This window comes from Paenibacillus sp. J53TS2 (genome assembly GCF_018403305.1).
In the GTDB taxonomy this organism is placed as follows: domain Bacteria; phylum Bacillota; class Bacilli; order Paenibacillales; family Paenibacillaceae; genus Fontibacillus; species Fontibacillus rhizolycopersici.
Genome location: NZ_BOSK01000001.1, coordinates 115,107 through 230,449 on the forward strand (window position 1 = coordinate 115,107; position 115,343 = coordinate 230,449).

Sequence of the window (115,343 nt, forward strand, 5' to 3'; positions counted from 1 at the left end):
GGAGCAGGACCTCACCAACCCGCTTCAACCCGGTCAACGTTCACCCACCTCCAGACGGTAGCCAAGTCCACGAATCGTGCGGATCTTGAATCCGAAGCTCTCCTCAGAGAACCGTTCACGGAGACGATTGATATGCACGTCGAGCGTGCGTTCATTCCCCTCGAAATCATACCCCCAAATTTCCTCGATCAACTGCTCTCGGGTGAGAGTGCGCCCCGCATGACTGCCAAGCTTAAACAGCAGCTCGAATTCCTTGAGCGGCAGCGTAATTCGATCTTCGCCGCGATCTGCCTCAAACGTCTTGCGATTCATTCGCAGCGAACCGATCGTTACGGTCTGAGATATCGACACCTGATAACGCTTAAGCAGCGCCTTCACCCGAGCGATGAGCTCTGCCGGTTCGAATGGTTTGACGAGATAATCGTCCGTACCCAGCTCAAAGCCCTTAACCACTTGGCGGGTTTCTCCCTTAGCTGTCAGCATAAGCAGCGGCATCTCATAATCCCGGCGCAGCTCACGACATAACTCCCAGCCGTCCATCTCCGGCATCATGATGTCCAGGATCACCAGGTCGATCCTTTCCGATTCCACCAGAGCTAACGCCTCGCGGCCGTTCCCCGCCTCCTTGATCTGATCCATCCCCGCTTCCTCCAGGAATAGACGAACCAGCTCCCGAATATGCGGGTCGTCGTCAACGACGAGAATTTTAACCATGGTCCTTCCCTTCTTCCTCGTTCGTGAACTCCTCCGTCCCTTCGGCGCTTGCGGCGATTTGCAGCTGCTGCGAGGCAAACTCACGATACATGGCGTGTTGGTGCAACAGTTGGTCGTGTGTTCCCCTTCCTGTCACTTTCCCTTTTTCGATAAAAATCAGCTGGTCCGCCCCTACGACCGTGGATAGCCGGTGAGCGATCACGATCGTCGTCCGGCCTTGCATCAGGTTTTTGAGCGCCTTCTGCACGACGAATTCTGAGCGGCTGTCCAGGCTGGAGGTGGCTTCATCCAGCATGAGGATCTTCGGATCGCGCAGCAGTGCCCGCGCGATCGCGATCCGCTGCCGTTGCCCGCCTGACAGCTTGACCCCGCGTTCACCGACATCGGTATCGAACCCCTTCGGCAGCTCGGCGATAAAGCCGTCGGCATAAGCCATCTTCGCCGCCTGTTGTACTTCCGCTTCGCTAATTTCACGCTCGATGCCGTAGCAAAGATTCTCACGGATCGTTCCGGCGATAATCGGGCTTTCTTGTGAGACGTACCCGATCATGCCGCGCCAGGAGCGAAGTGTAAATGAATCGATCGATTCTTCTCCCAGTCGGATGGTGCCCTGCTGCGGCACATAAAACCGCTCCAGCAGGGAGAATAACGTCGTTTTCCCGCCGCCGCTGGGGCCGACCACCGCCGTTACCGTCCCCGGCTCCATCGTAAAAGAAACCTCCTGGAGCACCGGCTCGTCCGGCTTATACCCGAAGGTGATCCCGTCCACGATCAATGGCCGGTCAGCCTTCGTGATCTCTTGTCCTTCACCGAAAGGCTCCTCCTCCGCATCCAGCGTATGAAGAATCCGCTCGGTCGCCCCTTTTGCTTTCTGCAGTTGGGTGAAGAATGTCGTGAGCTGCGTCATCGGCATGACGATCTGCACAAGATACAAAATAAATGCCACCAATTCCCCGGCGGACAACCCGCCGCTTGCGACCTGCATCCCGCCGTAGCCGATCACCACCACAAGCAGCATCATCATAACGAAGGCCATGAACGGGCTAATCCAAGCCATGACTTTGCCTTCGCGCACCCCAAAGGAGAGCAGCTTTCCGATCGCCTGGCTACCGCTTTCGTACTCCTTCCGCTCCGCGTTAGAAGACTTAACCAGCCGAATTTCCGATAGGACCTGACTCAAAACCGCCGTAAAAGAGGCCGTCTCGTCTTGCATGGCGAGCGAAATTTTATACATCGTTCGGCCTAACGGCACGAGGATCAAAACGGCCAAAGGAATCACCGCAAACATGATTAGAGTCATTTTCCAGTTCAAATAGAACAGGACGGCCACCGCGCCGAGGATGGAGATGATTCCGCTGAAAAAGCCGGCAACCTGCTCGGAGATCAACGCTTTGATGATCCCGGTGTCGTTGGTCATCCGGCTGACCGACTCCCCGGTCCGGTTATTGTCGAAGTAGGATACCGGCAAGCGAAGCATTTTCTTCCATAAGCGATCCCGGAGACCGGCGACCATTCGCTGTCCCGTATAATTCAACAGAAAGATCGATAAGCCTGAAGCGACGGACATCCCGATGAAAGCGACGCCGATCCAGACGATCTGCAAACCGCTGATCGAAGACAGCGAAAAGCCGTCGACGAGATTCTTCGTGAACATCGGGATCACGAGGCTGACCAGCGTCGACAGCAAGCTGAGCACGATCGCCACGGCAAACAGACGCAGAGGGGGCTTCGTTTCCCGAAGAAGACGAAAAAAAGCTTTCGAGCCCACCCCTACTTTGTTCACCGTACGATCCGTATCCATCGATTTAGCGTTATTCCTTGGCATGAGATTCTCTTCCCTTCTATCTCTATCTGAGGCAAGATGAGCCGAAAACGCTGGCTCTAGGAAAAGACTACAATGGGAATGTAAACTGAAGTTAAACCAAACGTGCAAAGAGACTATAGATTTTCCACTTCAACGCTGATGACATGGTCGATCGTACGCAGAAAATGATAAAGCTCCGTCGTATACTCTTTCTCCGATGCGGTAATCACCATATCCACCCGTTGACGTCCTTCCTCCAGATCCTTGATTTTCAGACGTCGGATCCGGTGTTGGTTCGCTTTGGCCTTCCGCCCCTTGTTGTCCTTACGCTCGATAATGCGGATCAACTCCGTCACGTTTCCGTGATCCTCCATGACAATTTTGATGGATACGTCGCGTTGGTTCAGTTTATAGGGTCCAATCCATTTAATAACGTAAGGGACGAAATTCACCGAGAGGATCAGCAAAATGACCGTTAGCCCGGCTTCCAGATAAAATCCGGTCCCGATAGCGATCCCGATTCCCGATGCAGCCCAAATCATCGCCGCAGAGGTGAGGCCGGAAATCCCCTCATTGCTCCGGCGCAGAATCGCTCCAGCCCCCAGGAAACCAATCCCGCTGACGATTTGCGCGGCCAGCCGCATGGGGTCCATGTTCGGATGATCCGGGCCGGCGAATTTGGCGAAGGCTTCAATCGATACGATCGTCACCAGGCAGCTGGCGATACAGATGACCATACTCGTTTTGATCCCCAGCGGTTTCTGTTTCAATTGCCGGTCGATTCCGATAAACAAACCAAACAATAGGGCCAAACATAACTTTAAAACCATTTCCAATTCGTTGTACATGATGCGTCGCAACTCCTTCAATTATATAAGGTGAGTATAATTGTATTCGGTAAGCCGGCGCAAATGGATTAATTCCGCCTAGGCGGGCAATGAAACGCAAAAAAAGCCTGAACCGTCAATGAAACGGCTCAGACTTCTTTTTAGGCAAGATCGTGGAATTAGAACTTCGCTGCCAGCTCGGCTGCGCGTTTTACGCCGTCCTGGATGATTTCCTCGGCACGGTCCGGGAATTGGTTGTGTCCCTCTACAACTACGGCTTCCGGATCGTTAATCCCCCAGAAGGCCAGCGTGTTCTTCACATAGTTCAGGGACATTTCCAGCGCGGTCATTGGACCTTCGGAATAAACGCCGCCGCGTGCTTGCAGCAAAGCGACCTTCTTATCGCCAACCAGGCCAACCGGACCTTGTTCGGTGTATTTGAACGTTTTGCCGGCTTGGTTCAGGTAGAACAGGTACGTCAACAGCTGCGCCGGAATGGTGAAGTTCCACAGCGGGAACGCAAACACGACTTTATCGGCTTGCAAGAACTGCTCCAAGTAAGCATTGGCCACTTCGGCGGCTTGTTGCTCCTCTGGCGTAGTTGGCATTCCTTTGCCGACTTTGAACAGCCCGTTCAACATATCCAGGTCATAATACGGCAGGTTAACCTCGAACAGGTTTAACTCAGTAACGACATCCGAGGGATGCGTTTCTTTGTAGGTTTGCAGGAAGCTTTCGTACAGCTTCACAGTGGCGGATTGATCCGCCGGGCGATTATTGGCTTTCACGAATAAAACTTTAGACATATCCAGTTCCCCTCCACTATTCATGTTCTCTATTGTTATCTTCTTTCTTTTTCATAGTTACTTTAAAATAAACTGTAACTAATCGAACAATAGTTATGATAAAGGGTAACTAATCATTTGTCAATTACAGTTGCTTGTATTTTTTGCGAACCTGTTCAGCAGCCGCTGTCATTTGCCGCAGGGAGGCGACGGTCTCCTCTTGCCCTCTGGTTTTTAATCCGCAATCTGGGTTGATCCAAAACAATCCCGGGTCCAGCACTTGAAGCGCACGCTCGATCAAGGAGACCATCTCGGCTTCGGTTGGTACACGCGGGCTATGGATGTCGTAAACGCCAAGGCCAATCCCGAGCGGGTACGTCTGCTTCTCAAAGCTGTGAATCAACTCGCCATGGCTGCGTGAGGTTTCGATCGAAATGACATCGGCGTCCAACGCTCGGATCTCCTCCAGGATATCTTCAAATTCGCAGTAGCACATATGCGTATGAATTTGCGTTGTATCCAAGACAGAGGAGGTAGTCACCCGGAACGCTTTTACCGCCCAGTCCAGATAGTTCGACCAATCCTTCCTCTTGAGGGGGAGACCTTCGCGCAAGGCGGGCTCGTCCACCTGGATCATCCCGATACCGGCCTGCTCTAACGCTTCGACCTCCTTACGTAAGGCGAAAGCAATTTGATAGGCGACCTGCTCCCGGGATAGATCGCTTCGAACAAATGACCAGTTCAAGATCGTGATCGGTCCCGTTAGCATCCCTTTAACCGGCTTAGCCGTCTGGCTTTGGGCATAGGCGGTTTCCTTGACGGTCATCGGCTCGGCGAACTCGACATCCCCGTAGATCACAGGCGGCTTGACGCAACGTGTACCGTAAGACTGAACCCAGCCCCCCTGCGTAAATGCAAAGCCCGGTAGCTTCTCACCGAAAAATTCCACCATATCGGTGCGTTCAAACTCGCCATGGACCAACACATCAAGCCCAAGTTCCTCCTGGATCTCGACCCATTTGCGGACTTCCGTTCGGATGAACTCCTCATATCTATTCTGGTCCCACTCGCCTTTCCGCCATTTCTGCCGGGCAGCCCGAACCTCGGCGGTCTGCGGGAAACTGCCAATCGTCGTTGTGGGCAGGAACGGAAGCCGCCACTTCGCCTGCTGTTTAAGCCGCCGCTGTGCAAACTCGCTAGTTCGCTCCGCCGGGGCTACAGCAGCCTGCACCGCCGCCGCCCGCACCGCAACACGGCTCCGGGCCGGATCTGCGGCGAGTGCGGCCAGCGCACGGCGGTTCTCCGCGAACTGCACCGGTTCGGGTCCCTCACTGCTTACCGCCTTGCACAAGCTCGTTAGCTCCTCCAGTTTCTGCTCGGCAAACGCCAGCGCCTCGCGTAACACCGGGGATAAGCGCTCTTCGCCCGCCACGGATACCGGGACGTGCTGCAAGCTGCAGGAAGGCTGCACAATCAGTTCCGGTTCTCCGGCTAAAATGGAAATCTGTTTCAACAGGCTAAGCGTTTCGTCCAAATCTGTACGCCAAATATTCCGTCCATCGACAAGCCCTGCACCAAGTGTCTTGCCTGCAGGAAATCCGTAGCGACGCAGTGCCTCCATGTTCCCGTCCCGGCCGTGCACGAAATCCAGTCCCAAGCCATGCACCGGCAGATCTGCAAGCGAATCGTACCTTTCGACGGCATCGAAATACGTTTGCAGCATAATCCGCAGATCAGGGACTTCCCGGGCGATCGTCCGATAAATCAAGCCCAGCCGGCGAACGTCCTCTTCGGTTAAAGAGACGACTAAAGCCGGTTCGTCCATTTGCACCCATGTGGCGCCTGCCGCTTCCAACTCTCGTAATACCTGTACGTATAAAGGCAATAATTTCTCGATCCAGTCATCGACTTGGTCCGCGGTCTCCCCTTTAGACAATTTCAACAAGGTGAACAACCCCAGCACCACGGGTCTACCTTCTATGCCCAGCTCCTGTTTGGCTTCCAAATAAGCCATAAGCGGGCGGTTGACGATTATCCTCGGATCCCGACGCCCCAGCTCAGTCACGATATAATGATAGTTGGTATTAAACCACTTCGTCATTTCGCTTGCCGCCACCAGGTCATTCCCCCGGGCAATGGCGAAATACAGATCCAGCGGCAATTTGTCGCTGTTCCAATCAAACCGCTCCGGTATCAGTCCGAACATCGTCGCAGTGTCTAATACGTGGTCGTAATAGGTAAAATCACCGACCGGGATCACGTCAATCCCCCGATCCCGCTGTAAACGAAGATGACCCATCCGAATTTCCGTCAATCGATCATGCAGCTCTAACTCTGTAATTTTCCCTGCCCAATAGGCTTCAATTTGCTTCTTCCATTCCCGTTGTCCGCCGATTCTGGGATATCCCAGATTTCCGCTAACTATGTTCATGTTCCCCATGTTGATTTCCTCCTCATCGTTTGGCTTGATGACACCCATAGTTTGCAACACAAAAAAGGTCCCCGATAGCAACATAGGCTAAAGAGGACCTTCGATCATTTGTTCGATGGCTTGCATCTTTAACACCTCCCTATCTCCCGTAGGTACAGCAGTGCCGTTGAAATAGGCAGGTCTCCTGGCTTCGGCATCATCGCCGGATGCGGCCTTCCCGGTGACTTGATCACCAGTGGCATTCGATGCATCCGACTCCTCCGTTACAGTGGCGGGACCGCGCCGGCATTGCACCGGACTTCCCTTTTAAGCTCCGGCCAAGCAAGGCCGGAACACCTATTTCCGCGATATTCGGTTGGAATATACCTCCCATCTTACTTGATGTCCCAGGCGAATACAATACCAAACACATCGGAATTTAAATATTTATGACAACATTTTCGACAACTTTCAAGTGATTAATATCACAATTCGACTCCCAAACCCATCGTACGATGAAACTAATCAAACAAGAATGCCATGGGCTTACACATAAACGACAGAAAGAGGAATGACTCATGAAATCTCGGAACATTCTGAAGTGGTCCTTACTAGGTTTGTCCGGTCTGGTCATGATCGCAGCCGCCTGGTTTGCGTTCCCTTCAGAGGAGCCTCCAGTCCGTGAAGCAGCTCCTCATGAGGAAGCGCCGCATATCAATCATCCGCCAGTCGAGCCGGTCGTCCATCGCGAGGGGAATACCGTACACATCGAGATGACCGCTCAACGAACCGACATTGAGATCTCGGAAGGCGTCACCTATAATGCCTGGACGTTTAACGGCACGGCACCTGGCCCGGTATTGCGCGTAAAGCAAGGCGATCAACTGGAATTTACGCTCAACAATTTAGACCCTGATATGCCGCATTCGATGGATTTTCACGCCGTCCATGCCGCTCCCAGCCAGAAGTTCGTCGAGGTGATGCCCGACGAGCAAGGAACGTTTACCTATCCTGCCGATACACCCGGCGTGTTCATGTACCATTGCGGAGTAAGTCCAGTGCTGCTTCACGTAGCCAACGGAATGTATGGGATGATCATCGTCGAACCGAAGGACGGTTACCCTACGGATGCGGATATCGATCAGGAATATACGATCGTCCAAAGCGAATGGTACGCGGAGAACGATATGGATGCTTTCCAACAAGGCGATCCGGAATATGTCGTATTTAACGGCGATGACCACACGCTAAAAGAACATCCCTTCCTCGCCAAGATTGGCGATAAGGTTCGGCTTTACGTTGTGAATGTGGGCCCCAACCATGTATCTTCCTTCCATGTGGTCGGCACCACCTTTGATCACGTCTATCTGGATGGTAACCCAAAGAACGAGCTGTACGGCATGCAAACCGTGTTGCTTCCGGCGGGTGGAGGTGCAGTTGTCGAGTTTACCGTCACAGAAGAAGGCGATTATCCGATTTTAACCCATCAACTGAACGACGCTTATTTGGGGGCTACCGCTATCCTGCGGGTGACTCGAGATGGCAAGGATAATGGAGCACCGGCGATGAGCCATTAAGAAACGATAACCCGATTGCAATCTGATGAAAGAGGTGAAGCTCAATGGAACGACAAGATGCCAAAATCGTTGAATTGGACGTCCGGGAGCAGCTCAAGAGTAAAATGGAGCCGTTCCAGATGATCATGGACACCGTAAAAACGCTGGGGAAAGACGATATCTTCGTATTGCACGCCACCTTCAAACCCACGCCATTGCTTGGCTTTCTGAAGATGAAGGGGCTCGTCGGCCAATCGGTCATGCACGACAAGGAACATTGGATAACAACGTTTGTCCATAAGAAAAATAAATCCTGGTTGGAGACCGTCGATGAGGCTAAGGTAGCCTCAAAGGCGCAGAACGCGTCGGTCGAACGCTCCTCCAACCTCATTGAACTTGACAACCGCGGACTCGAACCTCCGCAGCCGATGGTGCGAACGCTAGCCGCCTTGGATCGCTGCAAACCGGGCGACGAGTTGCACATTCATAATGATCGGGTACCGGTATTTTTGATCGAAGAATTAAAAGGCTTGGGCTGTACCTACACGGTAGAAGAACAACCGGACGGAACCGCTAAAGTCCAAATCCGCAAACCTTAAGGAGGTGAACCTGATGCCGGCCATGTCCCGCTTGCCCTTTCTATTTATCGTTACGGGGATCTTCGGATTCGTCCTGTTTCACGCCACTTCTTTCATGTCTCTCACGGGCTGGCTCGGTGATGACATTCGAGGCCCGGCCGGCTGGTTCCAGGTCCATCTGTTCGTACTGGGATGGGCGACCATGCTGGCCATGGGGGCTGTCTATCAATTGATTAATGTGATCCTGCAGTCCAACTTATACAGCGAGCGTCTTGGGTATATTCATTACGCGCTGTTTTCCGTAGGGCTGTTCGGACTGCTGTTTGGCTTCATTCAAGGCGATACGTATTGGATCGGCGGTTTTGCGACCGTTGCGTTCTCGGGCATCGTCCTGTTCGTCTGGAACATGGCCGCTACGCTGCGGCGAGCCGGAACGTGGAACGCGATCACGATCAGTACGGCTTGCGCGGTCCTGTATCTGCTGCTCACGGGTTTATCCGGTATGGCGATGGGGATTAACTTCGCTACCGGTCTTTATAACAACTTGCACGAAAATCTGTTTGGCACTCACATCTGGCTGGGCACTTTGGGCTGGTTCGGGCTTTTGATTACCGGATTCAGCTATAAGTTATTACCGATGTTTTATTTGTCCCATGATTATCCGACCCGCCTAGAGTACGTCGTCCTAGGTTTCTGGAACGCGGGCGTCTTGCTGGGAGCGACCTCTTTCCTGTTCGGATTGCCGACAGGCTACAAAGTCGCTGCGCTGCTGTTAATCGTCTTGGCCGTATTAAGCTTTAACGTCCATCTGCTGCAAATTCGCAGCAAACGGCATAAGCGCAGCCCCGGCGCAGGCATTGAGTGGACGGTAACGGGGAGCCAAATCTTTGCGATTTTTGCTGTAGTGTTTGCAATACGGGCGCTCGTATCCCCCGATCACTTGCTGGACAGCCGTACCGTGCTTACGGTCGGTTGGGTTTATCTCGGTTGCTGGGTTTCGTTCACCGTACTTGGATACATGTCCAAGATCGTGCCGTTCCTGTGGTGGACCCACAAATACGGTAAACAAGCCGGCCGCCCGGGAACGCCGCTGTTGGCCGATCTGCTTGATGAGCGGAAAGCGAATCTGGGCTTGACCTTGATCCTATGCGCCAATTTAACGGTTCTCGTCGGCCTGGTCCTCGGGTCGCAGGTTGTCATCGCCGCCGGTGGTGCCGTGCTGTCGATGGTTTCGGTGGCGTACATCGCATTGATTGCGCTAGTTTTTGCTCATTAATGACAATATAAACGGAGGTACTATCCATGAGTAGAATTGATCAAATCCGCGAAAGTCTACGTGAAGTTTATGATCCCGAGTTGGGAGTCAATATCGTTGATCTTGGGCTGGTTTACGATATTCGGGAAGAAGAAGACCAGGTATACATCCAAATGACCTTAACAACGCCAGGTTGCCCGATGCATGATACGATCGTCGGTGGCGTTCGCTGGGTGCTCAGCGATCAGCTCGGAATCCAGAATCCGGAGGTCGATATCGTGTGGGAACCGCGCTGGTCACCGGAACACATGTCGGAGGCGGCGAAGGAGCAGTTGGGGTATTTTTGAGGACGGACTAAGCTCATGACCTTATCCTCTAATCAAAAAAAGCTGGCGGCCTCATCTTGTGATGAGCCGTCAGCTTATTATTTTACAATCAAGGTACCTTTCATTTCCTTATGATTCTTACCGCAGGAGATGTTGCAGGAATACTCGAAGGTCCCGGCTTGATCCGCCGTGAAGGTCATCGTCTTGCCACCCCGAACTTCCTTGTTGTATCCTTTGATTTTTAGCGAATGCATCCCCTGTGTATTTTCCAGCGTAATCCGCACGGTATCGCCCTGCTTGACCTTGATTTCGGTTGTGTCGTATCCCGATGGGCTGGCATGGACGGTAAACGACTTCACCGGTCCTTTCGCTTCCGTCGCCGGCTCCGAACCGCCGATGTAGCGCCCCGGGGCGTCGGTGCACGCCGATAGCAGAAGCATTCCGCCTAGCAAGCAAACCGCAGCCTTCAGACGATGGTTCATCCGCTTCTCCCCCTTCTTTAACTAGGAACTAATCCTAGTTTAGAACGGATAGCAATCACACCTTGTGATTTCCATCACAACAACCTCGCCTGGCATATCCGTACAGAATATCAGCTTCGACGATCGATCCATCCCTGCTCCAGAGCATATCGCGTCAATTGAACCCGATTCTCCAAATGCAGCTTCTGCAGGATGTTTTTCAGATGGTTTTTGACGGTCTGGTCCGAAATGTGCAGGACCCCAGCGATCTCCCGATTGGTCATGCCTTGGGCTACCCAACCGAGGATTTCCCGTTCGCGGGATGTTAACGGAGGTTGTTCGCCGCTTTCCTTCTTGGTCACCGGAAACTCCTGCAAAATACGCAAGGCCAGCTCACTGGACAAAGGCGCTTCATCGCTGGCTATAGCTCTTAAATACTCCAGCCACGTCCCGGGCTCCAGATTTTTGAGCAGATACCCCTGAGCCCCCTGCTTCAGCGCTTCAAACAGATGAGCGGCGTCATCCGACACCGTGATCAGGACGATCTTCACGTAAGGGTAGCGCAGCTTGATCTCACGGGTTGCCTCTAAACCGTCTTTTCCAGGCATACGGATATCCATTAGGATCAAATCAGGCATCCAACGCTCCGTTTGGGCCATCGCCTCATCTCCATTTTCCGCATAAGCCACAATTTCGAACGTTTCATCCTCGGCCAAGATCTCCCCAATGGCTTCACGCGCATGAGGGTGATCGTCAACGACCAGTACCCGGACCTTCATCACAACCGTCTCCTCCTCGTATTTCGATCGTTGTTCTTCCCGGCCGGGAATCGACAAGCAATTCCCAACCCATCTCGTTCGCCCGCTCCCGCATAATTCGCAGACCGTAGCGGCCATTCTGAGCATCTTCCGGCGTAAAACCACATCCATGATCGATGATTTTCATGACGAAGTTGTGTTGATCTCCCAATGACGTGATCTCGATATCTTGCACCCTCGCATGCTTCGCTGCATTGACAACCGCTTCTCGCACACAGGATAACAACTCCATCTTCGCTTTCGGCAGCCAATGGGTTTCCTCTAGATGCCAATCCAAACGCAAAGTGAGCTGCTGCTCGGCGGCGATCCGGCGGACGAGCGACGACATTGAAGTTTCATCTGTTTCGCCTTCCTTCACGTTCGACGGAATTCGAAGGTCAGATATGGCTTCGCGCACATAACGATTCACTTCATGAATCGTTTTGCGCAGTTCATTCCAGTCGTAAGCTCCGTTTGACGCCGGCTGCCGGCGTTCAGCCCGGTCCACTTTCACAGAGAGCAAAAACAACGATTGCGCAATGCCGTCATGAAGCTCCCGTGCCAGTTGTTCCCGCTGTTCCAGCCGAACCTTCAGCGCCCTTTCCCGCTGCAGTTCCTCCTGCATGCGTTCCAGGTAAGCAAACCAGCGGTACAACAAGGTAATGCTCACTGCGAATAAAAGGATCGGCGTTAACACATTACCCAGCTCCATTGACACATAAGGCATGAGAAACTGGTGACGCACCACCTCCCATACCCCGACAACCAACGTCGGAACGATCAAAATCAGCCATTTCGTGAATTTGTAAGACATCAAAGAATCTCCTTTAACCCGTCTTCCATCGACTTAACTTTACATAAGTCGAGGCCCGGCTGACAAGGTTTAGACAGAATTTTGAATCCTTTCTCCCGTTTGAACCGTAAAATAAAAAAGCAAGGCGGAAGTGCGATTCCGCCCTGCTTTGTATAACGTGCGTTGCCTTACAGCAATTTTTTGATGTCATCCTTGATCGCTTCGGATTGTGGTCCGAACACGACTTGGACTGCGCCTTTGCCGAGTCTCATGACACCCGATGCGCCCAGCTGTTTCAAAGCGGCATCGTTGACCTGTTTATCGTCCTTGACGACGAGGCGAAGGCGGGTAATGCACGCATCCACGGACTCAATGTTATCCGGTCCGCCAATGTTGGCCAGGATTTTGGCCGAACGGTTGTCGCTGCTTACCTTACCTGTTCCGGCAGGGGATTCCTCGACCACTTCGGCAATGTCTTCTGCGTCTTCACGACCTGGCGTTTTCAAATTAAACTTGACGATCATAAAGCGGAAAATCACATAGTAAACGACTGCCGTAACTAGACCAATCGGAATGAGCAGCAACGGCTTGGTCGAGATTTGATAGTTGATCGCATAATCGATGAAACCGGCAGAGAAACCGAAGCCCAGTTTCATGCCGACCGCGTAAGTAACATAAGCCGCGATCCCCGACAGAACAGCGTGAACGGCATAGAGCAGCGGAGCAACGAACATAAAGGCAAACTCCAACGGCTCCGTGATCCCTGTCAGGAAAGAAGCCAATGCGGCCCCCAAGAAAATGGAGCTAACCATTTTGCGTTTTTCCGGTTTAGCCGTATGAATAATCGCAAAGGCAGCGGCCGGAAGACCAAACATCATGATCGGGAAGAAGCCGGTCATGAACATACCCGCCGTTTTGTCGCCGGCGAAGAACCGGTACAAGTCGCCGTGAATGACGTCGCCAGCGGCATTGGTAAAGTCTCCGATTTGGAACCAAACGATCGAGTTGATGATGTGGTGAAGACCAAACGGAATCAGCAAGCGGTTGGCAACGATATGAATAGCCGAACCGAAGCCGCCCAAGCTGGTTACCCAATCTCCGAAGATATCCAGGGCGGTTTGAACCGGGCCCCAAATCAAGCCGAAAATCAACCCGACAACAACCATCGTTATCGCGGTAACCATGGGAACAAAACGTTTGCCGCCGAAGAACCCTAACCAATCCGGCAGCTTGATATTATGGTACCGTTTGTAAAGATAGGCCGAAATGCAACCTACGATAATCCCGCCAAGAACGCCCATGTCCAATTTGGTATCGGCGGATTGCATGAGTCCTGGGAAAATGCCGGGTACTCTACCAAGCACGTTCAGCAAAATCAGATGACCGATAACAGCGGACAAAGCGGCTACCGCGTCTCCGGCCAAACCGATCGCTACGCCGACAGCAAAGATGAGCGGAAGATTGTCGAAGATCGTTCCCCCGCCTGCTGCCAGGAACGGAGCGATATACGTGTTGAGAAATCCCCCTACCCCATCCCCCAGGTGAAAATCCTTGATGTAGTCGATGCTGCCGAACCTGAGCAGAATCGCCGCCGCAGGCAGTGTTGCAACCGGCAGCATCAATGACTTACCGATTTTCTGGAGAAAAGCTAGCATGCACAAACCATCCTTTCCTTACTACCTAAATTTTATTGTAAAACCGCCTTCAAAATGACGTTTCCGCCTGCCGTCACAGGACCGGTGAGGGTTTCCACGCTGTTCGTCACTTCTCCGGCGTTTGTTACTATAATTGGGGAAATCAATGGATACCCCGCCTCACGAATGCTCGCGAGATCGAATTCGATCAGCAGCTGACCCGTTTTCACCTTGTCTCCCACGGCGACATGGGCGGTAAAGCCCTCGCCTTTGAGCGACACCGTATTAATGCCGAGATGGAACAGAAACTGCAAGCCAGACGGATGCTCCATCATCACGGCATGGTTGCTCTTGATGACATGAACGATTTTGCCGTCAAACGGAGCCACCAGCCGTCCTTCGGTGGGCTCGACGGCCAACCCCGGCCCCATATGTCCTCCGGCAAATGCCTCGTCTGGCACTTGCGTGAGCGCCACGGCCTCTCCCGTTAGCGGCGATAAGATCTCTAATACTTGATTCTCGGTGCTTTTCTTTCTCCATTTGGAAAACAAGTGACTCTCCTCCTATCTGACTTCCTATATTCTGGCAACTTTACGGGAACTCTATGCCTGTTCTCGAGTGACCAGGAGAAACGGGCGCAAAAAAATAAGAGCCAAGAAAAGAAGCCTATATAAAGTAGGACTGCTTTCCTTGGCTCATGCCCATTCTAGATCAACGGTAACACGCCAAAAGTCATTTGGTTTTCGGTTATGTGACTATAATAATTCAAGCTCTCCTTAGCGTCAATAGAAAAATTGAAAGCGTTCACGCAATGTCAGATATTCGAAATTTTAACTATCAAATCTCTCCCTTTCTCGTCCTGCTCAAGGCTTCATTGTGCCTGGAACAAAGCCGGCACCTTATCCGGTTCCCAGCCCGGCAGCGAAGTGTGGGCTTGTATCACTTTATAGGTTACGCCGTTATACGTCACGAGTTGATTGACGGTGTATGCGGTATAAGGCGCCCACGTCGCCGGACCCGTACCTGTCGAATCCGTCGTTGCGGTCACTGCGCTGCTCGCCGGAGAGCTGTTGCCGGCCGCGTCTTTCGCCTTCACGGTAAATGTGTAGGAAGTCGAAGGCGCGAGGCTCGTGAGGGTAGCCGACGTCCCAGTCACCGTCGTGGCCAATTGATTGCCATTATACACCTCATATCCGGCCACACCGACGTTATCGGACGAAGCGCTCCAGCTCAGACTCACGCTGGACGAAGTTTTGGCCGTTACCGTAACATTGCCCGGAGCAGTCGGTGCCGTCGTGTCGCCCGGGTTCGTTCCCGGATCGGTCGTTACCGAGAGCGGAGCGCTGGCCTGTGAGACATTGCCCGCCGCATCTCGTGCAACAACCGTAAAGCTATACGCCGTAGCAGGTGCTAAGCCGTTGATCGTTACCGTCGTCCCCGATACGCTGGCGGCTTGCGTTCCGTTCCGGTAGACATTGTACCCAACAACGCCCACGTTATCAGAAGACGGCTGCCAGGTTAACGTCACAGAACTGGACGTTTTGGAGGATGCCGTAACAGAAGTCGGCGCAGTCGGAGCTATCGTATCCACCGGCGGTGTCACGCCTCCACCCAAGTCGTTTCTCAGCTTAGTTTGCAGCGTTTTGTTACGGTCCCCGCTCAGTTCCCAGAACATCGCGCCGGCGAGGCCGCGATCCTTGATATAATCGGTTTTGAAGCCGACCGATTGCGGATCATCATAGGAGATAAAACGCCGGTTGGACGGATTATACAGGTAAGGCACCTTGGCCGTATCGTTCCAATAACGGGTATACCCGTTTTTATTAATGTAGTTCGCTTCTAAATCGTAGAAATCAAACGAGCCGGCTTCCCAGGTTCCGATGGATGAAGCCCCGCTGGCGCTTTGGTATTGTCCGTTACCCGCGTTGTTTACCCCATCCCAACCGCGACCGTAGAACGGAATGCCAAGCACCAATTTATTCGCAGGCACGCCTGCGTTCAAGTGACCTTGTACCGCCGTGTCGGCATTAAATACCGAAGCGCTTGGGACGCCTGCGTTACCTGCCGCCGGATCGTTGTACAACGGTGCATTGTGAGCAGTAATCTGTTGCCAGCCGCCGTTGAAATCATAGGTCATAATATTGATCCAATCGACGATGGAGGCGATATTGCCTAGCTCCGTATTGCTGACGAAGGAAGGGGAAGCCCCGGAAGCGATCGTCAGCAAATATCTCTTGCCATCGGCAGCCCCGGCCACATCCAGCTTGTTCCGGATTTCCCGCAGCAGCTTCGTATAGTTTTGCTTATCCTCCGAGCGATAACTATTGCCAGGCAACCCGCCGGATACCGGGTATTCCCAGTCCAAATCGATGCCGTCAAAATTGAACTTGCGCAGGAAGTCGACGGCGGAATTGGCGAACGTCTCGCGCGTCACCTGGCTGGCGGCCACATCGCTGAAGCGGTTCGACCAGGTCCACCCGCCCACCGAGATGATCGTCTTCAGGTGTGGATTCGCCTGCTTCAGCTTGTTCAGCTGATGGATATTCCCGGCGATAGGCTGATCCCAGGTGTCGCCGGGAAATTGCTTGCCGGCATCGATCCAGGGATCACCTAGCACGATCGTGCCATTAGGCACGTTGATGGTTTGTCCTTTCTCGTCTTGAGTCGGCCAGGTTACCGGATTCGGCCCGGCGGGGTCGGGATTGCCATGGCGGCCGTCCCAAGCGATGTCTGCGAAAGCATAATTGATGTGGGTGATCTTGGAGGCATCGATATCAAAGACATTAAAATTGCGGGCATAAGCGCCCCAAGATGGATAATAGGCAACGATTTTGTAGGGGTCGGCCGCCTGAGCGGCCTTCGACTGGAGCAGGCCGCCTGGGAGCAGCAGTGATAAGGCGAGACAGGTCATGGTAAACAACTTCCACTTCTTGGCGAAACTTCGGGTTCTCATTAAATGCATCACTAAAATCCCTCTCTTTCAATCGAAGTTGGAATGGAATAAAGCTAGCAACACCCTTCCTCTTGATTTACCCATTGGATTACGCCTGCCGCGGCCAATCACCTCCTAAAAGTCCCCGCATCTCTACATATCCGTAAGTTTCCAAAGAGAATGTCCCGGCGCCAATCGAAACTCTTCGAAACGCTTACAAATCTATTAAATCATAATAGAATTGGTGTATAAAGGGTAAATTTCTATTATTTGATCGCATTCACGCATCACAAAAAAACGCAGCGATCCGAGAAGATCGCTGCGTTTACGGCGTGTGATGACACACGGTTAGGTCAATGTATTCGATTTTTCAAATAGAAATCTAGCTTCCGTCAGCTTCCCCCACGTATTTGTATGAAAATTCATATATCATTCGCTAAATCGGCTGATTTGAACAAAATATACTCGATTTTTCGCATACAAATCCTATTTCTTAACCAGCGGTTCACATCCACTCTAGCTTAACGTTGTCCGTCCGGACGAACCCTTCGGGTCGCAGTCGCCTGGAGCGGGTCATCCGGCCAGTAATGCTTAGGGTAACGGCCCTTCAGATCTTTTTTCACTTCGAAGTACGTGTTTTGCCAAAAACTTCGCAGATCCGAAGTCACCTGAACGGGTCGGCTAGCCGGTGATAACAAGTGAAGCGTAATGGGAACCCGCTCGAACCCGATCCGCGGAGTTTCCATCATGCCGAATACTTCCTGTAGACGGACAGCGGCATAAGGAGCCTGAGGCCCATCGTAATGAATCTGAATTTTGGAACCGCTGGGGACATGTAAATGTGTCGGCGCTTCCGCATTCAGTTCTTGTTGTTGAGACCAGCTTAACAGGTTCTCCAAAATATTGTATAGAGACAGCGCCTGCAGGTCCGCCCGCTTGCGGACGCCGGACAAATACGGCGCCAGCCACGTCTCGGCGGTTGTTCCCAACGTCTCGTCGGAGACGTCCGGCCACTCGTTGTTAAGGCGATACAAGAACATGAGGCGCTCCTGCAGCTTCCGAGCCTTCTCCGTCCACTGCAGAATGGCGACGCCTTTGGCGGCGACCGCATCGAGCAATGCTCCCGTGATCTGATCGGGGCTAGGTGCTGGGTCTGGCTGCTCCCTTAGTACGATCGCGCCGAACGTCCGACGGATTCGAGCACGTACCGTACCGGAGACGTCATCCCATTCTGCACTTCGTTCCTCGGCGATTTCCGCCGCGTGATGGCGGTAGAGGTCCTCCTCTTCCAGCGGCGCCGCAAGCAAGATCCGGCCTTCCGCTCCCTCGTCGTCAACCTCGGCAATCGCCAAGAACGCCGCCGAGCCCAGCGAATCCTTGACGAGCAGTTGAGCGCCCCGCCCGTTTCGCAGCAAATACCGCCCGTCTGGACGACGGCTAGCGATCCGATCCGGATAAGCGAAGGAAACAAGCAAGCCGCAGCTGCGGTCAAGGTCCGTTTGAACGGACGATCCGGTCGTGCGGATGGCCGGAGTTATGGCCGGGGCGGCGAGGCCGGCGGTAACAGAGGCGCCGGCCGCTTCTTCGCCGTCCGGCGGCTCGTAATCAGGGTCGTCCGCGGCCTCCGGGACGACCGCTCCGCCGAGCTCGGCGGACGTATCGGGCGAGCCGGACGATGCATAGCCGTCCGGCTCAGCAAACGCGAGCCGCTCCAGCTCGGCGAGCCGCTGCTCCCACTGGCGGGCGAGCGCGGCGACGCGCCGCAGCTCGTCCGGCCCGGCCGCGCGCCCGGACGCGGCCTGCACCAGCGCCAGCCGGCCGCGCAGATCCGCGTCGCGGCCGGCCGGCCCGCGCAGCAGGTCGCGCTCTTCGAGCAGCGCGGCCAGCGCGCAAGCCGGCGCGCCGAGCCCCAGCTCGCGCGCCCGCAGAAGCATATGCGCCAGGCGCGGGTGCAGCCCGAGCGCGGCCATGCGGCGGCCGTGGGCGGTGATGCGCCCGGCCGCATCCAGCGCGTCCAGCTGGCGCAGCAGCTGGACGGCGCGCGCGTACGGCGCCGGCGGTGGCGCGTCGAGCCACGCCAGCTCGTCCGGCGCGGCGGCGCCCCACGCCGCCAGCTCCAGCGCGAGCGGCGCGAGGTCCGCCTCGAGCATCTCCGGCGGCGTCCGCGCCGCCAGCAGGCGGTCCTCCGCCTCGCTCCAGAGGCGGTAGCACACGCCGGGCGCCGTTCGCCCGGCACGCCCCCGCCGCTGGTCGGCGGAGTCGCGGGCCGCGCGCGCCGTCACGAGCCGGCTCATGCCGGTGCGCGGCGAGAACAACGACGTGCGGCGGAGACCGCTGTCGATCACCACCGTCACGCCGTCCACCGTCAGGCTCGACTCGGCGATCGACGTCGCCAGCACGACTTTGCGCCACCCCGCCGGCGCGGGTTCGATCGCCCTCCGCTGCTCCGCTTGCGGCAGCGCGCCGTACAGCGGCGCCAGCATGACGTCGGCGGGTAACCCGCCGCCCGCCAGCAGCGACTCGGCGCGGCGGATCTCCCGCGCGCCTGGCAGAAACACCAGCACGCTGCCGTCATGCGCCGTTAAGGACCGGCGAACGGCCCGGTCCACCGTACGTTCCAGCGACTCCTTAGGTGTGCCCGGCGCATACACCGTCTCCACCGGGAACATCCGCCCCCGGCTTTGCACGACCGGCGCGCCATCCAGCAAGTCCGCGATCGGCCCGGGGTCTAGCGTCGCCGACATGACCAGCAGCCGTAAATCGTCGCGTAGCAACTGGCGGCTTTGCCAGGCCAATGCCAGTCCGAGATCGGCATGCAAGCTGCGCTCATGAAATTCGTCAAAAATAATCAAACCGGTTCCGATCAACGCCGGATCTTGCTGCAGCAGCCGTGTCAATATCCCTTCAGTCACGACCGTAATCCGCGTTTTCGCCGATACCCGGCTGTCTCCCCGCATCCGGTAGCCGACCGTCTCACCAACGGCTTCACCAAGCTGGGATGCCATATATACAGCAGCGGCCCGAGCTGCTAACCGACGCGGTTCCAGCAGCAGGATCCGCTGTCCTTCCATCCAAGGTTCGCTTAGCAGCGACAGCGGCACCCGCGTCGTCTTGCCCGCACCGGGCTCTGCCAGCAGTACGGCAGTTCCCGAACGGCCAAGCGCCGTTTTTAGTTCAGGTATAACTTCATCAATAGGCAAAGGAAGCTTTGTCATGATTCTCTCCTTACGGGTTACACTATGAAAACATTTTACCATATGGAGCAAGGTCTTAAAGGACTGGAGGGCAAACATCATGTTCAAGCTACTCGTCTTTTTTCTACTGATTGCCTTAACCGCATTGTTCGTCATCATGGAGGCTTCCCTGCGTGCACTGCGCCCACGAACCATCGAGGCTTGGGAACGGGAAGGACGTCGCGGTGCGGCAGCACTCCGGGCCTTGTCGGAACGAATCGATCATGCATTGTCGACCTGCCAACTGGCGATCACAGCCAACTCGTTGACACTGGGATGGCTTGGCCAACCAGCTGTCCGCAGCGTGCTGTCGCCTTCGTTTGCCTACCTTCCGTTATCCGCCACAGTGGAAACTTTCTTCTCCTTTCTGATTGCCTTCGTGTTGATCACCTACTTGCATGTCGTGCTTGGCGGATTGGTCCCTCAGGTGCTGGCCGCCCAGCGCGGAGAAGCCATCCTCTTGACCGCAGCCTGGCCGCTGTTAGGGCTGAGTACCCTGCTGTCCCCCTTCCTCTGGCTGCTCAATCGTTCCTCCCGCCGTATCGTTTCGCTTCTTGGCCTAAAACCCGCAGCGGAATGGAGCGACGCGCATAGTGAAGAGGAACTGCGGATACTGCTGAGCGAAAGCCTGGAAAGCGGTCAAATCAACAAGAATGAGTACAGCTTCATGAACCGGATCTTCACCTTCGACGAGCTGCTCGCCAAAGACATCATGGTCCCGAGAACCGACATGGTCTGTTTGGATGCGACCAAGTCCCGCGAGGAAAATTTGCGAATCATTCGCCAAGAACAATATACGAGATTCCCTGTTATCCGCCAAAATAAAGACAATATTATCGGCGTCATCAATACGAAAGCGTTATTTCTAGCCCCTAACAATCAGGCGGGGGCTCCTTTGGCTTCGTTGGTCCGGCCGGTGATGACCGTCTCGGAGAACATTCCCCTCCCTGCTTTGCTGACTAAGATGCAAAAGGAACGTACGCATATAGCCGTACTGATCGACGAATACGGCGGAACAAGCGGAATGGTTACGATTGAGGACATTCTGGAGGAAATCGTCGGCGACATTCGGGATGAATTCGATGCGGAGGAAGAGCAGGAAATTACGGAGGTTGCAGCGAATCACCTCATCGTTGACGGCAAAGTTTCGGTTTCGTTAATCAACGATTGGCTGGACGCCGAGTTGGAGGAAGAGGATGCGGATACGATCGGAGGCTGGATCTATGGCCAGAACCTTGATATTGAAGTAGGAACGCAGCTGGTCTATGGGGACTTGCAGTTTACAGTATTGGAACGCGAAGACAGCCGAATCCGCAAAATCGACATCGAGAAGCTGGAGCCTCCCGCCCCCGGCAGCTCCTTCAAACCGGAGAGCAGCGGCGAACCCCGCGAGCCCGAAGCACGCTTGTAAAGTACCTCCCGCCATGGACCATTAGAAGCAATCGGACGAATGTATGCGAAAAATCGAATAGAATCCAACGTGATCGGCGATTTCTTCGAAATGAATATGATATTTCATATCCATTTGCGCAATTAGAGCTCGTAAGAGTAGAATCTATATGAAAAACCGAATAGACTTCGGAATTTTTAACGTCAGTTCCATTTTATAAGCGAAAAATCGAATTCAATCTAGGATAAACCAAGGAAGTGAAGCAACATGAAACGCGGTCGTTTTGCACCTACGCCTTCCGGCGACATGCATTTAGGAAATGCCAAGATTGCGCTGTTATCCTGGCTGCAAATGCGTGCGGCAGGAGGGGTCTTCGTGCTGCGCATTGAAGATATCGACACGCAGCGCTCCAAGCCAGAGATCACGGAACGGATCCTCACCGATCTTCGCTGGCTGGGACTGGATTGGGATGAAGGTCCGGGCGCTTCAGAAATTTCCGGACCGTACTATCAAAGCCAGCGAACCGAGCTCTATGAGGAAGCACTCGGGAAGCTTGACGCGGACGGACGGCTGTACCCGTGCTTTTGCAGCCGGGCCGAGCTGCTGGCCGTGGCCGGTGCGCCGCACGGCTTATCCTCGGAAGGTGCGCCCTATCCCGGCACCTGCCGTAGCTTAAGCGCGGAAGAACGGGAACGTCGGGCGCAGCACAAAGAGCCGTCGCTTCGCTTCGCGATCGACCCTGCGGCCGTCAGCTTCGTCGACGGCATCGCCGGGCCGCAGGTCTTCCCGCCGGGAAGCGGCGGTGATTTTGTGGTGCGGCGAGCCGATCACCTGTACTCTTATCAGCTGGCGGTGACCGTTGACGATGCTCGGATGGGCATCACCGATGTCCTGCGCGGCGACGATCTGCTGGATTCGACTCCGCGTCAGCTTCACCTCTATGCTGCGTTAGGGCTCACGCCGCCGACGTTCGCCCACGCCCCGCTCATTCTCGGCGAGGACGGACGGCGGCTGGCCAAACGTCACGGCGATCTGGGGATCTCCGCGCTCCGTGCCGCCGGCACAAAGCCGGAAACGGTTATCGGCTGGCTCGCCTACATCAGCGGCTTACTTGACCAACCGGAAGACGTATCCGCCAAGGACCTGATTCCCGACTTCCACTTGGACCGAATATCGCGGGAACCGTTTGTGTTGACCGAAACGATGATACGACAACTGCTTCCCGGTACCTCCCTGTCGTAAGCTGCCCGCCCCAAGCCCCAGCACCATGTACCTCCTACTCCAGCTTCCGGCGGATCGCCTCTCCATACTGCCGGAACGCCGGATTCGTCAGCAGACCGCGCTCGTCAGCCAGCAGGTTTAACCGCAGACGTTGCTCCGACAGTTGCTTCTTCAAGGCCTGCTTCTCCGGCCCCTCCTCACAGGCGGCCAGCAGGTCGGCGAGCCGGACCATCTCCTGCTGCAGCTGGATTTCTTCGGGGACATACCCAGCATTTTTCATCAACTTATAAGCCATCCTGAGGTCCTCCGGAACTCCGGACAAATCTTCAACTTTCAGCGGCTTCCCCTTCCCGGGTAAATCGTCGAACTCCCCGCGCGCCATCGCTTCCGCAATTTTTTGTTCCGCCAACCATGACAGCAAGCCAATTCCTCCCCTCAGGGCTTTTCAGCAGAAATCATTAAAAACATGGGTCTTCGCAATTCATCCACCATTTCAGGAGTGTTTCTCAACATTTCTTCGGAAGGAATGGGTTCATTCACCGCTCTAATCCTGAAACCAGTTTGCCCCTTCCCCACCTTATTTGTTTTGCTTCATCATCCAGCCCCCTTACATGGTTCATAATCGAGTATCGTTGTACGTGCGCGTCCACGTCAAGAACGCCCGAGAAGGTCATTTCCTGACAGTCTCGGGCTAAGGCATCCAAACTCGGTCGGTCTTTGCTCCCGCACACATACTAGAGCGGCGGCATGACCACAGCAATGCGGTTATCCTCTATAACAGCGACTCTGCCCCATCAATCACGATCCGTGCGCCGGTGATGTGGATCGCTTCATCGGAACCCAGAAAAGCGACGAGATCCGCGACATGTTCCGGTTGGCCCGGTCCGTCCGCCAGGGGCTGCGACCCCTCCGGATATTTAACCGGGATAACAATTTCCTGCAGCTCCTTGCTCTTCTCCGTCGAAGCGTCAATGTTGGTGGAAATGGCGCCTGGGCTGATGGCATTCACGCGAATTTTGAATTGGGCCAGCTCCAGAGCCAACATTTTGGCAAAAGCCACCTGCCCCGCTTTGGTTGTACTGTAAGCCGACATGCCAAAGCCGGAAAATGTATCATTCCCGTTGATGGAGCTGGTAATGATGATGCTTCCGCCGCCCCGTTGCTTTAAATAGGGGACGGTATATTTTACGGTTAAGAACGTGCCCGTCAGATTGATGCTTAGCGTCTTCTCCCAATCCTCGAAGCTTAAATCTTCGACCGGTGCCAGCTTGCCGTTGATGCCCGCATTAGCGAATACGACATCGATGCCGCCGAAGTGCTCGGCCGCTTCGCGAACCGCCTGCTCAACCCGATGCGGGTCTGCCACATCGACGTCATACGCTTGGGCCGCCCCTTCGCGGATGGCATTGATTTCACGTGCCGCCTGCTCCGTGCGCTCATCCAGCAGATCGAACAACGCCACCTGCGCCCCTTCGCTGGCCAACTTCACCGCCGCCGCCTTACCAATGCCGGAACCGGCTCCGGTGATGATCGCCGTTTTCCCCCGGAACCGTTCGCGATTCGTCGTCTGATTGCTTGTCATGGCTTCACACTCCTGAGATGAAAATGGGTTCTTGGGCGATAATCTTCCTGCCTTTATCCAGATTACCCATTTCGGGGTGTTTTTAAGTCAACCCGACGCGATTACAAATCCCGACGGGCAAAAATCATGCGGGAGATAAGATAAGAAACTACGAGGGCCAGAATCCCCACGCTAGCCCCGAGAAGACCTGTTGCAACGGGATGGGTGGAGATGGAAGCCGACAATTGCAAGCTATCTTCGTCGCTCAACAAGTTCGACGAGAGTTGGCTACCGATCATCACCACGATGATCATCGCCACATTCAAATATTGCGCACCTTTCAAACCCAGCCAATAGTAGATCGGGATATAAATCGCCATAAACACGATTTGCGCCAAGAAGATCCCAAGCATTTGACCGAAGTTGAAAGTTGCCGGCTGGCCATGAACCACGTTCGCCCCGGTGTTTAACAGAATGCAGAACACAAAAGCGATCAGCATTAAAACAAAGGCGGAAACGTATTTGGATAAAACGAGATAACTCCGGCGTACGGGTAAATTGACTAGAAATTGCTGATTGGGAAGACGCATATCTGCATTCAGCGCCAGAATCAGCACCATCCCCGGCAGCATGCCGTACAAAGGCGAGCCATCCGACTGCACGAACCCGGAGAACACCACCATATAAATGATTAGAAGCCAGAGATACCGCTGCAACAGCAGGAAGTCCTTACGAACAAGATGAATGAGGTTAGGCATTCACTTCCCCCCCTTTTGCCGTAAAATACATAATCTCTTCCAGCGTGGGACGCTCGAACAATGCATGAGTCCCAAACAGGGCATGAGCCCGCTCCTGGTCTTTGGCCAGCGCCTCGAAACCTACTGCCGTTTCCCTTACGCCGATCAATTCCCGTTTTACATCGGTATCCAGGAGTTCGCTGCTCCCCTTAACGATCACGTAGCGTTCCAGTACCTCGTCTTTGCTGTCGGAGAACACCAATTCGCCGCGGTTCAGGAACGTCACGTAATCCGCTACACGATCCAGGTCGGTCGTGAGATGGGTCGAGAACAGAATCGTATTGTTTTCGTCCAAAATATAATCCGCCAACAGATCGAGGAGCTCTCGGCGAAATACGGGGTCCAATCCGGCCGTCGGCTCGTCCATGATCAGCAGCGTCGGATGGTGCGCCAGTGCCAATGCAATGGCAAACTTCATTTTCATCCCTTTGGAGCAATCCTTGATTTTTTTGCGTTTCGGCAGTTCAAACAGCTCCATGTACTTCGTAAACAATGCCTCATCCCAGCGTTCGTAAAAGGGTGCGACGATCCGCTTCATCTGCTCCATTGTCAGATATTCGTAATAAATATTCTCATCGGAGATGTATCCGATCTGTTGCTTGTAACTGCCTTCGTTCCCCGTAATGGGGTGACCAAGAACGTTGATTCGCCCTTCTTCCAGCAACACCATCCCCATGATTGCCTTAATCACCGTGCTTTTCCCCGCTCCGTTAGGCCCAATCAGCCCGGTAATGTACCCTTGCGGTATGGAGAAACTTAATCCCGACAACGCAAAGTTCCCGTAATGCTTGACGAGCCCTTCCACCTCAACTGCATTCATCCTTTAGCGCCTCCTCCTACTTGATCCAATAGTTTGATCCACTCGATCAGTTCATCCGTTGACATCGGAAGGCTTTTGGATTCTTCCAGAACTTCCCGAAGCTTGCTTTCCAGCGCTCTGAGTCGTTGCTCCCGGATAAATTCTTGATTTCCGCCGGAAACGAATGACCCTTTACCGACGACCGAATCGATTAAGCCTTCCTGCTCCAAATCGTTGTAGGCTCGCTTCGTTGTAATGACGCTGATCTGCAAATCCTTAGCCAACTGCCGAATGGAAGGTAACGCTGTCCCCGGCGCCAGCTTACCTTGCAGGATCGCATCGCGAATTTGCGTAACGATCTGCAGATAGATCGGTTCACCCGAGGAATGGGAAAGCAAAATATCCATGCTTCACCTTCTTGACTGGTTATTTTGTTAACAGTGTATATAAACAATATATACATTATTAACACTAAAATCAATTCCTGTTCATAAAAAAACAGCTGTCACTAACAGACAGCTGTCTCGCCTTCGATCTCTATATCATTCGGGTGATCCCTTCATTCAGCTTCGATCGCCTGATGGAACCATTTCAATAGAATCTCCTGAAATTGCTGACGGGGTGTTGGTGTCGCAATCATCCAATCTTCCTCATCCTTGGCGCTATATCGAATCAGCCAGTTCATATGCGTATTGTTCATAAACTGCATCTGCTGCAATTCCCAACACTCTCCGCTGTATGCATAGAACCGGATCTCGCCTTGGGCTAACGGGGTCTTTATACATTTCGCCAAGGCTATACTTCCTTCCACATCGCCCGTCATGTCCGCCAAGAGGGCGGCAAGCTGATTTCGATCCAGCTCTCCAGTCTGGTTCATCACCGTATCAAACTGCTTCTTGGACATCATCAATGCGGGAAGCTCGCCCGGCGTCCGTGAATTCCATTTCATCCGGCCGGCCAACGCGCCGCTAAGCGGCTTCCCCCCGTTTGTCCGTTCGATCGATAAACCGCATGCCTCTTCAGCCAATCTTTCCAACCGGATCACCTGATCGCCAGCGATATGTAGATATTCTTCATAGCTCCGTTTCCCGCATGTGTAGGACAGGCGGCAAGCTTTGCCTGAGGCGGATGCCACGACCAAATCGTCCAGGACGTGCTGCGGTAAGCTTAACCGATCTCCTTGCGTCGATTCCGCCATATAACCCTTACTTCTCAGCGTCTCTCTTACGTCTCCGGTATCCGGGTCGGGCGTCTCCCGCAAAAAGACATGAAAGGGATGGTTCGGATCCAACCATCGGTTTATACCCAGCCGCTCTGCCAAGTACAACCATTCGCTAGCTTGAAGCACCACTTTTTTCTTGCGGGGAGAATCCGTAATCAACATCCGTCCACCTCCTTCAAATTGGGTCTTGCTTACGCAGTTCGACGCAGTAATCATACCACTATTCGATTTCCCGATGCTCGGAAATTTTTGCCAATCTATTACATTGTACCCATGAAAATAGGAGGTGAAGCATAATTTTCATAGAACATGAAACTTTTTGATTCGAATGTCCGTATTAGTTGTATCGGGCGTTCAAACCACGACTTCTGTCCTGAATTGCCTGTTGTCATCAAACATTTATCTAAACATAATGTTTTCTTAATCTTTTTTTAAGATTTATATTCTACAATGTGTACTATGAAACCACTGTATAGAGGTGATTCTTATGAAAATCTTGATCAACTTCCAAAACAACCTGGTACCGGTTTACTTCAATGTCGATAGCAAGCAGCCTGTGCAGCGTACTTTGAAACTACTGACGAGCGCGCTCGAGTACAAATATTATAATGGCAAGCAAGCGTTGCAGAAGTGCCTAAACTCCCTCATCAGCATTGAAATCGAGGGTTCAGAAGCCATCTTGCACAGCAAGAGCGAGTTTGACTCTCTTGCGCTATCTCTCTATTAATCTAGCGGCAAATCCATAGCAAAGGCTCCGTGCTTCAGCTTATCGCTGAATCGCACGGAGCCTTTTTTTCATTTCGTCGATCCTCATGAGTTGGACAATTTCCGTTCCTTCGAGCGGCCGCTTCCAAACAGCGACTTCCATCGGAGGGTCGCCGCCGTGATCGCCAGCAGCAAACCGTTCAATACGAACACAATCGGGATGGAGATCCATCCTCCCAGCGCCCCGCCGGCAATGGGCCCAACCATATTCCCGAGTTGGCTGGCCGATTGGTTCAGGCTGAAGGCGCGCCCGCGAAATTCCGGTTTCGTCGCCTGTACGATTAAGGCGTTTAGCGCCGGGAACACGGCGGCAAAGAACAAGCCGTAAACAAAGCGTAACACCCCGAAGCCGACGAGAGAGTGAAAGAAATGCTGCAAAATATTGCCGACTCCGCCGCCGATCAAGCCGATCATCAGCGTATTGCGGTAGCCGATCCGCTCCCCGATCTTGCCCCAGAGTGGAGCAGCGATTACTGTGGAGATTCCCACCGCCGAGAAGATGATGCCTGAGCTAAACGACGCGTTGGAAGCTGAAGCTCCTAGGTCTAGCACGTACAAAGAAAGCAGCGGCTCGAGTACCATCACCGAAGCGGTTACGATGAGGACGACGAACAGCTTCCCCATCAGCGGACGATTGGCCGATGCTTCCTTGAGATCGTCCAGCACATGCGAACGCTCGCGGTTGCGGTCAAAGTTCTGCTCCTTCACGAAGATCAGGGCAATCAACGCCGAGATCAACACAACGCAGCCCGACGCCAAAAACGACTCTCGATAACCGATAAACTTGCTGAGCGAACCGCCGACCAGCGGCCCGATAATGCCTCCTGCCGCCCCGGCCGTCGACATGATTCCAAGCGAATAGCCTACATGCTTCTCCGGCGTATTCGTTGCTACCAGTGCGATGGCGGAAGGCACATATCCAGCCAATAGACCGGATAAAATGCGAACGGCAATCAGCTGATAAGGATCTTTGACGAAGAAGTAAAGGAGGTAAACCGCACTTAAGGCAAACCCGGAACGGAGCAACATCGGCTTCCGGCCATACTTGTCCGATAGGGACCCCCAATACGGAGAGATCAAAGCGCCGGCCAAAAATGTAATGCCGAACGCGACCCCCGACCAAAGGGTTAGATGCTCGGTTACCCCAAGATCGTGCGCGATAAACAAGGACATGAATGGAATGACCATAGAATACGCGGTGCTGCAAAAAAATACGCCAAGCCACAGCACGTACAGATTTCTTTTCCAGGGGAAATTCACTTGATCCACCCCCAGCGTTGTCACTTTCTAGCCCTGGAACAACCCGTTATGTATATTTTAGCACGATTTCTTGTCAAGCGTTTCGGATGATTTCTGATTTCAAGGTTTCCGCGGTATAATGGACAGTGTAAATATAGGATTATCCATACCGATTGATCGCTTTGGTAAACGCTTACTTTGCGTGTGCCTGAGGCGGCATGGTGAAAAGGAGCATGAGCGTTATGGCACTGTTTCAATGTCGTTTTTTCTCGGAAGTGTTAGGCCTCAGTACCTCGATGACCGTCATTTTGCCCGAACCCGCACAATCGCAAATCGGGATGTCCGCTCCCGGAGTGGCCGGGCCTTACCCAACCCTCTATCTGCTGCACGGGATGTCGGACGACGATTCCATCTGGTTGCGTCGCACCTCCATCGAGCGTTACGTTTCGGGTTTAGGGCTGGCTGTCGTTATGCCTCAGGTCGATCTGAGCTTCTATTCGGATATGGCCTACGGCAACCGCTACTGGACATTCGTCAGCGAGGAGCTGCCGCGATTGTGCCGGTCGTTCTTCCCGTTGTCTGAGCGGCGTGAGGATACGTTTGTCGCCGGTCTCTCAATGGGCGGTTACGGCGCCTTCAAGTTGGCGCTGCGCAAGCCGGAGACGTTTGCCGCCGCGGCCAGCTTGTCGGGCGCGCTCGACATCGCGAACAGCCAGCATGGGTTGTCGCCGCTGTTCCAGCGCATTTTCGGCGAGTCTGGGCCGCAGGGGACAGATAACGATCTGCTGACGCTGTTGGACCCGCTCGCTCAAGACTTACAGAACGGCAAGCTGGTTCCCCGGTTGTATCAGTGCTGCGGCACGGAGGATTTCCTGTACGAAGATAACCAGACGTTCCGCGAAGCTTGCACCCGTGCCGGCCTGCCGCTGACCTACGAGGAAGGCCCAGGCTCCCACGAGTGGGGCTATTGGGACGCGAAAATCCAGGACGTGCTGAAATGGTTGCCGATTCAACCGAAGTAAGATAAAAAAATAGCCGGTCGGGAATTATCCCTGACTGGCTATTTTTGTTTGTTCCTGACCTTGCGGGTTGGCCTACTCCCAGTCGCTAGCGTATCGTCTCCGTTGCTCGCCTTTGCCGCGCGTCTCCTGTCGGCCAGCTTTGCTTGATGTTGCGGCTCGCACGGAGCGTTGACGGGATTGCTCCTTTTCCGCCTGAAACTTCAGCTCCCGCTGCGTTTTCAGATAGTTCTCAAACCGTTTGCGCTCAAGCTGTCCGCTTTGCAGGGCCTCCCTGACCGCACAGCCGGCTTCTCGTTGGTGACGACAATCCCCGAAACGGCATTGCTTCGCCAGCTCCTCGATGTCGCCAAACGCCTCGGACCACCCGCCTTCGTCGTCCCACAGCTGCAGCTCCCGCATCCCCGGCGTATCAATCATGACCGCGCCTTGCGGAAGCACAAACAGCTCGCGATGTGTCGTCGTATGCCGTCCCCGGCTGTCGTCCTCACGTATAGCCTGAGTTTTCTGCACTTCCTCCCCTGCCATCCAGTTTAGAATGGTCGACTTTCCGGCCCCAGATGATCCGGTAAGCGCGACCGTAACTCCGGGTTTCAGCAAAACGTCTACTTGCTCCCTGCCTAGGTCCTCCAAAGCGCTGACCGCAATAACGGGAACGCCGGGCGCAATCGATTCCGTCTCGGCGACGTAACGCTCCGGATCATCGCATAAATCGGCTTTGCTCAGCACGATGACCGGTGATGCCCCGCTGTTCCAGGCCATGATCAAATAACGCTCTAATCGGCGAAGATTAAAATCCATGTTCAGCGCGGCGACGAGAAACAGCAGGTCAACATTGGCCGCTACGACTTGTTCCGTCGGCACCGACCCGGCTGCCCGACGGGAGATTCGGCTGCTTCGTGGAAGCAAGCCGTGTATGACTGCATCTCCGTCCGATTCGCTAAGAAAGCGCAATACGACCCAATCCCCTACTGCCGGGAACTCACTGCGTTCGCCCAGCTCGTATTGCAGACGACCGCTCATTTCCGCCCAGCCCTCTCCTCGCTCCGATGCGATCCGATACTTATGGCCGTGATCGGCGATGATCCGCCCGGGCCAGACTAGCTCTATCCCCAGTCCGCGAAAAGCATTCTCCCGCTCCGCGTTCCATCCTAGTTCTTGTAAATTCAATTCCTTTTCCTCCTTGGGCTGCTTGCCTCAAATCAATAATGAATGACCTACCGACGTTCCGTCTTCTCGTCTCCTTGGCGGTCCCATGGCTCGCTGCTGCGGCACCTCGCATGCAGCCATATAAAAAAGCCGCGGGGACCCATCGTCCCGCGGCTTCAGTTCAAGGCCCACCGTCACCCTAAGGGGACGGCGGACATAAAAAAGCCGCGGGACGTGATAACGGTCCCGCGGCTTCGCGCTGCTTGCATTCGAATAGACTTCCGCTATTCGATCGGATGCAGCGCCTTATTTTCCCGCCAAGGAGACCGTATTTACGCGCACTTCAAGTACCTTCACCATAAATAACAGCCTCCTTCATAAGAATTTGTACACATCATATAGGATGACGGCGGACTTTGTCAATCCTTTCCTGTCCCGCACGGCTCCTGTTCGTATTGTTCCAGCAGCGCTGGGATTTCATTCAGCTCCGAAATCGTCCGCCAAGGCTTGCCGCCTTCGAGCGTCTCGTCCCAATCGTGCTTGCGCCGCAGCCAAATGCCACGGATCCCCGCCTGCGCTGCTCCCCAGATATCGTTGCGGGGATGGTCGCCAACGATCACCGTCTCCCCTGGCAAGGACCCCAACCGCTCCAGGGCCAGCTCATAAATCCGCCGATCCGGCTTACGGATCTCCACGTCCCCGGACACCACGATCGCATCGAAAAACCGGCGAAGGTGAAGCAGATCGATTTTTGCATGCTGCAAATGACTGTACCCGTTCGTGATGATTCCAAGCCGAAGTCCCTTCGCTCGGCAAGCCTGCAGGGTATGCTCCGTATGGTCCATCGCTTTGGCATGGGTCATATAATGGCGGTCGTAATAGGCCTTCAGCTCCTCTATCGTGGTCTCCTTACGCCAAGGAAGCCAATCGATCAGCTCCTGAAAAAAGCCCTCCTTCGGCCTATATCCATCTTTATCTCGCTCAATCATTTCCGCAACCAGCTCTTCCCGGCGTGTCTCGTCCATCGGTACCAGGCATTCTCGCACGAGTTGCAGCGCGAAGCTGCGAAAGGTGTAATCGCGATCCATCAACGTATTATCCAGGTCAAACAAAACGGCTTTTAGCTGCAATCCACTTTCCCCACTTTCCCCAGTTGTCTCTCTCTATTGTAAAACAGCCTGTCAAACAAAAAGCGCACCCCCGGCTCCCCGGGAATGCGCTTCAACGGTTATATCACCTGTTTCGGACGATGGGTCAACATCATTTCCTGATCAGTTACATACAGCGGGAAGGGAGGCAGCTCTTTCAAGTAATGCTCCCGCAACAGCAGTCGGCAATCAACTTCCAACTGGCGCGATTCGTCCAGCACCGGAAGCTTGCCTTGATCCTCAACATAGTTGTCCACGGCGGCTTGCACCAGATCCAGATAATACGGGATCTCGCGTTCTTCTTCCGCAAATATTTCATAGGTTTCTCTCGACAAGAAAAAGCGTTGATCCGTAATTCCGCCCAAATAACGCGACAGGCGTTTCATATCCAGACTTCCGTCCGGCAGCAACAGCGATAACCGGTTTATGCCGTCAGGCATATCGGCTTCATAACGAAGCACAGCGCGTCGAACTTCGTCCAGCTTAACCTTTATGGCTTCAGGGACCAAGACACGGGCAGGTTTGCGTTTTCTAAACCAGGACAGCATGTTCGGCACCTCCTAAACTTCCTTTAAATTTTAGGTAACCGCTTACACTATTAGTGTACTCTAAAAATGTGGGTTTGAACCTTCGAAATCCAAGATGTCATAGGATTGCCACATCATTCTCCCTTTGCCAAGGCCAGCGGATGGTTGGCAATTCCGAGGTATTTGCGGTAGGATGGAATTGTTTTGAAAAATCGTTTGAAATCTATGTAAATGAGGAGGTTCCCATGCTGGATGTCATCATCATCGGAGCTGGGCCGTGCGGTCTATCGGCAGCCATCGAATGCCAGCGTCGCGGACTGCAGGTGCTTGTTCTAGAGAAACATTGCCTTGTCCATTCCATCTATTCATACCCGACGTATATGCAGTTTTTTAGTACGGCCGAACTGCTGGAAATCGGGGATGTCCCTTTTGCGTCGGCAAATGATAAACCTTTCCGCCATGAGGCGCTGGCCTACTACCGCAAAGTGAGCGATCATTATGACGTACCCGTGTTGGCCTATGAAGAAGCGAATGAAGTCGTGCGGCAGACGGACGGCACGTTTGTGGTCCGCTCAGAGAAACGCGGCGGCGAGCCGGCGGAGTATCAAGCTAGACATGTCATTATCTCGACGGGGTATTTCGATCACCCCAATATTTTAGGCATTCCGGGAGAAAATACCGACAAGGTCACGCATTATTTCCAGGAGGCGCATCCTTATACCGGTACGAAGGTCACGATTATCGGCGGCAGCAACTCCGCGGTGGATGCCGCGCTGGAGCTAGTCCGCGTGAACGCCGAAGTCACCGTCGTGTATCGCGGGGATGACTTGTCCGGGAACATCAAGCCTTGGGTGCGGCCGTTGTTTGAAAGTGCGGTGAGCAAGGGGAAAATCGCCCTGCGTCTGAACTCGCGGGTGATCGAAATCCTACCCGACCGCGTTGTCATTCAAGAGGCAAACGGCGAACGGACGGAGCTCGCCAACGATTTCGTCTTGGCGTTAACCGGGTTCCGTCCCGACCGCAAGCTGTTATTCTCCGCCGGAGTCGACATGGCCGGCGACATGGAGAAGCCGGTGTTCGATCCAGAGACCATGGAGACGAACGTGCCTGGACTTTACGTTGCCGGGGTAATTGCATCCGGACGTAACGCCAACGAGGTCTTCATTGAAACCGGACGCGGCCATGGCAAGCTAATCGCCGAGCATATTCTCGGTTCGAGAGCATCAAGCAACGAATAAGAATTTAACGGATTTCACCGCAGGAGGTGGATCATGAACCAAATCGATATGACAGCCCTGCTTCTTCTGCTGATGGCTGCGCTCGGTATTTTTAGCAATAACATGCCGATTACCGTAGCGATGATCGTGCTGCTGCTGCTTCGCGTGCTGCATATGCACTATACCTTCCCTTGGCTGGAGAAATACGGCCTGACGCTTGGCATCGTCATTCTCACCATCGGCGTAATGACGCCCGTCGCGAGCGGCAAAATCTCCATCCAGACGTTGTGGGCTTCCTTCTTCCATTGGAAGTCCCTGCTCGCGATCGGCGTCGGCATGCTTGTCGCCTGGCTTGGCGGCCGCGGCGCAACCCTGATGGGCAATCAGCCGACCGTCGTCGCCGGGTTGCTGATCGGCACGGTGCTCGGCGTCGCTTTCTTCCGCGGCGTCCCCGTTGGCCCGCTGATCGCCGCCGGCATTTTGTCGCTGGTGATCGGGAAGCTGTAGCGGAGCAAAAAAGGTTGTTCTACCGGCAATCGATGCCGGTAAGAACAACCTTTTTTTATTTTGGGGCTGGTTAGGATGCCCACGATCTGGCCTGCCCTGCTGCACCAAGATATATAGAGTTAGAGTTACTATTTCACCTTATTCCCTCATCATTGCCCGTTTTGAGCCAAAATAGAGCGAAATGATCACCTTAGTTGACACCAAACGCCTTTATTTCGCCCAAACTCCGAGTAATAGAGTTATGTGTTCACCCTAAAGGTCTCATAGAAGCGTCCAATGTGTGGAATAGGGTGATTAGATCACGTTATGTTTCTACAGTAACGGTTGAATACAGGTACGACTGGTGAATAACGGAACTTATTACCGTTATTTCTCCTTCTTCAGCTAAATCGGAGACATTAGCGGTAAAATATGTCCTTATTCAGCTCAGAACCGGCAAAAAAACGGCATCCAAGGGGTTAACTCCGAGAAATAACGGAACTTTTTACCCTTATTTCGCCTATCCGGGCTTAAAAGGTTACAATAACGCCCTTTTAGGGCCTTATTTGTGCGGAGAGGAGGAAGAGGTGTGCCTTGCCTTGCCTCAACTCCCCTAACCTCTCCTCACCCCAGCTCCCCGCTCTCCGCCGGGCTCAGGTGCTGGATGTTGTATAACTGCGCGTACACGCCGTCCGGGTTCGCCATGAGCTCGTCGTGCGTGCCGCGCTCGGCGATTTCGCCGTTCTTCAGGACGATGATCTGGTCGGCGTGGGTGATCGTCGACAGCCGGTGCGCCACGATCAGCGTCGTGCGGGCGCGCGACAATTGCTGCAACGACTGCTGGATTAGGTGCTCCGACTCCAGGTCGAGCGCGGACGTCGCCTCGTCGAGGACGAGGATCGGCGGGTCCTTTAAGAAGACGCGCGCGATGGCGATCCGCTGCTTCTGTCCGCCGGAGAGCTTGACGCCGCGCTCGCCGACTTCGGTGTCGTAGCCCTGCGGCAGCTGCATGATGAACTCATGCGCATTGGCCGCGCGGGCGGCCTCGATCACCGCCGCCTCGTCCGCGTCCGGGCGGCCGAATAAGATGTTGTCGCGCACGCTGCCGCTAAACAGGAAATTGTCCTGCAGCACCATGCCGATCCGGCTGCGCAGGCTTTCCATCGTCCAGGCGCGGACGTCCCGGCCGCCCACCGTCAGCGTTCCCCGCTGAACGTCATAGAAACGTGGAATGAGTCCGACCAACGATGATTTCCCGCCCCCGCTCATGCCGACGAACGCGACCGTTTGGCCGGGATTGACTTCGAGCGAGATGTCTTTGAGCACCCAATCGCCGTCTTCGCGATATTTGAACCACACCTCCCGGAACATCACGCCATGGCTACCCTGCGGCAGTGCCGCCGCATCCGGCGCATCGTTCATGTCATACGGCTCCTCCAGCAACTCCAGCACCCGTTCCCACGAGGCCGAAGCCTGTGTCAACGTCGTTGATGAATTGATCAACCGTCTCAACGGGGCATAAAGCCGATCCAGATAGCCAAAAAAGGCCACAAACGTACCTAACGTCAAATCCCCGTAAATCACCTGATAACCGCCGTATCCGATCACGAGCAGCGGCGCGATGTCGGTGAGCGTGTTGATGATCGCAAATGTCCAGGCGTTCCAGCGGCTGTGGGCTAGCGCTTTTTGCAGAAACCGGCCGTTGGTGCCTTCGAATTTGTTCCGGTCATGCCTTTCCAAGGCAAAGCTGCGGATGACCGAGATGCCTTGAATGCGTTCGTGCAAATAAGCCTGAATCCCGGCAAGTGCCGCGGAGCGGTCTTTGGTCAGCTTCTTCAAGCGCTTGTACAGCACTTTCACTGCGATCGCGTACAATGGGAAAATCGCAATCGCCACAAGCGTCAGCCACGGGTTCAAATAAAACATAAAGCCAAGCACAAACACCAGGGTAAACATGTCGAGCCAAACATTCATCATGCCGACTTCGACGATGTTCTTCGTCTGCTCGGCATCGTTGATGAAGCGGGAGATGATCTCCCCCACCTTCGTATTCTGGTAATACCGAAGCGATAACCGCTGCAGGTGGGCATACAGCTTGTTGCGTAAATCGAATAAGATCCGTGCCGTGATCAGTTGGGCAAAATACTGCCGCGCATATTCCACCGGACCGCGCACGATCACGAATAGGAACAGCGTTGCCCCAAGGATGATCATCAGTTGCGAGACCTTCTGGTCCAGCTCGATCCCGCCGTTTAACAAGATATCGTCCACGACGTATTTCTGCACCAACGGCAGCAAGGACGGGATACCGAATTTCAGCATCCCGATGAACAAAGTGAGTAAGATCCATTTCGTATAAGGCCTAACGAACGTAAAATAGGCTTTCCAATGTTTCAATTTATGAGCACATCCTCTATTTGTTTCTATCTGGGCTGCACGAATGAAGCCAGCTTTCGGACCAGACTCTCAGCGTATTCGTCCAATCGACGAGCGAGAAGCTCCGGCGTTAACGCGTCTAGCCCCAAATCCGGCCACCCTTGGTATACTTCCGGGGGACCCGGCAGCATTTCGATCAGGCATAGCATATCCCAATAGGGATCGTTTACGTTACATCCGTCCTTCCGAGCTACGGAAAGATAGCTTTCCAAAAAGGCATCTGCCGCCTCCACGCCGTACATTTGTACGAGATTCAATCGGCAATGACCGGTGTCGATCCCGGTTGGGCCCATGCAGGCATTTACCCAATCGACTACGCCGCTGACTTCCCCCTCCTGCCAGAGCACGTTCGTTGGATGATAATCGCGATGAATGAACTGCGGCCGGTACGGTGAAGATAGTCCCTGAACGCGGTCGATGATCCTCCCCCACGCCTCGGGAACCCGGGTCCACTCTGGCACAGTCAAACGGGACACCTCGTTGTAAGTAAAATAGCTCCATTCGATCGGCGGACCCTCCGCCGCGTGGATCTCCGCCAGCTTCCAGGCGAGGCCGCCCAGCCAACCCGGCAGATCCGCCGGGTCCAGCACCACCCGGCCGGGCAGCCGGGTCATTAGCACGGACGGCAGGCCGCAGGCGCCGCCGTCCGGATCGCAGGCGACCCACCGCGGCGACGACAGTCCCGCCGCGCTCGCCGCCTGCAACGCAGCCGTCTCGTGCAAAGCGAGCTCCGGCTCTTCTCGCAGCCACTCCGTATTGGTAAATTGCCTCAGTACCGCTTCGTGGCAGTGATCACCCTGTTTTATTTTCAACCCATAAACTGCTGATGAAATGCCGCCCTTCAGGGACGCTGCTGAGATAACCTTAGCCCCTGGACCCACTCGTTCCTCCACCCAGAGGAGCGTTTTCGTCGAAAGCCCAGCGAATTCTCCCACCAGATTCTCATTCATCTCCGGTTGCCCCCTCTCCTTAGATAAAAGCCGATTTTCGCGCTACAAAGCTGAATTTATCCAATGGTTGTGGTATACTCCTTAATAAATTGAGTTGTCGCAAGCATTTCATGGGCAGCTACGAGTAACAGGCCGTTTTAGGAGGATGACCATGTCACGCCGATTTGTGATCGAAGCCGTGATGGTGGCGATATATGGTGAATTACTGGTGCCGGGTGCGCCTGTGGAATATATTGTACCTTACACCACCGTCATGGAGCTTTATGAATTTCAAAACAGTCCGGAGCCGCTCATGAACGACCCCGTCGACGATATGCACGTGAAGCAGAAAATCAGCGAATTGATCGCTTATCTCGAGGAACCGCTGAACCGCAAGAAACTGGAGCGAGCGCTCACCGTCCCTTGGTCCAAGAGCCCTTCGATCCTGTTCGGCGATCATGTGACCTGGACCGTAGTCAACGCGGTAGACAACGAGCAGTACGGCGAGTTTCTCGATCCGATCGAAACGGAAATCGTGCTAACTGCCCAGCGAGAGAACGTGCCGATCCTGACCGATCAGCTCGAGCTGATCCGGCGGATTATCGAAGCAGAGGTGCCGGTGCAGGTTTACGATATCGGCGATTTTGAATATGCGATGGAAGACAGCATCATTTGATGCTTGATGGGCCGTTCTCGCCCGCTCCATCAAACAAAGGAAAAGGCCCGTAATTGACGGGCCTTTTTGTTCTTTCATTAGCTTCGAAGCCGCTGAACAACGGCTCAGCCTAATTCAGGGCCGCAGCCTCGTATTCATACTCAATGTCGCCCAATTGCTGATCATAAGTGACATTAAGGTGGTACCCGTCCAGATACCACAAATCCTGGTTCTCCATGTAGAACGTGATGCCCTCTACTTCCGCTTTGAGCCCAGGTGATACAGGCTGATCAACATCAATTCCCAGTGAGAATCCCGGGTGCAGCTTGCCGCCCGCACTATATCGTGCAAAGAAGCGTACGGCCTGCCCCGCCTCAAGTCCAAGCTCCTGCTTAAACCATGCGGCAGCTTCATTACTCACGTTAATCATCCGCTTCTTCCTCCTCTTCATTCATCCCATCTTCTCGGTGACAAATACGAACTTTTCATTCCGTTACATCCAAACTTTTAGCTTTATTGTAGACGAAACTGGGCAAAAAGCCAAACCTTTGTTCGATGTGGTTAGGGATTATTGGATAGTTACTGAGAAAAATAACGTTTGACATCTTCTTTAATGCGGTGCTAAAATCGGGAACATACGAGATCGCTTTCAAGTAATTACCAAATGAGAAAGGGTGAGCACGGTGTTGAAATTCAAATTTATGCCTGCGTATCGCGATGCGCATCACATCAAACAATTAAATACCGGAGCAACCCCTGCAGGCTTGGATGAATCTATGCGCTGACCGCCCCTTATCTTTTAAAGGGTATAAGCGATATCATACACGCGAAGGTTGCTTGCTATAAGTAACGGACGCGACATATGTTATGGTTTTAAGGCATATCGTTTTCGGACGATATGCCTTTTTTGCGGTTTTTTGCTGGTTTAGGACACTTGTAGAGGTTTTCCGGGTAGCTACGCAATCGGGAATCAAAGGAGGAAACCCCATCATGTTTTCGGTATTAAAAAATTTGGGCTGGTTTTTCAAGCGCGAAAAAAGACGTTATATTATCGGCTTGTTCTTGCTCATCCTTGTGGGCGTTGTGGAGCTGGCTCCGCCGCGGCTGCTGGGCAGCGCGATCGATGAGATCGTGGCCGGCACCGTCACTTGGGCTTCGTTAACTCAATATATTTTACTCATTATCGGCGTATTGATCTTAATCTATCTCATCACGTACATATGGATGCATTCCCTGTTTGGGGGATCGAACCTCGTCGAGCGGCTGCTGCGGACCCGGTTCATGAGCCATTTGCTGCGGATGACACCGCCGTTCTTCGAGCGGAGCCGCACCGGCGACCTGATGGCCCGGGCGACCAACGATTTAAGATCGGTTGCTACCACCGTAGGCTTCGGGATGCTGACGCTAACCGACTCGACGGCGTACCTTACCGTGATCTTTCTGGCGATGAGCACGCTGATCAGCTGGAAGCTGACACTAGCTGCGATCATTCCCCTCCCTTTCATCGCCTTAGCGATGAAAATTTATGGGAAGATCATCCACGAGCGTTACACTCTGGCGCAGGATGCCTTTGGGGACATGAACGACCAGGTATTGGAATCCGTAGCCGGCATTCGCGTCATTCGCGCCTATGTGCAGGAACGTCATGATGAACAACGTTTTGCGGATATAACGGAAGACGTTTATAAGAAGAATTTGGCGGTCGCCAAAGTGGATGCTTATTTCGAGCCAACGATCCGTTTATGTGTTGGGCTCAGCTATGCGATTGGTCTCACCTACGGCATTTATCTCGTATTCCATAATGAATTGACCCTGGGCGATCTCGTATCTTTCAACATGTACCTGGGGATGATGATTTGGCCGATGTTTGCAATCGGCGAGCTGATTAACGTCATGCAACGCGGCGGCGCATCGCTGGACCGGGTCAACGAAACGTTGAACGTGAAGCCCGATGTTGAAGACGTTCCGAATCCGGTTCACGTTGAAACGCCGGAGACGATCGTGTTCAAGGATGTCACCTTCCGCTATCCGACTTCGACCATTAACAATCTCGAACAGATCGATTTGACGATTAAACGCGGCGAAACACTGGGCATCGTCGGGCGTACCGGCAGCGGTAAATCCACGTTGCTCAAGCAGCTGTTACACGAATATCCGGCAGGCAGCGGCGAGCTGAGCATCTCCGGCGTGCCGATTCAGCAAATCGCGTTGAACCAGCTTCACGGCTGGATCGGATATGTGCCGCAAGAGCAAATCCTATTCTCTAAGACGGTGCGGCAAAACATCCAGTTCGGCTACCCGGGCGCATCCGATGAGAAGATCCTCGAAGCGATCCGCACGGCTGCCTTCGATCAGGATCTCGGCACGTTATCTGACGGCCTGGATACGCTCGTCGGCGAGAAAGGCGTCGCCCTTTCCGGCGGCCAGAAGCAGCGGGTCTCCCTGGCTCGGGCGTTTATCGCCGATCCGGAGCTCTTAATCCTCGACGACGCCTTGTCTGCCGTTGATGCCCGGACCGAGGCGCGGATCATCGAGAACATCCGCAGTGGGCGCTCCGGCAAAACGACGCTCATCTCCACGCACCGCCTCTCCGCCATCGAACATGCGGATTGGATCGTCGTCTTGGAGAAAGGCAAAATCATCGAAGAAGGTACCCATGAAACGCTGCTGCAGTTAGGCGGCTGGTACCGCGAACAATACGAACGTCAACAGGTGGAATCCAACCTGACTGACGGGGAGGTGTCTTAAAACCATGCACACCCATACGGGAAAAGCACTTTTCAAATACGCCTTAACGGCGAAAAGAACATTTATCCTCGCGCTCGTCATGCTGGCGATCGGCGTGGCTGCCGAACTGGCGGGGCCGTTTATCGCCCGCTCGATGATCGACAATCACATGCTGGCGATCGAGCAACCGTTCTACGAAACAACGGGGCAAGACGCATCTACCGTTGACTACGATGGGCGTACCTTTAAACGGGGCGACCGTTTCGCAGGTAGCGAGGTCAAAGGCGCCGAAGTCCGTGTGCTGCAGGTCGGCAGAAGTTTCGTGTTCGTTGATGCGTCCGTCCCGGAAGTCTCCGGTGACCGCAGTTACGACAATGGCGTTCTGACCCTGACCGGAAAGAACGGCGTAAGCAGCCAATATCCGGCGCAAAAACTAAGCGCGGCAGGCCTGTTTGCTTTTTACAAACCGGAAGTGCCTGGCATAATGTCGCTCATCATCTGGTACCTCGTGTTTCTGGCCATTTCCATCGTGATGGAATTCGGCAAAACCTACTGGCTGCAATCCTCGGCCAACCAGGTCATCCGCAAGCTGCGTATGGACGTCTATGCTCATATTCAGCGGCTGCCAGTGCATTTTTTCGATAATCTGCCGGCCGGAAAAGTCGTCTCCCGCGTCACCAACGACACGGAGGCGGTAAAGGAATTGTTTATCGCTGTATTGGCGAACTTCTTCTCCGGGATCATCAACATGCTGGGCGTTTACGTCGCTTTGTTTATCCTGGACGTACGGCTCGGACTCATCTGCTTGTTTGTTGTTCCGATCATTTACCTGTGGGTCGTTTACTATCGCAAGTTCGCGACGAAATACAACACGATCATCCGCTCGCGGCTAAGCGAGATCAATGCCATCATTAACGAATCGATCCAGGGGATGTCGATTATCCGAATTTTCCGCCGCGAGTCGCAGACCAAGGAAGAATTCGAGAACCTGAACAATGATTACATGAAACACCAAAACAAGATGTTGAACCTAAACGCGTTCACTTCACACAACCTGGTGAATGTGATTCGTAATCTGGCGTTTGCCACCGTGCTCTGGTATTTCGGCTCGGCGCAGCTTGACGCGACGAGCGCGATATCGCTTGGCGTGCTGTATGCTTTCGTCGACGTACTTGGCCGATTGTTTCAGCCGATTACCGGGATGGTCAATCAGCTCGCCGCCCTCGATTCCTCGATGGTATCCGCCGGACGGGTGTTTGCCCTGATGGACGAACCGGGCGAAGATGTCGTTGATGGTTCGATGCCGCGCTACAAAGGAAATGTGGAGTTTAAGGATGTCTCGTTCGCCTACAAGAAGGACTATGTGCTGAAAAATATCTCCTTCGAGGCGAAGCAAGGTCAGACCGTTGCGTTGGTCGGTCACACGGGCTCCGGCAAAAGCTCGATCATCAACTTGCTCTTCCGGTTTTATGACCCGCAAAAAGGCACGATCACGATCGACGGACAGCCGGTAACGGAGCTGCCGAAGCAATGGATCCGCCAGCATATGGGGATCGTGCTTCAGGATCCGTACCTGTTCACCGGGACGATTCTTTCGAACGTGACGCTGGGGGATGAGCGGATTGCCCGCGAGACGGCGGAGAAAGCGTTGATCGACGTTGGCGCCGACCGGATATTAGCCCACTTGCCAAAAGGCATGGACGAACCGGTCGTGGAAAAGGGCAGCACGCTGTCCGCCGGCGAACGTCAGCTGATCTCCTTCGCTCGGGCGCTTGCGTTCGACCCGGCAATCCTCATTCTCGATGAGGCGACCGCCAACATCGACACGGAAACCGAAGCGCTCATTCAATCCGCGCTGGAGGTACTGAAACGCGGCCGGACGACGTTTATCATCGCCCACCGCCTCTCCACGATTCGCAGCGCCGACCAGATTCTCGTCTTGCACCGCGGCGAAATCGTCGAACGCGGCACGCACGAAGAACTACTCGCCCTGGGCGGACGGTACTATCAAATGTACCGGCTGCAGTTGGGGACTACCGAGGCCCCAGCCGCTCCAGGAGCCGGACCTGCAATCTCGCCGGTAGCGAATCCGAGCTAAATGCATGGGGAAGACAAAAACAACCGTTCCTTCAACCTTAGGAACGGTTGTTTTTTTGATGTAAAGGCAAACGCTTGATTTCAACTTGGCTTTCTGCGTCATACCCCACCCAAATGAGCCAATCGTTGGCTTCCAGGATCTCGATAAACTTACTCAAGCGCGGCATAAGCGGCTCGGCGCTTTCCCCAAGTTTGGCAAGGACCGCTTCGGCAATCTCCCCAACGGTATGCGTTCCGTTGCACGGGTCACAACCTCACTCCCAAGCTCGTCGAGATGCACGTAAATGATCCGAATCCAGCGGATTTTATATGAAAAACCGAATACATTTCACACTTTTCGCCGAATCCAGCGGATTGTATATGAAAAACCGAATACATTACACCCTTTTCGCCGAATCCAGCGAATTGTATATGAAAAACCGAATACAATCCACACTTTTTGCCAAACCCAGCGAATTGTATATGAAAAACCGAATACAAATCGCCCTTTTCGCCGAATCCAGCGAATTGTATATGAAAAACCGAATACAAATCGCCCTTTTCGCCGAACCCAGCGAATTGTATATGAAAAACCGAATACAAATCGCCCTTTTCGCCGAATCCAGCGAATTGTATATGAAAAACCGAATACATTTCACCCTTTTCGCCAAACCCAGCGAATTGTATATGAAAAATCGAATACAAATCGCCCTTTTCGCCGAATCAGCGGATTGTATTCGGAATTTCGAGTCCAGGTCTGGCCTTACTCAGGTTCGGCTTGCTTCCGTTCCAGTTCTTTCAACTGCTGAGCGATCACATTCCGGTCGAAATGCTCGCCGATAAATACAGCCACATCGGGAACATTCCCCTGAGGGGTGACTTTTAAGTAATCGGCTTCCCGGTAGGCATACTGAAACAGGAAACGACTGGCCGTATCCGTAAATCGTAAGACGCCCTTGCCGCGATAGACTTCCCGGGGCAATTCGGCGATAAAACGTTCGAAGTCCTCGCTGTCCACCGGCCCGTCAAAATAGTGCGTGTATACAGTGACATGCTCGTGCGACGCGTGGGTATGTGCGTGGTTGTGATCGTGATTATGATCATCGTTGTGATCGTGATTATGATCATGTCTGTGATCCTCGTTGAGATCGTGATTATGATCATGTCCGCGTTGAGTTGTTGGGTCGATGTTGTTTTGCCCATCTGCCGCCTTCCATAGTAGCGACAAATCCACATCGCATTTCACCGCCGGGATGATTCGGGCATAAGGATTCGTGCGACGCAAGAACTCCGACATTTCCCGCTGACGATCCGGTTCGAGCAAGTCGATTTTGTTCAAAACCAGCACGGAGCCGCACCGGATTTGCTCCACCATGAGCCGGTACGTTTTTCCTTGCTGCGATGCGTGCAAATCGGCCATATGGGCCGCATCGACGACGGTGACCATTGGCTTAATATCCAATTTGAGATAAAGCGAAACCTCGGTTACCGCATCGAAGATTTCCATCGGATTCCCCGCACCTGTCGCCTCAATCACGATCAAGTCCGGCTTCTCCCCTTCGATCAGCTCTGCCATCTGCACACTTAAGTCGCCGCGAATGGTGCAGCAGATGCAGCCGCCCAGCATTTCAGCCATCGGTACTTCGCTTGAAACGAGCAGACCATCGAGGTTCACTTCCCCAATTTCATTCATGATCACGGCCGGACGAAGCCCCTGCTCCATCCAATGACGAATCAACCGCTGGAGCAGCGTCGTTTTGCCGCTTCCTAGAAAACCGGATAATATATAAACGGGTGTCACCCTGTTTCCCACCTCATCTCTGATAATCTAAAGCATAAATGCATATGAATGCGAGTTTACACCAACCTTACAGGACATGCAACTACATTTCCCGTACAACCCAAGTCCGTCAAACATGATACAATGTAAATAACATCCAAAGAAAGGAAGCGAACACGATGAGATCCGTCGATGAACACCGGATGGAAGCGCCGGACGAGGTATCATGTCTGGTCATCACCGTCTCGGATACCCGTACGGAAGAGACCGATACGAGCGGTCGGCTGATTCAAGAGCTGCTTCGAGACAACGGGTATCATGTTGCCCGCTATACTATCGTCAAAGACGATTATGACGGCATTCGCCAACTGCTGAGGGAAGCGGCCTCTGACCGAGCGATTGAAGCCGTTCTGCTGAGCGGCGGCACCGGCATCGCTCCGCGGGATACCACCTACGAGGCTGTACGCAGCCTGCTCAACAAGGAGATGCCAGGGTTTGGGGAAATTTTCCGCTACCTTAGCTTTACCGAAGATATCGGTTCGGCCGCCATCCTCAGCCGGGCGATTGCTGGAACGATCGGCGATATGGCCGTCTTCTCCATGCCCGGATCGCAGGGCGCCGTCAAGCTGGCGATGCAGCGCATCATTCTACCCGAGCTGCGTCATGTCATGCGCGAAATCTACAAGAAGTAAAAGGCGAAAAAACCAACTGCTTCCCTGTCCGGAACGAAGGGTAGCGGTTGGTTTTTTTATAGGCAGGCCATTGGCACTTACTCTGGACGATCCCTCATTTGCTCCAGTAACTGTCCGAATACTGCCTTCATTTCTTCCCGGTATTGGCTGTCCTTCTGTGCGCTTGACGCGTAGACTAAAGCGGTGTTGCCCTTGGCTGAGATCAACGAAGCTTGATTGGATACCGAATTGGCCGCGATCTCTCCTTTTCCATCCTCGCTTCCGTATATTTCGGAGATTTCGCGAATTCGATCCTGCTCATTGGGAAACACATGCACGACGATAAAATGCCGCGCATCTCCGTTAATAAAATAACTGTAGCTAATATTCCCGTCCAGCCCTTCGGCATAGGTTTCATGCGTCAATCGAATCCCCCGCTGCGCGCATTCCGCTTTCAAGGCTTGCAGCATCGCTGTGTTAAGCGTCGTGCCGCTCGTTAGTTGGCGTTCATTCCCCTGCCGGTAGCTTTGCATATTATATTTGCTCATTTCATCCTTGGCTACCCGCTGCAGGTTGCCGCATCCTGTCGTCAATGACAGCGCCACGGCCATTCCCAATCCAACCTTCCACCATCTCATTGGCATCCCATCCTTTACCCTTAGCTTGTAAGCCAGCTTCAGCCGATGGTGTTAGGTTGTCTCAACAGCCCCCAAATTATACCATATAGATGATTAGTTTAAGGAAATGACCTGACGGCCGATGGCTTTGCCGGCCAAAACTGTATTCAGAGCTTCTGGCAACTGCTCTAGCGAGTACTCGGTAATGCCCCCGGTCAGCACCTGTTCCGGCTTCCACTCGCCGGACAGAAGCTGCCAAAGGCGGTGGCGCAGCGGCTCCGGACAAAATACGGAATCGATGCCAAGCAGATTAATCCCCCTCAAAATAAACGGGTACACGGACGTTTCGATCCCACCGCCACCGGTCAGCCCCGACAAGGCTACAGATCCGCCGTAGCGTACCGATTTAAGCAGGTCAGCGGTCATCGCACCGCCCACCGGGTCGACAATTGCAGCCCAACGCTCTTTGCTGAGCACGCCTTTGGCTCCCGAAGCCGCTTCCTCGCGGGAAAGGACTTCGGCTGCACCAAACGCGACCAGCTTCTCCCGCGATTCCGGCTTTCCGGTGACCGCGGTTACGGCGAACCCGAGCCGGCTGAGGATCGCCACGGCCATGCTGCCAACACCGCCGGTGGCGCCTAGGACGAGCACGGGACCTTGTCCGGGCGCCAATCCGTTGTCCAGCAGCCGCCGTACCGACAACGCTGCCGTAAACCCGGCCGTCCCAATCGCCATCGCTTCCCGGGGCGAGAGCCCATCCGGCAGCGCCACCAACCAGTCGCCCGGTACGCGGGCGACCTCGGCGAACCCGCCCTCATGCGTGACGCCCAGCCCATAGCCGGTGCATAGCACCCGGTCACCGGGCTGGAATCGTGCATCGCGGGAGGCCATAACCTCTCCGGCCAAGTCGATGCCAGGGATAAACGGATAGGTTTTCACGATTTTTCCCTCCGGAATACTCGCCAAGCCATCTTTATAATTGACGCTGGAATAATGTACCTTGATCGTCACATCGGCATCGGGAAGCGCCGAAACGTCTAACCGCTCGACCCCCGAACGGAACCCGGAATCGTCCTGGTGTACGCGATACGCGCGAAATGGTTGATCCATTCGTATATCCTCCTAAACTCGTTCATCTTCTACTTAACGAAAAAAGCGGCCATAGCCGCTTCTTCCGGGTTGAATTTGAAAGCTTCAAATAAAGGTTTAAAAAGTCGGATTTTCAGCACCTAGAAGGTTGGATAAAGCTAGGGACTGAGTAGCGGAGCGTACATGGAGGTACGTGAGCAACAGAAATGTTTCCGTAGGAAACATACATCGGAAGCATACGCTTGGCCCGGCTGAATTCAAGATTCGAAGTCGAAACCTTTCTTGGTCCTGCTTCGTGATCAAAAGACGACTTTTTAACTACCTTACAAATAGGGGTTTTCGTGTTTGGCTTGGAGAACCTTCCAACGCCGTTCCACTTCTTGCTCGAATTCCGCCAATGCCTCGGCGTTTTCCGGTTTGGTCAAGTGGCGAGTTTTCCCCATCGTCTTCAACCAATCCGTCAGCGGAACGCGATTGTTCTTCTCTTCCGGATTGTACGTAATCGTCGTTTGCCCATGCTCCACCTCGTACAGCGGGAAGAAGCAGGAGTTGACGGCCGCGTCGATGATATTGGTGCCCTGATCGTCCGGCGAAATCCAGTTGAGCGGGCATGCTATCAGTATTTTACCATAAACCAAGCCTTCGTTCTGCGCGTACCACTGGGCTTTGGCTGCTTTTTTCACCAAATCCTGCGGATAGGCTTCACTGCCGGTAAAGACATAAGGGATATTCGTTGCGGCCATGATTTGCGGTGTGTCTTTGTGCTGGAACGCTTTCCCCTTTTGCACCTTGCCGATGTTCGAGGTGGATGTGCGATGACCGAGCGGCGTCGAATACGACAACTGCGCCCCAGTGTTCATATATCCCTCGTTATCATACTCGATAATGATCATTTTATGACCGCGCAATGCGGCGCCGATCGCCGGCCCCATACCGATGTCCATCCCGCCGTCACCGGTAACCATGACGAAGGTGAAATCTTCTTTGAGACCTAACTCGTCAAGCTCGCCGCGGCGTTTTCTCTCCCAGAACATTTCGACGACGCCGGACAAGGTGGCCGCCCCGTTCTGGAACAGGTTGTGAATGTAAGTTGCTTTATGAGACGAATACGGATAGCCGGTCGTTACCACCATCGCGCAACCCGTATGGAACAGAGCGACGATATCGCCTTCGATCCCTTTGAAGAACAGCTCCAGACCGGAGAAAATCCCGCAGCCCGGGCAAGCGCCGTGTCCCGGTGCAATTCGCTTCGGTTTCTTTGTTAACGCGCGCAGCGGCGGAATCCGTACACCCAGCTTCCCGGTTTCTTCATTCTTGGTGACCGTGATCAAGCCGGTCTTCAGGTCTTCGAATTTCAGCGGATTCATCACCCGTTTCGGTGTCTTCTCCGGATCCCCTGGCGTATGGCCGTAGTAATCGAACGGGATTTCCACCCGGCCCGCTTTCGCCGCGTCAATCGCCAATTGGAACAAGTGATGCCCGTCCTCGGCATAAAACTCCTTGCCGCCAAGGCCATAAATCCGGCCGATCACCTGAGTCGTATGATTGCCGTGGGTAAACAGAGCGGCTTTGATCTCATTGACCATGTTCCCGCCATAAGCGCCGTAGGAATCACCGCGGTCGCCAACTGTAATCGCCTTGACGTTCTTCAATGCCTCGGCGATTTGCTTCTGCGGGAACGGACGAATCATGTTTGGCGCGATCGAGCCGGCTTTGATGCCTTGGCGGCGCAAATCGTCTACAACGTCCTTGATGATCTCGGAGGCCGAGTTCATCAGGAAGACCGCGACTTCTGCATCCTCCATCCGATAGAGATCGAGCATTTGATATTCGCGTCCGGTCAATTCGGCATACTCGCCTGCGATCCGTTCGAAGACATGTTCTGCATTATACATCGCAACAGATTGCTGGTAGCAGTTATTAATGTAATCCGGTTCATTCATGTAAGGGCCAACCGTAATCGGATTGTTGCGGTCGAGCGTATGCGGGAAATTACCCGGTGGCCGATCGCCAACAAATTTCAGAACATCTTCCTGATTGGCGAAGGTGTGTACACGCCGTTTCTGGTGAGAAGTAAAGTATCCATCAGAGGCCACAAGCACAGGTAGCCGGACTTCCGGATCCTCGGCCAGCTTAATCGCCATCAGGTTCATATCGTAGACGGCTTGCGGATCGCGGCACATCAGAATCGGCCAGCCGGTGTTCAGCGCAAAATACAAGTCCGAATGGTCGCCGTGAATATCCAGCGGCCCGGAGATCGAGCGGCAGACCAGGTTCATGACCATCGGAAACCGTGTCCCCGATTGGACCGGCATCTGCTCCAGCATGTATAAATAACCTTGGGCGCTTGTCGCATTGAATACCCGGCCGCCGCCGGTGGAAGCGCCGTAGCAAATACCTGCCGAGCTGTGCTCCCCGTCCGACGGGATCAGCTTTATGTCATGCTGACCGTTCGCTTTCATCAGATCGAGGAATTGGGCTACCTCGGTAGATGGGGAAATCGGAAAATACCCCATAATATGATAATTGATCTGGCTGGCCGCATAGGCTGCCATTTCATTCCCCGACTCATAAACCACGCGCTGCTCGATCGTGCCGGAGCGGCGTTCTTTTTCCAAATCGATCGCCATTGTCAAAATACCACCTTTCCCGCTTAATTAGCGAATCGCCAAATCGAACAGATGCGGCACGCGATGCGAGTCAGCGTACCCCTCTTCTTCCCGCTCCCCGGATAAAGCGTCGGTTGGGCAGGCATGAATGCATTTCAAGCAACCTTTGCAATATTGATAGTCGATCCCTTTGAGGAACATTTGCGGACGGCCCTTCTTGTCGGGGCGTTCCTCCCAGACGAAGCAATTATCCGGGCAAACGTTGTCGCATTGGGCGCAATGAATACATGTCTCTTCTTTGAAGTGCGGCATCATCCCGGAACGGGAAATGCTCAGGTCCTTCAGAATGCTGTTCCCCGGATTGATGACGATCCCGCCGATCGGCTGGGTTTCATATCCAAGCACCGGCGTATCCGCCCGAACGTAAGCCGGCATACTGACCCCTTCCGGTAAAGCAAAGGTTTCAAATACAACTTCGTTGTAGCCCCGCTCAAATGTCGCCAAGGCCGGAGCTACCGTTTGCGGATATTTCTTCTCCAGCGATTTGCGGATGACGTCCTTCATCGTTTCCGGATCAAGGAACGGGCAAAGCCGGAACATCGCACCAAGCATCGCCATGTTCACCCGATTCTTCTCTTCCAGCGCGATGCCGGTAGCGTCGATGACCGCGATCGTGCCGCCAATCAGCTTCATTTTCTCCTTCAGTTGCTGAGGGGTTTTGCGCGAATTGACCAGCACCGTACTATCCTCGTAAATCCCGCTGATCACGTTCACCGTCTTCGCCAGCGCCTCTTGAAAAATCCCCACGATATGCGGGCGTTCCACCGGCGACGTATCACGGATCGGCGTATCTAAATCGCAGAAGCGGATATGAGCCTTTACCGGCGATCCCTTTTTCTCCGAGCCATAAGAAGAAAAGCTGACCCCATTCAGTCCGGCTCCTTCAACCCCGGCTTCGGCCAGCATTTTCCCTGCCAGGTTCGCACCCAGCCCCCCAATGGATTCCAAACGGATTTCAAAAAATCCCAGCTCGTTTAATTTCGGTAATTGTACCACGCGCTTGACTCCCTTCTTCGCAAATGCGAGTTCATCACGACGTAAATAAGTGCAAAACATCACACAAAAAGATATCTTTCTTAATTTTAAAATTTATCATAGATGCGATGTGACTTATGTAACAAAAGTCATATAGACATTCTTGTTTGGGCGAATACACCACACTGTCACGCGATGAATAGGATAGCGCAGAACTAATTTCCAGGAGGAACCTAAAGGATGATTCCAAAGTACCCTTATTACAGTTCCAAAACAGTATGCGAGGAGCAGCCGATCTCCTTCCCGCCACAGCATCAACCGAGACAACCGGGGCTCCAAACGTTGATGGCGCCGCCCCCCATTTCGGAGAATCCCGCTTATGTCGGAAGCGGCAAACTGAAGGACAAGGTCGCCATCCTGACCGGCGGCGACAGCGGGATCGGACGGGCCACGGCTATCGCCTTCGCCAAGGAAGGGGCGGATCTGGCTATCGTGTACCTCTACGAACACGAGGATGCCCAAGCCACCAAGCGGCGCGTTGAAGAGTTGGGCCGACGCTGTCTGCTGATCCCCGGCGATTTGCGTCAAGAAGCTTTCTGCAGAGCCGTTATCCATCATACCCTTCAGCAGTTCGGCAAAATCGATATCTTGGTGCTCAATCAAGCCGTTCAATATCCTCAGGGGCAAGGGATTGAGGCCATTACTACCGAACAGCTGCACCAAACCTACGCTACCAACATTTTCCCTCACTTTTATATGACCAAGGCGGCGCTTCCCTTCTTACGGTCCGGAAGCACAATCATCAGCACGGCTTCGATCACCGCTTACGCCGGCGCACCGTTGCTGATCGATTATTCCTCCACCAAGGGCGCGATCGTCTCCTTCACTCGCTCTCTGGCGCTATCGCTCGTCGATCGGGGCATTCGCGTCAATGCGGTGGCACCGGGACCGATCTGGACCCCGCTGATCCCTTCCAGCTATTCCGCGGAATACGTCTCTACATTCGGCCTCGAAACCCCGATGAAGCGAGCCGGACAGCCGTTTGAGCTGGCACCTGTGTACGTGTTCCTGGCCTCCGACGATTCCAGCTTCGTGACCGGGCAAACGATTCACGTCAATGGAGGCGCAATGATTACGAGCTAACGAATGGCGGTAAACGAAAAGCACCCTTTCCGAATGGAAAGAGTGCTTTTCGCATTTCATTTTCGATTTAATGTCCCGCCATCAAGCTGGGATCTGCTTGAGCTCCTTCGACCGCTTGGTCCTTGGCGGCTTCAGGTTGCTGCTTCGGTTTAGACAGCATCAAGGTCAGCAGGAATCCCACCGCCGCGATGCATGCCGCCAGGAAGTAAGTATCTCCAAAGCCGGATGCCGCGGCTTCCAGCGGATTTCCGCCTTGTGCTGCTTTCGTCATATGACTAGTAATCTGCGAGGTTAGATAACCCGTTAGGCCTGCCACCGCAAAGGAGACGATCACCTGTTGCGCGGCCGTCATAAGCGGGGTAACCCGGGCGACCAAATGACGTGGCGCAGAGTTAAGGATATGCGTATTGAGCGGCATCATCGTTAACCCCATGCCACTGCCCAGCAAGCCCAGCGGCACCAGTACCATCGCCAAAGAAGTGTCTGCCGTGATTCGCGACAGCAGGAACAATGCCGTGGATACGACGCCGAGGCCGATAAAAGCCAGCGGACGTGCTCCAACCCGGTCAAACAATCGTCCGCTGATCGGCATGAACAATGCCGACATGAGCGCTTGAGGCAGTAAGAAGATCCCCGTCTCCAGGGCATTGTAGCCTCTCACTTGTTGCAGGTATAACGGAGTAAGAATCATTGAACCGAACAATGCCGCTTGAGCGAACCAGACCAGGATGATCCCCCGGGTAAAATGGGATGAACCGAACACCCGTAGTTCCAGGAGTGGTTGCTTATGTCTAATTTCAACGAGAATGTAAAGAAGTAAGGCAAGGGCTCCGACGCTAAGACCGATGATTGTCGTCGCCGAAGTCCAACTCGTCCCCCCTTCGCTGACTCCATAGGTCAACATCGCAAAAGCGATCGGAGCCAGAATCATCCCTAGTTTATCAAGCTGCGGTGCTTCCCGACGTTCGGACTTAGGCAAGAATCGGAGCCCGATGAGAAAGGCCAGGATCCCGATCGGCAGATTAATCAGAAAAATCCAGTGCCAGCTTACGTTCTCCACCAGCCAACCGGACAATACCGGCCCCAACGCGGGTGCCAGCAGCATCGGAACGCCTAGTGCCCCCATCACCGCTCCCCGCTTCTCGGGTGGCGCCAATTTAAACACCATCGCAAACCCAATTGGCGATACCATCCCGCCGCCTAGGCCTTGAATGATGCGAAATACGATTAATTGCTCTGGCGTTTGCGCCATGGCGCATAACACGGACCCAACCGTAAACAACGCGATCGTCATGAGAAAAATCCGTTTCTCCCCAAATTTATCGGTCATCCAGCCCGCTAAGGGAATCACGGCAGATAATGCCAACGTATACCCGGTGATCGTCCATTGCACCGTCTTCAAGTCGGTGGCGAAGAAGTCGACCAGTTTCGGTACGGCCACGTTAACTACCGTGCTGTCCAAGATCACCATAATCATCCCGACGATCACGGCCATCAGGGGCGCGATAATCGAACGGATGGAAAATCCCTTGGTTTCGATCGAACTTTCCACAGTTTTTGGCATTCTCTCACTCAGCTTTCTCTTTAGTTTAAACACCGTTTTAAACAATGTTTAAATCAAATTTAAACGGATGCCCCGATTTTGTCAAGACACCGATCTCCGGTAGCTCCTTCAATTTCTGGTTGGCACCCCCATCGCCTTGTTCTTGACACCGCATGTGAAAGCGTATTATGTTGAATTTAAACATCTTTTAATCCTACCTTGACATTTGTTATACTTGGCAGAAGAATGGATGGCATAAAGGAGCGGTACGATGAGCAATTGCGCGGAGGGGCTATCGACCAAACAGAATATCATTCAGGCAACAATGGAGCTCATTAAGACGGAAGGGGCCGATCAGGTCACCTTGCGTAAAATTACCGCTGCTGCCAATGTCAATCTCGCCCTGGTGAATTACTACTTCGGCTCGAAAGACAATTTGATCAACGAAGCGTTAAAGCTATTGTTGACTTCTTTTCAAGCGAACTTTTCCGTTCTGGACGACACTTCGCTTCATCCCAAAGATCGATTGAAGGCGTTTCTGCTACAATATGTTGAGTTGGTGCTTCGATATCCCGGATTACTGCATGAAGTTCTGGGCAAAGGCCGGATTACCTTCGAATCTCGACAGGATTTCACCAGCTTTATGAAAACGACCGGATTCGGCAAGATCAGCGGTACTTTGGAGGAAATTACGGGCGAAACCGATACGGAAATCCTATATATTATGATGATGCAAATTAATGCAGCCGTGTTGTTCCCGCTGGTGTTGTCGAAGCAGATTAAGCACTTGGAGAACCGACCAGGTAAAGAAGCCGTCGAGCGGCAAATCGATATTTTGTTTGCGCACTATTTTGCGAAATATGAGTCCCGTCGTTAACTTGTCGAATCCGGCGGCCAAACCGCCGATTTATAGCGCTTTTTGCGCTTTCCCGAGAAATAATTTCCTAGCAAAAAAGATCGCTCCGCCGGTAAGGCGAGAAGCGATCTTTTTGTGTTGCAGGACGTATCGAACGGCTCTACTCCTCTTGATGGCCCAGATAGTCCTCGATCATCTTTTGCTTTAATTCCCATGCTTCCTGACTTAAGCTGATGCGGTAAAACTCCGGATTCAACTTACGCAGATACTCCGGCCAGAACAAATCCAACTGCTCTCGGTGATACTGACGGATTTGGTCCAGTGTCGGCAGCTCATACACGAGCTGACCATCCACGAAGATCGGTTGCAGCATGGCTACGGCTTCGTAGTTTTTCACCGACTTTTTGATGTAAGGATGTACTGGGTCGAACAACCGAAGGCTGCCGCCCGTCCGTGCTTGCTGCTCCTGCGGAAAACAGATGTAATCCGCAATCGCTTTACCGCTGTCTTTACTAACGATCCGCAGTACGTCCTTCTTGCCCGGGGTCGTGACTTTCTCCGGATTGCCCGAGATTTTGATCGTTGGCTCCATCCGTCCGTCCTTCTCCCGTTCTACAAGCTTATAGACCCCGCCCAGTGCCGGTTGGTCCGCCGCCGTAATCAACTGGGTCCCCACGCCCCAAATATCGATCTTTGCCCCTTGGGCCTTCAGGTTAAAAATCGTATTCTCGTCAAGGTCGTTGGACGCGACGATTTTGACATAAGGCAAGCCGGCATCATCCAACATTTTGCGGGCTTGGATGGAGAGGTAAGCCAAATCGCCGCTGTCTAGGCGGATGCTGCCGAGCCGCTTGCCGGCGGCTTCCAGCATTTTTCCGGTATGAATCGCATGCGGGACGCCGCTTTTCAACGTATCAAACGTATCGACCAGCAGCGAAACCTGATCCGGCAACGCCTTCGCGTATATCTCGAAGGCTTCCTGCTCCGAATCGAAAATCTGCACCCACGAATGAGCGTGCGTCCCTTTGGTTGGAATGCCGAAATTTTCACCGGCCAGCAAATTGGACGTTGCGTCAAAACCAGCTACATAGGCGGCCCGTGCCCCCCAAATAGCCGCATCGGCCTCCTGTGCCCGTCGGGTGCCGAACTCCAGCAGCACGTCGTTCTCGGCGACCCGCTTGACCCGTGATGCTTTGGTGGCGATTAAGGTCTGGAAATTCATGAAGTTTAACAGCGCCGTCTCGACCAGTTGGGTCTCCGTGATCGTCCCTTCCACGCGAATCAACGGCTCGTTCGGGAAGCAAAGTGCGCCTTCCTCCATCGACATCAATGTGCCTTTAAATTCGAACCCGCGCAGAAGGTCCAGAAATTCCGGCTTATAGTGCTCCTCCTGTTTGGCCAAATAAGCTAGATCCTCTTCGGTAAACCGGAGCTGCCGAATATAGTCCACGATCCGCTCCAAGCCTGCAAACACCGCATACCCGTTGCCGAACGGGAGCTTGCGGAAGTAGGCTTCAAACACCGTCTTTCGCAAATGCGTTCCGTTCATCCAATGCGCGTAGATCATATTGATCTGATATTTATCGGTATGCAGTGCTAAACCCGTGGTTGGCATCCCTGTTCATCCTCTCTGGGTGTTGGTTACGGCGGCTCCCAAACTGTTGCGGAAATGGCCCAACGCCCAGGTATGCCCATCCGGGTTGAAGCTGGCTACCGCATCTTCATAAACTGTAATGGCGAATCCTTTGTTGTAGGCGTCCACCGCCGTATGCAGCACGCAAATGTCCGTACACACGCCGATCAGATGCACTTCCGTAATCCCGCGCTCTCGCAGTTTCAGTTCCAGGTCCGTCCCGCAAAACGCGCTATATCTAGTTTTGTCCATCCAATAGATCCGGTCCTGGTTCAGCTTATATACTTCAGCCAAACGGCCATATAAAGCGCGCCCTTCCGTATCCCTCAAATTATGGGGCGGGAATAACTTCGTCTCCGGATGCCACTGATCTTCCCGTTCGTGCAGATCAACGGCCATGACGACAAAATCGCCTTGCGACGCAAAAGACTCCGTCAACCGGCAAATCGCCGGTTCGATGTCGATTGCCGGTTGGCCAACCGGAAGGTTGCCGTCCACAAAATCATTCGTATAATCGATGACGATCAGAGCTTTCATGATCTCACTCTCCCTTCGTACTATCCATTCACCGACAGCCGCTAGTTATGTAGTTCTTGCTTGGGATTAGGTATAGATGGACAGCTGCGGTGTGAAATCGGTAAACCGGTACAACTGGGCAGGACGCTGCGAATACTGGTTGGATAACATCGGTTTGCCCAATTCGTCATGGACTTCCTCCAGTATCCCCTGACGGCTCCGCGTCGATGTAATTTTACGGATAAAATTCAGCTCTGCAAAGTCCGGAACAACGGTTTGAATCACCTGATACAATTCGCCTAACGTAAAATGCGGAGGCAGGAACTGCTTGGCGATCGTTGTATGCAGCATTTGTTGCTGGATGCGTTTATAGGCGTTCTGCAAAATTTCGCGGTGGTCGAAGGCAAGCTGCAAATCCTCCAAGGCCTCGTGAACGGTAAAGAGACCCACTTCCTGTGCATCATCTGCCGATTGTCGTTTCTCCAGCACCCATTCTTCCACCAGCGCGAAAAAGGCATGGGAGATAATCCAACCGCGTGGATCCCGCCCCGGCTTGCTGTACACGCCTAGATACTCCAGATGGGAGCCGTCAACGCCGGTTTCTTCCTTCAGTTCGCGGCGCGCCGTTTCGTACAGCGATTCATCCTCCTGCGAGAAACCGCCCGGCAAAGCCCAGGCACCGGCAAATGGCCAGCTCCGTCGGCGGATCAGCATGACCTTCAGATCAAAGTGCGGCAGCGATTTGGTCGATGCCTTTCGTTCCTGCCTCGTCAACGTAAACATGACGATGTCGGCCGGGATTCCGTCCGGCGTCCGATATTTTTTAACCTCATTAACTACCTGCTTTTGTTCTTCGTTCATCACGTATCACCACATCGTCTAGGATAACGCCGGCCGACCAATAAGTCCGGCATTTGCGAATTCATGCGATATTAACCTGCCGACGGTTCCTTCGCTCATTTCGGCAAACGGAATGTTGCCGTCGATATGCAACCAAGGGTTCCTTCTTCGTTGCGAACCTCGGAGCGTAACGTCATGGTCCGAAAAGTTTCATGCAACGGAAATGCCGACACCACGAGTTCTCCTGTGCGCATCGGACTCAAGAAATTGACATTTAAATGGGTTGTCACGCCGAGCTTGCCCTTAACCGTGGCCACCAGTGTCCCCATCGCTTGATCCATCATGGACGACAGCACACCGCCGTGCACAATGCCCATGGAGTTGAGATGGGCTGCTTCTGCCGTCAGGCCGAGCTCCACTAGCGTTCGATCGGCTGAGATGAGGCGCAGCCCCAAAAGCCCCCAGAACGATTGCTCGTCGCGACGTAGTACTTCTTCACTCCAATTCACGTGTTGCCCCCCTATCCTTGCTTCTCTCTGTATTATAATATTCCGAAGAGATGGCGCTTCAAACAACCACCTCCATAAAAAAAGCGGAGGGATTGCCTCCGCACCGACTGTTTCGCTTTACTCTCCGTAACCGGAGGAGACGGCCGGCTCGCTACCCGACTCGACATTTACTTTGCTGGCTACCGTATCGCGAATCACGGAGACGACCAGTTGGAGCAAATAGTTGATATCGCTTTGGCTTTGCTGGAACTCCGTTACGATCGGAATCCCATCCAGTTCGTCCTGCAGTTCCTCGATTTCGCGTTCGATTTTTTGAACCATCGCTTGATTCTGGAACGTCTCGAATGCGACGATTTCTTTCTGCTTCTTCTTTATCGCACTGATCAGCGTCTGAATGCGTTCATGCTGCTGAACCAGCTTCTCCGCTTTTTGAAACTGCTGTACTTCCTCGCTGGTGCCGATCAATTCGGCCAATTCCTTAGCTTTACTCATAATATCCTCGCGAATCACAAGATCCCGCGAATCGAATTTTGGAATTCCGCAATCGGTTTGATCTTTATGCTGTTCCACCGTTTTTAACCTCCCCTGGGTTACGCCAATTTGGCGGTTTGCTCTACAAGATTGCCTTTGATGTACCAAGTCATCGGATCGGTGATCTCCACTTGAACAAATGTACCGATCAATTCCGCTCCGCCCTCGAAATGAACAAGCTTGTTGCTGCGGGTACGGCCGGACAACACATTGGTGTTGTTCTTGCTTTCGCCTTCGACCAGTACCTCAACGATCTGTCCGCGCTGCTCCTCGTTGCTGACGCGGCTGAATTCATTAATGGTATCGTTCAGCCGAGCAAGCCGTGCCTTTTTCTCTTCCATCTGAACGTTGTCTTCCATCACAGCAGCCGGCGTCCCCTCCCGCGGAGAGTAGACGAACGTATATGCCGAATCGAATCCAACCTCGCGTACAAGGGACAACGTATCCTCGAACTGCTCCTCGGTTTCACCCGGGAATCCGACGATGATATCCGTCGTCAGCACGACATTCGGAATTTTCACTTTGATTTTGCGCACGAGTTCGAGATAATGCTCGCGAGAATACTTCCGACTCATCTTCTTCAACACTTCACTGCTGCCGGATTGCACCGGCAAATGAATGTGCTCCACCAAGTTACCGCCTTTGGCCAGTACATCGATCAATGCATCGTCAAAATCGCGTGGATGCGATGTCATAAACCGGACGCGCGGAATATCGATTTGGCGGATATCGTCCATCAGATGGGCAAAAGTATAGTTAATGTCGGTAAAGTCCTTGCCATACGCATTGACATTTTGCCCGAGCAGCGTCACCTCTTTATAGCCTTGGCGCGCCAGTTCTCGCACCTCTGCAATGACGTCCTCCGGACGACGGCTGCGCTCCTTGCCGCGGGTAAACGGCACGATACAATATGTACAGAACTTGTCGCATCCGTACATGATGTTCACCCACGCCCGCATGCCTTCCCGTTTCTTCGGCAAGTTCTCGATGATGTCGCCTTCCTTGGACCAGACTTCGACCACCATCTCTTTGCTGAACAATGCCTCCTGTATCAGATGCGGCAAACGGTGAATATTATGCGTGCCAAAGATCAGATCCACGAACCCGTGTTTCTGAAGGATGCGCTTGACCACGCCTTCTTCCTGTGACATACAGCCGCAAACGCCCAGCAGCAAATTCGGCTTCTCCGTCTTCAAGCCTTTGAGATGGCCTAATTCGCCAAACACCTTATCCTCTGCATTCTCCCGAATGGCACAGGTATTCAGCAAAATGATATCCGCAACTTTACGATCTTCGGTCGCCCGGTAACCCATAAGCTCCAGCAAACCTTTAATCGTTTCGGTGTCATGCTCGTTCATCTGGCAACCAAATGTATATACGATATAATGCTTGCCGTTACCGATCCCCTTAAGCTCGTCGGGAACCGCGTTCTCGTACAGGACCTGTACGTCTTCTTTCCCCCGCTGCTTCTCCATGCGATGGTTCGGTTCGGACAAAATTTGAATATCCCGGCCTCGGATTCGGATTTTCTTCCCGTGTTCATCCTCCGAAATGACCCGGGCGTCCGAGAAGTCAAAATATTTGGAATAATCTTTCGTTTCCTTAGCCATGTTGCCCGTTCACTCCTTTACCTGATCTATCTTCGTTCCTTATGGGCATCATCATAATATCTAAAAATGCATTACACTAAATTATAACATGGGCGGGCTTGGATATCCAGATAAAGGCCCTCGCCCCGCTAAGCCGGACGCATTCCTGCGAATGATAAATGAAACGCCAAAAGGCCCGTCCGAGAGAACGGGCCTGGTTCGATTCATCGTTTAAAATCCCTTGTATTGTGGTTCTTCGCTTTCCAGCTGCGAGACGCGGCTTTCCACTTGAGTCACGATTTGTTGAGTTTGTTCCGCACATTGCGTAAACAGATCTTTCGCTTGTTGGTTTTGCGTGTTTAAAGCGAATTGCTCCAGGTTCGCTTGTGCACTTTTTAAGGACGCTAAGGTCGTTTTGACTTGAGCTGCTACTGTCATTATTTCACCACCTTTATTTTTGCTTGATGCTTTGAACAAAGCATAATTTCACCTTTCCAAAACGGATTCATACGCGTCATCTTCCTTCCACATTTTGTCTTACTAAATTTACGCACCCCCGCGCATAATTGGGTTATCTCGACTTGGATTGTCTAGAAAGGAGTATTCCCCATGCCGATGTGGTTGGAAGTCATCGTCCGAACGCTGGTGGCTATCGTCGTTTTGTTCATTCTCACCCGTCTGCTCGGAAAAAGGCAAATTTCTCAGCTTACCTTCTTCGAGTATGTTACCGGGATCACGATCGGGAGTATCACCGCCTATATTTCACTGGATATTAACACCGACTGGTATCTCGGATTGATCGCAGTTACCGTCTGGTTTCTCGTCTCCTTCGGTATCGAATTCCTGCAGCTCAAGAGCAAGAAAGCGCGGGATTGGCTCGACAGCAACAGCACGATACTCATTAAAGACGGCAAAGTTTTGGAGGATAACCTGAAGAAGGAGAAGCTGACCAACGAAGAACTCATGGAGCAGCTAAGGAAGAAGAGTATTTTCAAAGTTGCCGAAGTGGAATTTGCAGTTATCGAGCCCGATGGACAGATCAATGCGATGTTGAAGAATGAATATCAGCCTCTCACACCATCCCAATTGGGGATCAAGGTTGCTCCCGAGCCTGAGCCGCAAACGGTGATTATCGACGGTAAAATCATGGACGAGCCGCTCGCGACGCTGGGACTCAACCGGAAGTGGCTGAATACCGAGCTGGAGAAGCTTGGCGTTTCGCTGGATAACGTCAATTTGGGGCAAGTCGATGCCTATGGCCAGTTTTACGTTGACTTGTATGACGATCAAATCACCGTACCGCAACCTCAAGAAAAAGCCGTTCTGCTATCTCAGTTGAAAAAGTGCGAAGCCGATCTGGAGCTGTTTGCCCTTTCGACGGACGAAGAAGCGGCGAAGAAGCTCTATGGGGATTGCTCGGCCAACCTGCAGCAGGTCATCGATCAAGTCAAACCGTTATTAATCCAATAGGAGGATGGGGAGCATGGCCAAGAAAAAAAATAAGCAGTTGACCCCGACGCAACAGCAATATCAACGGCTGGCGAATGCTCATGAGCCGAAGCGTCCGGTGGCCGTCAATTGCCTGCGGGCCTTTTTGGTCGGCGGATTGATTTGCCTGATTGGAGAATGCATCCGACAGGCCTTTATCCATTTTGCTGGGATGAGCGAGAAAGCGGCTGCTAATCCGACGGTCGCCATCCTCGTGATCGTCTCCATCCTGCTCACGAGCTTGGGAGTTTATGATAAAATCGCGCAATGGGCTGGGGCCGGCACGGCCGTTCCTGTTACGGGGTTTGCGAACTCGATGGCTTCAACGGCGATCGAGCATCGCCCCGAGGGACTGGTGCTTGGGGTCGGTGCAGGGATGTTCCAATTAGCGGGCTCCGTGATCGTATTTGGGACGGTGGCCGCTTTTATCATCGGGTTAATTTATGCCGTGTTTGTCCCAGGGTATGCCGGAGGAGGACACTAACATGCTGAAGGGCCATCAAAGCTGGGTATTCGAAAACAAGCCAAAAATTATCAGCACGGCCACTGTCGTTGGACCGTTTGAAGGGCAAGGGCCGCTGGCCGAAGATTTCGACGTAATTCATGCGGACCTCTATATGGGCCAAGACAGCTGGGAAAAGGCCGAAAAGACGCTGTTGGAGGAGTCGGCTCAACTGGCGATCAGGCATGCCGGCTTAACCAAGGAGCAGATCCAGTTCTATTTCGGCGGTGATCTGATGAACCAGATCATCAGCAACAGCTTTGCTGCACGGACGCTCAGCATTCCCTACATCGGCATGTTCGGCGCCTGCTCTACCTCGATGGAGACGCTGGCAATGGCTGCTTATGTCGTCAATTCCGGCGGTGCGAAATACGTTGTGGCCGGGACATGCAGCCATAACGGCAGTGTGGAGAAGCAGTTCCGCTACCCGACGGAATATGGTTCACAGAAGCCGCCAACCGCCCAATTCACGGTTACCGGTTCGGGTTCCGCGGTGGTGTCTCCCGAAGGAGATGGGCCATCGATCACATCCGCCACCATCGGCAAGGTTATCGATATGGGGATCACCGATCCGTTTAATATGGGCGCGGCGATGGCTCCGGCGGCCGTCGATACGATTCAAGCCCATTTTCGCGATCTGCAAATCGAACCCTCCTACTACGACTTGATCGTCACCGGAGACTTGTCCAAGGTTGGTTATGCCATCGCCAATGACTTGTTCGTCCGCCACAACATTCCGATCAAGCAAACCACCTATCAGGATTGTGGAATGATGATCTATGATTACGAGAAGCAGCAAGTCCAGGCCGGTGCCAGTGGCTGCGCCTGCTCCGCGGTCGTCACTTACGGGCATTTGCTGAACCGGGTCAAGCGTGGTGAGTTAAAACGAATCCTCGTTGTGGCTACCGGCGCGTTGCTATCTCCCCTTTCCTTTCAACAAGGGGAGAGCATTCCTTGTATTGCCCACGCGGTATCCATTGAGGCGTAAGCTTCACGCCAAAAAGGGCTTGACCCTGGCTTAAGTAGCCTAGGTCAAGCCCTTTGTTTATTCGTTCACCTTATCCGTTCAGTCGACGATTTCAGCCGTATCGCCTGTTTTGGCACCGGCCGCATTCGCTTCGTCCGTGTCGATGTGCATATCAAGTGCAAAGTTGTCGGACACGCGGGCGATGACGTTCTCAAGCACCAAACCGCGTTCGCCGCCCAAGCGAACCTTCAGGAGCTGCTTGTCTTTGATGCCCCATTTCTCCGCATCGGAAGTGTGGAAGTGAATATGGCGCGCTGCGACGATTACGCCTTGTTCCAGTTCGATTTCACCAGCAGGTCCTACGACTTTGATGCCAGGTGTGCCTTCAATGTTACCGGACTCGCGCACCGGTGCTTTGACGCCGATGGCGAAGGAATCCGTGCGGGAAATTTCCAATTGGGAAGCCGGACGAGCTGGACCCAAGATGCGGACTTTGTCGAACTGGCCTTTCGATCCGATGACAGCCACTTGTTCATTTGCGGCAAATTGCCCCGGTTGCGACAAAGGCTTGAATTCAGTTAATTGGTAGCCTTGTCCAAACAAAATTTCAATATGCTCCTGCGTCAAGTGAATATGACGCGCGGATACGCCGACAGGTACAGTTTTGCTCATGTCTACAAACACTCCTCGTAAATTCTCTATATCGATGACGATTCACATCGCTACTCATTATACACCTAATGACGAAAAAAAGGAAAAGGCGTCCATCGGAAATGGACGCCTTTAACCCCATTATTTAAATTCTGCTACAAGATTGTCAAACTCGCTTTCGGACAACGCCAGCGATTGATATGCCAGCGGCTCTTCCTTGAAGCCGTGTACGAGATCCTCGTAGCTCTTCTTCGCTTTGTTTTGATAGATCAGCCCGGTAATCATGCTGTTTGTCTCCATCAGCTTCGCCATGGCCATCGCCCGGTTGCTTGGATCATAATCCGGAACGGTCTCTAGATTGATGATGTTCTCTTTGAACCAGTCGTACGTGTTCACCTTGTTGAAGGTAACGCATGGGCTAAACACGTTGATCAAGGAGAAGCCTTCGTGCTGGATCCCTTGCTCGATCAGCGACGTGAGCTGCTTCAAATCGCTGGAGAACGACTGGGCCACGAAAGTGGCGCCGGACGCCAAGGCGATTTCAAGCGGTGACAAGGTCGATTCCACCGAGCCTTCCGGGGTACTCTTCGTCTTGAAACCTTCGCCGCTGCGCGGGGAGGTTTGCCCTTTGGTCAACCCGTAAATCTGGTTATCCATCACGATGTAAGTGATGTTGACGTTACGACGAATCGCATGCACCGTATGGCCCATCCCGATCGCGAAGCCGTCGCCGTCGCCGCCGGAGGCGATAACCGTCAGATCGCGGTTCGCCAGCTTTACGCCTTGGGCAATCGGCAGTGCGCGGCCATGAATCCCATGCAGACCGTAGGCATTAATATATCCAGAAATCCGACCGGAGCAACCAATCCCGGAAATGACGGCGAGGTTCTCCGGTTCAAGACCTACATTCGCCGCGGCGCGTTGAATAGCGGCTTGAATGGAGAAATCGCCGCAGCCCGGACACCAGTTAGGTTTAACGTTGTTACGGAACTCTTTAAACGTTGCCATTTTTCACCAACTCCTCCTGCGCTTTATTCCCGGATGCCTTCTTGCATTCCTCGTAGACTTCCGAAGGAAGGAACGGATTGCCGTTATATTTCAGTACATTCACGATCTTGTCGTGGTAGCCGATGTTTTGTTTAATCAAATTCGCCAATTGGCCGGTAGCATTGTTCTCCAGAACGACCACTTTCTTCGCCTTCGCGATTTGCGGCAACACCTGCTCGGTTGGGAACGGATGCATCAGTCGCACGGTCATGTGGTTCGTCTTCACCCCGTCTTCGGACAGGTGTACACGGGCTTGATCAATCGTTCCTCCCGTTGAACCCATGCCGATAATGAGCAGATCCGGTTCGGCGTGTGGCGCTTGCAGGTGAACCGGGTTAGTGACTTCAAGCTGAGCAAGCTTCCGCAGACGTTTATCCATCATTTTCTTCCGGTTAACCGTACTTTCCGACGGACGTCCGGATTCATCATGCTCGACCCCGGTCACATGGTGAATGCCATTCTTCTCACCTGGCAATACCCGTGGGGAGATGCCGTTCTCCGTAAAGGCATAACGGTTAAACATGCTGGAATCTTCGCGATCCGGAATATCCTTCACAAGGTAGCCGCGATCAATCGAAACCTTGCTGTAATCCAGCATTTCGCACGACTGCTTACCAAGGGATAATTGCAAATCCGTAGCTATGATCACCGGCACTTGGTATTTTTCAGCCAGATTGAAGGCTTCCACCGTATCATAGAAGCATTCTTCGATCGAGCTTGGTGCGATGACGATCTTCGGAATTTCCCCATGCGTGCCATAGATCAGTGCATTGATATCGCTCTGTTCCTGCTTGGTCGGCAAACCTGTACTTGGACCGCCACGCTGCGTATCGACGATAACAACCGGCGTTTCGGTCATCCCGGCCAAGCCGATCGCTTCCATCATCAGGGACAGACCGGGTCCCGCCGATGCCGTCATTGTACGGACACCTGCATAACTCGAACCGATCGCCATCGTAATCGCCGCGATTTCATCCTCCGTTTGTACGACCGTTCCGCCGAATTTCGGCAATTTCTTAATCAAATATTCCATAATTTCAGAAGCCGGTGTAATCGGGTAAGCACTCATAATCCGGCAGCCTGCGGCTACAGCCCCTAAGCCGATCGCATCGTTGCCGATCATGAACAGCTTTTGCTTACCGTCAGCGGGCTCAAGCTTGAATTCCTCCAGAGGACCTCCTGCGAGTTCCAGTACGAAATCCGCTCCCCGTTTGACCGCTTCGATATTCTTCTCAACAATCGCTGGCCCTTTACGGCCGAATTCCTCTTCCACCGCTTTATTGAATACTTCTAGCGGAAGTCCGAGCAACGCCCAGGATGCACCGGAAGCTACCATGTTCTTCATCAGTGAAGTCCCAAGTTCTTCGGCAATACTGGTAATCGGCACCGGGAACAAACGAGCATCCACGCCCTCCGGTACCGTCGGGTTAAACTTGGCATCCGCCACGATCACCCCGCCGCTACGCAGCTCCTGTGCATTCAAATCGATACTTTCTTGGTCAAAAGCGACTAAAATGTCCAAGTCGTCGGAAATCGCGCGAATCGGCTTGGTACTGATCCGGATTTTGTTATTCGTATGACCGCCTTTAATACGGGAGGAGAAATGCCGATACCCGTACAAATAATATCCCAGCCGGTTCAAAGCCGTCGAAAAAATCCGATCCGTACTTTCAACGCCCTCGCCCTGCTGTCCACCGATCTTCCAAGACAATTGACTAATCAAGATCGCCCACCCCTTTAATCGTATCGCAATGGAAAAAATAGAATAATAATGAAGTTTGAATGTTAACGTGCAAGAGGTCACATTCTAACCCCTTGTTTGTGAACATTCTGTTTCAGAGTCATGTCAATTTTATGTCTCAACCTGGTAAAAAGCAAGCGTTTTCTAGCCTTTTTTCATATAGTAGTTTTCGATCAATTCGTTCTCACAATTGGATGAATTAAAGCGCTTACTTGTGAGAAGGCAACCAAGCGCGCAGGAACGCGGCTGCGTTGTCGTACAACCATCCGCGGACAAGCTCTTCCGGATAATATTTAAGCAAAGTTTCCTGCCAAACGGCGTAATGTCCCGAATGTCGGAAATCGGTTAAGTGCGATTCAATCCCATCGAAATCGGACCCGAACATTAAGTTAGACGATCCCCCTAACGAACAAATCCGCTCGATATGTGGCAGCAAATCTTTGCTGGACGCGCTTCGCCCCTCTTTAACAAACCACGGTACGGTAGTCACGCCGATTAGACCGCCCAGCTTGATGATCGCCTGGATCTGATCGTCGCGAAGATTCCGGGCATGCGGGCAAACCTGGTACGCGTTGGAATGGGAAGCGATAAACGGCTTGCCGGCTGACTCCGCGAGCTCCTGAAGCTCCCAAAATCCTTTGACCGACAAATGCGAGACATCCAGAATGATTCCGAGCTCATGGCAGAGATTGACCAGCTCCAGACCGGCTGGCGTAAACCCGCCGTTACGCGGCTCCATGACCCCGTCGGCGGCCCAGTTGGCATAATTCCAGGTCAGTCCGAGAAAGCGAACGCCTTTCTCATAACATACGCGGACATAATGCAAGTTACCCTCCAGCCCGTCCGCCCCTTCCAGCGACAGCAGCCCTCCGATGGCCTCCCCACGCTCCAAGGCATCCAGATCCTCCACAGATTGTACGGGAAGCACCCCCATAGGTTGAACGCGTTCTTGATAGACATCGATTTGTTCTAGGATATGTTCCATTTTCGGGGGGCCCAGCCGCTGAGACAGAAAAATCGCGAACGTTTGCAGCTTCACCCCGCCCTCTTTCAAACGGCGTAGATTTACATCGAGGCGGCGATCCTTCGAAAAATCCAGCTTAGGATCTAGCTGCAGTTTGCTTAAGGCGTCGCAATGAAAATCAATGATCGGTCTCGTCATGATCCTTCCTCCTTCGTTACGTATAGTTTGCCGAAAAAAACAAAAAAGCCTGTCTACGGATGTAAACAGGCGTCATCTCTATTAAAACGTTATCTCGGTTCTACGATCAATTTAATAGCGGTACGATCCTCGCCATCGATCACGATGTCGGTAAAGGCTGGAATGCAAATCAAGTCCACGCCGCTTGGCGCGACGAATCCCCGGGCGATCGCTACGGCTTTGATGGCTTGGTTTAGAGCCCCCGCCCCAATGGCCTGAAGTTCAGCAGCGCCACGTTCTCTGAGTACGCCAGCCAACGCGCCGGCAACGGAGTTGGGGTTGGATTTTGCTGAAACCTTTAATACTTCCATGGTTAGTACCTCCCTGGGAATATTCGTTGGATTCCACTACTTAGAAGATATTCGTGAGAATTCGGGATATTCCTTCTTTTTCTCGGAGGAGAAGTTTCGGGAGGCCTTGTTCCTAGGGACTTCCTGGCGTTTCACCGCATCGCAGTGGAATCGTTTTCCGGTTTCCTAATCCATCAACCATTCGTCTTCAAGCAAGCGAATTTTTTGAATTTTCTTCGCCTTCCCCGTGGAGTCATCGATATCGACGATCACGGCGTGGAAATGCCATTTTCCCTCGCAGACTTGAAACCGGACGGGAAGCTGGGTAGTGAACTTGCGCAGCACCGCGGTGCGTTCCATGCCTAGAATGCCTTCGCGTGAGCCGACCATGCCGGCGTCCGTCAAGTAAGCTGTTCCCTGCGGCAGAATCGTATCGTCGTTGCTTTGCACATGCGTATGCGTCCCCACGACAAGCGAGGCACGGCCATCCAGATGCCAGCCCATGGCTATTTTTTCTGATGTTGCTTCAGCATGGAAATCGACCAGAATACACTTGTGCTTCTTGGATAGCTGACCGACGATCTCATCGGCAGCCCGGAATGGATCGTCGATCGCCGGCAGAAAAGTACGGCCCATCAAATTCACCACAGCCAGTTCCTTACCGCCTGCTTTGATCACGGTAAATCCCTGCCCCGGCGTGCCTGGCGGATAATTAGCCGGCCGGACCATGCGCGGCTCGTCATCGATGAAATCGAAAATTTCTTTATTGTCCCATGTGTGGTTGCCCATCGTTAAGCCGTGTACGCCTTGGTCGAAAAACTCTTTGGCGATGTTGGCGTTAATGCCCCGGCCCGCCGCGGCGTTCTCCCCGTTAGCGATAATGATATGCGGGTTATATTTCGATTTTAAATGGGGCAGCGTGGCTTTCAGTGCTTTCCTCCCCGTATTTCCGACGATGTCTCCGATAAACAGAACTTTCATGGTGGTTCCCTCCTCTGACCAATGACCCTAAGATCGCATGGACTTGGGGTCGTCCAGGCAATGAAAAAGCGGCCCGCGAGGGGCCACTTTTCAGCATAACCTTTACTTGGCGTATTCAACCGCCCGCGTCTCGCGGATGACGGTAACTTTGATATGTCCCGGATAATCCAGTTCATTTTCAATCGTCTTGGTAATGTCACGCGCCAAGCGGAATGCTTCCGCATCGTCGATCTTATCCGGCTGCACCATTACGCGTACCTCGCGGCCCGCCTGAATGGCAAACGATTTCTCGACACCTTCGAACGACTCGGAAATTTCCTCGAGCTTCTCCAACCGACGAATGTAGGTTTCGAGCGTTTCCCGACGTGCACCCGGTCTTGCCGCCGACAGAGCATCGGCCGCGCCAACCAGCATGGCAATGACAGAGGTGGCTTCGCAATCGCCGTGATGAGAGGCAATGCTGTTAATAACCACCGGATGTTCCTTATACTTCTTAGCCAGTTCCACACCGATTTCGACATGAGACCCTTCCACTTCATGATCAAGCGCTTTACCGATATCGTGCAGCAATCCTGCCCGTTTGGCAAGAGCGATGTCTTCGCCCAACTCTCCAGCCATCAATCCGGTCAGATAAGCGACTTCCATCGAGTGTTTCAGTACGTTCTGACCGTAGCTTGTCCGGAACTTGAGTCGTCCCAAAATCTTGATCAAATCCGGATGCAGGGCATGCACGCCCACTTCGAACGTAGCTTGTTCGCCGTATTCGCGAATGCGTTCGTCCACTTCCCTGCGGGATTTCTCGACCATTTCTTCGATCCGGGCCGGATGAATCCGTCCGTCCGCCACCAATTTCTCCAAGGCGGTCCGAGCGATTTCACGGCGAATTGGGTCAAAGCCCGACAAGATCACCGCTTCCGGTGTATCGTCGATAATGAGATCGATCCCAGTCAAGGTTTCGAGTGCGCGGATATTCCGGCCTTCCCGGCCGATGATCCGTCCCTTCATCTCTTCGTTCGGCAGCGTTACGACAGAAACCGTCGTCTCCGCCACATGATCGGCAGCGCAACGTTGAATCGCCAGCGTAATAATCTCGCGGGATTTCTTATCCGCTTCTTCCTTCGCTTGCTGTTCAATGTCTTTAATCATCTGCGCGGTTTCATGACGTACTTCCTGCTCCACGTTGTTCAAAATGATCGAACGGGCATCTTCCATCGTAAGGTTGGAAATTCGCTCCAGTTCCTGAACCTGACTCTTGTAAATCAAGTCGATTTGCTGTTGTGTTTCTTCGATTCGTTTCTCTTTGCTGACCACTTGCTCTTCTTTACGTTCAAGCGATTCTAATTTTTTATCCAGCGACTCTTCTTTTTGCAACAATCGTCTTTCTTGTCGTTGTATTTCATTCCGACGTTCACGAATGTCTTTATCAGCTTCGGCTCTAAGCTTATGGACTTCGTCCTTAGCTTCCAGAACCGTTTCCTTTTTCAGTGCTTCTGCGTCCTTCTTGGCATTCTCCAAGATTTGACTGGCCGCGTGCTCTGCACTGGAAATTTTAGCTTCGGCAAGAGACTTGCGAATAAAATACCCGATCACGAACCCAAAGAATAAAGCGGCTGCAACGAGAACGATCCAGATTCCAGCGTTCAATCTGTTCACCTCCCCGTTGTTTCCTCCAAGGCATTCCTTGGGATGTTTGCAATTGTAGTTACTTTTCGTTTCTAGGTTCATCATTCATACAAAAAATTCATGACTTGCCCATTCAGTTCAGCAGTTCATGCTGCAATGCATGACCCTTCCGCTATTCAAGCGGCGGCACTTTGCCTTCATGATTGGAGAACATAAATCCTATCGCAGACCCATAATTTTGGAAGGAAAAAAAGGGCTTCTCACGATATGGATTCATGTTCATTTTATTATTTGACAAAAGATATTGTCAAGCTAATGACAGGAGTTCCCTCCCGTCCTCTTATTCTTCGTCCCATTCGTCCATTCCATGCATTTGTTCTCGGTTGCCGAGTTCGCGCATAACCCGGGACACAACGCCTCCACTAAATCCACGGCGCTGCAGGAAAGCCCCCGTTTTGCGTTTGCGGTCAAGCGGTTCTCCCGTCGTCCCTTGCCACTTCTTCAATCCTAGCTGAAGAGCGCTCTCAAACTCGTCATCTTCACTAACTTCGCCGAGCGCCTCCTCGATATGCGACTTAGAGACGCCTTTCTGACGTAGTTCATGCTTGACCCACAGCTTTCCCTTTCCACGCAGCTTAACGCGTTGAGAAGCCCATTCCTGAGCGTATACGGCGTCATCCACGTAACCTTCCGACTGAAGGCGGACAAGAACGTCCTGAATCGTCTCCTCACTCCAACCCTTTTCCCCTAGACGTTGCGCGATCTCGTACGTCGTTCGCGGTTTCAAGCTTAGATACTTCACAGCGTCGGCATATCCCTGCTGGCGCTCGTCAGCCGCTACGATTTCCTCTAGGTCTACTTTGGTAAATACCGCGCCTTTAATCATGCGGTATTTGATCATCACGTCCTCATGGACCTCCAACGAATAAACGCCAAATGAGATTCGATAACGATACTTCGGCCGCTTCAGCATCATCACGGACGTAATCACCAGCTCGACGTCCTCGGGGAAGGCGTCCAAACCGGCGGAGTCTTCCGTTTCCGCCCCGTCCGGATCCCGGTTGACATCTCGCGGCCGCGGTTCCCAGAACGACTCGTCGGAAATATCTACGATTTCTTCTTCGCTACGTTGGCCGGAGGAAGATCCGCCTCTTCTACTCGCGGCTTTTCCGCGCGATTGTCCCCACGTACTCACATCAAATCCCTCCGGTTCAGCCTAAGCTATTCATCGATTTCCCAAGTACTGCAAAAGCGCCCTGCCCCGGCGATTTACCGACGGTCAGAGCGCTTGATCATTACAGCTTAACGAGCTTATTCTTCTCCAAGCAGCGCTTGCTCTTCCTCAAGCTCCGCTTCCACTTCGTTGGGCGAAGCCGGAGCTACCGACGTAGTCAAATTACTGGACTCGCGGATCTTCTGCTCAATCGTATTCGCGATCTCCGGATGTTCCTTCAAGAACTGCTTTGCGTTCTCGCGACCTTGTCCAAGGCGTTCACCGGAATACGAATACCAGGCACCGCTCTTGTCCACGATATCCAGCTCCGTCCCGATATCGATGAGACTGCCTTCTTTGGAAATGCCTTCCCCGTACATGATATCGATCTCGGCCTGTTTGAAAGGAGGAGCCACCTTGTTCTTCACGACTTTGATCCGAGTCCGGTTCCCCACCATGTCGTTGCCCATCTTGATTGTTTCAATACGGCGCACATCCAAACGTACCGTGGAGTAGAACTTCAGCGCGCGTCCGCCTGGCGTCGTCTCCGGGTTGCCGAACATTACGCCAACTTTCTCGCGCAACTGGTTAATAAAGATCGCGATCGTCTTCGACTTGCTGATTGCCCCCGACAGCTTCCGCAGCGCCTGTGACATAAGGCGGGCTTGCAAACCAACGTGCGAGTCCCCCATTTCGCCTTCGATCTCCGCTTTAGGCACCAGTGCCGCAACGGAGTCGATGACGATAACGTCGACCGCGCCGCTGCGCACGAGCGCTTCGGCGATCTCCAACGCTTGTTCCCCCGTATCCGGTTGGGACAGCAGAAGTTCGTCGATGTTCACGCCCAGCTTGCTGGCATAAGACGGGTCCAATGCATGCTCGGCGTCGATGAAGGCAGCTTGTCCACCGATCTTCTGAACTTCAGCGATCGCGTGCAGCGCTACCGTCGTTTTACCGGAAGATTCCGGCCCATAGACTTCGATAATCCGTCCGCGAGGAAGTCCTCCGGTACCCAGGGCGATATCCAAGGCGATCGATCCGCTCGGGACGATCTCTACCTGCATATGCGTTGATTCTCCAAGTTTCATGATTGAACCTTTACCGAATTGCTTTTCTATTTGGCGAAGCGCCATCTCCAGCGCTGCTTTACGATCTGACAATCAGCTCACATCCTTAAATTAGATATAAATCATCGGATACTTAAATAACATAAATTCATTATAATTCATGGCCATTTGTAACTTCTCACGTATATCATTGTACCTTGTTTTGGTATGTTTGCCAAGCGTTTTTTCGAACATACATTCGTAAAAAAAATCTCAACCCCCCCAAACCTGGACTCAACCCTTCCAAACCCTCCCTTACCGTAAGGGAGGGCCCTGAAGGGCCCGCTGCCCTTGGGCATCCCGCAAACTGGACTGACGTTGGAGGGACTGAGGCGCTCCCTAGACGTTCTCCCCTTCCGAGGATTCGCTGACTTTGGCGCATGGCACGCTTTACAAGGCTCTATAGACGCCGTTCCCTTCGGAAATGCGCTCACCACGGCGATAGAGTTATGTTACATCTAGATATGTATGAAATTTCATATATAATTCGTCGAAATTGGCTGTAATTACGGATTATACTCGATTTTTCATATATATTTGCTGATGTTGTCCCACTAGGGCAGGAATATATTCGATTTTTCATACATAACAAGCAAATTAGTTCTCAGGGGGCACCATTAAATATGATTTTTCGAACAGATTCTTGTCCCCACCACTCGCACCACAACCTAGTCTGACGACAGCCGGCACTTCCTACTTACTTATCTTGCTTAGTTACCTCTCATTAGTTATCTACTTAATTGCCTCCTTAGTCACTGCTTGGTTCTCACTCTCATCCCCTCCCCATAGTTACTCCAACAACAAAAAAGAACCGCAGCACAACTGAAACAGTTTGCTACGGTTCTTCCGTGCCTTGATTATATGTCATAATCTTCCATAGTGCAAGCACCTACTTATTCACTTGCCTAGCGTGTTGCCGAAGAGCTTCCCAGCCCAGCCCTTTCGTCCCCAGCCCCTCACTCACTTCTGAATGAAAGGGATAAAGGTCAAAGGGAAGCTGACGATACGCTATTGACGTCATTATCCTGCAACGCTCTCCACAACCGATACAACAATGTCTTTGCGGCACGTAGCCGGATCGTCTCGCGGTTACCCTTGAGGTTCAATTCAAAGACTGAGGTATCCGCACCCCAGCGCGAGATCGCAATGTACACCAAACCGACAGGCTTGCGCTCGGAATGGGCCGGACCCGCCACGCCGGTGATCGACAGACCAAGATCGGTGCCTACGGTGAGGCGTACCTGTTCCGCCAATACCTTGGCGGTTTCCGCACTGACCGCGCCTGGGGCGCCGTCGCCCTCCAGCAGGTCATGCGGCACGTTCAGCAGCTTCTCCTTCATCTCATTGGAGTAGCACACGATTCCGCCGGAGAACACAGCCGAGCTGCCCGGCAGCGCTGTGAACATTTCCATAAGTAGTCCGCCGGTGCAGCTTTCGGCAGCACTTAGCGTTAATCCGCGAGTAGCCATCAAATCGAGAATCGTCTTCTCGATCGGCTCATCCACGTTAGCGTACAGATGCTCCGGCAGCCGCGAGGCAATCTCCCGCTCCATCGCATCTAGCTTTACCGTCGCATCCGACTCGCTTGCCGCTTTGGTGGATACGCGAATGGTCACTTCGCCCTCCTTCGCATACGGCGCAACCGTCGGATCACTTTGAGCCTGGATGAGGTCGAGCAAACGCGTCTCCAGCGCCGATTCTCCAATCCCGGCGAATTTCAGCATCCGCGAATAAATCGGCATCTCGCCGGTCAGCACATGCTCCAGAATCCAAGGCTTCGCCTGGCGCTCGAACATTGGCTTCATTTCCTTCGGCGGTCCAGGTAACACGATATAAAACTTTCCGTCTACAGAAAGCGCATTGCCCACAGCTAATCCCGTTTCATTCGGAAGCGGTGTGCCTCCTTCAATAGCCAGCGCCTGGCGACGGTTGTTCTCTGTCATCGGGACTCCGCGGCCTTGGAAGAATCGCTCAACGTTCGCCATCGCTTCCGAATCGATATAGAGGGTCCGTCCCAACAGCTCGGCCAGTGCTTCTTTAGTCAAATCGTCCTGCGTCGGACCGATCCCGCCGGTAAAGATCAACACATCGGCCCTCCCCGAGGCCGTTCTCACCGCCTCCGCCAGCCGTTTCATGTTATCTCCAACCACGGTCTGAAAATAAACGTCCATCCCCAACGCCGCGAGTTCTTGCGACAGATACTGCGCATTGGTATTTACAATTTGGCCGAGCAACAGCTCCGTCCCGACCGCGATAATTTCCGCTCTCACCTTCGCATGCCTCCTTCACCTTTCCGGCCGACCGAACGCCAACATCAGTTTATGCTTTGGAAAAAGAAAGCACGCTCTTATTTTTTACGAAATAATCGATGCCCGAATACAGCGTGATGACGGCCGCCAACCACATCGCAACATCGTCGAACGGGAACGAAAGCCATTCGAATGGAAAGTTGTTCAGCAACAACGCGGAAATCGCGATGATTTGCGTAATGGTCTTCGCCTTCCCCCACTTGCTGGCTGCAATCACGGAGCCCTCCAACAGTGCGACTTCACGTAGGCCGGTTACGGCGAATTCGCGGCTGATGATGACGACCGCGATCCAGGCGTCACATTTGCCCATCGCCACAAGTCCGATCAGCACGGTGCCAACAAGCAGCTTATCGGCTAGAGGATCAAGCAGCTTGCCTAGATTGGTGACCAGATTATATTTGCGGGCGATGTAGCCGTCGATCCCATCCGTACTGGCCGCGACGATAAACAGAACCGCTGCGATCAACTGATGGACCGGCAGCGAGTAAACGCCGAGCGTAATCTCATGGGACAGCCACCCGGCGTCGACCAGCAAGAAGACCAGCATCACCGGAATCATAAAAATACGGGTTAATGTGATACGGTTGGGCAAATTCACAGGACGGCCTCCCCGGATAGATCATAGTCAAAAGCATGCGTAATCCGCACCTTGGTCAGTTCCCCGAGCCCGACGGGGCAATTCGTAACGAATACCTCGCCGTCAATTTCCGGAGCATCGTATTGCGAGCGGCCCACGTAAACGTCGCTGCGGCCGTCGTAACGCTCGATCAAGACGTCCAGCACCTCGCCGACAAACTTGCCGCTGTTCGCATTAGCAACCTCTCGCTGAATCTCCATCAACGTGTTGGCTCGCCACTCCTTCACAGCCTCGTCAACTTGGTCCGGTAAACGCGACGCCGGCGTATCCTCTTCCTTGGAATAGGTAAAAACGCCAAGCCGATCGAACTTCACCTCGCGCACAAACTCACATAACCGCTCGAAATCCTCCTCGGTTTCCCCGGGGAACCCGACGATCAAGGAAGTGCGCAGCGAAACATTAGGAATCCGTGCACGAATCTTGGCAACTAGCTCACGGATATCACGGTTCCGTCCAGGGCGGCGCATACGCTTCAGAATTGCGTCTTCGCTGTGTTGCAACGGCATATCTACATATTTGCAAATTTTCGGATTCGTCGCCATCATCTCGATCAGCTCATCCGTAAAAAAGCCGGGGTAAGCGTAATGCAGACGCACCCACTCAATCCCCTCCACCTGGGTTACCCGGTCCATCAGCTCAGCCAGTTTAAACTCCCCATATAAATCGGTACCGTAATTGGTCGAGTCCTGCGCGATAAGGCTGATTTCCTTCACGCCTTGGGCGGCCATGCTTCGCACTTCCTCAAGGACGGATTCCATTGAGCGACTGCGGAACTTCCCGCGCATGATCGGAATGCTGCAGAACGTACAATTGTTGTCACAGCCTTCGGCAATTTTCACGTAAGTCGTATACCGGGCCGTGGTCAGTTTGCGTGGCAGCGCCTGTTCATAATTAAAGACAGGATTGCCAACCAGCGCCGGCTTCTTGCCCTTAAGCGCCTCGTCGACGATCCGGTTGATGTGGTGAAAATCCCCCGTACCGACGATTCCGTCGATCTCCGGCATTTCATCCATTAATGTTTGCTTATATCGCTGCGTCAAACATCCGGAAACGATCAGCGCCTTCAGCCGCCCGCTTTCCTTTAGATCGGCGAGCTCAAGAATCGTGTTGACCGACTCTTCCTTGGCTGCATCGATAAACCCGCAGGTGTTGACGATTATTACGGTTGCGTCTTCGCGATTATCCACCAAAGAGTAGCCACGCTGATCAATCAGGCCCGACATAATTTCCGAGTCAACCAGATTTTTCTCGCAGCCGAGCGTCACGATTTTTACCTTTTCTGTCATGAACCATTTCCCCCATCGCCTAAAAGCCAAAGTTCCCGTCATACGAACGATTGAACAACCTCTACAAGTATAATATTCCAGTACCGATGCTGTCAAAAATATGAAAATGGCCTCCGCAGCTCAAAACCGGCGCCGCAAGAGACCTTTAAGAGGTTGTGCACTTTACGCTCTATTTAAAGTTGGTGAACTGCAAATCCACCGTCAAATCGGCTTTGCGCAACATCTGCATGATCTCCTGCAAATCGTCTCTGCTTTTGCCGGTGACGCGAATTTGGTCACCTTGGATCTGGCTTTTGACCTTCAGCTTGGAGTCGCGGATCAAGATGTTGATTTTCTTGGCATTCTCCTGGTCGATCCCCTGCTTCAGGTTAATCCGCTGCCGTACCGTGCCGAGCGAAGCCGGTTCAATCTTGCCATAATCCAGATTCTTGATCGGCAAGCCTCGCTTGATCATTTTCGATTGCAGGATGTCGATGACGGCGCCCAGCTTATAATCATCGTCGGAAACGATCACCAGCACATCCTTCTCCAGCTTAAGCTCGCTTTTACTCCCTTTAAAATCAAACCGGTTTGCGATTTCCCGTTCGGTTTGATCGATCGCGTTGGTCAATTCCTGCATGTCCATTTTTGAAACGATGTCGAAAGAATTTTCCGAAGCCATAAGTCACATTCCTTTCTCGGTTTCCAATCTTTTCATAATTAAATTATATGTAAAAAAATTCGCAAAGTCGAGTATCCCTGTCATCGCGGTCTCAAGACAGCCAAAAAAGCGCCGTTAGACCGGACCGGTCTCAACCGCGCTCTTCGTTCTCGAACAAGCAGTTGGCCGGGTTCCCGCCTACGCTTATTCGCTCCCTGTCGTTGTTTCGTTGTTGGTAACGGTACCGTCGGTTTCGGTCCCCGTATTACCTGCGGTACTGCCGCCAGTCCCATCATCCAAACTGAGGAAGAATCGGGATGTCGTCTTGCCGTCCTCGATCGGTTGTTCCGCTACCGCAATCGCGGTCTTAGCCGAATTCCCCGACAAAATGTACAAACCTTCCGGTACAACGTCATACGTCAGCACGTCGCCGTCTTTGGTTTTTCCGAAATACAGCTTTTCCCCGCTTTTGCTTCCTTTGCGAACTTCTACCCAGCTTTCGCCGCTTGCCGTTATAACGACCTGTACCGGCTGGGTTCCGGGATTTTGAATCTTGTATTTCGTTGTGCTGCCTTCTGTTCCATCCGGGACGACGGTAATTTGATTGCCGGGTTCATTACCCGGGGTTTCATTGCCCCCATTCCCCATATTACCTGCATTGGTGCCGTTGTTCGTCCCCGGATCCGTTACAGTATCCGTCCCGTTTCCGGCGCCCTTGTTTCCGCCCACGGCATCGCCGGCCGTTCCGTTCCCCGCATTCGTGCCATTTTGATTCCCATTTGTTGGCGTTTTCCCTTGAGTCACCGGCGTAGGATCCGGCTCCTTATTCCCCTCGGCTTCATCCTTGTTGTTGCCCCAGACCGAGAAATACATATAAATAACGATTAAAATCAGCACGGCAAACGACCACATCAGCGTGGTGGACAACCATTTCGAGTTGCGCTCGTTGTGCTGCCGGCTGCGTCGTTTTTGAATGACCGGTTCCATCGTGGGTTCCGGAGCTGAAGAAGGCACATTTTGCCGATGTTCGGCAAGCAGTTCGTCCGCATCCAAGCCAACGGTTTCCGCATACGTTTTAATAAAAGCCCGAACATAGAAGCTTCCAGGCAGAACCTTATAATCACCCATTTCGATGGCTTCCAAATATCGTTTGCGAATCTTCGTCATTTCCTGTACATCATCCAGCGACAAACCTCTGGCAAGGCGGGCTTCCCTTAACTGCTGGCCCAATTCCGACACGACCATCACCTCCTGCTATGCTATGATTAATTATGCGGCAAACCCTTACAGATCGTCCGTATAAATTGTCGTGAACGTATCGTAAACGATTTGCTCCTCCGGATTGTTACGCAATTCTATAATAATGTCAAAATTGTCATAACTGTATTCAGACTCTTTAACAAATACATCCGGATGCTCTATGACTTTGGTCGAAGGCATGGACATCAACTCCTGTAAGAGCTGATGATGCTTTTCATTGGAACGTAACGTACTGATGATACCGTCTATAATAAATACATTGTGGGGATCCATTTCGTTCTCAGACAATTGGCTGCGTACCGTTTGCCGCAAGAGCGTTGAAGATACAAACGTCCATCGCTTCATGGCGCAGACGCTGCCGGCAATAATCGATTCCGTCTTGCCAACGCGAGGCATGCCTCGGAGTCCAATTACCTGATGTCCTTCCCGCTTAAACACCTCTCCGAGAAAATCAACCAAAATCCCTAGTTCATCCCGAGTAAACCGAAACGTCTTACGGTCATCGGAATCCCGGTCGATGTATCGGCCATGGCGCACAGCCAACAAGTCGACAAGCCGTGGATTGCGTAAAGCGGTCACCGTAATGCTGTCCACCTTGTTCAACAACTGGCTGACTTGATCGATTTTGCCGTCATCGTCCGTTTCCAGAAGTAGTCCTCGAGTCTTACCTTCAACGCCGTTGATCGTCAATATATTGATCTCCAGCATCCCTAACATGGAAGCGATATCCCCCAAAAGTCCCGGACGATTCTTATGTATTTTGTATTCCAGATACCATTGTTTCTCTACCATCGCAGACACCTTCTCCATATCCTCATGCATCATTCGACAAAATAGGTCTTAATTCCTGCTGTTTTGCAAAAACAATTTGCAAAACATTTCTTACCAATATTGATATTACATGTTCATATGTGTTTTATGATATATAAAATGAAAATGAAAGGCAAGCGGGTGGGAAAAATGGGGGAAAAGCTCCCGGAACGGGAGCTTTTCAAGTGCCAAACTATGCGTTTTTCTTGGCCAACTTCACCATCAAACGGGCGATGGTTTTCCGCTCTTCTTCACTACCGACATCCCAAATTTCTTTGAGGGCACGGTTGGATTCGTTTTGCGGATCGACTTTGTCGTCCAGAAAACCACCGATTTCATAAGCAAGGTTGGCGATCGCCTCTTCGCTGAAACCGGCTTTTTCCGCATGCTCGACGCGTTCACCCAGGAATTTCTTCCATGTATCAAAATTTTTGAGTACCGTTGACATGATTAAATCCTCCTTCGCTTGGCGATTTAAAATCAACAGTCGTAATATGCGAAAATCCCGTGGGTTTTATACGCGAGCCGCGGAATCATGCGGATAGCAAAACCTGCGAATCAAGGGGCGATTAGGTAATCCAGCCGCCATTCGGGCTAATGATCTGTCCCGTGATATAACCCGATTCCGGTAACGCCAAAAAATAAACAAGTGACGAAACCTCCTGCGGCGAACCCAGCCGTCCCGCCGGGATATCCTCCTCCAGCTGGCGGAGTTCTTCCTCGTCAAAGCGTTCCATCATCTCCGTCTTGACCGCGCCCGGAGCCACCGCATTCACGGTGACGCCGGAGGGGGCCAGTTCTTTGGCTAACGCTTTGGTGAACGAATTAACTCCGCCCTTTGCCGCTGAGTACACCGCTTCGCAGGAGCCTCCTGATATTCCCCAAACCGAGGACACGTTGATTATCCGCCCAAAGCGCTGACTGATCATATGCGGCATGAACATCTGGCTGCACAGAAACACGCTTTTTAAATTGACGTTCATCACGTCGTCCCATTCCTCTTCAGTTACATCGGACAGCAGCGCGTAATGCGAGATCCCCGCATTGTTAACCAAAATGTCGGGATACAGCCCGTAATTCTCGAGCCTTTCCTTCATCCGCAAAATTTGCTCCTTGCTCCGCAAATCAGCAGCGACTGTATAAGCCTTGGCTCCAAGCTCTAGGCATTTGCGAGCCACTTCATTCGCCGCCTCGTGCGAGTTCATATAGTGAATGACCACGTTCATGCCGACCGAAGCAAACCGCAGCGCCACCTCGGCGCCGATCCCTCGGCTTGCCCCGGTGATCAGTACGGTCATGTCCGCGATATTCTTTCCTAACCCATGATCAACCGCCATTTACGGACTCACCACGATCGATACGGCCAGCTGTTCCCAATCGATATGCTCGCGCAACCGTGCATTGATGTCTTCCAGAGTAAGCGATTCGTAAAGCGGCAGTACCGCGAAGAGGTCGCCGCCCCGGAAGTTGTAACGGGTGAACTCGTGAGCGATGTTCTCCGGCGAATTCAACATGCGTAAATAACCGCCGATTTTCTTCTTGCGCGCCCGTTCGAAATCTTCTTGATGGAATCCGGAAGCCAGCAGGGCTTCGGTCTCTTCTTTAATCACGGCCAACATCCGGTCCGGATCCTTGGTGTCTCCACCGATCGCTGAGAAAGCGTAATTGGGATTGCTGTTGTATTCATGGCCAAAGCTGTCGGAGATCAGATCCATGTCATACAGCTTTTGATACAGCTTCGTACTGGCCCCAAACAACAGATCGAGCGCCAGCTTCGTGGCGAGGTCTCGGCGCAGCAACTCCTCGCCGGTCAAGCCAAGCCGCGTCTCCTTAAAACCGAACAAGCATTTCGGCTGTGACACCGGCAAGCGGGATTCCCGCCGTTTCTCGGATACTCCCTGCGGCTCCGCCTCAAATAGACGATCAATCGTTCCCTGCGGCTTATATTCTTTCTTCTCCTGATTGTCCCGGACCAGCTTAAACACTTCTTCGGGATCGACCCCGCCAACGACGAACAGCAGCATATTGCTAGGGTGATAAAAGGCATTGTAGCACGTATACAGCGTCTCCTTGGTGATCGTTCCAATCGATTCCACCGTGCCGGCAATATCGATATGAACGGGGTGCACCTTGTACATCGCCTCGATCAAGCCGAAATACACCCGCCAATCCGGGTTATCCCGATACATGCCGATCTCCTGACCGATTATCCCTTTTTCCTTCTCGACGTTCTGGTCGGTAAAGTAAGGGTGCTGCACGAAATTGACCAGCGTTTCCAGGTTAGCCGGAATGTTCTCCGTCGCGGAGAACAGGTATACCGTTTGGTCGAAGCTGGTAAAGGCATTAGCGGAAGCGCCTTGAGAAGCAAAAGTGGCAAAAATGTCCCCTTCCGGCTCCTCGAACATCTTATGCTCCAGAAAATGCGCGATGCCATCTGGAACCGCGATGTCCTCCTGCCCTTCTACTCGGAAATGATTATCGATCGATCCGTATTTGGTCGAGAACGTGGCGTATGTTTTCTGGAAGCCCGGTTTGGGAAGCACGTAGACCTGCAGTCCGTTCTCCATCGTTTCGCGATACAGCGTTTCCTGCAAAGCGTCGTAACGTATCGTTTCCATCCGCCTACCCCTCCTTCTGGCCTGTCAAAAAGTATATCGTATCGAGCTGGACGGTTTCCGCGGCCGCCACAACATCCTTCGGCTGCACCTGTTCCACTTGACGGAGCAGTTCCTCCGCCGGCCGGTCTTTGCCGGATAAGACGCGGTTGAAATCATAGGCGATCATTTCAAAAGCGGAATCCTGCATCTCCAGTAAGCTGTTGCGGATCATCGCCTTGGTCTGGGACATTTCCAGCTCGCTGATTTCTCCGTCGCGCATGCTCGCCAGCTGGGCTTCGATAATGCGAAGCGCCTTTTCATAGTTGGCGATTTCAATCCCCGATTGAATGGCAACGATGCCTTTATGCCCGTCGTAACGCGAGGCTGCGTAATAGGCCAAGCTCTCTTTTTCACGGACATTGATAAACAGTTTGGAATGCGGGTAGCTACCGAGAATGCCGTTATACAGCAGCAAAGAAGCGTATCGCTCATCTCCGTAAGTGATCGGCGTGCGGAGGCCCAAGTTTAATTTGCCTTGATTAACATCAAGAACTTCCTTGACCGTCCGAACTTCACCGCCTCGGATATGGACCTGCTCCGGCTCATATTCCGGCGAGATCGATCGACTCAAGCTGAAATGCTTGGAGACCAGCTCCTCTACCTCGGCTAATGTCGTATCGCCAACCACATACAAGTCCATGTGAGCCTGCTGCAGCCAGTTCTGGTAGGAGGCGTACAAAGACTCCGGCGTAATTCCGTCCAATTGGCTCCGCTCTCCAAGCGGGTGAAGACGGTACGGATCGTCCTTAAACATCTCTTCTGTGCAGCGTTCAGCGGCGTAACGAATTTTATCGTTGATGATCCCTTCCAGCTTCTTGCGGACCGACTCCCGTTCCGAATTGACGTATGTCGAGCGGAAGGCACCGTTTTCCTTGGCCGGTTTGGTCACGACTTCGCCAAGGAAAGCGAAGCTTTGGCCGAGGAGCGAATGGTTGCTCTTCACGAAAGAATCGTTGATCGTATCCATCCGGAACTGAACCATCTGGTAGTTGCCACGTTTATATACATCAAAGCCGAAGCCCGCCCCATACATATGCTCGAGCTGCTCGCGGAACTGCGTGGTTTCCGGGTAGGATTCCGTACCTCGGCGCAGCACGAACGGAGTGAGGGCGGTAGCGGTTACCGTTTGCTCTTGCAGCGGCAATCCCGCGTAGAGGGAAATGGCAAATGTTTTGAATCGGTTGGTCGGCAGGACGTGAAGCCGGATATGGCCTACGGAGCCGCGCTCAAATCGCGTTTTGTTCAAACCCAAAACTCCTTTACTAGAAAGTCAGTTCCATTCTATACCAATTCAAAGGAAAGAAGCAACCTGACGACAAGCGGCTGCTCCTTCGATAATCAACTATTTACATACAGAAAATATGCTCTCCGATCGTCTTGACCTGCGGTCGCGACCAGATCCATTTCGAGGTCGCCGTTCTTGGGTTGAAATAGTAAATGCAGCCTCCCGACGGATCCCAGCCATTTAGCGCCTGCTGTACGGCTTTGCGGGCTTGTTCGTTAGGCTCCAGCCAGATTTGACCGTCCGCAACAGCCGTAAATGCGCCAGGCTGAAAGATGACGCCGGACACGGTGTTAGGAAAACTCGGCGACTTCACCCGGTTCAAGATCACCGCCGCTACGGCAACCTGGCCTTCAAACGGCTCGCCGCGCGACTCCCCGTAAACGGCGTTAGCCATAATCCGCAAATCGTTCTCCGACAATCCCATGGCGTTGGAGGCGGATAGATCCGCGGATTCCGCTTTCACTTTACCTGCACCGCCACCCTCTCCACCGGTTTTATTTCCCGTTCCGGTTTGAGGTTTCGCCGCCCCACCGGCATTGGCGTATTCCATGCCTGGCTTCCAGTTTTTCGTGGCGTTGTAAAGCTTTAACTTCGTTTTTGGGCCAGCGAGGCCATCCGCCTCCATCCCAAACTCCGACTGGAACCATTTGAGGGCGTCACGCGTCTTGGGACCAAAGTAGCTGTCTAACTTACCGTGGTAAAAACCAAGATAAGAAAGCCTCCCCTGCAGCTCATACACGTCTTTCCCGAATGCCCCATAATCGATAACCTGCTCACTGAACGCGGGCTGTGCTTTATAGGTATTGACTTTGCCTTCGTCAAGCGTATGCCGGAGTACGTTCGCTCCGTATCCGATTCCGAACAAAAGCAGCACTAAACCGGAGGCAAACCAGATCTTCGCTTTCTTCATATGTTTAGCTCTACCTCTCTTTTTAGAAGTTGTTCAACAAGGATGGGTGACTTTAGTATGACAAGCGTCGTCCCTTCCTATGCACCCTAAGTTTCGAGTACTCCTAAAAAAAGAAAGGGGAAGGATTCCCCTAATCCTGACAGATCAGGAGGAGATCCTTCCCATTTTGTATTGCTCCATTGACATTAATACTTCTCTTGGTTTACTGCCTTCATAAGGTCCGACGATCCCTCGCGCTTCCATGGAATCGATCAGTCGCGCAGCCCGGGTATAGCCGACGCGCATCCGCCGCTGTAACAGCGAAACGGAGGCTTGCTTCGCTTCTAGCACGATCTGGACGGCTTGATCATAAAGCTCGTCCAACACCTCTTCCGCCTCGTGCACTTCATCGTCGACCTCGGGAACCAAGCTTTCGTCATATTCGGCTTGACCTTGCCCCCGCACAAAACCTACGATGGTCTCAACTTCCTGGTCGCTCATAAACGCGCCTTGCACCCGTATCGGCTTAGAGGCGCCCATCGGCATATAGAGCATGTCCCCGCGACCTAGCAGCTTCTCGGCGCCCGCCATATCGAGGATCGTCCGTGAATCCACCTGAGAGGATACCCCAAACGCGATCCGCGACGGGATGTTGGCTTTGATGACGCCGGTAATGACGTCGACCGACGGCCGCTGCGTGGCAATAATCAGATGGATGCCGGCAGCACGGGCCATTTGTGCCAGCCGCGCGATGGCATCTTCGACATCGCTGGCCGCGACCATCATCAAGTCCGCCAGCTCGTCCACGATGACCACGATGTAAGGCAAGATGGCCTCCGGTCGATCCGCCATCATGTGATTGTAGCCTTCAATGTTCCGTGCTCCCGATTTGGAGAACAACTCATAACGTTTCTCCATCTCAACGACGATTTTCTTAAGTGCCAACGAAGCTCGCCGGGGATCCGTGACAACAGGGGTCAACAGATGAGGAATCCCGTTATAGACATTGAGCTCGACCATTTTGGGGTCGACCATCATAAATTTCACTTCATCCGGCTTTGCTTTGAACAAGATGCTGGTGATAATGCCGTTAATGCATACCGATTTCCCTGAGCCCGTCGCTCCGGCTACCAGAAGGTGAGGCATTTTCGCCAGGTTTCCGACGATCGTCTGACCGGAAATATCGCGCCCGAAAGCAATGCTCAGCTTCGATTCCGCATCCATAAACGTCGGTGTCTCCATCACCTCACGCATCGTGACCAGCGATACCTCGTTGTTCGGCACCTCGATGCCGATTGCGGATTTGCCCGGAATCGGCGCTTCCATACGGATATCTTTAGCGGCTAAGGCCAAGGCAATATCGTCCGTCAAATTGACGATTCGGCTGACCTTCACGCCGATATCCGGCTGAATTTCGTAGCGCGTCACCGCCGGTCCGCGCACAACCTCCAGCACCCGAGCTCGAACGCCAAAGCTTTCGAGCGTGGCCTCCAGCTTGCGGGCGGTCTGCATGTAATCGGCTTGATCACCGGATTTGCCCGCTCCGGCCGGTTTGGAGAGAAGCCGGAAGGAAGGCATTTTATACGGCTTCGGTGCCGGTTTAGGCGGAGGGGGCGGAGCTATTTCTTCGCTAGGGCTAACAACGCCACCCTCTCCTTCGAGTCCTGACTCGCCACGGTTCACAGCATCGGCGTTCCCTGCTAATGCGTCGTCAAACGCATCGTCAGCTTCCCGCTCTGCTAAGGAATCGTCATGGAGGTCGGGGATACCTCGCTCGGCTTCTTCTCCATCCTCATCGTGGTGCAGGCCTTCCCGTTGAATATGATCGAAGAAATCGCGGATGATCGGGCCGGTGTCGTTGCCGCGATGATCCTCCAGTTGACCTCTCTCCGTCCCTTCTTCCTTGCCGATGTAATTCAGCTCATTCCAATTGATTTCCGCTTCAGCGGTATGTTCGGCAGCCTCGACATCTCCCTGTTCATCCGGATTTGGCGGTTCTATCCCTGGTTCATCCGGTCTTCCCTTAAAATTCAGCAATTGGAAAAATACCGGCTTCTTCCGAGTTGAAGCAATTACAGCCTCGTCATTATCGTGAGGTTCCTCCTCCGGATCATCGTAAGAGGTTACCGCCGGGGTCGATTTCTCTACCCGCTTGGCTTTGCCGCGTACCGGTACAGGACGCAGCATCCGCATTTTCTTCCCAAGACTCTCGCCTAACACGGCCAATTTAGAACGCAATATTCGGAATAGATCAACGTAGGACAGTCCTGTGACCAGCATAAAGCTGATGGCCAGCAGCACGATCATAATCAGCTTGGCACCGGCCATGCCAAACAGAGAGTAAAGCAAGGCGAATTCCAGGGCGCCGACATAACCGCCGCTGATATCCAGCCCCAGCAAGCTCATCCCAGAATCGCTCACAGCGGGCTGAAACAGCGCCGCTTGCAAATCGCGATGAATCTGGCCGAGAACGTTGCCCGTAGACAAAGGGACTGCCGGAGCCAGTTTATGCTGCATGGCCGAAATCGTACTCATCAACGTCAGCGACAGCACTGCCAGCAGCACGCCGCTGCGGCGGGCGTTCCAGCGATTAGGCCATTTTCGATTAATCATGACAGCTAGTCCTATGTAAATGCCGATCACAGGGATCACAAAATAAAATTTGCCGAGGATCAACGCGGCCATTTTCGATAACGTTCTTCCTACGGCAGCCTCCCCGGACAATGCGATAATGGATAAGGTAATCAGGATGATTCCGTATATTTCGTATTTGAGCATGCTGCCAATGGCAGCCTTCTTCTTCTTCCGTTTCCGTGGCAAACGAAAACACCCCCTAGATGAATATTATACCATAATCACCGAGGGGGGACCTAGAGAAGATACCGTTGACGGCATTTATCTCATTTCAATAAAGTTGGAAAAAAAGCGATTTGCCGCCCGGGCGCCAGCTCCGGGTTCAAATAATCCTCCAGTTGGCAGCGCAGCAACCGTACGATCGTCGCCCGGTTACCGGCTTCCATCCGCACCTGCATCAGTACGCCGTTCAACTCGATTTCTCCGTACGCCTCTTGATTCTCTGCATTTTCCCAGTAGGCTTCTTCCGGAAGAATGGTGTAATGGGTCATTGTGTGATCCCTCCCGCTTGTCTCCGGGATTCGATCAACGAATTCAGCTGGGTCAACCCCTCGCCGATACCTCCGATCGCATCGATAAGCCCATACTTCACGGCATCATTGCCTCCAACTGCAGTTCCGATGTCCCGATTTAATTCTCCGGTTTTGAACATCAGCTCCTTGAACAACTCCTCTGTGATATGCGAGTGTGTCGTGACGAACCGCACGACACGCTCCTGCATTTTCTCGATATATTCGAACGTCTGGGGTACCCCGATGACAAGCCCCGTCATGCGAATGGGATGAATTGTCATCGTCGCGCTTTCGGCAATTAGCGAATAATCGGAAGCCACCGCAATCGGAACCCCGATGCTATGTCCCCCTCCGATGACGACAGTAACGGTCGGTTTGGACAAGGAAGCGATCATCTCCGCGATCGCAAGCCCCGCCTCCACATCGCCCCCTACCGTATTGAGAATAATTAACAGTCCTTCGATCCGTGGATTCTGTTCAGCCGCAACCAATTGAGGAATCAAATGCTCGTATTTGGTTGTTTTATTTTGCGGCGGCAATACCAAATGCCCTTCGATCTGACCGATGATCGTCAAGCAATAAACATTGGATTCACCTGGTGTTGGTACCGCTGTTTGTCCCAGCTGTTGAATCATTTCCGGTACCGTGGCCTCTTTCTTCTCGGCCTCGTTTGGCGGCAGCTCGGATTCGCTGCGAACGGTTGATTTGCTCAGGTCCTTGTTCATGGTCAAGCCTTCCTTTCGGTGTCGGCATATCCGACGAAGTCTCGTTACGCTACGCAGCCCTTAGTATGCCGACAACCTTCTTCACTCTATACAAAACATGAAAAAGCCTCCTCTCCTGCAAGGAACCGTCCAATTACCGGCAGGAAAAGAGGCGACTGTGTGCTATACGATTGTTATACTTCCATAATGATCGGCAAGATCATCGGTCTACGGCGCGTTTGCTCATACAAGAATCGGCCGAGCGCATCCTTGACGTTGGTTTTCAACGATGCCCACTCGTTCACGTTCTCGCTCATCAGCTTCTCGAGCGTGCTGGATACGATCCGATTCGCCTCATCCAGAAGCCCTTCCGATTCACGGACATAAACGAAGCCACGGGAAATGATATCCGGACCGGACACGATCGTACCGTCCTGCTTGCTAAGCGTAACGACGACAACCAGGATGCCGTCTTGGGACAACAGCTTGCGGTCGCGCAAAACGATATTGCCGACGTCGCCAACGCCAAGTCCATCGATCAGCACGTTGCCGGCAGGCACTTTCCCTGCTTTACGGGCTACGCCGTTCTGAATCTCGATGGTATCCCCGATATCAACCAGGAAAATGTTATCCGGCTCCACGCCAACCGACTCGCCGAGTAGCGCGTGTCTGCGCAGCATCCGGTATTCCCCGTGGATCGGAATGAAATATTTAGGCCGCATCAAATTCAGCATCAGCTTCAATTCTTCTTGGCTGCCGTGACCCGATACGTGCACGCCGGAGTTCGATCCGCTGTAAATGACTTCCGCGCCGAGGCGGAACAGCTCGTCGATCGTCCGTCCAACATACTTCTCATTGCCCGGTACTGGAGTTGCCGCGATGATAACCGTATCCCCGGGAAGGATATCGACCTTCCGGTGCGTCGAGCGAGCCATCCGCGTTAAAGCGGACATCGGTTCCCCTTGGCTGCCCGTGCACAGAATGACTACGCGGTCCGCCGCCATCTTGTTAACTTCCTCCGGCTCGATGATGATTCCGTCCGGAACGTTCAAATAACCAAGTTCTTCTGCAATCGTTACGACGTTAACCATGCTGCGTCCGATAATCGTCAGCTTCCGGTTCGTTGCGTACGCCGCGTCGATGACTTGTTGAATGCGGTGCACGTTGGAGGCGAAAGTCGCCACAACGACGCGTTGCTTCGCTTTATGAAAAATATCGCTAAGAACGATGCCGACATTCTTCTCCGAAGGCGTGAAGCCCGGTCTCTCCGCATTGGTGCTATCCGATAAAAGTGCTAAAACCCCATTTTTCCCGATTTCGCCCATCCGGTGCAAGTCCGCATATTGATCATTGACTGGGGTATGATCAAATTTGAAGTCGCCGGTATGAACCACGTTGCCTTCCGGGGTTTCGATGCATACGCCAACCGAATCCGGAATACTATGATTTGTCCGGAAGAACGAAGCTTTCATCGTCGTTCCGAGCTCGATCACGGAATCGGCGTTGATCAGCACGCGTTTCGTTTCGCCAAGCAGCCCCGCTTCCTTCAGCTTATTCTCGACAAGCCCTAAAGTCAGTTTTGTTCCGTAAACCGGAACGTTTAAGTTCTTCAACACATATGGCAAACCGCCGATATGGTCTTCGTGTCCGTGCGTCAGCACGATGCCTCTTACTTTATCGCGGTTCTCCGTCAAGTAAGTGATATCGGGAATGACGATGTCGATGCCAAGCATGTCCTCTTCCGGAAACTTAAGCCCGGAGTCGATGACCACGATGTCATTGGCATATTGAACGACATACATGTTCTTCCCAATTTCTGCGACGCCGCCCAATGCGAAAATCGTCAATTTTTCATTATTCATTTTTTTAGACAAGTGAATCTAACCCTCCTAATTATTTTGGACGTTGTATCGAAAATTCCTATGGAAATGGCTCCGACCACTGCGTTTGATTACCAATCTTTGATTGCAGGAATAAACAACCGCCTCGATCAAGACGGTCTGGTCGTGTCTCCAAATCATCATCTAAATGGTTGTTCAATCAAGCTATGGTAATGCCACATTGCTTCATCCAGCTTACAGCGATTTAGCATAACGAACTCCGCCTTCGCTTGCTGATGTAAGCCATTCTCTTGAACGAGCCATTTAATTTAAAAATTCACCGCACCCAGTCACTTGAAATCATTATACATGATTAAATTGGCAAAAAACAAGTCAGATGCTTTACCTACGTTTAACGTTACCTTGCACCATGACAAAAAAACCGATGCCTTCGTTGAAGGCATCGGTTTATGGAAATGCAGCACATTTTTGGTTAAAAAGCAAGATGGAACCGTTTAGAGCATGCTGCGAATCCGCAACGCTTCTTCTTCATTCGGCGGTACAAGCGGCAGCCGCACTGAACCAACGGGATGACCGGTCTCGTTTAACGCATATTTCACCGCAACCGGATTCGGGCACTCGAACAAAACCTTGAATAACGGCAGGAGCTCCCGATGCAAACGACTTGCTTCATCGACATGTCCGTTGAAGAATTGAACGACCATCTCTTTAATCGTGCGGCCAGCAACATGGCTGGCGACGCTGATGACGCCGTAAGCCCCCACTGCCATCGCCGGCAGTGCAGAAGCATCATCCCCCGAGTATACTCTAAAATGGTCTGGTGCCTGAGATACGATCGTGGCAATTTGATCGAGCGGCGCGCATTCCTTGGTAGCCACAATGTTAGGAATCTTCGCCAGCCGCAGCGTCGTATCTACGCTTAAACTGACCACCGTACGGCTCGGTACGTTATACAGAATGATCGGCAAGCTCGTAACGGCCGCGATCGCTTCAAAATGGCGGAAAAGGCCTTCCTGATTCGGCTTATTATAGTACGGGGCGACCAGCAGGATTCCGTCAACGCCGCATTTTTCGGCTTCACGCGTCAAATTTACGGAGTGAGCAGTATCGTTGCTGCCTGTGCCAGCGATGATTTTGCAGCGCCCGGCCACATGCTTCACCGTAAAGGCAAATAATTCAAGCTTTTCTTCGTCCGTTAGCGTAGGGGACTCTCCCGTTGTTCCGCTTACGACAAGGCTGTCGGACTGTTGCTCCTCCACCAAATAGTCGATCAGGCTTGCGGTCTGGTCCCAGTCAATTTTCCCTTGATCATTAAAAGGCGTTACCATGGCTGTAATTACTCTTCCGAAATCAATCACGCCATTTCCTCCTCCCGTCTCCCGCTTCGCTTTATTATTACTGCCCTATCAGCATTCCCTGCCTTTTCCCTATGCGATCCAACGATTTCGAGGGTTAACGACCCAGTTCGAATTTGGCATGCAACGCCCGCAGCGCTTGCACCATATCGTCCTTATGCACCAGCACCCAAATCGTGGTATTCGAATCTGCCGATTGCAGAATTTGAATCCCATGCTCGGTCAATGCTTCGACAATCTTTGCCATAATCCCCGGTACCCCGTTAATCCCGCCGCCGATGACCGAAACCTTGGCACAGCCGGTGCAGATTTGAGGTGAAAGCTCCAACGACTTCAATACCGCTTCAGCCTTGGCCGAATCTTTGTCAAACACGGTATAAACGACGCCTGTCGGGGTCACATTAATAAAATCAACGCTGATGTCATTCTCCGCCATCGTCTTAAACACTTGCAATTGCAGGTTATCCGGGCCCTTTCCAGCCGATTCCACCCGAATCTGCGTCACGTTCGCCACGTAAGCGATCCCAGTCACGTAACGGTCTACGATCCCGATCTGGACATCCTTAAACCCTTCGGGGTTAGCGACCAGCGTTCCTTCTCCCTGCGAAAAAGTCGATCGCACGCGAACAGGGATCCCTGATTGCATCGCGATTTCCACCGCACGGGGGTGAATGACCTTCGCGCCCTGATGCGCCATGTTGCAGATTTCTGCGTAGCTGACGTATTCCAGCGGCTTCGCATCCTCGACGATCCGCGGATCCGCGGTTAATATCCCATTCACGTCCGTGTATATGTCGACCATCTCAGCGTGCAACGCAGCTCCCAAGGCCGTTGCGGATGTATCGCTACCTCCGCGTCCCAACGTCGTGAAATCGCCGCCCTGATTTTGACCCTGAAATCCCGTCACGATTACGACATCCTTCTGCTGCAGTTCTTCCAGCACCCTTGTAGGGACGATATCCAGAATTCTTGCATTGCCGTACTGGCTGTCCGTTCGGAAACCGGCTTGGGCTCCGGTTAACACGACGGAGGAAATGTTCCGCTCGGTTAACAGACTGCATAGTTTGGCTGCGGAAATAATTTCACCACAAGCCATTAACAAATCTTGTTCGCGAGGCGGCAAATAGCCATCCCCCTCGGCAACCAAATCAAGCAAAGTATCTGTCGCGTAAGGATCGCCTTTGCGGCCCATGGCCGAAACCACCACGACGAGCCGGAAACCGTTATCCAGTTCCCGGCGTACGTGTGAGATGACATGGTCTCTTGCTTCCTTCGTTGAAAGAGACGTGCCACCAAATTTTTGCACCAAAATGCGCATGGATATTCCTCCAGTTAATAAGTGCGGAGTAAAGCGATGACTTCATTCCGTAAGATTTAGTAAGATTAACGAACCCAGAGCTTCGAAAACATACCCCTTCGCCGCAATGATCTCCGCGATTGTAAACGGCATTCCATGCTGCGCCTTTGAGCAAATTGTTCCGATACTTTCTACCTTTGTTGTTGAGTCCGTCCTGAGAAAATCGCGGCGTGTAACGGCCTGCATGGGTTACTTGAGCACCTGGCATGCCCTCTGCTGCCGATTACCCATGAAAGCGTTCGATAATCAGCGGTTGCAGCTGTTTGCCTTCAAGCGCAGCATAGCAAGCTTCAGGTACCAGTTCCATATTGGCTACCAGCGAATTCGGTTTACCGATCGGATTATCTTGACCGAATGGAACGAAATACACGTTTTTAGCCACGATTAATTTAGCGATGTTCGCCAAATTAAAACCTAAACCGTCATTAGTCGACACCGCGATGACGAGTGGACGCCCGTTTCGCAGTTGGGCTTTCGCCGCCATAAGCACGGGACTGTCCGTAACGGCGTTAGCCAACTTGCTCGTGCTCGTTCCCGTGCAGGGCGCGATAACCAAAACGTCGAGCAGCTTGCTTGGACCCAGCGGTTCAGCTTCGACAATTGAAGAAATAATATCATTCCCTGTAATATCTTTCAACTGTTTACGCCAATCTTCTGATTTACCGAAACGGGTGTCGGTCGTAAGCACCGACTGGGATATGATCGGCACAACCTTCGCCCCTCCGTCAACAAAACGCTGAATCTGAGGCATCACCTCAGCAAACGTACAATGCGAGCCCGTAATGGCGTAACCTACCGTTTTTCCCTGCCAATTCACTGTTCATCCCCCCGTAATAAATACTCATCCAAAATCGACTGACAAATCGTATTTGCCATAATAATTCCAGCCGTTTTGGGAGCGACGATACCGGGGATGCCAGGGGCTAAAATCGCCTTGACTCCGCGCTTCTCGGCGAAACGGAAATCCGTCCCACCAGGCGCCGAAGCAAGGTCGATGATCACCGCCGTGCGGGGCAGTTTCGAGATGATTTGCGCTGTGACTATCATAGTCGGAATCGTATTAAAAATCAAGTCAACATCCGCTACGTTAGCGGCCAAATCCCTTGTGGCAAAAGGCTTCCAGCCCATTTGCACCGCTCTGGCCACGTCGTCTTCCCGGCGTACCCCTACCCTTACATTCGCTCCCAAACCCTGCAGCGTAGCCGCCAGCGTAAAACCTGTTCGCCCAATCCCCAGCACGATGCAAGTCGAACCGTGAATGGTAATGTCCGTATTCTGGATCGCCATCATCACGGCGCCTTCCGCTGTCGGAATCGAGTTATAGATGGCGACGTCGTCACGATCGAGCACCTCGATGATCTGGAAACCGTGATCCGTGCTCATTTGCTTCAAGAAGCTTTTGGCAATCCCGGTATAGACCAGTGTGCTTTTTCGAATAGCTGCGAACCATTCGTGTTTGATGACCAGTTGTTCCGCAGAGAACGGCGCTGGGACAACGCCGTGGTCATCGCAACCGATTACCGGAAGGATGATGACGTCGGCACCGGCCAGCAATCCTGGACTTAACGTCTCCTGCGATACTCCCTTCAGCGGGGTCTCCAACCGATCAAAGCCAACAACCCGTACCGTTGCGTCTAGTTCCAGACATTTGTTGATGACCTCCACCTGCCTGGCGTCACCACCGAGGAATACAATCGTTATTCCAGTCAGCATTCTTAGACGGCACTCCTTCCAAGCAACACAGTATAGAGCATCTTATGCCGTTGCCCACGAAGTGGTGAAAAGGGAGGATCCAGGATATGTAAATCGTCATAGCAGCACGATGACTCCCGTTTATCAAGCCGCTTTTTCTTTGCTTTTGAAGAACTTATGGTGTAACTTCAAGATCCTCACACCGGTATCAGCTCTTATTTACCCTCCCTGCTATACTTGGATTTACCTTTATATTGGACGCCCCAAGGCCCGGTTGTTATAAGGACAATGGCGTCATTACAACGAGGTGATCTTGTTGTCGAGTTGGGTGGGCTTACGCCTTCACAGCTATTAATCGCGCTTTCCAAGGGAGCACCTGCTGTGAAAAATGAACATTGGTTAAAAATGATGGGGTGCAGGAGAAGAAGAACATTCGGAATGTAGCTGTAGATTTACGAGACCATACGGAGGGTTAGTTCGGCGCCAAGACATTATTGAAGAACGAGACGCCCAAATGGAGAAGTTAAAGGAGATCGCATCTGCTGCAGTTCAAGGGAATAGCCACAATAGTATAAGATCGTGCGGTGTTGGGCGGTTTCTCTCATGTACTAGTCCTGGAGAAAACAAGGGACATTTAGGTCGCTATTTCAACCAAATCCCTCTAAATCTCAATAATAGAGGACATTTAGGGCTTAATTCTGAGCTGAACTGGGCCTATTAAGCAACTTTTAAGAGCGATGAATGAAAATAAGGGTAAAAAAGTCCTTTATTTCGGCTATAACCCCTGCTTAACCGAAAATAAGAACCTTTTTTACCCTTATCCACTAGTTACCTACAGAAGAAATGCAGGTTCAAATATGCCCTTTGCTCCTACGCTTTACTTCGTTCCCGTATGGCCAAATCCACCGTCGCCGCGAACGGTCTCAGACAGCTCGTCCACTTGAACGAGATTCACCTCAGGAACGATCTGGAACACCATCTGTGCAATCCGTTCATTCCGCTGAATCACAAACGGCTCCTGCCCGAGGTTGATCAGCAGTACCTTAATTTCGCCGCGATAATCGGCATCGATCGTACCCGGCGTGTTTAGACACGTAATCCCGTGCTTAAAGGCCAGACCGCTGCGCGGACGGATTTGCGCCTCTAGGCCGCCGGGCATCGCAATGGCGATCCCGGTCGGCACGAGGGCACGTTGCCCCGGCTGGAGCGTCAGTTGCTCCGTAACGGCAGCATAGAGGTCAAAGCCGGAGGCTAGCTCCGACATTTTGCGAGGCAGTTCAATATCTTCATTTCCCGCTAAACGGTTAATTTGTACTTCAAACGACAAGTTCATCTCTCCTTACTCCCGAAATCACACGATCCGAGGAACCCACCATCGCAAGCGAAAACGGTTGGCTAAACATAGCCTTCATCACCTGATTGACATCGTCCATCGTCACCGCCTCGATCCGGGCGATCATTTCATCCAAGGTATAATGTCTGCCGAGCATCAACTCGTTCTTGCCGAGTCGATTCATCCGGCTTCCGGTGCTCTCCAGGCTCAAGATCAAGCTCCCCTTCAATTGTTCCTTGCCTTTACTCAGCTCACCGACGGTAATCCCGTTGACCGATACGTCGTGCAGGATCTCCTTGGTCAAGTCCAGCACTTCCTTGGTCTGGCGAGGCGCGGTTCCTGCGTAAACCGTAAATAATCCGCTGTCTGCATGCGAGCTATGATAGGAGTACACGGAATACGCCAAACCGCGTTTCTCGCGAATCTCCTGGAAGAGGCGCGAACTCATGCCACCGCCAATCGCATTGTTAAGCAGCACCATGGCGTACTGCTTCTCTTCGCCAACCGATAATCCCGGAAAAGATAAGCAAATATGGTTCTGCTCTGTTTTCTTGCGATGAAATCGGAGTCCACCAAGAAAATCGGGTGATTCCAACGCGCTGGAACTTCCTCGGTTCGAAAAGTCTCCGAAATATTTCTCTAGCAGATCGATCACGTGATCGTCTATGTTGCCGGCAACGCTGATGACCGTGTTCTCGATCGTGTAGTGCTCCCGCATATATTCCCGAAGATGCTCGGATTCCATTGCGCGAAGCTGCTCCTCGGTTCCTAAAATCGGCAGCGCCAGCGGATGTTCCCCGTAAGCCGCCTGTGACACGAGGTCGTGCACCATATCGTCTGGCGTATCTTCGTACATGGAGATTTCTTCGACGATCACGTTCTTCTCTTTCCGCAACTCTTCCGCATCGAACAAGGAACGGAAAAACATGTCCGACAACACGTCAACCGCGATCGGTAAATGCTCATCCAGCACTTTGGCATAATAACAGGTATATTCCTTTGACGTAAATGCGTTTACATTCCCGCCGATCGCATCAAATTGCTCTGCGATATCCTTGGCGCTGTACCGCTCCGTACCTTTAAATAACATGTGTTCGATGAAATGTGAAATTCCGCCCCGTTCAGGGCTCTCATTGCGGGAGCCGGTTTTGACCCAAATACCGAACGAGACAGAACGACAAGTCGGTATTTTCTCCATAACCACCCGAAGGCCGTTTTTCAATTGCGTTTTCTTCACGAGAGGCCCTCCTAAATGTTTTGCAAAGCATTTCTGTGCATCGTTAATAAATGCATCCCTATCCTACCAAAAAAAGGCGGCAAGCTCAACTCTGAGGAACCTCGGCTTCGATCCGGTCCGGCGACAACGTCTGCTCTACCGTGCCTAGCGTCAGCCCTTTACTTCGGATGGCCTGAATCATCCCCTCAATCGCATCCCGGCTGGATGCCGTCGGATGCATCAGAATGAGCGTTCCCGGCTCCACCTTGCTGCCGATCTTACTGATGATGCTGGATGCCGGCGGGTTTCTCCAATCCACTGTATCCAAGGTCCACAAGACCGTCTTGAGCCCTTGTTCTGCTGCCAGTTTAACGGTTTGCATATTATAATCGCCCGAAGGCGGAGCAAACCAGCGGTTCTCCACGCCCAGCTTCTCCTTCAACAGGTCTTTCGTCTTGGAGATCTCGAGACGAGCCCGGGTTACTTCCAACTCGCTCATATTCGGATGCGAGTAGGCATGATTTTCAATTTGATGACCCCGCCGCTTGATTTCAGCGGCCATCTCTTCATTCTTCTTTAACCAGCTGCCATCGAGGAAGAAGGTAGCTTTCACCTTCGACTTATCCAACGTATCAAGCATAGGCACAAGATATTCGTTGCCCCAGGCGACATTGATCATCAGCGCCGCCATCGGCTTATTCGGATTCCCCCGGTATATCGGCTGGGCACCCAGATCATCCAGATTCACCTTCGGTTTCAGCTCGCGATATACGTATTCGATTTCAGCACCTTCTGGTTGCTGCTTGGCCTTGGCGTAGGTGAGTTCAATATCCACCTCACGGCCGTTATAACCGGGAATGGCTTTCCAGACCCGGTCGACGACGGCGTCCACCGGCGCAATCCGCCGCTTTGCGGCCTCATCTCGGATTTGAGCCAGAAGTGGATCTGGAGCCTTCGTAGCCCCGCCGCTTTCTTGATCTTGCAAGCCTTTAGCGCCAGGGCCTCCGGCCAGGTCGTTAATCAGGCGGAAGGCGAAGCTGCCGCCCTCTCCCTCTGAGCTTTCCGCGACAAAAGCCCGAATGCCAGCAAACTGCCCCAGTATCATGACAAAGGCAATGCATATCGCGATGACCGCAAACTTGTTCCGACCCATGCTGAAGCTCATCCCCTCAAACGGTTTTTGTCCCCATCATATGTTGACAAGCCCGTAGATATGCTTCCTTTCCGGAAGCATTAAAAAAGAGCCAGAATTGATTCATTCTGTCTCTTTTCCCGCAAGGATGGCCTGCGTCGTCAAGCTGCGTTATTTAGTTGGAAGAGGATTTTTCCGTTTCTGCGGTTAGTACCGCTTTGCGGGAAAGATTGATCCGTCCTTGGTTGTCGATCTCGGTTACCTTGACAGTTACCGTATCACCGATCGCCACGACGTCCTCCACTTTAGCTACGCGTTCCGTGGACAACTGGGAAATATGCACCAAACCGTCTTTCCCCGGCAAAATCTCGACGAAAGCGCCGAATTTTTCAATCCGTTTGACGGTACCTACATAAATTTCACCGACCACGACTTCCTTGACGATCCCTTCGATAATCGAACGCGCTTTGCTGTTCATCTCTTCGTTCGTAGAAGCGATAAATACGCGGCCGTCTTGTTCGATATCGATTTTCACGCCGGTTTCCTCGATGATCTTGTTGATGATCTTGCCGCCTGCCCCGATGACATCGCGGATCTTGTCCGGATTGATGTGCATGATAACGATCTTCGGCGCGTAAGGGGACAAATGCTCCTTCGGCTTTTGAATGCGCTCCATCATTTTGGACAGGATAAACATCCGACCTTCTCGGGCTTGTTTCAAAGCATCGGTCAAAATCTGCCGGTCGATTCCGTCGATCTTGATATCCATTTGAATAGCCGTAACGCCTTCCGAAGTGCCTGCCACTTTGAAGTCCATGTCTCCGAGATGATCTTCCATCCCTTGAATGTCAGTCAGGATAGACACGTGCTCGCCGTCTTTAATCAGACCCATCGCCACCCCGGCAACCGGAGCTTTGATCGGAACGCCCGCATCCATCATGGCCAGCGTGCTGGCGCAGATGCTCGCTTGGGACGTCGAACCGTTGGATTCCAATACTTCCGATACAAGACGAATCGTATACGGGAATTCGGTTTCCGGCGGAATCACCTTCGACAACGCGCGTTCGCCTAGAGCGCCGTGACCGATTTCGCGGCGGCCCGGAGCCCGGAGTGGACGAGCTTCACCAACGCTGAACGGCGGGAAGTTATAATGGTGCATAAAGCGCTTGGATTCTTCCAGATCGATGCCGTCAAGAATTTGAACGTCACCCAGTGCCCCCAGCGTACATACGCTCAACGCTTGCGTTTGACCGCGGGTAAACAGACCGGAGCCATGCGTACGTGGCAACAGATTAATATCGCATTCGATCGGACGAATTTCTTCCAATTTACGACCGTCAGGGCGCACTTTATCATGGGTAATCAACCGGCGTACTTCTTCCTTAACGATGTCATGCAAGACTTCCTTCACATCGGCAAGCAATTCCGGCGATTCTATGTATTTCTCTTCGAAATGAGCCACCGTTTCGTCGTTGATGGCATCAATCGCATCCTGACGCGCATGCTTCTCGGCAATTTTCACGGCTTCAACCAGACGATTCTGGGCCAAAGCGCGAACTTCCCGGTTCACATCTTCATTCACTTTATGGAGCTTCACTTGCATCTTCTCTTTGCCGGCTACTTTCACGAGCTCTTCGATGACGGCAACGATATTCTTGATTTCATCATGGCCGAACATGATCGCCTCGAGCATCACCTCTTCAGGCACTTCGTTGGCTTCCGCCTCCACCATCATGATGGCGTCTTTGGTACCGGCTACAACCACGTAAATGTCACTGGCTTCTTGCTCAGCCACGTCCGGATTAATCACGAATTGCCCGTTAACCCGTCCAACCGCTACGCCGCCGATCGGCCCGTTAAACGGAACATCGGAAATGCTCAGCGCTGCAGAAGTCCCAATCATTGCCGCAATTTCCGGCTCGCAGTCTTGATCCACGCTCATGACCAGGTTTACGATTTGCACGTCGTTACGGAATCCTTCCGGGAACAGCGGGCGAATCGGACGGTCGGTCAAGCGGCTAGCCAAAATGGCCTTTTCGCTCGGACGTCCTTCCCGTTTAATGAAGCCACCGGGAATTTTACCGACTGCATAAAGTTTCTCTTCATAATTGACCGTCAACGGGAAAAAGTCCAAGTCCTTGGGCTCCGAAGAGGCCGTAACCGTACAAAGCACCGCCGTATCTCCGTAGCGGACCATGACGGCCGCGTTTGCTTGCTTGGCCAATCGGCCGGTTTCCAAAATGAGAGGTCTCCCCCCCAAATTCATTTTCACTTGATTCTGCATGAAATCCCTCCTTATCACCATTACAAGTTCGGTACTGAGTTCATTATTTCCTGCTTTTCGGCAATTCATAAGATGAACGGCTGTCTAGCAATAGAAAGATGTCCTCATAACAAAAGCTCCTGAAGGAGCTGATCGTGGAAGCTTATCGTAACAAGCCCCTAAATGGGTAAAAAGCAACCCGGCCGCACACGCACGCTTCGCCAGCGTCCGCCATGCAACTAGGCTGCTTTTATCAAACTTTCGAATTAACGACGCAATCCAAGTTTCTCGATCAAAGCGGAGTAACGTCTCACGTCTTTGTTCTTCAGGTAAGCCAACAACTTACGACGTTGACCAACCATCTTCAGAAGACCGCGACGGGAATGATGGTCCTTCTTGTGCGTACGCAAGTGGTCCGTCAAATTCACGATGTTCTCCGTAAGGATAGCAATTTGCACCTCAGGGGATCCGGTATCGGACTCATGAGTTTTGTGCTCTTGGATCAATTGTTGTTTACGTTCTTGAGTCAATGCCATCCTGTTCACCTCCTTTATCTCAAATCGCCGTTAGCCTCGTCGCCGGCGGTGAAACCGCGCAACCAAGCCAAGGTTCTGCTGCCGCTTGGAAAAAACATGTTCTTCCGCATGACAACGTTACATAGTATATCATAGCCGATAGGCAAAGTAAATGCCAAGTCCGGCTTGATTACGGGGAAGTCTTCAGCAGACGTTTAGCGGTATCTGCATCCCGTCCGATTTGGGCGATCAACTCATCCAGCGAAGTGAACTTGCGCTCCTCACGGATATAATGAACCAATTCCACGGACAAGCTCTCATCATAAATCTCACCGGAAAACTCAAATAGATGAGCTTCGAGCCAAAAGATCTTCCCATCCTCATGAAAGGTTGGCTTGACCCCAACGTTCATCACACCGGTGTAGGTGGTGCCGTTGTGGGTAACCCGCACGGCGTATACCCCGCTGGCCGGCACGACATAGTGTTCCGCCAGTTTAAGGTTCGCTGTCGGAAAACCGAGCTGGCGCCCACGCTTTTCACCGTGCATGACCGTCCCTCTCAGCGAGTACGTCCGACCAAACCAGCGATTGGCTAACTCGATTTCGCCCTCCTGCAGTGCCTTACGAATACCCGAGCTGCTGACCTTCTCCCCATCGATCAGGAACGGCGGCACCGTGTTCACGTCCAGAACATTGCCGCTCAACTCGCGAAGCATCCCTGCGTCTCCTTCACCCCGGTAACCATAGCGGAAGTCAAAGCCAACAACCGCCGTGTGTACCTTAAGCGGCACCAAGATCCCGGATACGAAATTTTGCGGACTCACCCGGGAGAAGGCATCGTTAAATTCAACGATATATACGAAATCCACGCCCATTTCCCGTAAAATTCGCTCCTTCTCCTCCGGGGGCGTCAAGTAGCCGTCATAATCGCCTTTCTTCATGACCTCCTTCGGATGCGGATGGAACGTCATGACGGAGGCGGGAAGGCCTAGTTCGCCAGCCAGCCTGACAGCAGAATCAATCACGCTGGCATGCCCCAGGTGAAGCCCATCAAATTGACCGATCGCCAGCACTTGCGGGCGAGCATTTTGTTCAATAAATCGTTCGGTTAGTGGATATGATAATCTTATCGTTTCCATGATCGTGTCACCTGCAATTTCCCTCGGAATGCGCATTTCATGAGTCCTATTCGGGTAAAAACACTTTGACTGCCTTCACAGCCATCGTCTCCTCTTCCACCCGGAAAATGCCTAAAAATTGATGTTCTGGGCTGTAAAGCCGTACGGTTTCACCGCGTTTGACCGCTGGAGATACGACGGTAGAAGACAGCCGTTGACCTTGCAATGCCGCTTTAACCTTATCGGCCTCGACGATATGGGCCGGCAAATGCTCCACAGCTCTATCAACCGGCAGTAAATGCTCTTGCAGCGTTCCGCCCGCGACATGCCTCGCTACCTCGTCCAGCGTCAGACAGTGCGACTCCGCGATGCCGGCCGACATTGTCCGCTTTAACTCGGTCATCGCAGCAGGGACGCCTAGAGCTCGCCCGATATCGACGCACAGTGTGCGGATGTAAGTCCCTTTGGAACATAACGCCCGGAAAGAAATCCGAGGATGAGGTCCTTCCGGATGGAAAGCCAGCAGCTCCAATTCATGAATCGTCACTTCGCGGGGCTTACGCTCCACGGTTTTACCTTCCCGCGCCAACTCATACAATCGCTTGCCGTCTTGCTTCAGTGCGGAATACATCGGCGGAATCTGTGAGATCGTTCCAATGAAACGGGACAATACCTGTCGAACTTCCTCTTCCGTGACCCGAACTTCTTCCACTTGTTCGATGATTTCGCCCGTCATGTCCTCCGTATCCGTAGCAACGCCAAGCACTAGAGTCGCCTCATATTCCTTCGGCAATTCTTGCAAATATTCAACCATTCGCGTTGCGCGACCTAGACATAACGGCAACACGCCTGTGACTGCCGGGTCTAGCGTGCCGGTATGACCGATCCGTTTCATCTTCAGAATGCCGCGGCATTTGGCGACCACATCATGAGAAGTAAACCCAGCCGGCTTGTGGATAGGCAAAATGCCTTCGTATGCATTCATAACTGCAGCCTCACTTGTTCCAGAACCCTTGGGATGATCGTCTCCAAGGTACCCTCGATGCGAGCACCAGCAGCACGGACATGTCCGCCTCCACCAAAGCTTTGGGCGACCCTTGCCACATCGACGGTCCCGGCGGATCGCATGCTCACCTTAACGGCATGTTCGTTAATGACTTTAAACAGCAGCCCTACTTCGACCCCTTGAATATTCCGCGGATAATTGACGATGCCTTCCATATCCTCGTGAACCGCACCGGTCGCTTTCAAATCTTCGTCATCTACGGATACCCAGCCAATCTTCCCGTCTTCCGTAAGCTCAAGACCATTTAGTGCCCGGGTCAGTAAGCGCAGCTGCGGCAACGTCATTTGCTCCAGCAACAGCTCGGATAATCCGGGACCGTCTACGCCGTATTCCAACAGTTTGGATGCGGCCGCCATGACCTTCGGCGACGTGTTGGAATACCGAAACCCACCGGTATCCGTCAACAAACCTGTATAAAGCGCTGTTGCAGCCGACTCGTCCAATTCGAGTCCCATATAAGCAAGAAGATCGAATAAGATCTCGGCAGTGGCTGCCGCGCTCGGTACGACGAGATTGACCGAACCGTAAAGATCATTGGTCGGATGATGATCAATATTCAGCAGCTGCGCGCCTTCGGCAAACCATTCGTGCGTGGTACCTACTCGTTTGAAATCGGCGCAATCCACGCAAATCACATGATCAAATTTACGGTCAAGCGGCGTGACCGACAAGTCGAGAATTTCCTCCGCATGCCAAAGGTAACGCATCCGCTTGGGGATCGGCCCTTCGTTGACCATCACGAATTTTTTGCCCAGACATGACAGAAGCCAGCCCACCACAAGGGTGGAACTGACTGCGTCACCGTCCGGCTGAACATGCGACACGATGAGGAAATGATCATTCTGAGTCAAAAACTCCTTGCTCTGACTCAGCTCCCGTTCATAGGTCGTCTGCATAGCCGTCTCCTTCTAGAGGACATCAAAAACTCATCTTTGGATCACGATGTATTTCATGTAGCCATTCGACATCGAATCTTGAACTCACCAGGTCCCTCCGTTGCTCACGTAGGCTTACCTACGCTCCGCTACTCGGTCCCCGGTTCATCCAACCTTCTCGGTACTGAGAAGCTGAGTTTTTGATTCCATTTGAAATATCATTCTTCATGTTACATATCATTCTTCGTGCTCGTGCGTGATTTCGCCGAGAATCTTCTCGATCCGGCTGCCGTAAGCGATGGATTCGTCGATCTTGAAGATCAACTCCGGCGTATGACGCAGCCGAATTCGTTTTCCGATTTCGGTGCGTAAGAAGCCAGTTGCTTTCTCTATCGCTTTTAAGGATTCGTTTTTCTTCTCTTCGTCGCCAAACACACTGAGATAAACTTTGGCCTGTGACAAATCGCTTGTCACATCGACCCCGGTCACCGTGACAAAACCGATGCGCGGATCTTTCAGTTCACTCTGGATGAGCACGCTAAGTTCTTTCTTAATCTGTTCGCCTACGCGGCCGGTACGATTTTTGGCCATTTTAGACACCCACCTTACTTCGGTTCAACCTTTTCCATGATGAACGCCTCAATGACGTCGCCTTCTTTAAGGTCATTGTAATTGTCCAGGGTAATCCCGCACTCGTAACCTTGGGCGACTTCCTTGGCGTCGTCCTTGAAACGTTTCAGTGAATCGATTTTTCCTTCGAATACCACAATCCCGTCGCGAACCAAACGCATTTCCGCAGAGCGGGTTATTTTGCCGGAAGTCACCATACAGCCGGCGATGGTCCCGACTTTGCTGATCTTGAACGTATTGCGGACCTCAGCGTAGCCGATAACGGTTTCCTTGTAAACCGGATCAAGCATCCCTTTCATGGCTTGCTCGATCTCTTCGATCGCATTGTAAATGACGCGATGCAGTCGGATATCGACCTTCTCTTGCTCGGCCGTCGCTTTCGTTTGGTTGTCCGGACGAACGTTGAAACCGATCACGATCGCGTTCGAAGCCGCCGCCAAGATAATGTCGGATTCGGTAATGGCACCGGCACCGCTATGGATGATCTTGACACGAACACCTTCGACTTCGATTTTCTCGAGTGAACTTTTGAGCGCTTCAACCGAACCTTGCACGTCGGCTTTGATGATAACGTTAAGATCTTTAATTTCGCCTTCCTTGATGTGGCGGAACAGATCATCCAGTGTGACGCGCGTATTCGAGCCCAGATCGGACTGACGCTGCGTAATAGCCCGCTTGTCGGCAATTGAACGAGCCTTGCGTTCGTCTTCGAATACCATAAACGGATCGCCGGCTTGAGGCACTTCGTTAAGACCGGTAATTTCCACCGGCGTTGATGGGCCAGCTTCCTTTAAACGACGTCCACGATCGTTAACCATCGCACGAACACGGCCGAAGCAATTACCTGCGACGAAGGCGTCGCCGACTTTCAGCGTCCCGTGCTGAACCAGTATGCGAGCAACCGGACCGCGGGATTTATCAAGTTCGGCTTCGATGACCGCGCCCCGAGCGCGTTTATCCGGGTTGGCTTTGTACTCATTGACTTCCGCTACGAGCAGAATCATTTCAAGTAAGCCTTCCAATCCAAGTTTTTGCTTCGCCGAGACATTGACGAAAATCGTGTCGCCGCCCCATTCTTCCGGCACTAGTCCATATTCTGTCAATTCCTGTTTCACTTTATCCGGATTGGCGTCCGGTTTGTCGATCTTGTTTACAGCAACGATGATTGGCAATCCCGCCGCCTTGGCATGGTTTACCGCTTCGACCGTCTGCGGCATCACACCGTCGTCTGCAGCAACCACAATGATCGTAATATCAGTTAACTGCGCACCGCGAGCACGCATCGCCGTAAACGCCTCGTGGCCCGGGGTATCTAGGAACGTGATCTTCTTGTTGTTGATCTCAACTTGGTAAGCACCGATATGCTGCGTAATCCCGCCGGCTTCGCCGCCGGTCACGTTCGTCGAACGGATGGCGTCAAGCAATGTGGTTTTACCATGGTCGACGTGGCCCATAATGGTCACGACAGGCGGACGTTCCTTCAAATCTGCTTCCTCGTCAACCTCTTCCAGCGTTTCGAAACGGTCTTCTTCAACCGGAATTTTCACTTCGACCTCAACGCCGAAATCTCCCGCAAGCAGCAAGATGGTATCGATGTCGAGCTCTTGGTTGATCGTTGCCATCACACCAAGCAAGATCAGTTTTTTAATAACTTCGGAAGCGTCCTTGTGCAACAATTTGGCGGCTTCGCCAACCGTCATCGTACCGCGTACGATAATCTTTTTCGGCGTATTGTCGATCTTCTCACGTGGTGGCTGCTGCGGGCCTTTGCCGCGTCCGCCCTTGCCACCGCGGTTATTTCTATAATTGCCGCCGTTTCGGTTATCGTCAAAACCTCTTTGGTTTCTGCCGCCATTATTGTTGTTATTACCTCTTCTCTGACCTTGCCCCTGGCTTTGGCCTTGACCTTGGCCTTGACCTTGGCCTTGGCGCTGGCCTCCGCCGTTCCCGCCGCCATTATTGTTATTACTTGGCGTAAAGCTGCGGTTTTGCTGCTGCGGTCCGCGATTTCCGCCACCTTGGCCTTGGCCTTGGCCTTGGCGTTGTCCGCCATCATTACGTGGCTGGCCACCTTGACCTGGTCCCCGGTTGCCTTGCGGGCTCCGGTTCGCACCGGATGAATTCGTCCCGCCTTGGCCTTGTGGACGAGAACTTTGATGATTACCGCCGTTCGGACGGCTCGATCTTTCCTGAACAGCTGTGCTGCCGCTTGTATTGTTTGGGTTTGTTTTTGGTTTATTATTCATGCTTACCTGCTTTTCCTGTTGATTTTGGTTTTTAACGGGTGCGTTTGCGCTGCTTTGTACTTGGCGTCCATGATCTCCGCGATGACCGGAAGGTTCTCCGGATGAGGCTTTCGGTGTTTGGCTTCCTCCTGCGGAAGCCGGTGCCGGCGATTTGGCAGGAGAATCGTTTCGTCCCGAGTTTTCTCGTTTCGCTGCCGCATTGCTCTTAATATCCTTGAAAAACTGTTCCACACGGCCAACGGTATCGTTCTCCATCACGCTCATGTGATTGTTGACCGGGATATTAAGACGCTTAAGAATCGTAATAATTTCTTTGCTGCTCATGTTGAGCGATTTGGCGTATTCGTACACCCTGAGCTTATCTTGTTTTTCTTGTTTACTCAATATACTCCACCTCCGATGTTTTCAAGATCGCTTTGCGTATCAACTCGGTAAACCCCTGATCGATGAGAGCCAGAACGACCCGTTCCGGCTTGCCGACACTCCCCCCGAGCGTTTCCCGGTCGAAACCAATCATGAGCGGGATCTTGTAGGTCCCGCATTTGTCGCGGAATTTCTTCTGCGTATTGGCTGAAGCATCCCCTGCTAAGATCACAAGCTTAGCTTCTCCCGATCGAATCGCTTTCAGGACGATTTCGTCACCTGTCACCAGTTTACCCGCCCGCATCGCGAGGCCAAGTCCGGACAACGGCTGGGCCTTATTCATCTTCGTCCTCTTCCTCCGCCCGCGCCTGAGCAGCGAGGAATTCGTCCTCCACAGCCAGGAAATCGCGAGCCAGCTGCTCATAAACCTCGGCCCCGACCGGAGCTTTCAAAGCACGGTCAAGCGCTCGCGACTTATGGGCAAGCTTGAAACAGGCGGTTTTGCCGCAGAGATAGGCGCCTCGACCCGATTTTTTGCCCGTCAGGTCGATGGATACTTCACCCTCTGGAGAACGCACGATGCGGATCAACGCCTTCTTGGGCATCATTTCCTGGCAAGCCACGCATTTGCGTAGCGGTACTTTTCTTTGCTTCATCCTTGCCACCCCCCGATTAGTCCACGGAGATGGAATCCTGAGGCAATTCGCCTAGATCGGTTTTTTCTCTGCCGAATTCCTCTTCCGCTTGGGTTTCGCTCTTAATGTCGATTTTCCAACCGGTCAATTTGGCTGCAAGGCGAGCGTTTTGTCCTTTAATGCCAATCGCCAGCGACAGCTGGTAATCCGGCACAATGACGCGAGCCATTTTCTCCGCCTCAAACACCTGAACTTCGAGCACTTTGGATGGGCTCAGCGCATTCGCAACATACTCCTCGACGCTCTCCGAGTAACGAACGATGTCAATCTTCTCACCGCGAAGTTCATTCACGATTGTTTGTACGCGTGTGCCTTTGGGTCCAACGCAAGAGCCCACAGGATCGACTTCGCTATTGCGCGAGAATACCGCAATCTTGGAACGGAAGCCGGCTTCGCGAGCCACGGAACGAATCTCTACCACACCGTCGAAAATTTCCGGAACCTCCAGCTCGAACAACCGCTTCAGTAAGCCCGGATGCGTACGGGACAGCAAAATTTGCGGTCCTTTCGTCGTGTTTTCCACCTTGGTAATGTACGCTTTAATCCGATCGCCGTGCTTGAACTTCTCGTTAGGCATCAATTCATTCAACGGTAAATGGGCTTCGATCTTGCCGAGATCAACGTAAATGTTGCGCAGATCCTGACGCTGCACGATCCCGGTTACAATATCCTCTTCCTTCTCTACGAACGCATTATAGATAAGTCCGCGTTCCGCTTCGCGAATGCGCTGCGTGACGACCTGTTTGGCGGTTTGTGCCGCAATCCGGCCGAAGTCGCGAGGAGTTACCTCGATTTCGGTAATGTCGTCAAGATGATAGTTGGGATTAATCTCGCGTGCCGCAGGCAGCGAAATTTCCGTGCGCGGATCGAGGACCTCCTCAACTACGAGTTTGCGGGCGTACACCTTAATCGCGCCGGTATGGCGATTCATATCCACACGCACGTTTTGCGCCGTATTAAAGTTTCGCTTGTAGCTTGAAATCAGCGCCGCTTCGATCGCTTCGAACAAGATATCCTTGCTGATCCCTTTGTCCCTTTCCAATTCATTCAAGGCTTCGATAAAATCCATGCTCATTTGCCTCGAGTTCCCCCTTTCATGATTCCCGTAGGTCACACTAGAAGTAAAATTCAATAAGTCAGGTGACTTTTTGAACTACCTCTAGAAAATAATGGCCAATCTTGCGCTGGCTACTTTGTTATATGGAATGGCGTGACCCTTCTTCCCGACTTCGACGACCAATTCGCCGTCCTCGAAGGAAAGAAGTCGGCCTTCAAATTCTTTCAGGCCGTCTACCGGTTCGTATGTAGTAACAAATACGTCTTTGCCGACCGCCTTGGATACATCCTCGGCTTTCTTCAGGGGACGTTCCGCTCCCGGCGAAGACACTTCTAGAAAATAAGCCGACGGAATCGGATCGTTCTCGTCGAGCTTCTCGCTAAGGTATTCGCTGATCCGGCCGCAGTCATCGATATCGATGCCGCCGTCTTTGTCGACGAATACGCGGAGGAACCAGTTACTTCCCTCCTTGACGTATTCCACGTCAACCAGTTCAAAGCCGTTCTCCTCCAAATAAGGCGTGACCATTTGCTCGACGGTCGCTTTGATCTTTGGTGTGCTCAAGCGTACATTACCTCCAATAATTCAATCCTATATACCAAAGATTAAAGAGTGGGTTTCCCCACTCTTTAACAACGGTTCTATCTTCATGATTGCCAAAAAAATTATAACATAGTACATACCAAGTGACAAGTAAAACACCTTTACTGTGTAAGGTTGTTTAAAAAGCCATCTTTCGATCACGAAGGGGAGGCCAGGAGTATATCCGGCGTCGAATCTTGGATTCAACCGAGCCTTCCGTTGCTCACGTACCCAATGCGTACGTTCCGCTACTCAGTCCCTAGTTTCTTCCAACCTTCTCGGTGCTCCAAACCTGTCTTTCTAAACCTTGATTGTAGTCGTTGTTTAAAAAGCCATCTTTCGATCACGAAGGGGATGCAGGAGTATATCCGGCGTCGAATCTTATAATTAAAATAATGATAACTGGTTGCTTTCCGGCAAGCCGCGGAAGCAGCCCATGGAATTCAGAAGCTCGACGATCGTTTTGCTCGCTTTGGATTTCTGCTGGAAGTCCTCGATCGAGAGAAACTCGCCTTGCTCCTTCGCGGCGGCGATATTTTTAGCCGCATTCTCCCCGATGCCGGCAAGCGCCGAGAAAGGAGGAATCAACGAATCGCCGTCCACGATGAATTTGGTAGCGTCCGAGCGATACAGGTCGATCGGTTTGAAATGGAAGCCGCGAGCCGTCATTTCGAGCGCCATCTCCAGGATTGGCAACATATTTTTCTCTTTCGGCAATGCCTGGAAACCCTTCTGCTCGATCTCTTCGATTTTGCGATAAATCGCTTCATACCCTTGACAATACAGCTCGATATCGAAGTCCTCGCCGCGGACCGAGAAATACGTCGCATAATATTCGATCGGGTGATACAGTTTGAAATAAGCGGTCCGCACCGCGGAAATAACGTATGCGGCGGCATGGGCCTTCGGGAACATGTATTGGATCTTCAGGCAAGAGTCGATGTACCATTGCGGCACTTTGCATTTCTTCATTTCCTCGATCCATTCCGGTGTCAGCCCTTTCCCCTTACGAACGCTCTCCGTAATTTTAAAGGCCAATCCTGCATCCATCCCCGCTTTATAGATCAGGAACAACATAATATCGTCCCGACAACCAATTACGGTTTTGATGTTGCAGGTTCCGTTCTTGATCAGCTCCTGCGCGTTCCCAAGCCATACCCCAGTTCCGTGTGATAGACCGGAAATTTGCAGCAAGTCCGCAAAAGAAGAAGGCTGCGATTCAACCAGCATCTGACGAACGAATTTCGTTCCCATTTCCGGAATGCCATAGGTCGCGACCGGTGTGCGGATCTGTTCCGGCGCAACTCCGAGCGATTCCGTCGAGTTGAACATGCTCATGACTTTCGGATCGTTCATCGGGATCGTTTGCGGATCAATTCCGGTTAAATCCTGCAGCATCCGCATCATCGTCGGATCGTCGTGCCCTAGAATATCGAGCTTCAATAGGTTGGCGTCAAAGGCGTGGTAATCGAAATGGGTTGTTTTCCACTCCGCCCCCGTATCATCGGCCGGATATTGCACCGGAGTGATGTCCTCGACTTCGATGTAATCCGGAACGACAACAATCCCGCCGGGATGCTGACCGGTACTGCGCTTAACGCCGGTACACCCCGTCGCCAAGCGGTTCAATTCCGCTCCGCGCCAACTCTTGTTATGTTCCTCTTCGTATTTCTTAGCGAATCCGAACGCCGTTTTCTCTGCAACCGTACCAATGGTACCCGCGCGGAAAACATTCTTCTCCCCGAATAGCACTTTGGTGTAATTGTGGGCCACCGGCTGATATTCGCCGGAGAAGTTAAGGTCAATATCCGGTACTTTATCGCCTTTAAAGCCCAGGAACGTCTCAAACGGGATGTCCTGGCCTTCGCCCTTCAGCTTGCCGCCGCATTTCGGGCAGCTCTTGTCGGGAAGGTCAAAGCCGCTGGGCACGCTGCCGTCCAGGAACCATTCGCTGTATTTGCATTCGTGGTTTAAGCAAATATAGTGGGCCGGCAACGGATTCACCTCGGAAATGCCAAGGAATAGTGCGACCACTGACGAACCAACCGACCCCCGGGAGCCGACGAGATAACCGTCTTGGTTCGACTTTTTCACCAGCCGCTCGGAGATCAGATAGTTGGCCGAGAACCCATATTTGATGATCGGCTCCAATTCCTTCTCCAACCGTTTAATGATCACTTCCGGCAAATCCTCGCCGTAAACCGATTTGGCTGTATCGTAGCAGGTTCGGCGAATTTCGTCGTCCGCCCCTTCGATAATCGGGGTAAACAGCTTGTCCGGGAACAACTCCAGCTCTTCAAACCTGTCGGCTAGCGCCGCCGTGTTTGTCACGACCACCTCGAAGGCTTTCTCTTTCCCGAGAAAAGCGAACTCCTCCAACATCTCTTCCGTCGTCCGGAAATGCGCGTCCGGCTTGCGAATATCTTTTAAAGGACTGAAGCCGGTGATCCCATGTATCGTAATGTCGCGGTACAGCTTGTCTTTCGGATCCAGGTAATGCACGTTTCCAGTAGCGACAACCGGTCTATCCAGCTTCATGCCAATCTCGACAACTTTGCGGATGGCCGTTTCCAGTTCTGCTGTGCTGCCGACCAACCCTTTTTCCACCAAATGCATGTACATTGTAAGCGGCTGGATTTCAAGCACGTCATAAAATTCAGCGACCGCTTCCGCTTCCTCAACCGACTTGTTCAACACGGCCTCGAAAAACTCGCCCTTCTCACAGCCGGACAGGATCAATAGTCCCTCGCGCATCTCCACCAGCTTAGATTTCGGGATGCACGGTACCCGCTTGAAATATTCGGTATGCGACATCGAAATGAGCTTAAACAGGTTTTTCTTACCGACCTGATTCAACGCATAAATCCCGCAGTGGAACGGACGGGAATTAGACAAGTCCTTCCCCACCTTGTCGTTCAGACGATCTAGGGATTTATACCCTTCGATTTTGGCAGCGTCTTCCAACAGACCGTTCAAAATCTCGCCAAGCGCCAATGTATCATCGATCGCCCGGTGATGGTTCTCCAGCGAAACTTTATATTTGGCGGCCAACGTATTCAGCCGGTGATTCTTCATGGAAGGGAATAGCATCCGGGCTAACTCCAGCGTATCCAGCACTGGATTTTCCATGATCGGAAGCCCCAGTTCCTTCAGCTTGGCATTAACGAAATCATAGTCAAACCGGGCGTTATGAGCGACCAGAATCGAGTCCCCCGCAAACTCGACGAACCGTTTCAACACCGGCTCCACATCGGGTGCGTCCTTCACCATATCGTCGTTAATATTCGTCAGTTGTTGGATATGGTAGGGTATCCGTTCATGCGGATTGACAAAGGTCGCATAGCGATCGATCTCCTTGCCTTCCTGCATCTTCACGGCCGCAATTTCGATGATTTTGTTCTGAGTTACCGATAAGCCGGTGGTCTCGATGTCAAATACGATGTAGGTCGCCGTCTTCAGATCATCCCCTCGCGGGTTCAGCACGACTGCAACATTGTCGTTTACCACATTGGCTTCGACGCCATAGATCATTTTGATGCCGTTTTTCTTCGCTGCCTTCGCCGCATCCGGATAGCTTTGCACGCCGCCGTGATCCGTTACGGCAATCGCCTTATGCCCCCACTTGGCAGCCATCTTCACATAATCGCCAATTGGCGTTACGGCGTCCATCGTGCTCATGGACGTATGCAGATGGAACTCGACGCGTTTCTCTGGAGCATTGTCCTTGCGTCCCGGCGGCGCAGATACTTCGCATAGATCCGACGGGATCATCACTAACTCGGGTACCGGCATAAAGCGATCCATTTCTACTTTGCCCCTCGCTTTGATCCACTTGCCGTTAGCGAGCTGGCCCATGACCTTCAAATCTTCTTTATTCTTGGCGAACAATTTCAGCTGAAGGGAATCGGAGAAATCGGTTAAGAAAAACACAAATAACGTGTTGCCGTTCCGCAACTCCTTGCGGTCCAGGCCAAAGATCGTTCCTTGAATCGTAATTTTCTTCTCTTCGTCTTGAACTTGCTGAATCGGAACGGGCTGCTCCTTGATGTCGTTTCCGAGCTGCAGCTTGATGACTTCTCCTTCAACTTCTTCCGGAGGAGCTTCGACCGCGACGCTCTCCATCATCTGTTGAATGACCTCGCGTTCTTCCTCTACAATCCGTTGTTGGAACTCTTCAAACGCTTCGACGTCAGGTTCGCCGGTTTGCAGCTTGACCCTTAACGGCAGGGCAAAATACGTTTCGTAATAAGCGGTGATCGCTTTATCGATTTGTTTCTTGCGGGCCAATTCCAGCGCCATGGCGTCCCCCAGCGTCACCGTCACCATGTCTCCGTCCACGTCAAACCCGGCTCGGGCCATCCAACCGTTTACCGATGGGATTTGGCGTTTCACCCATTCGAGAAATAGCGACCAATATTCGCCGACGATGTCATTGGCAGACAGATTGGCTCCGTAGTGAAATTCGAAAGTAATGATCGCAATATGCTCCATCCGTTCTCTCACACGAAGGCAAAATGTACGATAGGCCTGGGCCGGAACCAATGTGTCCTTCTGAATGGTGATTCTCCATTCCCGATTGCTGCGGCTGACCTCCACCTTTTCGATATGCCCGTCAAGAAAATACGGGTCGATCAGTGAAGCGGGTACGTCTGCCTGCTTCATCAACAGCTCCAGCCGGTTTCTCTTGTCTTGCGTCTCGGTCATGTCCTCTCCCCTCACCTTGCTAGCTGACTTATTCCCATGAATCGAAAAAAAGGGCCTCCAGCAATTGGCCAGCGGCGTAAAAAGCCTGCAGGCGCTGACTGCCGAAAGCCCTCTTGTGGTTGTACCGTTCGCCTCGCATCCCTAGTTCCCCGGAACTCTAGCGGGACAATAACGCGAAAGTTCTTCTTAATAGGCTCTGGCAAAAACGACGGTATGTTTCGCTTCTTCCCCGCAAACGAGACAAGTGCCTTTAACCGTTTGTGGATGGAACGGGATATTGCGGCTAGTCGCTCCCGTCTCTTCTTTTACCTGGCGTTCGCAAGCCTCCGAACCGCACCAACCGGCCAAAGTAAAGCCGCGTTTCTCTTCAATGCTCGCCTTCATTTCATCCAGCGTGTCGACGCTGTAGAAATGCTCTTCACGGAACGCTTTGGCCCGTTCG

102 protein-coding genes, 1 pseudogene and 1 riboswitch (2 of these 104 cut by a window edge) are annotated in these 115,343 nt (G+C 52.7%); of the genes and pseudogenes, 19 read left to right on the forward strand and 84 right to left on the reverse strand.

All coding sequences use genetic code 11. The annotated features are described in order from the left end of the window. The 6 genes from KJS42_RS00560 to metE all read right to left on the reverse strand — a co-directional run. Positions 1 to 37, reverse strand: partial view of a sensor histidine kinase gene (locus KJS42_RS00560; RefSeq protein ID WP_244868341.1) — the 5' end (the start) only. It extends 1,028 nt beyond the left edge of the window; 37 of the gene's 1,065 nt are visible here — the first part of the coding sequence; its start codon is at positions 35 to 37; its stop codon lies off the left edge, out of view. Then, positions 34 to 714 (reverse strand): response regulator transcription factor, encoded by a 681-nt coding sequence (locus KJS42_RS00565; RefSeq protein WP_213621685.1) that lies wholly within the window; start codon positions 712 to 714, stop codon positions 34 to 36. The genes KJS42_RS00560 and KJS42_RS00565 overlap by 4 nt, the downstream gene beginning before the upstream one ends. Beyond that, positions 707 to 2,515 (reverse strand): ABC transporter ATP-binding protein, encoded by a 1,809-nt coding sequence (locus tag KJS42_RS00570; RefSeq protein ID WP_213622085.1) that lies wholly within the window; start codon positions 2,513 to 2,515, stop codon positions 707 to 709. The genes KJS42_RS00565 and KJS42_RS00570 overlap by 8 nt, the downstream gene beginning before the upstream one ends. A 137-nt stretch (positions 2,516 to 2,652) precedes the next feature. Beyond that, positions 2,653 to 3,366 carry an MgtC/SapB family protein gene (locus KJS42_RS00575; RefSeq protein WP_155608552.1) on the reverse strand — a complete coding sequence of 238 codons (714 nt, stop codon included), beginning with the start codon at positions 3,364 to 3,366 and terminating at the stop codon, positions 2,653 to 2,655. A 158-nt stretch (positions 3,367 to 3,524) separates the two neighbouring features. Further along, positions 3,525 to 4,151 (reverse strand): FMN-dependent NADH-azoreductase, encoded by a 627-nt coding sequence (locus KJS42_RS00580; protein ID WP_155608553.1) that lies wholly within the window; start codon positions 4,149 to 4,151, stop codon positions 3,525 to 3,527. 124 nt (positions 4,152 to 4,275) lie between these two features. Next, positions 4,276 to 6,570, reverse strand: coding sequence for a 5-methyltetrahydropteroyltriglutamate--homocysteine S-methyltransferase (gene metE, locus KJS42_RS00585; protein ID WP_483311264.1), 2,295 nt, complete (start codon positions 6,568 to 6,570; stop codon positions 4,276 to 4,278). A 148-nt stretch (positions 6,571 to 6,718) separates the two neighbouring features. After that, positions 6,719 to 6,916, reverse strand: a riboswitch (cobalamin riboswitch). Positions 6,917 to 7,118: 202 nt separating this feature from the next. Between metE and KJS42_RS00590 the strand changes: the two genes are divergently transcribed. Genes KJS42_RS00590 through KJS42_RS00605 form a run of 4 tightly spaced genes read left to right on the forward strand, consistent with a single transcriptional unit; the run spans position 7,119 to position 10,276 of the window. Further along, positions 7,119 to 8,117 (forward strand): multicopper oxidase domain-containing protein, encoded by a 999-nt coding sequence (locus KJS42_RS00590; RefSeq protein ID WP_193415291.1) that lies wholly within the window; start codon positions 7,119 to 7,121, stop codon positions 8,115 to 8,117. A gap of 44 nt (positions 8,118 to 8,161) precedes the next feature. Next, positions 8,162 to 8,695 carry a DUF2249 domain-containing protein gene (locus tag KJS42_RS00595; protein WP_213621686.1) on the forward strand — a complete coding sequence of 178 codons (534 nt, stop codon included), beginning with the start codon at positions 8,162 to 8,164 and terminating at the stop codon, positions 8,693 to 8,695. A gap of 13 nt (positions 8,696 to 8,708) precedes the next feature. Beyond that, positions 8,709 to 9,950 (forward strand): heme-copper oxidase family protein, encoded by a 1,242-nt coding sequence (locus tag KJS42_RS00600; RefSeq protein ID WP_193415289.1) that lies wholly within the window; start codon positions 8,709 to 8,711, stop codon positions 9,948 to 9,950. 26 nt (positions 9,951 to 9,976) lie between these two features. Further along, a complete protein-coding gene (locus tag KJS42_RS00605; protein ID WP_155608557.1) occupies positions 9,977 to 10,276 on the forward strand; it encodes a metal-sulfur cluster assembly factor in 300 nt (99 codons plus the stop codon). A gap of 77 nt (positions 10,277 to 10,353) precedes the next feature. Here the strand turns inward: KJS42_RS00605 and KJS42_RS00610 are convergent, their stop codons facing one another. From KJS42_RS00610 to hrpB, 7 genes are all read right to left on the reverse strand, one after another. Beyond that, positions 10,354 to 10,737 carry a cupredoxin domain-containing protein gene (locus KJS42_RS00610; protein WP_193415287.1) on the reverse strand — a complete coding sequence of 128 codons (384 nt, stop codon included), beginning with the start codon at positions 10,735 to 10,737 and terminating at the stop codon, positions 10,354 to 10,356. 110 nt (positions 10,738 to 10,847) lie between these two features. Further along, complete coding sequence (locus KJS42_RS00615; RefSeq protein ID WP_193415398.1) at positions 10,848 to 11,495, reverse strand: response regulator; 648 nt, start codon at positions 11,493 to 11,495, stop codon at positions 10,848 to 10,850. Further along, the gene (locus KJS42_RS00620; RefSeq protein ID WP_213621687.1) at positions 11,470 to 12,327 is read right to left on the reverse strand and encodes a sensor histidine kinase; all 858 of its coding nucleotides are present in this window, start codon (positions 12,325 to 12,327) and stop codon (positions 11,470 to 11,472) included. Before KJS42_RS00620 ends, KJS42_RS00615 begins: the two co-directional genes overlap by 26 nt. A gap of 167 nt (positions 12,328 to 12,494) precedes the next feature. Further along, positions 12,495 to 13,961, reverse strand: a complete 1,467-nt coding sequence (gene nagE / locus KJS42_RS00625) for an N-acetylglucosamine-specific PTS transporter subunit IIBC (protein WP_213621688.1) — start codon at positions 13,959 to 13,961, stop codon at positions 12,495 to 12,497. A 32-nt stretch (positions 13,962 to 13,993) separates the two neighbouring features. After that, the gene (locus KJS42_RS00630; protein ID WP_155608561.1) at positions 13,994 to 14,491 is read right to left on the reverse strand and encodes a PTS sugar transporter subunit IIA; all 498 of its coding nucleotides are present in this window, start codon (positions 14,489 to 14,491) and stop codon (positions 13,994 to 13,996) included. A gap of 320 nt (positions 14,492 to 14,811) precedes the next feature. Further along, complete coding sequence (locus KJS42_RS00635) at positions 14,812 to 16,902, reverse strand: glycosyl hydrolase family 18 protein (protein ID WP_213621689.1); 2,091 nt, start codon at positions 16,900 to 16,902, stop codon at positions 14,812 to 14,814. 491 nt (positions 16,903 to 17,393) lie between these two features. Beyond that, a complete protein-coding gene (gene hrpB / locus KJS42_RS00640; RefSeq protein ID WP_244868342.1) occupies positions 17,394 to 20,129 on the reverse strand; it encodes an ATP-dependent helicase HrpB in 2,736 nt (911 codons plus the stop codon). 37 nt (positions 20,130 to 20,166) lie between these two features. On the opposite strand from hrpB, the gene KJS42_RS00645 reads away from it, so the two are divergent. Together KJS42_RS00645 and gluQRS are read left to right on the forward strand one after the other, a co-directional pair. After that, positions 20,167 to 21,516 carry a hemolysin family protein gene (locus tag KJS42_RS00645; RefSeq protein ID WP_213621690.1) on the forward strand — a complete coding sequence of 450 codons (1,350 nt, stop codon included), beginning with the start codon at positions 20,167 to 20,169 and terminating at the stop codon, positions 21,514 to 21,516. Positions 21,517 to 21,762: 246 nt separating this feature from the next. After that, complete coding sequence (gene gluQRS / locus KJS42_RS00650) at positions 21,763 to 22,737, forward strand: tRNA glutamyl-Q(34) synthetase GluQRS (RefSeq protein ID WP_193415281.1); 975 nt, start codon at positions 21,763 to 21,765, stop codon at positions 22,735 to 22,737. A gap of 34 nt (positions 22,738 to 22,771) precedes the next feature. Here gluQRS and KJS42_RS00655 read toward each other — a convergent pair whose 3' ends face one another. From KJS42_RS00655 to KJS42_RS00680, 7 genes and pseudogenes are all read right to left on the reverse strand, one after another. Then, a complete protein-coding gene (locus tag KJS42_RS00655) occupies positions 22,772 to 23,143 on the reverse strand; it encodes a DnaJ family domain-containing protein (RefSeq protein ID WP_213622088.1) in 372 nt (123 codons plus the stop codon). 8 nt (positions 23,144 to 23,151) lie between these two features. Then, positions 23,152 to 23,274 (reverse strand): annotated as a pseudogene (locus KJS42_RS23050) (class I SAM-dependent methyltransferase); the annotation flags it as partial. A gap of 214 nt (positions 23,275 to 23,488) precedes the next feature. Further along, entirely contained in the window at positions 23,489 to 24,298 is an 810-nt protein-coding gene (locus tag KJS42_RS00660; RefSeq protein WP_155608831.1) for an SDR family oxidoreductase, read from the reverse strand. A 101-nt stretch (positions 24,299 to 24,399) separates the two neighbouring features. Then, positions 24,400 to 25,035 carry an ABC-2 transporter permease gene (locus KJS42_RS00665; RefSeq protein WP_213621691.1) on the reverse strand — a complete coding sequence of 212 codons (636 nt, stop codon included), beginning with the start codon at positions 25,033 to 25,035 and terminating at the stop codon, positions 24,400 to 24,402. Next, complete coding sequence (locus KJS42_RS00670) at positions 25,028 to 25,894, reverse strand: ABC transporter ATP-binding protein (protein WP_213621692.1); 867 nt, start codon at positions 25,892 to 25,894, stop codon at positions 25,028 to 25,030. The genes KJS42_RS00665 and KJS42_RS00670 overlap by 8 nt, the downstream gene beginning before the upstream one ends. Continuing rightward, a complete protein-coding gene (locus KJS42_RS00675; protein ID WP_155608828.1) occupies positions 25,891 to 26,280 on the reverse strand; it encodes a GntR family transcriptional regulator in 390 nt (129 codons plus the stop codon). Before KJS42_RS00675 ends, KJS42_RS00670 begins: the two co-directional genes overlap by 4 nt. Before the next feature lie 152 nt (positions 26,281 to 26,432). After that, on the reverse strand, positions 26,433 to 27,257 hold the full coding sequence (locus KJS42_RS00680) for a hypothetical protein (RefSeq protein WP_213621693.1): 825 nt from the start codon (positions 27,255 to 27,257) through the stop codon (positions 26,433 to 26,435). Between the two features lie 325 nt (positions 27,258 to 27,582). Here KJS42_RS00680 and KJS42_RS00685 point away from each other — a divergent pair, with 325 nt between their 5' ends. Continuing rightward, positions 27,583 to 27,822 (forward strand): hypothetical protein, encoded by a 240-nt coding sequence (locus tag KJS42_RS00685; RefSeq protein WP_155608826.1) that lies wholly within the window; start codon positions 27,583 to 27,585, stop codon positions 27,820 to 27,822. 83 nt (positions 27,823 to 27,905) lie between these two features. Here the strand turns inward: KJS42_RS00685 and KJS42_RS00690 are convergent, their stop codons facing one another. After that, a complete protein-coding gene (locus KJS42_RS00690; protein WP_193415277.1) occupies positions 27,906 to 29,120 on the reverse strand; it encodes an MFS transporter in 1,215 nt (404 codons plus the stop codon). A gap of 221 nt (positions 29,121 to 29,341) precedes the next feature. Here KJS42_RS00690 and KJS42_RS00695 point away from each other — a divergent pair, with 221 nt between their 5' ends. Continuing rightward, complete coding sequence (locus KJS42_RS00695) at positions 29,342 to 30,121, forward strand: alpha/beta hydrolase (RefSeq protein WP_193415276.1); 780 nt, start codon at positions 29,342 to 29,344, stop codon at positions 30,119 to 30,121. Positions 30,122 to 30,193: 72 nt separating this feature from the next. Here the strand turns inward: KJS42_RS00695 and rsgA are convergent, their stop codons facing one another. The 3 genes from rsgA to KJS42_RS00710 all read right to left on the reverse strand — a co-directional run bounded on the left by rsgA (position 30,194) and on the right by KJS42_RS00710 (position 32,963). After that, complete coding sequence (gene rsgA / locus KJS42_RS00700; protein ID WP_213621694.1) at positions 30,194 to 31,288, reverse strand: ribosome small subunit-dependent GTPase A; 1,095 nt, start codon at positions 31,286 to 31,288, stop codon at positions 30,194 to 30,196. 398 nt (positions 31,289 to 31,686) lie between these two features. Then, positions 31,687 to 32,397 (reverse strand): HAD family hydrolase, encoded by a 711-nt coding sequence (locus KJS42_RS00705; protein ID WP_213621695.1) that lies wholly within the window; start codon positions 32,395 to 32,397, stop codon positions 31,687 to 31,689. 98 nt (positions 32,398 to 32,495) lie between these two features. Further along, positions 32,496 to 32,963 carry a DUF3939 domain-containing protein gene (locus KJS42_RS00710; protein WP_155608823.1) on the reverse strand — a complete coding sequence of 156 codons (468 nt, stop codon included), beginning with the start codon at positions 32,961 to 32,963 and terminating at the stop codon, positions 32,496 to 32,498. 224 nt (positions 32,964 to 33,187) lie between these two features. On the opposite strand from KJS42_RS00710, the gene KJS42_RS00715 reads away from it, so the two are divergent. Continuing rightward, positions 33,188 to 34,180 (forward strand): YpdA family putative bacillithiol disulfide reductase, encoded by a 993-nt coding sequence (locus KJS42_RS00715; RefSeq protein WP_155608822.1) that lies wholly within the window; start codon positions 33,188 to 33,190, stop codon positions 34,178 to 34,180. A 33-nt stretch (positions 34,181 to 34,213) separates the two neighbouring features. After that, a complete protein-coding gene (locus KJS42_RS00720; protein ID WP_155608821.1) occupies positions 34,214 to 34,666 on the forward strand; it encodes a DUF441 domain-containing protein in 453 nt (150 codons plus the stop codon). Between the two features lie 603 nt (positions 34,667 to 35,269). Here KJS42_RS00720 and KJS42_RS00725 read toward each other — a convergent pair. Beyond that, positions 35,270 to 37,042: an ABC transporter ATP-binding protein gene (locus tag KJS42_RS00725; protein ID WP_213621696.1), complete on the reverse strand. Its 1,773-nt coding sequence runs from the start codon at positions 37,040 to 37,042 to the stop codon at positions 35,270 to 35,272. 26 nt (positions 37,043 to 37,068) lie between these two features. Further along, on the reverse strand, positions 37,069 to 38,031 hold the full coding sequence (locus tag KJS42_RS00730) for a phosphotransferase family protein (protein WP_213621697.1): 963 nt from the start codon (positions 38,029 to 38,031) through the stop codon (positions 37,069 to 37,071). Between the two features lie 151 nt (positions 38,032 to 38,182). Here KJS42_RS00730 and KJS42_RS00735 point away from each other — a divergent pair, with 151 nt between their 5' ends. Continuing rightward, positions 38,183 to 38,686, forward strand: coding sequence for a hypothetical protein (locus KJS42_RS00735; RefSeq protein WP_059045177.1), 504 nt, complete (start codon positions 38,183 to 38,185; stop codon positions 38,684 to 38,686). Between the two features lie 109 nt (positions 38,687 to 38,795). On the opposite strand, the gene KJS42_RS00740 is transcribed toward KJS42_RS00735, so the two are convergent. Next, positions 38,796 to 39,095, reverse strand: a complete 300-nt coding sequence (locus KJS42_RS00740) for a HesB/YadR/YfhF family protein (RefSeq protein ID WP_155608818.1) — start codon at positions 39,093 to 39,095, stop codon at positions 38,796 to 38,798. A gap of 560 nt (positions 39,096 to 39,655) precedes the next feature. Between KJS42_RS00740 and KJS42_RS00745 the strand changes: the two genes are divergently transcribed. Continuing rightward, entirely contained in the window at positions 39,656 to 41,413 is a 1,758-nt protein-coding gene (locus tag KJS42_RS00745; RefSeq protein ID WP_155608817.1) for an ABC transporter ATP-binding protein, read from the forward strand. Positions 41,414 to 41,417: 4 nt separating this feature from the next. Then, entirely contained in the window at positions 41,418 to 43,490 is a 2,073-nt protein-coding gene (locus KJS42_RS00750; protein WP_213621698.1) for an ABC transporter ATP-binding protein, read from the forward strand. Between the two features lie 741 nt (positions 43,491 to 44,231). Here the strand turns inward: KJS42_RS00750 and KJS42_RS00760 are convergent. Continuing rightward, on the reverse strand, positions 44,232 to 45,269 hold the full coding sequence (locus tag KJS42_RS00760) for a CobW family GTP-binding protein (protein ID WP_244868343.1): 1,038 nt from the start codon (positions 45,267 to 45,269) through the stop codon (positions 44,232 to 44,234). A gap of 158 nt (positions 45,270 to 45,427) precedes the next feature. Here KJS42_RS00760 and KJS42_RS00765 point away from each other — a divergent pair, with 158 nt between their 5' ends. Next, complete coding sequence (locus KJS42_RS00765) at positions 45,428 to 45,940, forward strand: MogA/MoaB family molybdenum cofactor biosynthesis protein (RefSeq protein ID WP_193415268.1); 513 nt, start codon at positions 45,428 to 45,430, stop codon at positions 45,938 to 45,940. A 77-nt stretch (positions 45,941 to 46,017) separates the two neighbouring features. On the opposite strand, the gene KJS42_RS00770 is transcribed toward KJS42_RS00765, so the two are convergent. The 4 genes from KJS42_RS00770 to KJS42_RS00785 all read right to left on the reverse strand — a co-directional run bounded on the left by KJS42_RS00770 (position 46,018) and on the right by KJS42_RS00785 (position 51,290). Beyond that, entirely contained in the window at positions 46,018 to 46,557 is a 540-nt protein-coding gene (locus KJS42_RS00770) for a hypothetical protein (RefSeq protein WP_213621700.1), read from the reverse strand. A gap of 93 nt (positions 46,558 to 46,650) precedes the next feature. Then, positions 46,651 to 47,646, reverse strand: a complete 996-nt coding sequence (locus KJS42_RS00775) for an acrylyl-CoA reductase family protein (protein ID WP_213621701.1) — start codon at positions 47,644 to 47,646, stop codon at positions 46,651 to 46,653. Between the two features lie 302 nt (positions 47,647 to 47,948). Continuing rightward, positions 47,949 to 50,255, reverse strand: a complete 2,307-nt coding sequence (locus tag KJS42_RS00780) for a thiamine pyrophosphate-dependent enzyme (protein ID WP_193415265.1) — start codon at positions 50,253 to 50,255, stop codon at positions 47,949 to 47,951. Between the two features lie 27 nt (positions 50,256 to 50,282). Beyond that, positions 50,283 to 51,290 (reverse strand): 2-oxoacid:acceptor oxidoreductase family protein, encoded by a 1,008-nt coding sequence (locus KJS42_RS00785; protein WP_213621702.1) that lies wholly within the window; start codon positions 51,288 to 51,290, stop codon positions 50,283 to 50,285. A 219-nt stretch (positions 51,291 to 51,509) separates the two neighbouring features. Here KJS42_RS00785 and KJS42_RS00790 point away from each other — a divergent pair, with 219 nt between their 5' ends. Next, positions 51,510 to 52,412: an SDR family oxidoreductase gene (locus tag KJS42_RS00790; protein WP_213621703.1), complete on the forward strand. Its 903-nt coding sequence runs from the start codon at positions 51,510 to 51,512 to the stop codon at positions 52,410 to 52,412. Positions 52,413 to 52,479: 67 nt separating this feature from the next. On the opposite strand, the gene KJS42_RS00795 is transcribed toward KJS42_RS00790, so the two are convergent. Further along, a complete protein-coding gene (locus KJS42_RS00795) occupies positions 52,480 to 53,976 on the reverse strand; it encodes a DHA2 family efflux MFS transporter permease subunit (protein WP_213621704.1) in 1,497 nt (498 codons plus the stop codon). Positions 53,977 to 54,226: 250 nt separating this feature from the next. Between KJS42_RS00795 and KJS42_RS00800 the strand changes: the two genes are divergently transcribed. Continuing rightward, entirely contained in the window at positions 54,227 to 54,832 is a 606-nt protein-coding gene (locus KJS42_RS00800) for a TetR/AcrR family transcriptional regulator (protein WP_155607977.1), read from the forward strand. A 139-nt stretch (positions 54,833 to 54,971) separates the two neighbouring features. Here KJS42_RS00800 and KJS42_RS00805 read toward each other — a convergent pair whose 3' ends face one another. The 7 genes from KJS42_RS00805 to KJS42_RS00835 form a co-directional block, all read right to left on the reverse strand. Next, positions 54,972 to 56,426 carry a nicotinate phosphoribosyltransferase gene (locus KJS42_RS00805; RefSeq protein ID WP_213621705.1) on the reverse strand — a complete coding sequence of 485 codons (1,455 nt, stop codon included), beginning with the start codon at positions 56,424 to 56,426 and terminating at the stop codon, positions 54,972 to 54,974. 6 nt (positions 56,427 to 56,432) lie between these two features. Next, positions 56,433 to 56,981 carry a cysteine hydrolase family protein gene (locus KJS42_RS00810; RefSeq protein ID WP_213621706.1) on the reverse strand — a complete coding sequence of 183 codons (549 nt, stop codon included), beginning with the start codon at positions 56,979 to 56,981 and terminating at the stop codon, positions 56,433 to 56,435. 66 nt (positions 56,982 to 57,047) lie between these two features. Next, positions 57,048 to 57,821 (reverse strand): NUDIX domain-containing protein, encoded by a 774-nt coding sequence (locus KJS42_RS00815; RefSeq protein ID WP_213621707.1) that lies wholly within the window; start codon positions 57,819 to 57,821, stop codon positions 57,048 to 57,050. 95 nt (positions 57,822 to 57,916) lie between these two features. After that, positions 57,917 to 58,309, reverse strand: coding sequence for a PaaI family thioesterase (locus KJS42_RS00820; RefSeq protein ID WP_213621708.1), 393 nt, complete (start codon positions 58,307 to 58,309; stop codon positions 57,917 to 57,919). 117 nt (positions 58,310 to 58,426) lie between these two features. Beyond that, positions 58,427 to 58,879: a YlbF/YmcA family competence regulator gene (locus tag KJS42_RS00825; protein WP_213621709.1), complete on the reverse strand. Its 453-nt coding sequence runs from the start codon at positions 58,877 to 58,879 to the stop codon at positions 58,427 to 58,429. Between the two features lie 20 nt (positions 58,880 to 58,899). Beyond that, positions 58,900 to 60,450: a tRNA (N6-isopentenyl adenosine(37)-C2)-methylthiotransferase MiaB gene (gene miaB, locus KJS42_RS00830; RefSeq protein WP_155607981.1), complete on the reverse strand. Its 1,551-nt coding sequence runs from the start codon at positions 60,448 to 60,450 to the stop codon at positions 58,900 to 58,902. Between the two features lie 210 nt (positions 60,451 to 60,660). Continuing rightward, entirely contained in the window at positions 60,661 to 60,867 is a 207-nt protein-coding gene (locus KJS42_RS00835; protein ID WP_155607982.1) for a DUF1657 domain-containing protein, read from the reverse strand. Positions 60,868 to 61,038: 171 nt separating this feature from the next. On the opposite strand from KJS42_RS00835, the gene KJS42_RS00840 reads away from it, so the two are divergent. From KJS42_RS00840 to spoVAD, 3 genes are read left to right on the forward strand one after another with little or no spacing between them, the layout of a single operon-like run. After that, positions 61,039 to 61,899 (forward strand): DUF421 domain-containing protein, encoded by an 861-nt coding sequence (locus KJS42_RS00840; RefSeq protein WP_155607983.1) that lies wholly within the window; start codon positions 61,039 to 61,041, stop codon positions 61,897 to 61,899. A gap of 13 nt (positions 61,900 to 61,912) precedes the next feature. Beyond that, on the forward strand, positions 61,913 to 62,401 hold the full coding sequence (gene spoVAC / locus KJS42_RS00845) for a stage V sporulation protein AC (protein WP_213621710.1): 489 nt from the start codon (positions 61,913 to 61,915) through the stop codon (positions 62,399 to 62,401). Position 62,402: 1 nt separating this feature from the next. Next, on the forward strand, positions 62,403 to 63,407 hold the full coding sequence (gene spoVAD / locus KJS42_RS00850; RefSeq protein ID WP_155607985.1) for a stage V sporulation protein AD: 1,005 nt from the start codon (positions 62,403 to 62,405) through the stop codon (positions 63,405 to 63,407). Between the two features lie 78 nt (positions 63,408 to 63,485). Here spoVAD and pduL read toward each other — a convergent pair whose 3' ends face one another. The 44 genes from pduL to proS all read right to left on the reverse strand — a co-directional run. After that, positions 63,486 to 64,058, reverse strand: coding sequence for a phosphate propanoyltransferase (gene pduL, locus KJS42_RS00855; RefSeq protein WP_155607986.1), 573 nt, complete (start codon positions 64,056 to 64,058; stop codon positions 63,486 to 63,488). A 120-nt stretch (positions 64,059 to 64,178) separates the two neighbouring features. Further along, a complete protein-coding gene (locus tag KJS42_RS00860; RefSeq protein WP_155607987.1) occupies positions 64,179 to 65,045 on the reverse strand; it encodes a 2-oxoacid:ferredoxin oxidoreductase subunit beta in 867 nt (288 codons plus the stop codon). Continuing rightward, complete coding sequence (locus tag KJS42_RS00865; protein WP_213621711.1) at positions 65,032 to 66,807, reverse strand: 2-oxoacid:acceptor oxidoreductase subunit alpha; 1,776 nt, start codon at positions 66,805 to 66,807, stop codon at positions 65,032 to 65,034. The genes KJS42_RS00860 and KJS42_RS00865 overlap by 14 nt, the downstream gene beginning before the upstream one ends. A 226-nt stretch (positions 66,808 to 67,033) precedes the next feature. Beyond that, positions 67,034 to 67,987 (reverse strand): dipeptidase, encoded by a 954-nt coding sequence (locus KJS42_RS00870; protein ID WP_213621712.1) that lies wholly within the window; start codon positions 67,985 to 67,987, stop codon positions 67,034 to 67,036. A gap of 89 nt (positions 67,988 to 68,076) precedes the next feature. Next, positions 68,077 to 68,337 carry a stage V sporulation protein S gene (locus tag KJS42_RS00875; protein ID WP_006286829.1) on the reverse strand — a complete coding sequence of 87 codons (261 nt, stop codon included), beginning with the start codon at positions 68,335 to 68,337 and terminating at the stop codon, positions 68,077 to 68,079. Positions 68,338 to 68,502: 165 nt separating this feature from the next. Further along, positions 68,503 to 69,297, reverse strand: a complete 795-nt coding sequence (locus KJS42_RS00880; RefSeq protein ID WP_213621713.1) for a TIGR00282 family metallophosphoesterase — start codon at positions 69,295 to 69,297, stop codon at positions 68,503 to 68,505. Between the two features lie 102 nt (positions 69,298 to 69,399). After that, positions 69,400 to 70,941 (reverse strand): ribonuclease Y, encoded by a 1,542-nt coding sequence (rny, locus tag KJS42_RS00885; RefSeq protein ID WP_213621714.1) that lies wholly within the window; start codon positions 70,939 to 70,941, stop codon positions 69,400 to 69,402. 319 nt (positions 70,942 to 71,260) lie between these two features. Then, positions 71,261 to 72,115: a regulatory protein RecX gene (locus tag KJS42_RS00890; protein ID WP_213621715.1), complete on the reverse strand. Its 855-nt coding sequence runs from the start codon at positions 72,113 to 72,115 to the stop codon at positions 71,261 to 71,263. 116 nt (positions 72,116 to 72,231) lie between these two features. Beyond that, positions 72,232 to 73,293: a recombinase RecA gene (gene recA, locus KJS42_RS00895; RefSeq protein ID WP_155607992.1), complete on the reverse strand. Its 1,062-nt coding sequence runs from the start codon at positions 73,291 to 73,293 to the stop codon at positions 72,232 to 72,234. 932 nt (positions 73,294 to 74,225) lie between these two features. Then, a complete protein-coding gene (locus KJS42_RS00900) occupies positions 74,226 to 75,509 on the reverse strand; it encodes a competence/damage-inducible protein A (protein WP_213621716.1) in 1,284 nt (427 codons plus the stop codon). Positions 75,510 to 75,558: 49 nt separating this feature from the next. Then, on the reverse strand, positions 75,559 to 76,146 hold the full coding sequence (gene pgsA, locus KJS42_RS00905) for a CDP-diacylglycerol--glycerol-3-phosphate 3-phosphatidyltransferase (protein WP_193415248.1): 588 nt from the start codon (positions 76,144 to 76,146) through the stop codon (positions 75,559 to 75,561). Then, positions 76,143 to 77,471, reverse strand: coding sequence for a 30S ribosomal protein S12 methylthiotransferase RimO (gene rimO, locus KJS42_RS00910; protein ID WP_155607993.1), 1,329 nt, complete (start codon positions 77,469 to 77,471; stop codon positions 76,143 to 76,145). The genes pgsA and rimO overlap by 4 nt, the downstream gene beginning before the upstream one ends. 169 nt (positions 77,472 to 77,640) lie before the next feature. Further along, positions 77,641 to 78,132 (reverse strand): YajQ family cyclic di-GMP-binding protein, encoded by a 492-nt coding sequence (locus KJS42_RS00915; protein ID WP_155607994.1) that lies wholly within the window; start codon positions 78,130 to 78,132, stop codon positions 77,641 to 77,643. A gap of 183 nt (positions 78,133 to 78,315) precedes the next feature. Next, positions 78,316 to 79,350, reverse strand: a complete 1,035-nt coding sequence (locus KJS42_RS00920) for a helix-turn-helix domain-containing protein (RefSeq protein WP_193415247.1) — start codon at positions 79,348 to 79,350, stop codon at positions 78,316 to 78,318. 45 nt (positions 79,351 to 79,395) lie between these two features. Next, positions 79,396 to 80,163 (reverse strand): DUF3388 domain-containing protein, encoded by a 768-nt coding sequence (locus KJS42_RS00925; protein ID WP_193415246.1) that lies wholly within the window; start codon positions 80,161 to 80,163, stop codon positions 79,396 to 79,398. A gap of 211 nt (positions 80,164 to 80,374) precedes the next feature. Beyond that, complete coding sequence (locus KJS42_RS00930; RefSeq protein ID WP_155607997.1) at positions 80,375 to 80,629, reverse strand: DUF3243 domain-containing protein; 255 nt, start codon at positions 80,627 to 80,629, stop codon at positions 80,375 to 80,377. Positions 80,630 to 80,750: 121 nt separating this feature from the next. Further along, the gene (ymfI, locus tag KJS42_RS00935) at positions 80,751 to 81,518 is read right to left on the reverse strand and encodes an elongation factor P 5-aminopentanone reductase (RefSeq protein WP_213621717.1); all 768 of its coding nucleotides are present in this window, start codon (positions 81,516 to 81,518) and stop codon (positions 80,751 to 80,753) included. After that, positions 81,519 to 82,799 (reverse strand): EF-P 5-aminopentanol modification-associated protein YfmH, encoded by a 1,281-nt coding sequence (gene yfmH / locus KJS42_RS00940; RefSeq protein WP_155607999.1) that lies wholly within the window; start codon positions 82,797 to 82,799, stop codon positions 81,519 to 81,521. Between the two features lie 4 nt (positions 82,800 to 82,803). Beyond that, positions 82,804 to 84,084, reverse strand: a complete 1,281-nt coding sequence (yfmF, locus tag KJS42_RS00945) for an EF-P 5-aminopentanol modification-associated protein YfmF (RefSeq protein WP_193415244.1) — start codon at positions 84,082 to 84,084, stop codon at positions 82,804 to 82,806. Between the two features lie 100 nt (positions 84,085 to 84,184). Further along, the gene (sleB, locus tag KJS42_RS00950) at positions 84,185 to 85,033 is read right to left on the reverse strand and encodes a spore cortex-lytic enzyme (RefSeq protein ID WP_155608001.1); all 849 of its coding nucleotides are present in this window, start codon (positions 85,031 to 85,033) and stop codon (positions 84,185 to 84,187) included. 144 nt (positions 85,034 to 85,177) lie between these two features. After that, positions 85,178 to 87,832 carry an FtsK/SpoIIIE family DNA translocase gene (locus tag KJS42_RS00955; RefSeq protein WP_193415243.1) on the reverse strand — a complete coding sequence of 885 codons (2,655 nt, stop codon included), beginning with the start codon at positions 87,830 to 87,832 and terminating at the stop codon, positions 85,178 to 85,180. A gap of 80 nt (positions 87,833 to 87,912) precedes the next feature. After that, positions 87,913 to 88,137 carry a YlzJ-like family protein gene (locus KJS42_RS00960; protein ID WP_155608003.1) on the reverse strand — a complete coding sequence of 75 codons (225 nt, stop codon included), beginning with the start codon at positions 88,135 to 88,137 and terminating at the stop codon, positions 87,913 to 87,915. Beyond that, on the reverse strand, positions 88,134 to 88,883 hold the full coding sequence (locus KJS42_RS00965; RefSeq protein ID WP_239483948.1) for a ClpP family protease: 750 nt from the start codon (positions 88,881 to 88,883) through the stop codon (positions 88,134 to 88,136). Before KJS42_RS00965 ends, KJS42_RS00960 begins: the two co-directional genes overlap by 4 nt. A 173-nt stretch (positions 88,884 to 89,056) precedes the next feature. Next, positions 89,057 to 90,736, reverse strand: a complete 1,680-nt coding sequence (locus KJS42_RS00970) for a ribonuclease J (RefSeq protein ID WP_155608005.1) — start codon at positions 90,734 to 90,736, stop codon at positions 89,057 to 89,059. A gap of 461 nt (positions 90,737 to 91,197) precedes the next feature. Then, complete coding sequence (gene dapA / locus KJS42_RS00975; protein WP_193415393.1) at positions 91,198 to 92,058, reverse strand: 4-hydroxy-tetrahydrodipicolinate synthase; 861 nt, start codon at positions 92,056 to 92,058, stop codon at positions 91,198 to 91,200. A gap of 97 nt (positions 92,059 to 92,155) precedes the next feature. After that, entirely contained in the window at positions 92,156 to 93,376 is a 1,221-nt protein-coding gene (gene dapG / locus KJS42_RS00980) for an aspartate kinase (protein WP_155608006.1), read from the reverse strand. A gap of 262 nt (positions 93,377 to 93,638) precedes the next feature. Then, positions 93,639 to 94,232: a dipicolinate synthase subunit B gene (locus KJS42_RS00985; protein WP_193415242.1), complete on the reverse strand. Its 594-nt coding sequence runs from the start codon at positions 94,230 to 94,232 to the stop codon at positions 93,639 to 93,641. Beyond that, entirely contained in the window at positions 94,229 to 95,128 is a 900-nt protein-coding gene (gene dpsA, locus KJS42_RS00990) for a dipicolinate synthase subunit DpsA (RefSeq protein ID WP_193415241.1), read from the reverse strand. Before dpsA ends, KJS42_RS00985 begins: the two co-directional genes overlap by 4 nt. 856 nt (positions 95,129 to 95,984) lie before the next feature. Beyond that, on the reverse strand, positions 95,985 to 96,434 hold the full coding sequence (gene dut, locus KJS42_RS00995) for a dUTP diphosphatase (RefSeq protein ID WP_193415240.1): 450 nt from the start codon (positions 96,432 to 96,434) through the stop codon (positions 95,985 to 95,987). Further along, a complete protein-coding gene (locus KJS42_RS01000) occupies positions 96,424 to 97,677 on the reverse strand; it encodes a M16 family metallopeptidase (RefSeq protein WP_193415239.1) in 1,254 nt (417 codons plus the stop codon). The genes dut and KJS42_RS01000 overlap by 11 nt, the downstream gene beginning before the upstream one ends. Before the next feature lie 85 nt (positions 97,678 to 97,762). Further along, positions 97,763 to 98,809 carry a polysaccharide deacetylase family protein gene (locus tag KJS42_RS01005; protein WP_193415238.1) on the reverse strand — a complete coding sequence of 349 codons (1,047 nt, stop codon included), beginning with the start codon at positions 98,807 to 98,809 and terminating at the stop codon, positions 97,763 to 97,765. A 154-nt stretch (positions 98,810 to 98,963) separates the two neighbouring features. Then, entirely contained in the window at positions 98,964 to 101,072 is a 2,109-nt protein-coding gene (gene pnp / locus KJS42_RS01010) for a polyribonucleotide nucleotidyltransferase (protein ID WP_213621718.1), read from the reverse strand. A 245-nt stretch (positions 101,073 to 101,317) separates the two neighbouring features. Beyond that, the gene (gene rpsO / locus KJS42_RS01015) at positions 101,318 to 101,587 is read right to left on the reverse strand and encodes a 30S ribosomal protein S15 (protein WP_018752384.1); all 270 of its coding nucleotides are present in this window, start codon (positions 101,585 to 101,587) and stop codon (positions 101,318 to 101,320) included. A 169-nt stretch (positions 101,588 to 101,756) separates the two neighbouring features. Then, positions 101,757 to 102,704, reverse strand: a complete 948-nt coding sequence (locus KJS42_RS01020; protein ID WP_155608009.1) for a bifunctional riboflavin kinase/FAD synthetase — start codon at positions 102,702 to 102,704, stop codon at positions 101,757 to 101,759. Between the two features lie 46 nt (positions 102,705 to 102,750). After that, positions 102,751 to 103,668 carry a tRNA pseudouridine(55) synthase TruB gene (gene truB, locus KJS42_RS01025; protein WP_155608010.1) on the reverse strand — a complete coding sequence of 306 codons (918 nt, stop codon included), beginning with the start codon at positions 103,666 to 103,668 and terminating at the stop codon, positions 102,751 to 102,753. Further along, entirely contained in the window at positions 103,665 to 104,645 is a 981-nt protein-coding gene (locus KJS42_RS01030) for a DHH family phosphoesterase (protein ID WP_213621719.1), read from the reverse strand. The genes truB and KJS42_RS01030 overlap by 4 nt, the downstream gene beginning before the upstream one ends. A 216-nt stretch (positions 104,646 to 104,861) precedes the next feature. Then, positions 104,862 to 105,215 carry a 30S ribosome-binding factor RbfA gene (rbfA, locus tag KJS42_RS01035; RefSeq protein WP_155608012.1) on the reverse strand — a complete coding sequence of 118 codons (354 nt, stop codon included), beginning with the start codon at positions 105,213 to 105,215 and terminating at the stop codon, positions 104,862 to 104,864. A 14-nt stretch (positions 105,216 to 105,229) separates the two neighbouring features. Next, a complete protein-coding gene (gene infB, locus KJS42_RS01040) occupies positions 105,230 to 107,884 on the reverse strand; it encodes a translation initiation factor IF-2 (RefSeq protein WP_213621720.1) in 2,655 nt (884 codons plus the stop codon). After that, positions 107,877 to 108,206 (reverse strand): L7Ae/L30e/S12e/Gadd45 family ribosomal protein, encoded by a 330-nt coding sequence (locus KJS42_RS01045; protein ID WP_155608014.1) that lies wholly within the window; start codon positions 108,204 to 108,206, stop codon positions 107,877 to 107,879. Before KJS42_RS01045 ends, infB begins: the two co-directional genes overlap by 8 nt. Further along, complete coding sequence (gene rnpM, locus KJS42_RS01050) at positions 108,199 to 108,519, reverse strand: RNase P modulator RnpM (RefSeq protein ID WP_193415234.1); 321 nt, start codon at positions 108,517 to 108,519, stop codon at positions 108,199 to 108,201. Before rnpM ends, KJS42_RS01045 begins: the two co-directional genes overlap by 8 nt. Positions 108,520 to 108,535: 16 nt before the next feature. Beyond that, positions 108,536 to 109,633, reverse strand: coding sequence for a transcription termination factor NusA (gene nusA / locus KJS42_RS01055; RefSeq protein WP_155608016.1), 1,098 nt, complete (start codon positions 109,631 to 109,633; stop codon positions 108,536 to 108,538). 84 nt (positions 109,634 to 109,717) lie between these two features. Next, positions 109,718 to 110,179 (reverse strand): ribosome maturation factor RimP, encoded by a 462-nt coding sequence (rimP, locus tag KJS42_RS01060; RefSeq protein WP_155608017.1) that lies wholly within the window; start codon positions 110,177 to 110,179, stop codon positions 109,718 to 109,720. 405 nt (positions 110,180 to 110,584) lie between these two features. Next, positions 110,585 to 114,901, reverse strand: a complete 4,317-nt coding sequence (locus KJS42_RS01065; protein ID WP_155608018.1) for a PolC-type DNA polymerase III — start codon at positions 114,899 to 114,901, stop codon at positions 110,585 to 110,587. 186 nt (positions 114,902 to 115,087) lie between these two features. Then, a protein-coding gene (gene proS, locus KJS42_RS01070; RefSeq protein ID WP_155608019.1) for a proline--tRNA ligase crosses the window boundary here: on the reverse strand, positions 115,088 to 115,343 show its 3' end. It continues 1,196 nt past the right edge of the window; 256 of the gene's 1,452 nt are visible here — the last part of the coding sequence; the start codon falls outside the window, past its right edge; its stop codon occupies positions 115,088 to 115,090.

What these genes read in the sequence shown, in the direction of transcription:
- KJS42_RS00565 (WP_213621685.1), bottom strand. Translation starts at nt 714, where the DNA reads ATGGTTAAAATTCTCGTCGTTGACGACGACCCGCATATTCGGGAGCTG.
- KJS42_RS00570 (WP_213622085.1), bottom strand. Translation starts at nt 2,515, where the DNA reads ATGGATACGGATCGTACGGTGAACAAAGTAGGGGTGGGCTCGAAAGCT.
- KJS42_RS00575 (WP_155608552.1), bottom strand. Translation starts at nt 3,366, where the DNA reads ATGTACAACGAATTGGAAATGGTTTTAAAGTTATGTTTGGCCCTATTG.
- KJS42_RS00580 (WP_155608553.1), bottom strand. Translation starts at nt 4,151, where the DNA reads ATGTCTAAAGTTTTATTCGTGAAAGCCAATAATCGCCCGGCGGATCAA.
- metE (WP_483311264.1), bottom strand. Translation starts at nt 6,570, where the DNA reads ATGGGGAACATGAACATAGTTAGCGGAAATCTGGGATATCCCAGAATC.
- KJS42_RS00590 (WP_193415291.1), top strand. Translation starts at nt 7,119, where the DNA reads ATGAAATCTCGGAACATTCTGAAGTGGTCCTTACTAGGTTTGTCCGGT.
- KJS42_RS00595 (WP_213621686.1), top strand. Translation starts at nt 8,162, where the DNA reads ATGGAACGACAAGATGCCAAAATCGTTGAATTGGACGTCCGGGAGCAG.
- KJS42_RS00600 (WP_193415289.1), top strand. Translation starts at nt 8,709, where the DNA reads ATGCCGGCCATGTCCCGCTTGCCCTTTCTATTTATCGTTACGGGGATC.
- KJS42_RS00605 (WP_155608557.1), top strand. Translation starts at nt 9,977, where the DNA reads ATGAGTAGAATTGATCAAATCCGCGAAAGTCTACGTGAAGTTTATGAT.
- KJS42_RS00610 (WP_193415287.1), bottom strand. Translation starts at nt 10,737, where the DNA reads ATGAACCATCGTCTGAAGGCTGCGGTTTGCTTGCTAGGCGGAATGCTT.
- KJS42_RS00615 (WP_193415398.1), bottom strand. Translation starts at nt 11,495, where the DNA reads ATGAAGGTCCGGGTACTGGTCGTTGACGATCACCCTCATGCGCGTGAA.
- KJS42_RS00620 (WP_213621687.1), bottom strand. Translation starts at nt 12,327, where the DNA reads ATGTCTTACAAATTCACGAAATGGCTGATTTTGATCGTTCCGACGTTG.
- nagE (WP_213621688.1), bottom strand. Translation starts at nt 13,961, where the DNA reads ATGCTAGCTTTTCTCCAGAAAATCGGTAAGTCATTGATGCTGCCGGTT.
- KJS42_RS00635 (WP_213621689.1), bottom strand. Translation starts at nt 16,902, where the DNA reads ATGCATTTAATGAGAACCCGAAGTTTCGCCAAGAAGTGGAAGTTGTTT.
- hrpB (WP_244868342.1), bottom strand. Translation starts at nt 20,129, where the DNA reads ATGGTAAAATGTTTTCATAGTGTAACCCGTAAGGAGAGAATCATGACA.
- KJS42_RS00645 (WP_213621690.1), top strand. Translation starts at nt 20,167, where the DNA reads ATGTTCAAGCTACTCGTCTTTTTTCTACTGATTGCCTTAACCGCATTG.
- gluQRS (WP_193415281.1), top strand. Translation starts at nt 21,763, where the DNA reads ATGAAACGCGGTCGTTTTGCACCTACGCCTTCCGGCGACATGCATTTA.
- KJS42_RS00660 (WP_155608831.1), bottom strand. Translation starts at nt 24,298, where the DNA reads ATGACAAGCAATCAGACGACGAATCGCGAACGGTTCCGGGGGAAAACG.
- KJS42_RS00665 (WP_213621691.1), bottom strand. Translation starts at nt 25,035, where the DNA reads ATGCCTAACCTCATTCATCTTGTTCGTAAGGACTTCCTGCTGTTGCAG.
- KJS42_RS00670 (WP_213621692.1), bottom strand. Translation starts at nt 25,894, where the DNA reads ATGAATGCAGTTGAGGTGGAAGGGCTCGTCAAGCATTACGGGAACTTT.
- KJS42_RS00675 (WP_155608828.1), bottom strand. Translation starts at nt 26,280, where the DNA reads ATGGATATTTTGCTTTCCCATTCCTCGGGTGAACCGATCTATCTGCAG.
- KJS42_RS00680 (WP_213621693.1), bottom strand. Translation starts at nt 27,257, where the DNA reads ATGTTGATTACGGATTCTCCCCGCAAGAAAAAAGTGGTGCTTCAAGCT.
- KJS42_RS00685 (WP_155608826.1), top strand. Translation starts at nt 27,583, where the DNA reads ATGAAAATCTTGATCAACTTCCAAAACAACCTGGTACCGGTTTACTTC.
- KJS42_RS00695 (WP_193415276.1), top strand. Translation starts at nt 29,342, where the DNA reads ATGGCACTGTTTCAATGTCGTTTTTTCTCGGAAGTGTTAGGCCTCAGT.
- KJS42_RS00710 (WP_155608823.1), bottom strand. Translation starts at nt 32,963, where the DNA reads ATGCTGTCCTGGTTTAGAAAACGCAAACCTGCCCGTGTCTTGGTCCCT.
- KJS42_RS00715 (WP_155608822.1), top strand. Translation starts at nt 33,188, where the DNA reads ATGCTGGATGTCATCATCATCGGAGCTGGGCCGTGCGGTCTATCGGCA.
- KJS42_RS00720 (WP_155608821.1), top strand. Translation starts at nt 34,214, where the DNA reads ATGAACCAAATCGATATGACAGCCCTGCTTCTTCTGCTGATGGCTGCG.
- KJS42_RS00730 (WP_213621697.1), bottom strand. Translation starts at nt 38,031, where the DNA reads ATGAATGAGAATCTGGTGGGAGAATTCGCTGGGCTTTCGACGAAAACG.
- KJS42_RS00735 (WP_059045177.1), top strand. Translation starts at nt 38,183, where the DNA reads ATGTCACGCCGATTTGTGATCGAAGCCGTGATGGTGGCGATATATGGT.
- KJS42_RS00740 (WP_155608818.1), bottom strand. Translation starts at nt 39,095, where the DNA reads ATGATTAACGTGAGTAATGAAGCTGCCGCATGGTTTAAGCAGGAGCTT.
- KJS42_RS00745 (WP_155608817.1), top strand. Translation starts at nt 39,656, where the DNA reads ATGTTTTCGGTATTAAAAAATTTGGGCTGGTTTTTCAAGCGCGAAAAA.
- KJS42_RS00750 (WP_213621698.1), top strand. Translation starts at nt 41,418, where the DNA reads ATGCACACCCATACGGGAAAAGCACTTTTCAAATACGCCTTAACGGCG.
- KJS42_RS00765 (WP_193415268.1), top strand. Translation starts at nt 45,428, where the DNA reads ATGAGATCCGTCGATGAACACCGGATGGAAGCGCCGGACGAGGTATCA.
- KJS42_RS00770 (WP_213621700.1), bottom strand. Translation starts at nt 46,557, where the DNA reads ATGAGATGGTGGAAGGTTGGATTGGGAATGGCCGTGGCGCTGTCATTG.
- KJS42_RS00775 (WP_213621701.1), bottom strand. Translation starts at nt 47,646, where the DNA reads ATGGATCAACCATTTCGCGCGTATCGCGTACACCAGGACGATTCCGGG.
- KJS42_RS00780 (WP_193415265.1), bottom strand. Translation starts at nt 50,255, where the DNA reads ATGGCGATCGATTTGGAAAAAGAACGCCGCTCCGGCACGATCGAGCAG.
- KJS42_RS00790 (WP_213621703.1), top strand. Translation starts at nt 51,510, where the DNA reads ATGATTCCAAAGTACCCTTATTACAGTTCCAAAACAGTATGCGAGGAG.
- KJS42_RS00795 (WP_213621704.1), bottom strand. Translation starts at nt 53,976, where the DNA reads ATGCCAAAAACTGTGGAAAGTTCGATCGAAACCAAGGGATTTTCCATC.
- KJS42_RS00800 (WP_155607977.1), top strand. Translation starts at nt 54,227, where the DNA reads ATGAGCAATTGCGCGGAGGGGCTATCGACCAAACAGAATATCATTCAG.
- KJS42_RS00805 (WP_213621705.1), bottom strand. Translation starts at nt 56,426, where the DNA reads ATGCCAACCACGGGTTTAGCACTGCATACCGATAAATATCAGATCAAT.
- KJS42_RS00810 (WP_213621706.1), bottom strand. Translation starts at nt 56,981, where the DNA reads ATGAAAGCTCTGATCGTCATCGATTATACGAATGATTTTGTGGACGGC.
- KJS42_RS00815 (WP_213621707.1), bottom strand. Translation starts at nt 57,821, where the DNA reads ATGAACGAAGAACAAAAGCAGGTAGTTAATGAGGTTAAAAAATATCGG.
- miaB (WP_155607981.1), bottom strand. Translation starts at nt 60,450, where the DNA reads ATGGCTAAGGAAACGAAAGATTATTCCAAATATTTTGACTTCTCGGAC.
- KJS42_RS00835 (WP_155607982.1), bottom strand. Translation starts at nt 60,867, where the DNA reads ATGACAGTAGCAGCTCAAGTCAAAACGACCTTAGCGTCCTTAAAAAGT.
- KJS42_RS00840 (WP_155607983.1), top strand. Translation starts at nt 61,039, where the DNA reads ATGCCGATGTGGTTGGAAGTCATCGTCCGAACGCTGGTGGCTATCGTC.
- spoVAC (WP_213621710.1), top strand. Translation starts at nt 61,913, where the DNA reads ATGGCCAAGAAAAAAAATAAGCAGTTGACCCCGACGCAACAGCAATAT.
- spoVAD (WP_155607985.1), top strand. Translation starts at nt 62,403, where the DNA reads ATGCTGAAGGGCCATCAAAGCTGGGTATTCGAAAACAAGCCAAAAATT.
- pduL (WP_155607986.1), bottom strand. Translation starts at nt 64,058, where the DNA reads ATGAGCAAAACTGTACCTGTCGGCGTATCCGCGCGTCATATTCACTTG.
- KJS42_RS00860 (WP_155607987.1), bottom strand. Translation starts at nt 65,045, where the DNA reads ATGGCAACGTTTAAAGAGTTCCGTAACAACGTTAAACCTAACTGGTGT.
- KJS42_RS00870 (WP_213621712.1), bottom strand. Translation starts at nt 67,987, where the DNA reads ATGACGAGACCGATCATTGATTTTCATTGCGACGCCTTAAGCAAACTG.
- KJS42_RS00875 (WP_006286829.1), bottom strand. Translation starts at nt 68,337, where the DNA reads ATGGAAGTATTAAAGGTTTCAGCAAAATCCAACCCCAACTCCGTTGCC.
- KJS42_RS00880 (WP_213621713.1), bottom strand. Translation starts at nt 69,297, where the DNA reads ATGAAAGTTCTGTTTATCGGAGACATCGTCGGAAATACGGGGAGGAAA.
- rimO (WP_155607993.1), bottom strand. Translation starts at nt 77,471, where the DNA reads ATGACAGAAAAGGTAAAAATCGTGACGCTCGGCTGCGAGAAAAATCTG.
- KJS42_RS00915 (WP_155607994.1), bottom strand. Translation starts at nt 78,132, where the DNA reads ATGGCTTCGGAAAATTCTTTCGACATCGTTTCAAAAATGGACATGCAG.
- KJS42_RS00925 (WP_193415246.1), bottom strand. Translation starts at nt 80,163, where the DNA reads ATGGTAGAGAAACAATGGTATCTGGAATACAAAATACATAAGAATCGT.
- KJS42_RS00930 (WP_155607997.1), bottom strand. Translation starts at nt 80,629, where the DNA reads ATGTCAACGGTACTCAAAAATTTTGATACATGGAAGAAATTCCTGGGT.
- ymfI (WP_213621717.1), bottom strand. Translation starts at nt 81,518, where the DNA reads ATGGCGGTTGATCATGGGTTAGGAAAGAATATCGCGGACATGACCGTA.
- yfmH (WP_155607999.1), bottom strand. Translation starts at nt 82,799, where the DNA reads ATGGAAACGATACGTTACGACGCTTTGCAGGAAACGCTGTATCGCGAA.
- sleB (WP_155608001.1), bottom strand. Translation starts at nt 85,033, where the DNA reads ATGAAGAAAGCGAAGATCTGGTTTGCCTCCGGTTTAGTGCTGCTTTTG.
- KJS42_RS00960 (WP_155608003.1), bottom strand. Translation starts at nt 88,137, where the DNA reads ATGACCCATTACACCATTCTTCCGGAAGAAGCCTACTGGGAAAATGCA.
- KJS42_RS00965 (WP_239483948.1), bottom strand. Translation starts at nt 88,883, where the DNA reads ATGAACAAGGACCTGAGCAAATCAACCGTTCGCAGCGAATCCGAGCTG.
- dapG (WP_155608006.1), bottom strand. Translation starts at nt 93,376, where the DNA reads ATGCGCATTTTGGTGCAAAAATTTGGTGGCACGTCTCTTTCAACGAAG.
- dpsA (WP_193415241.1), bottom strand. Translation starts at nt 95,128, where the DNA reads ATGCTGACTGGAATAACGATTGTATTCCTCGGTGGTGACGCCAGGCAG.
- KJS42_RS01005 (WP_193415238.1), bottom strand. Translation starts at nt 98,809, where the DNA reads ATGGGTCGGAACAAGTTTGCGGTCATCGCGATATGCATTGCCTTTGTC.
- pnp (WP_213621718.1), bottom strand. Translation starts at nt 101,072, where the DNA reads ATGCAGAATCAAGTGAAAATGAATTTGGGGGGGAGACCTCTCATTTTG.
- rpsO (WP_018752384.1), bottom strand. Translation starts at nt 101,587, where the DNA reads ATGGCATTGACTCAAGAACGTAAACAACAATTGATCCAAGAGCACAAA.
- KJS42_RS01020 (WP_155608009.1), bottom strand. Translation starts at nt 102,704, where the DNA reads ATGGAAACGATAAGATTATCATATCCACTAACCGAACGATTTATTGAA.
- truB (WP_155608010.1), bottom strand. Translation starts at nt 103,668, where the DNA reads ATGAATGCATACGAAGGCATTTTGCCTATCCACAAGCCGGCTGGGTTT.
- KJS42_RS01030 (WP_213621719.1), bottom strand. Translation starts at nt 104,645, where the DNA reads ATGCAGACGACCTATGAACGGGAGCTGAGTCAGAGCAAGGAGTTTTTG.
- rbfA (WP_155608012.1), bottom strand. Translation starts at nt 105,215, where the DNA reads ATGGCCAAAAATCGTACCGGCCGCGTAGGCGAACAGATTAAGAAAGAA.
- KJS42_RS01045 (WP_155608014.1), bottom strand. Translation starts at nt 108,206, where the DNA reads ATGAATAAGGCCCAGCCGTTGTCCGGACTTGGCCTCGCGATGCGGGCG.
- rnpM (WP_193415234.1), bottom strand. Translation starts at nt 108,519, where the DNA reads ATGAAGCAAAGAAAAGTACCGCTACGCAAATGCGTGGCTTGCCAGGAA.
- nusA (WP_155608016.1), bottom strand. Translation starts at nt 109,633, where the DNA reads ATGAGCATGGATTTTATCGAAGCCTTGAATGAATTGGAAAGGGACAAA.
- KJS42_RS01065 (WP_155608018.1), bottom strand. Translation starts at nt 114,901, where the DNA reads ATGACCGAGACGCAAGACAAGAGAAACCGGCTGGAGCTGTTGATGAAG.